The sequence below is a fragment of the Parvularcula maris genome (assembly GCF_024505085.1).
Lineage (GTDB): Bacteria > Pseudomonadota > Alphaproteobacteria > Caulobacterales > Parvularculaceae > Parvularcula > Parvularcula maris.
In genome coordinates, this window is the sequence record NZ_JANIBC010000001.1 from 224,348 (window position 1) to 334,628 (window position 110,281).

Annotated in this window: 108 protein-coding genes, 1 pseudogene and 1 riboswitch (2 of these 110 cut by a window edge); of the genes and pseudogenes, 54 read left to right on the top strand and 55 right to left on the bottom strand. The window is 65.1% G+C overall.

Translation table 11 applies throughout. From position 1 onward, the window contains the following. On the bottom strand, window positions 1-327 hold the start of the coding sequence (locus NOG11_RS01025) for a sensor histidine kinase (protein ID WP_256617761.1). Its footprint begins 756 nt before the window's first position; only the first 327 of its 1,083 coding nucleotides appear in the window; the start codon lies at window positions 325-327; its stop codon lies off the left edge, out of view. A gap of 160 nt (window positions 328-487) precedes the next feature. On the opposite strand from NOG11_RS01025, the gene nth reads away from it, so the two are divergent. Together nth and pyrF are read left to right on the top strand one after the other, a co-directional pair. After that, on the top strand, window positions 488-1,198 hold the full coding sequence (gene nth, locus NOG11_RS01030) for an endonuclease III (protein WP_370468208.1): 711 nt from the start codon (window positions 488-490) through the stop codon (window positions 1,196-1,198). After that, complete coding sequence (gene pyrF / locus NOG11_RS01035) at window positions 1,195-1,881, top strand: orotidine-5'-phosphate decarboxylase (protein WP_256617763.1); 687 nt, start codon at window positions 1,195-1,197, stop codon at window positions 1,879-1,881. The genes nth and pyrF overlap by 4 nt, the downstream gene beginning before the upstream one ends. 69 nt (window positions 1,882-1,950) lie before the next feature. Here the strand turns inward: pyrF and NOG11_RS01040 are convergent, their stop codons facing one another. The 5 genes from NOG11_RS01040 to rph all read right to left on the bottom strand — a co-directional run bounded on the left by NOG11_RS01040 (window position 1,951) and on the right by rph (window position 5,215). Beyond that, window positions 1,951-2,616, bottom strand: coding sequence for an EF-hand domain-containing protein (locus tag NOG11_RS01040; protein ID WP_256617764.1), 666 nt, complete (start codon window positions 2,614-2,616; stop codon window positions 1,951-1,953). A 127-nt stretch (window positions 2,617-2,743) separates the two neighbouring features. Then, a complete protein-coding gene (locus NOG11_RS01045; RefSeq protein ID WP_256617765.1) occupies window positions 2,744-3,040 on the bottom strand; it encodes a hypothetical protein in 297 nt (98 codons plus the stop codon). Continuing rightward, complete coding sequence (locus NOG11_RS01050; protein WP_370468192.1) at window positions 3,037-3,456, bottom strand: putative toxin-antitoxin system toxin component, PIN family; 420 nt, start codon at window positions 3,454-3,456, stop codon at window positions 3,037-3,039. The genes NOG11_RS01045 and NOG11_RS01050 overlap by 4 nt, the downstream gene beginning before the upstream one ends. Before the next feature lie 30 nt (window positions 3,457-3,486). Then, window positions 3,487-4,509: a lysophospholipid acyltransferase family protein gene (locus tag NOG11_RS01055; RefSeq protein ID WP_256617767.1), complete on the bottom strand. Its 1,023-nt coding sequence runs from the start codon at window positions 4,507-4,509 to the stop codon at window positions 3,487-3,489. Between the two features lies 1 nt (window position 4,510). Next, window positions 4,511-5,215, bottom strand: a complete 705-nt coding sequence (gene rph, locus NOG11_RS01060; protein ID WP_256617768.1) for a ribonuclease PH — start codon at window positions 5,213-5,215, stop codon at window positions 4,511-4,513. Between the two features lie 111 nt (window positions 5,216-5,326). Here rph and hrcA point away from each other — a divergent pair, with 111 nt between their 5' ends. Then, window positions 5,327-6,361 carry a heat-inducible transcriptional repressor HrcA gene (gene hrcA, locus NOG11_RS01065; protein WP_256617769.1) on the top strand — a complete coding sequence of 345 codons (1,035 nt, stop codon included), beginning with the start codon at window positions 5,327-5,329 and terminating at the stop codon, window positions 6,359-6,361. Window positions 6,362-6,368: 7 nt separating this feature from the next. On the opposite strand, the gene NOG11_RS01070 is transcribed toward hrcA, so the two are convergent. Beyond that, window positions 6,369-6,731: a PH domain-containing protein gene (locus NOG11_RS01070; RefSeq protein WP_256617770.1), complete on the bottom strand. Its 363-nt coding sequence runs from the start codon at window positions 6,729-6,731 to the stop codon at window positions 6,369-6,371. A gap of 54 nt (window positions 6,732-6,785) precedes the next feature. Continuing rightward, window positions 6,786-7,301, bottom strand: a complete 516-nt coding sequence (locus NOG11_RS01075) for a retropepsin-like aspartic protease family protein (protein ID WP_256617771.1) — start codon at window positions 7,299-7,301, stop codon at window positions 6,786-6,788. 69 nt (window positions 7,302-7,370) lie between these two features. Between NOG11_RS01075 and NOG11_RS01080 the strand changes: the two genes are divergently transcribed. Next, window positions 7,371-7,721, top strand: a complete 351-nt coding sequence (locus NOG11_RS01080) for a DUF423 domain-containing protein (RefSeq protein WP_256617772.1) — start codon at window positions 7,371-7,373, stop codon at window positions 7,719-7,721. Here NOG11_RS01080 and dapB read toward each other — a convergent pair. The 3 genes from dapB to dnaK all read right to left on the bottom strand — a co-directional run bounded on the left by dapB (window position 7,710) and on the right by dnaK (window position 11,691). Then, on the bottom strand, window positions 7,710-8,405 hold the full coding sequence (gene dapB, locus NOG11_RS01085; RefSeq protein ID WP_256617774.1) for a 4-hydroxy-tetrahydrodipicolinate reductase: 696 nt from the start codon (window positions 8,403-8,405) through the stop codon (window positions 7,710-7,712). The two genes, NOG11_RS01080 and dapB, sit on opposite strands and share 12 nt — an antisense overlap. Beyond that, window positions 8,406-9,566 carry a molecular chaperone DnaJ gene (gene dnaJ / locus NOG11_RS01090; RefSeq protein ID WP_256617775.1) on the bottom strand — a complete coding sequence of 387 codons (1,161 nt, stop codon included), beginning with the start codon at window positions 9,564-9,566 and terminating at the stop codon, window positions 8,406-8,408. A gap of 202 nt (window positions 9,567-9,768) precedes the next feature. Continuing rightward, entirely contained in the window at window positions 9,769-11,691 is a 1,923-nt protein-coding gene (gene dnaK, locus NOG11_RS01095; protein WP_256617776.1) for a molecular chaperone DnaK, read from the bottom strand. A gap of 300 nt (window positions 11,692-11,991) precedes the next feature. On the opposite strand from dnaK, the gene NOG11_RS01100 reads away from it, so the two are divergent. From NOG11_RS01100 to NOG11_RS01110, 3 genes are read left to right on the top strand one after another with little or no spacing between them, the layout of a single operon-like run. Further along, complete coding sequence (locus tag NOG11_RS01100; RefSeq protein WP_256617777.1) at window positions 11,992-12,882, top strand: alpha/beta fold hydrolase; 891 nt, start codon at window positions 11,992-11,994, stop codon at window positions 12,880-12,882. Next, a complete protein-coding gene (locus NOG11_RS01105; RefSeq protein WP_256618241.1) occupies window positions 12,879-13,268 on the top strand; it encodes a hypothetical protein in 390 nt (129 codons plus the stop codon). The genes NOG11_RS01100 and NOG11_RS01105 overlap by 4 nt, the downstream gene beginning before the upstream one ends. Then, window positions 13,268-13,462 (top strand): helix-turn-helix transcriptional regulator, encoded by a 195-nt coding sequence (locus NOG11_RS01110; protein ID WP_305888825.1) that lies wholly within the window; start codon window positions 13,268-13,270, stop codon window positions 13,460-13,462. The genes NOG11_RS01105 and NOG11_RS01110 overlap by 1 nt, the downstream gene beginning before the upstream one ends. Here NOG11_RS01110 and NOG11_RS01115 read toward each other — a convergent pair. Both NOG11_RS01115 and grpE read right to left on the bottom strand, forming a co-directional pair. Continuing rightward, window positions 13,459-15,375, bottom strand: a complete 1,917-nt coding sequence (locus NOG11_RS01115) for an alpha/beta hydrolase family protein (protein WP_256617778.1) — start codon at window positions 15,373-15,375, stop codon at window positions 13,459-13,461. The two genes, NOG11_RS01110 and NOG11_RS01115, sit on opposite strands and share 4 nt — an antisense overlap. A gap of 91 nt (window positions 15,376-15,466) precedes the next feature. Then, entirely contained in the window at window positions 15,467-16,111 is a 645-nt protein-coding gene (gene grpE / locus NOG11_RS01120) for a nucleotide exchange factor GrpE (RefSeq protein ID WP_256617779.1), read from the bottom strand. 81 nt (window positions 16,112-16,192) lie between these two features. On the opposite strand from grpE, the gene cutA reads away from it, so the two are divergent. Next, window positions 16,193-16,519, top strand: a complete 327-nt coding sequence (cutA, locus tag NOG11_RS01125; RefSeq protein WP_256617780.1) for a divalent-cation tolerance protein CutA — start codon at window positions 16,193-16,195, stop codon at window positions 16,517-16,519. Window positions 16,520-16,551: 32 nt separating this feature from the next. Here the strand turns inward: cutA and NOG11_RS01130 are convergent, their stop codons facing one another. Continuing rightward, the gene (locus NOG11_RS01130; RefSeq protein WP_256617781.1) at window positions 16,552-17,001 is read right to left on the bottom strand and encodes a DUF2141 domain-containing protein; all 450 of its coding nucleotides are present in this window, start codon (window positions 16,999-17,001) and stop codon (window positions 16,552-16,554) included. Between the two features lie 118 nt (window positions 17,002-17,119). After that, a complete protein-coding gene (locus tag NOG11_RS01135; RefSeq protein WP_256617782.1) occupies window positions 17,120-18,364 on the bottom strand; it encodes an FAD-dependent oxidoreductase in 1,245 nt (414 codons plus the stop codon). A 349-nt stretch (window positions 18,365-18,713) separates the two neighbouring features. Between NOG11_RS01135 and NOG11_RS01140 the strand changes: the two genes are divergently transcribed. Continuing rightward, window positions 18,714-21,128 (top strand): FtsK/SpoIIIE family DNA translocase, encoded by a 2,415-nt coding sequence (locus tag NOG11_RS01140; RefSeq protein WP_256617783.1) that lies wholly within the window; start codon window positions 18,714-18,716, stop codon window positions 21,126-21,128. 192 nt (window positions 21,129-21,320) lie between these two features. On the opposite strand, the gene NOG11_RS01145 is transcribed toward NOG11_RS01140, so the two are convergent. After that, a complete protein-coding gene (locus NOG11_RS01145; protein WP_256617784.1) occupies window positions 21,321-22,358 on the bottom strand; it encodes a bifunctional transcriptional activator/DNA repair enzyme AdaA in 1,038 nt (345 codons plus the stop codon). 158 nt (window positions 22,359-22,516) lie between these two features. On the opposite strand from NOG11_RS01145, the gene NOG11_RS01150 reads away from it, so the two are divergent. Beyond that, window positions 22,517-23,158, top strand: a complete 642-nt coding sequence (locus tag NOG11_RS01150) for an outer membrane lipoprotein carrier protein LolA (RefSeq protein WP_256617785.1) — start codon at window positions 22,517-22,519, stop codon at window positions 23,156-23,158. A 262-nt stretch (window positions 23,159-23,420) separates the two neighbouring features. Next, a complete protein-coding gene (locus tag NOG11_RS01155; RefSeq protein ID WP_256617786.1) occupies window positions 23,421-24,062 on the top strand; it encodes a hypothetical protein in 642 nt (213 codons plus the stop codon). Here the strand turns inward: NOG11_RS01155 and NOG11_RS01160 are convergent. After that, on the bottom strand, window positions 24,054-24,803 hold the full coding sequence (locus NOG11_RS01160; protein WP_256617787.1) for a sulfite exporter TauE/SafE family protein: 750 nt from the start codon (window positions 24,801-24,803) through the stop codon (window positions 24,054-24,056). The two genes, NOG11_RS01155 and NOG11_RS01160, sit on opposite strands and share 9 nt — an antisense overlap. A gap of 484 nt (window positions 24,804-25,287) precedes the next feature. Between NOG11_RS01160 and NOG11_RS01165 the strand changes: the two genes are divergently transcribed. Together NOG11_RS01165 and NOG11_RS01170 are read left to right on the top strand one after the other, a co-directional pair. Beyond that, window positions 25,288-25,644: a response regulator gene (locus NOG11_RS01165; RefSeq protein WP_256617789.1), complete on the top strand. Its 357-nt coding sequence runs from the start codon at window positions 25,288-25,290 to the stop codon at window positions 25,642-25,644. 186 nt (window positions 25,645-25,830) lie between these two features. Further along, complete coding sequence (locus NOG11_RS01170) at window positions 25,831-26,241, top strand: response regulator (RefSeq protein ID WP_256617790.1); 411 nt, start codon at window positions 25,831-25,833, stop codon at window positions 26,239-26,241. Window positions 26,242-26,275: 34 nt separating this feature from the next. Here NOG11_RS01170 and NOG11_RS01175 read toward each other — a convergent pair whose 3' ends face one another. Next, a complete protein-coding gene (locus NOG11_RS01175) occupies window positions 26,276-28,378 on the bottom strand; it encodes a glycoside hydrolase family 97 protein (RefSeq protein ID WP_256617791.1) in 2,103 nt (700 codons plus the stop codon). Window positions 28,379-28,541: 163 nt separating this feature from the next. Between NOG11_RS01175 and NOG11_RS01180 the strand changes: the two genes are divergently transcribed. From NOG11_RS01180 to NOG11_RS01190, 3 genes are all read left to right on the top strand, one after another. Continuing rightward, on the top strand, window positions 28,542-30,362 hold the full coding sequence (locus tag NOG11_RS01180; protein WP_256617792.1) for an alpha-amylase family glycosyl hydrolase: 1,821 nt from the start codon (window positions 28,542-28,544) through the stop codon (window positions 30,360-30,362). 118 nt (window positions 30,363-30,480) lie between these two features. After that, a complete protein-coding gene (locus NOG11_RS01185) occupies window positions 30,481-33,276 on the top strand; it encodes a TonB-dependent receptor (protein ID WP_256617793.1) in 2,796 nt (931 codons plus the stop codon). Window positions 33,277-33,390: 114 nt separating this feature from the next. Then, window positions 33,391-34,890 carry a tryptophan halogenase family protein gene (locus NOG11_RS01190; protein ID WP_256617794.1) on the top strand — a complete coding sequence of 500 codons (1,500 nt, stop codon included), beginning with the start codon at window positions 33,391-33,393 and terminating at the stop codon, window positions 34,888-34,890. On the opposite strand, the gene NOG11_RS01195 is transcribed toward NOG11_RS01190, so the two are convergent. Next, window positions 34,866-36,317, bottom strand: a complete 1,452-nt coding sequence (locus tag NOG11_RS01195) for a tryptophan halogenase family protein (RefSeq protein ID WP_370468209.1) — start codon at window positions 36,315-36,317, stop codon at window positions 34,866-34,868. The genes NOG11_RS01190 and NOG11_RS01195 overlap by 25 nt on opposite strands. 194 nt (window positions 36,318-36,511) lie before the next feature. Between NOG11_RS01195 and NOG11_RS01200 the strand changes: the two genes are divergently transcribed. Further along, complete coding sequence (locus NOG11_RS01200; protein ID WP_256617796.1) at window positions 36,512-37,318, top strand: hypothetical protein; 807 nt, start codon at window positions 36,512-36,514, stop codon at window positions 37,316-37,318. On the opposite strand, the gene NOG11_RS01205 is transcribed toward NOG11_RS01200, so the two are convergent. Next, window positions 37,315-38,268, bottom strand: coding sequence for an NAD(P)H-dependent flavin oxidoreductase (locus tag NOG11_RS01205; protein ID WP_256617798.1), 954 nt, complete (start codon window positions 38,266-38,268; stop codon window positions 37,315-37,317). The two genes, NOG11_RS01200 and NOG11_RS01205, sit on opposite strands and share 4 nt — an antisense overlap. A 197-nt stretch (window positions 38,269-38,465) precedes the next feature. Here NOG11_RS01205 and rplU point away from each other — a divergent pair, with 197 nt between their 5' ends. The 4 genes from rplU (at window position 38,466) to obgE (ending at window position 40,795) form a co-directional block, all read left to right on the top strand. Then, window positions 38,466-38,777 carry a 50S ribosomal protein L21 gene (gene rplU / locus NOG11_RS01210; RefSeq protein WP_256617799.1) on the top strand — a complete coding sequence of 104 codons (312 nt, stop codon included), beginning with the start codon at window positions 38,466-38,468 and terminating at the stop codon, window positions 38,775-38,777. 17 nt (window positions 38,778-38,794) lie between these two features. Further along, entirely contained in the window at window positions 38,795-39,061 is a 267-nt protein-coding gene (gene rpmA / locus NOG11_RS01215) for a 50S ribosomal protein L27 (protein WP_256617800.1), read from the top strand. Between the two features lie 154 nt (window positions 39,062-39,215). Then, a complete protein-coding gene (locus NOG11_RS01220) occupies window positions 39,216-39,743 on the top strand; it encodes a GNAT family N-acetyltransferase (protein WP_256617801.1) in 528 nt (175 codons plus the stop codon). Beyond that, window positions 39,740-40,795 carry a GTPase ObgE gene (obgE, locus tag NOG11_RS01225; protein ID WP_256617802.1) on the top strand — a complete coding sequence of 352 codons (1,056 nt, stop codon included), beginning with the start codon at window positions 39,740-39,742 and terminating at the stop codon, window positions 40,793-40,795. Before NOG11_RS01220 ends, obgE begins: the two co-directional genes overlap by 4 nt. Before the next feature lie 119 nt (window positions 40,796-40,914). Here obgE and NOG11_RS01230 read toward each other — a convergent pair whose 3' ends face one another. The 4 genes from NOG11_RS01230 to NOG11_RS01245 form a co-directional block, all read right to left on the bottom strand. Further along, window positions 40,915-42,258, bottom strand: a complete 1,344-nt coding sequence (locus tag NOG11_RS01230; protein ID WP_256617803.1) for a hypothetical protein — start codon at window positions 42,256-42,258, stop codon at window positions 40,915-40,917. Between the two features lie 247 nt (window positions 42,259-42,505). Then, complete coding sequence (locus tag NOG11_RS01235) at window positions 42,506-43,036, bottom strand: Smr/MutS family protein (protein ID WP_256617804.1); 531 nt, start codon at window positions 43,034-43,036, stop codon at window positions 42,506-42,508. Then, window positions 43,033-44,163, bottom strand: a complete 1,131-nt coding sequence (gene mltA, locus NOG11_RS01240) for a murein transglycosylase A (RefSeq protein WP_256617805.1) — start codon at window positions 44,161-44,163, stop codon at window positions 43,033-43,035. Before mltA ends, NOG11_RS01235 begins: the two co-directional genes overlap by 4 nt. Window positions 44,164-44,180: 17 nt before the next feature. Next, a complete protein-coding gene (locus NOG11_RS01245) occupies window positions 44,181-44,819 on the bottom strand; it encodes a Tim44/TimA family putative adaptor protein (protein ID WP_256617806.1) in 639 nt (212 codons plus the stop codon). A gap of 192 nt (window positions 44,820-45,011) precedes the next feature. Here NOG11_RS01245 and NOG11_RS01250 point away from each other — a divergent pair, with 192 nt between their 5' ends. Together NOG11_RS01250 and secB are read left to right on the top strand one after the other, a co-directional pair. Further along, window positions 45,012-45,410: an FxsA family protein gene (locus NOG11_RS01250; RefSeq protein WP_256617807.1), complete on the top strand. Its 399-nt coding sequence runs from the start codon at window positions 45,012-45,014 to the stop codon at window positions 45,408-45,410. Between the two features lie 79 nt (window positions 45,411-45,489). Next, window positions 45,490-46,002 (top strand): protein-export chaperone SecB, encoded by a 513-nt coding sequence (secB, locus tag NOG11_RS01255; protein WP_256617808.1) that lies wholly within the window; start codon window positions 45,490-45,492, stop codon window positions 46,000-46,002. A gap of 178 nt (window positions 46,003-46,180) precedes the next feature. Here the strand turns inward: secB and NOG11_RS01260 are convergent, their stop codons facing one another. The 4 genes from NOG11_RS01260 to NOG11_RS01275 form a co-directional block, all read right to left on the bottom strand. After that, window positions 46,181-47,071 carry a CpsD/CapB family tyrosine-protein kinase gene (locus NOG11_RS01260; RefSeq protein WP_256617809.1) on the bottom strand — a complete coding sequence of 297 codons (891 nt, stop codon included), beginning with the start codon at window positions 47,069-47,071 and terminating at the stop codon, window positions 46,181-46,183. Between the two features lie 43 nt (window positions 47,072-47,114). Continuing rightward, window positions 47,115-48,746, bottom strand: a complete 1,632-nt coding sequence (locus tag NOG11_RS01265; protein WP_256617810.1) for a GumC family protein — start codon at window positions 48,744-48,746, stop codon at window positions 47,115-47,117. 235 nt (window positions 48,747-48,981) lie between these two features. Further along, a complete protein-coding gene (locus tag NOG11_RS01270; RefSeq protein WP_256617811.1) occupies window positions 48,982-49,611 on the bottom strand; it encodes a GIN domain-containing protein in 630 nt (209 codons plus the stop codon). A gap of 67 nt (window positions 49,612-49,678) precedes the next feature. After that, window positions 49,679-50,812 carry a baeRF3 domain-containing protein gene (locus tag NOG11_RS01275; protein WP_256617812.1) on the bottom strand — a complete coding sequence of 378 codons (1,134 nt, stop codon included), beginning with the start codon at window positions 50,810-50,812 and terminating at the stop codon, window positions 49,679-49,681. A gap of 219 nt (window positions 50,813-51,031) precedes the next feature. Between NOG11_RS01275 and NOG11_RS01280 the strand changes: the two genes are divergently transcribed. The 4 genes and pseudogenes from NOG11_RS01280 to NOG11_RS01290 all read left to right on the top strand — a co-directional run bounded on the left by NOG11_RS01280 (window position 51,032) and on the right by NOG11_RS01290 (window position 55,299). Then, window positions 51,032-52,291, top strand: a complete 1,260-nt coding sequence (locus NOG11_RS01280; protein WP_256617813.1) for a thiamine pyrophosphate-dependent enzyme — start codon at window positions 51,032-51,034, stop codon at window positions 52,289-52,291. A 31-nt stretch (window positions 52,292-52,322) separates the two neighbouring features. Continuing rightward, entirely contained in the window at window positions 52,323-53,330 is a 1,008-nt protein-coding gene (locus NOG11_RS01285; RefSeq protein WP_370468210.1) for an alpha-ketoacid dehydrogenase subunit beta, read from the top strand. Window positions 53,331-53,571: 241 nt separating this feature from the next. Next, window positions 53,572-53,790 (top strand): annotated as a pseudogene (locus NOG11_RS15075) (biotin/lipoyl-containing protein); the annotation flags it as partial. A gap of 147 nt (window positions 53,791-53,937) precedes the next feature. After that, window positions 53,938-55,299 (top strand): dihydrolipoamide acetyltransferase family protein, encoded by a 1,362-nt coding sequence (locus NOG11_RS01290; protein ID WP_370468211.1) that lies wholly within the window; start codon window positions 53,938-53,940, stop codon window positions 55,297-55,299. Here NOG11_RS01290 and NOG11_RS01295 read toward each other — a convergent pair. The 4 genes from NOG11_RS01295 to NOG11_RS01310 form a co-directional block, all read right to left on the bottom strand. After that, on the bottom strand, window positions 55,266-56,183 hold the full coding sequence (locus NOG11_RS01295; protein ID WP_256617816.1) for a hypothetical protein: 918 nt from the start codon (window positions 56,181-56,183) through the stop codon (window positions 55,266-55,268). The genes NOG11_RS01290 and NOG11_RS01295 overlap by 34 nt on opposite strands. Window positions 56,184-56,187: 4 nt before the next feature. Then, complete coding sequence (locus NOG11_RS01300; protein ID WP_256617817.1) at window positions 56,188-57,357, bottom strand: isovaleryl-CoA dehydrogenase; 1,170 nt, start codon at window positions 57,355-57,357, stop codon at window positions 56,188-56,190. 75 nt (window positions 57,358-57,432) lie between these two features. Continuing rightward, window positions 57,433-57,627 (bottom strand): type II toxin-antitoxin system HicA family toxin, encoded by a 195-nt coding sequence (locus tag NOG11_RS01305; protein WP_256617818.1) that lies wholly within the window; start codon window positions 57,625-57,627, stop codon window positions 57,433-57,435. 100 nt (window positions 57,628-57,727) lie between these two features. Continuing rightward, window positions 57,728-57,976, bottom strand: a complete 249-nt coding sequence (locus NOG11_RS01310) for a DUF1902 domain-containing protein (RefSeq protein ID WP_256617819.1) — start codon at window positions 57,974-57,976, stop codon at window positions 57,728-57,730. 131 nt (window positions 57,977-58,107) lie between these two features. Between NOG11_RS01310 and NOG11_RS01315 the strand changes: the two genes are divergently transcribed. After that, complete coding sequence (locus tag NOG11_RS01315; protein WP_370468196.1) at window positions 58,108-59,712, top strand: carboxyl transferase domain-containing protein; 1,605 nt, start codon at window positions 58,108-58,110, stop codon at window positions 59,710-59,712. 4 nt (window positions 59,713-59,716) lie between these two features. Further along, window positions 59,717-61,696 (top strand): acetyl/propionyl/methylcrotonyl-CoA carboxylase subunit alpha, encoded by a 1,980-nt coding sequence (locus tag NOG11_RS01320; RefSeq protein WP_256617820.1) that lies wholly within the window; start codon window positions 59,717-59,719, stop codon window positions 61,694-61,696. Window positions 61,697-61,836: 140 nt separating this feature from the next. On the opposite strand, the gene NOG11_RS01325 is transcribed toward NOG11_RS01320, so the two are convergent. Together NOG11_RS01325 and NOG11_RS01330 are read right to left on the bottom strand one after the other, a co-directional pair. Continuing rightward, the gene (locus tag NOG11_RS01325; protein WP_256617821.1) at window positions 61,837-62,028 is read right to left on the bottom strand and encodes a hypothetical protein; all 192 of its coding nucleotides are present in this window, start codon (window positions 62,026-62,028) and stop codon (window positions 61,837-61,839) included. Between the two features lie 4 nt (window positions 62,029-62,032). Next, window positions 62,033-63,217 (bottom strand): hypothetical protein, encoded by a 1,185-nt coding sequence (locus NOG11_RS01330; RefSeq protein ID WP_256617822.1) that lies wholly within the window; start codon window positions 63,215-63,217, stop codon window positions 62,033-62,035. Between the two features lie 57 nt (window positions 63,218-63,274). On the opposite strand from NOG11_RS01330, the gene NOG11_RS01335 reads away from it, so the two are divergent. Beyond that, the gene (locus tag NOG11_RS01335; RefSeq protein WP_256617823.1) at window positions 63,275-64,033 is read left to right on the top strand and encodes an SDR family NAD(P)-dependent oxidoreductase; all 759 of its coding nucleotides are present in this window, start codon (window positions 63,275-63,277) and stop codon (window positions 64,031-64,033) included. Between the two features lies 1 nt (window position 64,034). Further along, the gene (locus NOG11_RS01340; RefSeq protein ID WP_256617824.1) at window positions 64,035-64,448 is read left to right on the top strand and encodes a DUF4149 domain-containing protein; all 414 of its coding nucleotides are present in this window, start codon (window positions 64,035-64,037) and stop codon (window positions 64,446-64,448) included. Between the two features lie 127 nt (window positions 64,449-64,575). Here NOG11_RS01340 and NOG11_RS01345 read toward each other — a convergent pair whose 3' ends face one another. Then, window positions 64,576-65,388, bottom strand: coding sequence for an enoyl-ACP reductase FabI (locus NOG11_RS01345; protein WP_256617825.1), 813 nt, complete (start codon window positions 65,386-65,388; stop codon window positions 64,576-64,578). A gap of 119 nt (window positions 65,389-65,507) precedes the next feature. Here NOG11_RS01345 and NOG11_RS01350 point away from each other — a divergent pair, with 119 nt between their 5' ends. Next, entirely contained in the window at window positions 65,508-66,575 is a 1,068-nt protein-coding gene (locus tag NOG11_RS01350) for an App1 family protein phosphatidate phosphatase (protein ID WP_256617826.1), read from the top strand. Between the two features lie 213 nt (window positions 66,576-66,788). Here NOG11_RS01350 and NOG11_RS01355 read toward each other — a convergent pair whose 3' ends face one another. The 6 genes from NOG11_RS01355 to NOG11_RS01380 all read right to left on the bottom strand — a co-directional run bounded on the left by NOG11_RS01355 (window position 66,789) and on the right by NOG11_RS01380 (window position 74,481). Next, entirely contained in the window at window positions 66,789-68,126 is a 1,338-nt protein-coding gene (locus NOG11_RS01355; protein WP_256617827.1) for a PRC-barrel domain-containing protein, read from the bottom strand. A 118-nt stretch (window positions 68,127-68,244) separates the two neighbouring features. Beyond that, window positions 68,245-69,465, bottom strand: coding sequence for a beta-ketoacyl-ACP synthase I (gene fabB / locus NOG11_RS01360; protein WP_256617828.1), 1,221 nt, complete (start codon window positions 69,463-69,465; stop codon window positions 68,245-68,247). Window positions 69,466-69,542: 77 nt separating this feature from the next. Continuing rightward, the gene (gene fabA / locus NOG11_RS01365; protein WP_256617829.1) at window positions 69,543-70,076 is read right to left on the bottom strand and encodes a bifunctional 3-hydroxydecanoyl-ACP dehydratase/trans-2-decenoyl-ACP isomerase; all 534 of its coding nucleotides are present in this window, start codon (window positions 70,074-70,076) and stop codon (window positions 69,543-69,545) included. Window positions 70,077-70,314: 238 nt separating this feature from the next. Beyond that, window positions 70,315-71,712, bottom strand: coding sequence for a TolC family protein (locus tag NOG11_RS01370; RefSeq protein ID WP_256617830.1), 1,398 nt, complete (start codon window positions 71,710-71,712; stop codon window positions 70,315-70,317). Further along, a complete protein-coding gene (locus NOG11_RS01375) occupies window positions 71,709-72,743 on the bottom strand; it encodes an efflux RND transporter periplasmic adaptor subunit (protein ID WP_256617831.1) in 1,035 nt (344 codons plus the stop codon). The genes NOG11_RS01370 and NOG11_RS01375 overlap by 4 nt, the downstream gene beginning before the upstream one ends. A gap of 1 nt (window position 72,744) precedes the next feature. After that, window positions 72,745-74,481 (bottom strand): ABC transporter transmembrane domain-containing protein, encoded by a 1,737-nt coding sequence (locus NOG11_RS01380; protein ID WP_256617832.1) that lies wholly within the window; start codon window positions 74,479-74,481, stop codon window positions 72,745-72,747. A 203-nt stretch (window positions 74,482-74,684) separates the two neighbouring features. On the opposite strand from NOG11_RS01380, the gene NOG11_RS01385 reads away from it, so the two are divergent. Next, window positions 74,685-75,302 carry a glutathione S-transferase family protein gene (locus NOG11_RS01385; RefSeq protein ID WP_256617834.1) on the top strand — a complete coding sequence of 206 codons (618 nt, stop codon included), beginning with the start codon at window positions 74,685-74,687 and terminating at the stop codon, window positions 75,300-75,302. Between the two features lie 17 nt (window positions 75,303-75,319). Here NOG11_RS01385 and NOG11_RS01390 read toward each other — a convergent pair whose 3' ends face one another. Both NOG11_RS01390 and galU read right to left on the bottom strand, forming a co-directional pair. Next, the gene (locus NOG11_RS01390; RefSeq protein ID WP_256617835.1) at window positions 75,320-76,981 is read right to left on the bottom strand and encodes a mechanosensitive ion channel family protein; all 1,662 of its coding nucleotides are present in this window, start codon (window positions 76,979-76,981) and stop codon (window positions 75,320-75,322) included. A gap of 69 nt (window positions 76,982-77,050) precedes the next feature. Beyond that, window positions 77,051-77,920 (bottom strand): UTP--glucose-1-phosphate uridylyltransferase GalU, encoded by an 870-nt coding sequence (galU, locus tag NOG11_RS01395; protein WP_256617836.1) that lies wholly within the window; start codon window positions 77,918-77,920, stop codon window positions 77,051-77,053. Between the two features lie 528 nt (window positions 77,921-78,448). On the opposite strand from galU, the gene NOG11_RS01400 reads away from it, so the two are divergent. After that, window positions 78,449-79,756 (top strand): class I SAM-dependent methyltransferase, encoded by a 1,308-nt coding sequence (locus tag NOG11_RS01400; protein WP_256617837.1) that lies wholly within the window; start codon window positions 78,449-78,451, stop codon window positions 79,754-79,756. 10 nt (window positions 79,757-79,766) lie between these two features. Here the strand turns inward: NOG11_RS01400 and NOG11_RS01405 are convergent, their stop codons facing one another. After that, window positions 79,767-80,459 carry a hypothetical protein gene (locus NOG11_RS01405; RefSeq protein WP_256617838.1) on the bottom strand — a complete coding sequence of 231 codons (693 nt, stop codon included), beginning with the start codon at window positions 80,457-80,459 and terminating at the stop codon, window positions 79,767-79,769. 171 nt (window positions 80,460-80,630) lie between these two features. Here NOG11_RS01405 and NOG11_RS01410 point away from each other — a divergent pair, with 171 nt between their 5' ends. The 12 genes from NOG11_RS01410 to NOG11_RS01465 all read left to right on the top strand — a co-directional run bounded on the left by NOG11_RS01410 (window position 80,631) and on the right by NOG11_RS01465 (window position 90,684). After that, window positions 80,631-81,446 (top strand): TIGR00282 family metallophosphoesterase, encoded by an 816-nt coding sequence (locus NOG11_RS01410; protein WP_256617839.1) that lies wholly within the window; start codon window positions 80,631-80,633, stop codon window positions 81,444-81,446. A gap of 39 nt (window positions 81,447-81,485) precedes the next feature. Next, window positions 81,486-81,941, top strand: a complete 456-nt coding sequence (locus NOG11_RS01415; protein WP_256617840.1) for a DUF2147 domain-containing protein — start codon at window positions 81,486-81,488, stop codon at window positions 81,939-81,941. Between the two features lie 172 nt (window positions 81,942-82,113). Continuing rightward, on the top strand, window positions 82,114-82,566 hold the full coding sequence (locus tag NOG11_RS01420; RefSeq protein ID WP_256617841.1) for a DUF2147 domain-containing protein: 453 nt from the start codon (window positions 82,114-82,116) through the stop codon (window positions 82,564-82,566). A gap of 9 nt (window positions 82,567-82,575) precedes the next feature. Then, window positions 82,576-83,475, top strand: coding sequence for a LysR family transcriptional regulator (locus NOG11_RS01425; RefSeq protein WP_256617842.1), 900 nt, complete (start codon window positions 82,576-82,578; stop codon window positions 83,473-83,475). Window positions 83,476-83,519: 44 nt separating this feature from the next. Continuing rightward, complete coding sequence (locus NOG11_RS01430) at window positions 83,520-83,876, top strand: hypothetical protein (protein ID WP_256617843.1); 357 nt, start codon at window positions 83,520-83,522, stop codon at window positions 83,874-83,876. A 75-nt stretch (window positions 83,877-83,951) separates the two neighbouring features. Continuing rightward, window positions 83,952-84,698: a YebC/PmpR family DNA-binding transcriptional regulator gene (locus tag NOG11_RS01435; RefSeq protein WP_256617844.1), complete on the top strand. Its 747-nt coding sequence runs from the start codon at window positions 83,952-83,954 to the stop codon at window positions 84,696-84,698. After that, window positions 84,695-85,561, top strand: a complete 867-nt coding sequence (locus tag NOG11_RS01440) for an alpha/beta hydrolase (protein ID WP_256617845.1) — start codon at window positions 84,695-84,697, stop codon at window positions 85,559-85,561. Before NOG11_RS01435 ends, NOG11_RS01440 begins: the two co-directional genes overlap by 4 nt. Before the next feature lie 106 nt (window positions 85,562-85,667). After that, window positions 85,668-86,717, top strand: coding sequence for a GIN domain-containing protein (locus NOG11_RS01445; RefSeq protein WP_256617846.1), 1,050 nt, complete (start codon window positions 85,668-85,670; stop codon window positions 86,715-86,717). Window positions 86,718-87,126: 409 nt separating this feature from the next. Next, entirely contained in the window at window positions 87,127-87,690 is a 564-nt protein-coding gene (gene efp, locus NOG11_RS01450) for an elongation factor P (RefSeq protein WP_256617847.1), read from the top strand. Window positions 87,691-87,821: 131 nt separating this feature from the next. Then, entirely contained in the window at window positions 87,822-88,235 is a 414-nt protein-coding gene (locus NOG11_RS01455) for a hypothetical protein (protein ID WP_256617848.1), read from the top strand. 140 nt (window positions 88,236-88,375) lie between these two features. Further along, window positions 88,376-88,852: a hypothetical protein gene (locus NOG11_RS01460; protein WP_256617849.1), complete on the top strand. Its 477-nt coding sequence runs from the start codon at window positions 88,376-88,378 to the stop codon at window positions 88,850-88,852. Between the two features lie 113 nt (window positions 88,853-88,965). After that, window positions 88,966-90,684 carry an EAL domain-containing protein gene (locus tag NOG11_RS01465; protein ID WP_256617850.1) on the top strand — a complete coding sequence of 573 codons (1,719 nt, stop codon included), beginning with the start codon at window positions 88,966-88,968 and terminating at the stop codon, window positions 90,682-90,684. Here NOG11_RS01465 and NOG11_RS01470 read toward each other — a convergent pair. Genes NOG11_RS01470 through galE form a run of 4 tightly spaced genes read right to left on the bottom strand, consistent with a single transcriptional unit; the run spans window position 90,648 to window position 93,588 of the window. Next, window positions 90,648-91,478, bottom strand: coding sequence for an alpha/beta hydrolase (locus NOG11_RS01470; RefSeq protein WP_256617851.1), 831 nt, complete (start codon window positions 91,476-91,478; stop codon window positions 90,648-90,650). The genes NOG11_RS01465 and NOG11_RS01470 overlap by 37 nt on opposite strands. Further along, window positions 91,465-92,214, bottom strand: coding sequence for a 3-deoxy-manno-octulosonate cytidylyltransferase (locus tag NOG11_RS01475; RefSeq protein ID WP_256617852.1), 750 nt, complete (start codon window positions 92,212-92,214; stop codon window positions 91,465-91,467). The genes NOG11_RS01470 and NOG11_RS01475 overlap by 14 nt, the downstream gene beginning before the upstream one ends. Then, a complete protein-coding gene (locus tag NOG11_RS01480; protein ID WP_256617853.1) occupies window positions 92,199-92,594 on the bottom strand; it encodes a VanZ family protein in 396 nt (131 codons plus the stop codon). The genes NOG11_RS01475 and NOG11_RS01480 overlap by 16 nt, the downstream gene beginning before the upstream one ends. A 10-nt stretch (window positions 92,595-92,604) precedes the next feature. Next, window positions 92,605-93,588 (bottom strand): UDP-glucose 4-epimerase GalE, encoded by a 984-nt coding sequence (gene galE / locus NOG11_RS01485; protein ID WP_256617854.1) that lies wholly within the window; start codon window positions 93,586-93,588, stop codon window positions 92,605-92,607. Window positions 93,589-94,527: 939 nt separating this feature from the next. Between galE and NOG11_RS01490 the strand changes: the two genes are divergently transcribed. The 4 genes from NOG11_RS01490 (at window position 94,528) to NOG11_RS01505 (ending at window position 99,155) form a co-directional block, all read left to right on the top strand. After that, window positions 94,528-95,073 carry a bifunctional transcriptional activator/DNA repair enzyme AdaA gene (locus NOG11_RS01490; protein ID WP_256617855.1) on the top strand — a complete coding sequence of 182 codons (546 nt, stop codon included), beginning with the start codon at window positions 94,528-94,530 and terminating at the stop codon, window positions 95,071-95,073. Window positions 95,074-95,077: 4 nt separating this feature from the next. Next, the gene (locus tag NOG11_RS01495; protein ID WP_256617856.1) at window positions 95,078-95,833 is read left to right on the top strand and encodes an isocitrate lyase/PEP mutase family protein; all 756 of its coding nucleotides are present in this window, start codon (window positions 95,078-95,080) and stop codon (window positions 95,831-95,833) included. Window positions 95,834-95,987: 154 nt separating this feature from the next. Beyond that, entirely contained in the window at window positions 95,988-97,280 is a 1,293-nt protein-coding gene (locus NOG11_RS01500) for an adenylosuccinate synthase (RefSeq protein WP_256617857.1), read from the top strand. Window positions 97,281-97,361: 81 nt separating this feature from the next. Beyond that, the gene (locus NOG11_RS01505; RefSeq protein ID WP_256617858.1) at window positions 97,362-99,155 is read left to right on the top strand and encodes an ATP-binding protein; all 1,794 of its coding nucleotides are present in this window, start codon (window positions 97,362-97,364) and stop codon (window positions 99,153-99,155) included. Here the strand turns inward: NOG11_RS01505 and NOG11_RS01510 are convergent. Both NOG11_RS01510 and NOG11_RS01515 read right to left on the bottom strand, forming a co-directional pair. Further along, the gene (locus NOG11_RS01510) at window positions 99,144-102,017 is read right to left on the bottom strand and encodes a M16 family metallopeptidase (RefSeq protein ID WP_256617859.1); all 2,874 of its coding nucleotides are present in this window, start codon (window positions 102,015-102,017) and stop codon (window positions 99,144-99,146) included. The genes NOG11_RS01505 and NOG11_RS01510 overlap by 12 nt on opposite strands. Before the next feature lie 74 nt (window positions 102,018-102,091). Beyond that, on the bottom strand, window positions 102,092-102,862 hold the full coding sequence (locus NOG11_RS01515; protein WP_256617860.1) for an AAA family ATPase: 771 nt from the start codon (window positions 102,860-102,862) through the stop codon (window positions 102,092-102,094). Window positions 102,863-102,929: 67 nt separating this feature from the next. Then, a riboswitch (TPP riboswitch) is annotated at window positions 102,930-103,022 on the top strand. A 35-nt stretch (window positions 103,023-103,057) separates the two neighbouring features. On the opposite strand from NOG11_RS01515, the gene thiC reads away from it, so the two are divergent. Then, complete coding sequence (thiC, locus tag NOG11_RS01520) at window positions 103,058-104,968, top strand: phosphomethylpyrimidine synthase ThiC (protein ID WP_256617861.1); 1,911 nt, start codon at window positions 103,058-103,060, stop codon at window positions 104,966-104,968. A 100-nt stretch (window positions 104,969-105,068) separates the two neighbouring features. Here thiC and NOG11_RS01525 read toward each other — a convergent pair whose 3' ends face one another. Genes NOG11_RS01525 through NOG11_RS15080 form a run of 3 tightly spaced genes read right to left on the bottom strand, consistent with a single transcriptional unit; the run spans window position 105,069 to window position 107,416 of the window. After that, window positions 105,069-106,517: a reverse transcriptase family protein gene (locus NOG11_RS01525; protein WP_256617862.1), complete on the bottom strand. Its 1,449-nt coding sequence runs from the start codon at window positions 106,515-106,517 to the stop codon at window positions 105,069-105,071. Continuing rightward, on the bottom strand, window positions 106,517-107,086 hold the full coding sequence (locus NOG11_RS01530) for a hypothetical protein (RefSeq protein ID WP_502260777.1): 570 nt from the start codon (window positions 107,084-107,086) through the stop codon (window positions 106,517-106,519). Before NOG11_RS01530 ends, NOG11_RS01525 begins: the two co-directional genes overlap by 1 nt. Window positions 107,087-107,134: 48 nt before the next feature. Beyond that, window positions 107,135-107,416, bottom strand: a complete 282-nt coding sequence (locus NOG11_RS15080) for an SEC-C metal-binding domain-containing protein (protein ID WP_370468212.1) — start codon at window positions 107,414-107,416, stop codon at window positions 107,135-107,137. Between the two features lie 238 nt (window positions 107,417-107,654). Between NOG11_RS15080 and NOG11_RS01535 the strand changes: the two genes are divergently transcribed. Genes NOG11_RS01535 through NOG11_RS01545 form a run of 3 tightly spaced genes read left to right on the top strand, consistent with a single transcriptional unit; the run spans window position 107,655 to window position 109,026 of the window. Beyond that, window positions 107,655-107,912 carry a spike base protein, RCAP_Rcc01079 family gene (locus NOG11_RS01535; protein ID WP_256617864.1) on the top strand — a complete coding sequence of 86 codons (258 nt, stop codon included), beginning with the start codon at window positions 107,655-107,657 and terminating at the stop codon, window positions 107,910-107,912. Then, the gene (locus tag NOG11_RS01540; RefSeq protein WP_256617865.1) at window positions 107,912-108,700 is read left to right on the top strand and encodes a hypothetical protein; all 789 of its coding nucleotides are present in this window, start codon (window positions 107,912-107,914) and stop codon (window positions 108,698-108,700) included. Before NOG11_RS01535 ends, NOG11_RS01540 begins: the two co-directional genes overlap by 1 nt. Further along, the gene (locus NOG11_RS01545) at window positions 108,697-109,026 is read left to right on the top strand and encodes a hypothetical protein (RefSeq protein ID WP_256617866.1); all 330 of its coding nucleotides are present in this window, start codon (window positions 108,697-108,699) and stop codon (window positions 109,024-109,026) included. Before NOG11_RS01540 ends, NOG11_RS01545 begins: the two co-directional genes overlap by 4 nt. Here NOG11_RS01545 and NOG11_RS01550 read toward each other — a convergent pair. Both NOG11_RS01550 and fliP read right to left on the bottom strand, forming a co-directional pair. Continuing rightward, the gene (locus NOG11_RS01550; protein ID WP_256617867.1) at window positions 109,004-110,074 is read right to left on the bottom strand and encodes a FliG C-terminal domain-containing protein; all 1,071 of its coding nucleotides are present in this window, start codon (window positions 110,072-110,074) and stop codon (window positions 109,004-109,006) included. The two genes, NOG11_RS01545 and NOG11_RS01550, sit on opposite strands and share 23 nt — an antisense overlap. Continuing rightward, window positions 110,074-110,281, bottom strand: partial view of a flagellar type III secretion system pore protein FliP gene (fliP, locus tag NOG11_RS01555; protein ID WP_256617868.1) — the 3' portion only. The gene runs 536 nt beyond the window's last position; 208 of the gene's 744 nt are visible here — the last part of the coding sequence; the start codon falls outside the window, past its right edge; the stop codon is at window positions 110,074-110,076. Before fliP ends, NOG11_RS01550 begins: the two co-directional genes overlap by 1 nt.

A 110,281-nucleotide genomic window follows, 5' to 3' on the forward strand; every position in this document is an offset into this window, starting at 1 on the left:
GTCGATGACCGTGCCGTCCGGGCGTTTGACGAGCCAGTGGGCATCCTCGACGGTCTCGCCCTTCGTGACCGCCCTCGTCATCGGCAGCTCCTCGGTGGGGAAGGGCTCTCCATCGGGGGTGAGGAGGTGGTAGGTCTGCGTGTACTCGTCCGGCTCGACATCGAGCGCCTTCACCCCATGGATGGTAGCGGCAGCGGAGTTGACGAAGATCAGCTTGCCGTCCTTGTCGGCCACGATCACCCCCTCGCCGAGCTGCTCGAAGGCGGCGTGGAGAAGGTCTTCCTGGATGAGACCGAGGGACCGGATCAGTTCGCTGGCAACGGACACTAGCTCACACCTCGCTGGGGCGCTGTCAGCTAAACCATGTTAAGTTATCGCTGTCGATAACAACCGTATGACCGTCTCCCCATTCCTTCTCGGCGTGGTGCAGGACGTCGTCTGGACAGGGCCTCTCCCCTGTGCCACCCGCCCGGCCATGCCGCGCCCGATGAAGAAAGAGGACATCGAGGAGTTCTACCGAAGGCTCGAGGCCTCCATGCCCGAGCCGGAGACCGAGCTCGCCTACAAGACACCTTACGAACTGGTGGTGGCGGTGGCGCTCTCGGCCCAGGCCACCGATGTCTCCGTCAATGCGGCGACGGCGAAGCTCTTTCCGGTGGCGAACACTCCCGAGGCGATGATCGCCCTCGGCGAGGAGGGGGTTGCTCCCTACATCAAGACCATCGGCCTCTGGCGCAACAAGGCGAAGAACGTGATCGCCCTGTCGCGGATGCTGATCGAGGAGTTCAGCGGCAAGGTGCCTCAGACCCGCGAGGAGCTGCAGAAGCTGCCCGGTGTCGGGCGTAAGACGGCGGACGTAGTTCTCAACGTGGCCTTCGGCCAGCCCACCATCGCGGTGGACACCCATATCTTCCGCGTTTCGAACCGCACCGGCCTTGCCTCGGGCAAGACCGCCGATCAGGTCTCGGACAGGCTGGTGAAGCGGACGCCTGCGCCCTATCTCCTGCACGCCCATCACTGGCTGATCCTGCACGGGCGCTATGTCTGCAAGGCGAGGACGCCGGAGTGCTGGCGATGCGAGGTCGCGGACCTCTGCGGCTTCAAGGACAAGACGCCCTCGCCCGAGGAGCGGGCCGCTCTCAAGAAAGTCCCCGGCAAGAAACCAGCCAAGAAAGCTGCGCGAAAGAAGACCGCATGACCCCCCAGGAACGCATCATCATCGCCCTCGACCTGCCCACCCTTGAGGAGGCGGAGACCCTGGTCGCTCGCCTCGGCGAGGAGGCGGTCTGGTACAAGATCGGCTACCAGCTCCTTCCCTTGGGCGGCTACGCCATGGCTCGGCGGCTGCACAGCCGGGGCAAGAAGGTGTTCATCGACGCCAAGCTCCTCGATATCGGCTCGACGGTGGAGAAGGGTGTGAGGAGCCTCGCCGAACTCGGCGCCGACTACCTCACGGTCCATGCCGACCCCGACACGGTGAAGGGGGCGGTGGAGGGGCGCGGCGGCTCGGACCTATGCATCCTCGCGGTGACGGTGCTGACGAGCTGGGGAGAGGAGGCGCTGCGCCACCACGGCATCGAGGGGAGCGTCGAGGACGCCGTCCTGCGCCGGGCGGAGATGGCGCTTGAGGCGGGGGCGGACGGCCTCATCGCCTCGGGCCGCGAGGCGCCGCTTCTGCGCGAGCATTTCGGCGACGGCCCCATCATCGTGACCCCCGGTATTCGTCCCTCGGGCGCCGCTCTCGGCGATCAGAAGCGGGTGCTGACCCCCGCCGAGGCGGTGAAAAGCGGGGCCACGCATCTCGTGATCGGCCGTCCCATCAGCCAAGCTGCGGATCCGAAGGCGGCGTTCGATGGGATCGTGGGAGAGCTCTCAGCGTAGGGCGGATTGCGAAGCCATCCGCCGTGCAAAGGCGCAGCGGCGGAAAGCTTCGCGTTCCGCCCTACAGCGCTACCGCCCGTCCTTCATCTCGCCAAGAAGCTCGGCATAGGCGGCTTCGATCTCTTCGGGTTTGGCATCGACATCGACGGTCCTGGTGGCCGAGGTGACGGAGATCGCCGTCTCCTCCTCGCCTGCCACGTCATAGGCGAAGCGCTCGATGCCGATGACGCGGGCTTTCACCCCGTCTCGCTCGGTGAGCTGGTCGGTGCGGCGGGTGAAGACGCCCTCGCCCTCGAACTCGCGCGGCTGAAGGCTGCGGGAGCCGTCCTGGTCCATGGCCTCGAAGAGCTTCTCATGGCCGAGGCTGCCGCCCGGTGCGCGGGGCTGGGTGAGGCCCGCGAACTCGCCATAGGTGATGACGCCGTCGGCATTGCGGTCGTAGCTCGAGAAGACCTGGTCCTCGGCCATGGACACACCGCCGCCGAAAAGCGCCGCGGTCAGCGCCGCCCCGGCAGCGCCCGCGGCGGCCTTGAGCGGGTTGTCCTTGATGGTCATGGTGAAGGTCCGGCGAGCCTTCTCGGGCGGGGAGGCCGCTTCAAGCTCCTGGGCGATCAGCCGCCGCAGCGTGTCCGAGGCTGTCACCCCCTGCTCGCGGCAGGCCTCCATGAAGGCCTGCTTCTGGCTGTAGGGCAGCCTGATCTCGATCGTTTCGGACTTCTTCTCGGGCCGCGGCATCATCCCTCCCCATCGGTCGTCGTGGCAACTCCTGCAGGAAGCTAGCCACAAAAGGGCGAAGCGGAAAGATAGGGGCGAACGGGTCCAGGCGCCCGGAAAATCGTGTCCGGACAGCGGGCGGGACGGGCTACTCGCCGCCCGAAAGCCGCTTTTCCCACTTCTCGCGCAGCTCATCAGGGAGTTCGTCGCCGGGCATGGGGGGGCGGTCTCCGGACAGTTTGAGGATATCCGACATCGAGCCTTCACCTGCGGCACGTTCTGCAAAGAACTGTTCCGCTGTTTGAACCGCCCCCACCTTTTGAGCGACTGCGGTAACAATCCACTGATTGACCGATACACCGTCGGCTTTGGCCAGGTCTCGGACAATGTCTTTGAGTGAATGAGGGAGCTTCAATGGGTATTTGTAAACGACGCTATCACTCATCGGTAGTTCTCCAGCAACGATGCAGGTGTCTGAGCCTCTAACAGGAGTTTGCCGTCAAAAGGCCTGAAGTCCTTGACGTTGTGGGTGACGATGGTTCTCGCACCGCCATTCAAAGCTGCTTCGACCACTTTATCGTCGTCCGTGTCCTTGAGAAGCGGACGGTACAGGAAGTTCACTTCTGTAGTTTCGATACGCTTCGCTAGCCCAGTTAGAAACATACTGATGTTGGCTTGAGTATAGCCAAACTCTGAAGAGTGCTCTTTACGCCGCAGTACAGCCTCGTACTCCAGAAACAGCGGAACCGTACAGACAGGCTTCAGCTTTCCTTCCTCGACAGCTTTCAAGATAAACGCACTGGCACCCCTTTGGCTACGGAGCGCGGCGACCAGAACGTTCGTATCTAACACAACTCGCACACTATGATGTTGGTGACATCCTATAGGATGTCAAGAAGAGCCCTTCCGTCTCCGCCACTCCTCCAAGGTCAGCCCCTCGCGCACGCCCGAGCAGACATAGCGCTGCAGCTCCTTAGCGGCTTCCTGGTCGTCATCCAGCATCTCCTCGGGCTGGATCGGCCTGCCGATATGGAAGTCGAAGGTCTGGCCCTTCTTGTTGAGGAGCTCGTGGAACAGGGTCATGTTCCGCAGCTCGTCGTCGATGTTGTTGAACCAGTAGTAGAGCCAGGAGTTGCGGCTCTTGAGGTGCACCGGGATGACCGGGCATTTGTAGCGCTTGGGAAGGTTCGCCACCGTCGACATCCAGGGCCGCTCGATCAGCTCCTTGTCGTCGTTCATGTAAGCGAGGCGGCCCGAGGGGAAGAGAATGATCGAGCGCTCCTCGTCGAACGCCTTCTTGGTGGCCTTCAGGGTCTCGCGGGACTTGGCGCGGGACTTCTTGTTGTCCCGCCACTCTACCGGGATCAGCTTCTCTGTCAGGAGCGGGTTGAGGCGGATGGCGTCGGCGTTGACGAAGACGATGGGGTCGTCTCGCACCTGCTCGACCACATCGTGGAGCGCCAGACCGTCGGCGATGCCGGTGGGGTGGTTGGCGGCGATGATGCAGGCGCCTTCCTTCGGGATGTTCTCGATGCCCTGCACTTCGAGCTTCATCCCGATCATGTCCGAGGCGTAGGCGAAGGCCTCCCTGGGCGGCATCCGGCCCGCCTCGTCCACCATCTTCTTGGCCTTGCCGTAGTCGAGGAGCCCGTTGAGGGTGAGCCGGTAGAGCGGCCAGAAGGTCGATTGGGAGAGCTTGATCGCTCGCTCGCGGATGAGCTGGTCGACGATATGCTGGTGGCGGCTCAGATGCCCCGTATCCGTCGGCGGACGCACATAGTAGGGGCTGGTGCTCTGCCACTCATAGATCTGCCGGTCGAGCTCGCTGCCCTCCACGTCGAGGGGCTTCGCGTCCGAGCCGAGCATGGTCGCGTCGATGGGTTCGGCGTCTTTAGGTGTCGTCTCCGCGTCCAAATCAGACCTCGTTCTGCTTCGCCGTCAGCTCCTGGCAGCCCTTCTTGGCCAGGGTGAAGAGGGCCTGGAACTGCTCTTCGGAGAAGGGGTCGCCCTCCGCCGTCGCCTGGACCTCGACGAGGCCGCCATCGCCGGTCATGACGAAGTTGGCGTCGGCCTGGGCATTCGAATCCTCATCATAGTCAAGATCGGCCACCGGGCCACCGCCGTAAAGGCCGCAGGAGATCGCCGCCACTGAACCCGTCAGCGGATCGTTCTTGATGACCCCGTCCTTCAGCGCCCAGCGCACCGCCTCGCGCAGGGCCACGAAGCCGCCGGTGATCGAGGCGCAGCGCGTGCCGCCATCGGCCTGGATGACGTCGCAGTCGATCATGATCTGCCGCTCGCCCAGGGTCTTGAAGTCCACCACGGCGCGCAAGGAGCGCCCGATCAGCCGCTGGATCTCCTGGGTCCGGCCGGAGGGGCCGTTCTTGGTGTCGCGACGCCCGCGGGTGTGGGTGGCGCGGGGCAGCATCGAGTACTCCGCCGTCACCCAGCCCTCGCCGCGCCCGCGCATCCAGGGCGGCACGCTCTCGTCCCAGCTCGCGGTGCAGAGCACATGGGTGTTGCCGCATTTGATCAGGCACGACCCCTCGGCATAGCGGTTGACCCCGGTCTCGATGCTGACGGGGCGGAGTTCGTTGAAGGTCCTGCCGGAGGGGCGCATGGGGTGTCCTTTGGTTGGGCTTGGTCGGCCCTAGACGTCTCCTTCGCAGCCGCCAAGGAGGGGGTTGCGCATGGTCTCCTCAAATCGGCATCAGCGGTCTAGGGTAGGGGGGTGACCAAACTCACCGACATCGACGCCCGCTCGCGCGCCTTGTTCAAGAACCTAGTCGAGACCTATCTCGAGACCGGCGAGCCCGTAGGCAGCCGTACCCTGTCGCGGGCCGACGGGGTGGACGTCTCGCCCGCCACCATCCGCAACGTCATGGCGGACCTGACCGAGCTGGGCCTTCTGGAAGCTCCCCACACCTCTGCCGGGCGGCTGCCCACCGAGCGGGGCCTCAGGCTCTTCGTGGACGGGATGCTGGAGGTGGGCGAGCCGACCTCGGACGAGCGCGCGGCGCTGATGCAGCACTCATCGCCGACCGATCCCGACGGCATGCTCGACCATGCGGCGGGGATGCTGTCGGGGCTGACCAGCATGGCGAGCCTGGTCATGGCGTCCAAGACGGACCGGCCCCTCAAGCATCTCGAGTTCGTGCGCCTCGACGAGGCCCGCGCGCTGGCTGTCCTAGTGGATGCAGGCGGCGATGTGGAGAACCGCCTGATCGAGCTGCCCCGCGGCCTGCCCGGCTCGGCGCTGATCGAGGCGGCCAACTACCTCAACGCGCAGCTAGCCGGGCGCAGCCTGTCCGAGGCGCGTCAGCTCGTGGACCGGGAGATCGCCGCCAAGGCCACGCAGCTCGACGAGCTGACGGCGGAGCTTGCCCGGCGCGGCATCGCCGAGCTGACCACCGGGCCGAGCAGGGGGGCGAGACGCCTGATCGTCCGCGGGCAGAGCAGGCTACTAGAGGGGGCGCAAGGAGACCTCGAGCGGGTGCAGCAGCTCTTCGACGAGCTGGAGAGGAAGGAAGGGCTCCTCGATCTTCTCGAAGCCGCCCGCGAGGGGGAGGGGGTGCGCATCTTCATCGGCGCGGAGAACCGGCTCTTCTCCCTGTCGGGATCGTCCGTGGTCGCAGCGCCCTACCGCGACGCAGGCAACAACATCATTGGCGTTTTGGGTGTGATCGGCCCGACGAGGCTCAACTACGGCAGGGTCATTCCGCTTGTGAACTACACGGCCGAGGTGATCTCGCGAGGGTTGAAGTAGGAAGTATCTAAAGCGTGCGCTCGGCGATGACACGCTGGATGTCTTCGATCGGTGTACTGCGATCAAGCTTCACCTCGATCATCGGCATGCCGGAAACCCAGAGTTTCAGTTCGGCATCGGAGTCGAAGGTGCCCGCCCCCTCGATGGAGAAGCCAGAGACCTTCCCCCAACTGACGGACCTGACTTCCTTCTTCGAACCTGTCATGCCCTGGACGTCCAGCGACAGGAGGCGCTTGTTCGTCAGGGCGTAGAAGTCCCGGTAGGTCTTGAAGGAGAGTAGAATCTCTTCGCCTTCGATCAAAAAGGAGCCGAGACGCTCGGTAGCTTTCTCGTTGGAAACTTTGTCAGCGGTGCCGAAGAGGATGGACATCAGTCTTGCTTACCTGCCTGACCGAACTGAACAAGGTCACGATACAGTCCCCGACTACTCCGTATAAAGCGTGAGCTTGCCGTCACGGGTCCTTCGCTCGGCGAAGCGGTCGAGGGCGTTGACGCCGAGGAGGTTGCCGCCGAGCCGGTCGTCCGGGAGGACCACGATGTCGAGGTTCTCGAGCTCCACCCCCTCGATCGTCAGGGAGGGGAGGGTGTAGCTGGCGCCCAGCACCTCACCGTTGGCGGTGGACAGGGGGCGGTTGTAGTCGCGCGGCATGGGGCGGATGCCCGCCTTGGCCGCGTCGCTTTCGCGCAGGGTGGTGACGCTGGCGCCGGTGTCGACGAGAAGCTCGACTCGCTGGCCCTGAAGCTCGCCGCGGACGATGAAGTGGCCGTCGCGGCGGGCGCTGACCACGATCTCCTTCGGCATGCCCTCCTCGACGACGATCCTAGTAGGTGCCGGCTCGCGCAAGGGGTTGAAGCGCCCCTCATCATCGACGCTTCGCAGGCCGAAGAAGAGGATGACCACGGCCAGGGTGGCGAGGATGTAGAAGCCGTTGTTCTGCAAAGCGGTTGCCTGCCTGTTCGGTTGCGTGGCACGGAGCCCTACACTCTAGATAGGGAGGATCGCGCGCCGATGAAGCTCTTGATGGTAGCGGGGCTGGTGGGGTTCGTCACGGTGGCCCTCGGCGCTTTCGGTGCCCATGGTCTGGAGGGGCGGCTGACCCCGAAAGAGATGGGGTGGTGGCAGACCGCGACCCTCTATGCGCTGGTGCATGCGGCGCTGGCCGCTGGGTGGCTCGCAGCGGGACGGGGCGTGTGGCCCGCAGGACTGCTTCTGGCTGGAGCGCTGGTCTTCTCCGGCACGCTCTACGCCATGGCGCTCGGTGCGCCGCGGGTGTTGGGTGCGGTGACGCCGGTAGGCGGGGTGCTCATGCTGGCCGGATGGGCAGGGATCGCGGTCGAGGCCTTCCGCTCACAGGCCTAGGACGTCGTCCATGCCGTAGAGGCCGGGCTTGTCATGCTTTACGACCCACCGGGCCGCTGCCAGCGCGCCGCGCGCGAAGCCGTCCCGGCCTAGCGCCTGATGGCTGAGGGTGACGGTCTCACCGTCGCCGTAGAACCCGACCTCATGCTCGCCGTAGACCCCGCCGCCGCGCCTGACCGCGAAGCCGATCTCCTCAGGCCTGCGCTCCTCGCTGCGGCCGTGACGGGTGAAGCGCGCCGCTTCCAGAAGCGCCGTATCCCTGGCCCTTGCCGCCGCCTCGCCGAGGAGGAGCGCGGTGCCCGAGGGGCTGTCTTTCTTATGGCGGTGATGGGTTTCGAGGATCTCGATATCGTAGCCTTCGAGCGCCGTCGCCGCCTCGGCCACCAAGCGCTTCAGCAGGGTCACGCCTAGGGACATGTTGCCCGACTGGACGATGGCGACCTTCTTGGCGGCTTCCTTCACAGCCATCTGCTCGTCCTCGCTGAGGCCGGTGGTGCCGGTGACGAGGGGGATGTTGTGGGAGGCGCAGTAGGCCGCCGCCTCCTTCGTTCCTGCAGGCGAAGAGAAGTCGATCAGCACATCCGTGCCGCCCTCCTCGCCGGAAGGGGGGTAGTCGTGGGTCTGGGCCAGCGCCTTGATCGCCCGGCCCATGCGGCCCTCGCCGCCCAGTAGCGCGATCCTCATCTAGCCGTCCGTCCCTGAGAGCTTCGACCAGAAGTCCTTGGCCTTGCCCGCGAAGTCGTTGGATTTAGGGCAGTCGGCACCGTCGCCTTCAGCGCAGAACTCGCGGAGGAGCTCTTTCTGGTGCTGGGTGAGGTTGGTCGGCGTCTCGACGCGCAGCTCCACATACATGTCGCCGCGGGTCTTGCGCCTGAGCTGGGTCATGCCGGAGGAGCGCAGGCGGAACTTGGTGCCGGTCTGGCTGCCCTCGGGGATCTTGATCTTGACCCTGCCGCCCTCGACGGTGGGCACCTCGATCTCACCGCCTAGCGCCGCCGTCACCATGGGCACATGGGCGTCGCAGTAGAGGTCCGGGCCGTCTCGCTCAAAGAGGTCGTGGTCCTCCACCGAGACGAAGAGGTATAGGTCGCCGAACGGCCCGCCGCGCAGGCCCGCCTCCCCCTCACCGGTGAGGCGGATACGGGTGCCGTCCTCGACGCCGGGGGGCACGTCGACCTGGAGAGTTCTTGTCTTGCGCACCCGGCCCTGGCCGCCGCAATTGTCGCAAGGCGCGGTGATGATCTCACCCTGGCCCTGGCAGGTGGGGCAGGTGCGCTCCACGGTGAAGAAGCCCTGTTGTGCCCTGACCCGGCCAGCGCCGCCGCAGGTCGAGCAGGTGGTGGGCTTGGTACCAGGCTTGGCGCCGGAGCCCTCGCAGACATCGCAGGCCTCGGAGGAGGGGATGGTGACCTCCTTCTCGATGCCAGAGAAGGCCTCCTCCAGGCTGATGGAGAGGTCGTATTTAAGGTCGGCGCCGCGCTGAGCCTGGTTGCGGCCCCTGGCCCTGCCGCTCTGCTGGCCACCCATGAAGTCGCCGAAGATGTCTTCGAAGATGTCCGAGAACGCCCCCGCGCCGCCGCCAAAGCTGCCGCCCATGCCCCCGGCTCCGCCCATGCCGCCGTTCTGGAACGCCGCATGGCCGAAGCGGTCATAGGCCGCTTTCTTCTGCTCGTCGGAGAGCACCTCATAGGCCTCGCCGATTTCCTTGAACTTGCGCTCCGCCTCCTCGTCGCCGGGGTTCCGGTCGGGGTGGTACTTCATGGCGAGCTTGCGGAAGGCCGACTTGATCGCCGCCGGATCCGCGCTCCGCTCCACGCCTAGGAGGTCGTAATAGTCTTGTGCCATTCGGTCTGCCGTCGTTTTTCACCCGTCATTCCAGGCGAACCCTGGACCCAAGAACCCGACATCGTTCATCGAAACGACCGTAGCAGAATGGGTCCCGGATAGGCCTTTGGCCTTCCGGGATGACGAAAGAAGTAGTTAGCCAAGGCTCAAATGTGAAGAGACCCGCCGAAGCGGGCCTCTCCGGGTTTCAGTAGCAGGAAGCCTACCGCTTCTCGTCCTCGCCCACTTCCTCGAAGTCGGCGTCGACGATCTCGGCGTCCTGGGCTGCGTCGTCGGCTGCTGCTGCGGCAGCGGCGTCCTGTTCGGCCTGAGCGTTGCCTTCGGAGTAGATCGCCTCGCCGAGCTTCATCGAGGCGGTGGCGAGGGCCTGGACCTTCTCGTTGACCTCGTCGGCGGTGACGTCGTCCTTTTCGAGGGTTGTGCGGACATCGGCGATGGCCTCCTCGATCTGCTTCTTCTCGGCATCGCCGATCTTGTCGCCGTGCTCTTTGAGGGAGCTTTCGGTGGAGTGGGCCAGCGACTCGGCCTGGTTCCTGGCCTCGACCAGCTCGCGCCGTGACTTGTCAGCCTCGGCATTGGCTTCGGCGTCCTTGACCATCTGCTCGATGTCGGCATCCGAGAGACCACCGGAGGCCTGGATGCGGATCGACTGCTCCTTGCCGGTCGCCTTGTCCTTGGCAGACACGTTGACGAGGCCGTTGGCGTCAATGTCGAAGGTCACTTCGATCTGCGGCACGCCGCGCGGAGCCGGGGGGATGCCCACGAGGTCGAACTGGCCGAGCAGCTTGTTGTCCGCCGCCATCTCGCGCTCGCCCTGGGCGACGCGGATGGTCACCGCCGACTGGTTGTCCTCGGCCGTGGAGAAGGTCTGGGACTTCTTGGTCGGGATCGTCGTGTTGCGGTCGATGAGGCGCGTGAACACACCGCCCAGGGTCTCGATGCCCAGGGATAGGGGCGTCACGTCGAGGAGCAGCACGTCCTTGACGTCGCCCTGGAGGACACCGGCCTGGATGGCGGCGCCTCTAGCCACGACCTCGTCGGGATTCACGCCCTTATGGGGCTCCTTGCCGAAGAACTGCTTCACCGTCTCCTGGATCTTCGGCATGCGGGTCATGCCGCCCACCAGGACCACCTCATCCACCTCGGAAGCCGAGACACCGGCATCCTTCATGGCGGCCTTCATCGGCTCGATGGTGCGCTTGACGAGGTCCTCGACGAGGCTTTCGAACTTGGCGCGGGTGAGCTTGACGTTGAGGTGCTTCGGACCCGTCGCATCAGCGGTGATGTAGGGCAGGTTCACCTCGTACTGCGAGGCGGAGCTGAGCTCCTTCTTGGCCTTCTCGGCCTCTTCCTTGAGGCGCTGCAGGGCCAGCTTGTCCTGGCGCAGGTCGATGCCGTTGTCCTTCTTGAACTCGTCCGCGAGGTAGTCGACCAGGCGAAGGTCGAAGTCCTCACCGCCCAGGAACGTGTCGCCATTGGTGGACTTCACCTCGAAGACGCCGTCCCCGATCTCCAGGATCGAGACGTCGAAGGTGCCGCCGCCGAGGTCGTAGACCGCGATGGTCTTACCTTCCTGCTTGTCGAGGCCGTAGGCGAGGGCAGCCGCCGTCGGCTCGTTGATGATGCGCAGCACTTCGAGGCCGGCGATCTTGCCCGCGTCCTTGGTGGCCTGGCGCTGGGCGTCGTTGAAGTAGGCGGGAACCGTGATCACGGCCTGGGTGACGGTATCGCCAAGGTAACGCTCGGCGGTCTCTTTCATCTTTTGCAGGACGAAAGCGGAGACCTGCGATGGCGCGTATTTCTCGCCCTTGGCCTCGACCCAAGCATCGCCATTGTCGCCCTTAACGATGTTGTAGGGGACCATGCCCTGGTCCTTCTTGACCGTGGGGTCGTCGAAGGTGCGGCCGATCAGGCGCTTGATGGCAAAAAAGGTGTTTTCGGGGTTGGTGACGGCCTGACGGACGGCGGGCTGGCCGATCAGGCGCTCACCGTCTCCGGTGAAGGCGACCACCGAGGGGGTGGTCCTCAGGCCTTCTGCGTTCTCGATCACCTTGGCTTCGCCGCCTTCCATGACGGCAACGCACGAGTTGGTTGTACCCAGGTCAATACCGATGACTTTCGCCATAGGGTCTTCTCTCCTTATCAGCGGGCGGCGGTGCCGGGTCCCCTTCGGTGAGGCCCCCGGAGCGGTGCGCCCCTTAGGTCAAAACAGATGCGGATGGAGGGCGGAAGCCCGTCCAGCGAGCGGGATGTGGTGAAGATGGGTCGCCGATGCAACAGGGCCGGGGCGGGGATGTGGGAAAAAGAGACCAGGCGCCGCCGCCGAGGCCTTCTGACGATAAGGGATGGTCCGACTGTCAGGTTTGCTTGACAGTCGGTAGTGTAAGGCATACCTTACAAAACACGAAGTCAGAAAGGGTTTGCCATGCGTAGGAGAAGGAACGGCCTGTTTGCCGCTGCCGTCGGGATCGCCGTAGCTTTGTGGGTGAGCGCTGATGCCAAGCTGCGTGCCCATCCGCCGGGGGGACGGGTGATGGTCGAGGCGGAGGGGACCGGGCCGGACGTCGTCCTCATCCCAGGCCTCATGTCTACGCCCGCCGTGTTCGAAGATACCATGTCCAGCCTGCGCATCGCGAGGCATGAGGTGACGGCGAAAGGCTTCGGGGGCACGGAGGCGCCAGACGATCTCAGTGCGTTCGTAGAGCCGCTAGCAAACGACTTGGCCGCGTATCTGCGATCGGAGGAGGTCGAGGAGGCGGTGCTGGTCGGCCACTCCATGGGGGGAGTGGCGGCGATGCTGACGGCGGGGCGGTCACGGCGCATCTCGCATGTGGTGATCGTGGACTCCGTTCCTTTCCTTGCGGGCCTGTTCAATCCCAACGCCACACCAGACGGCGCCGCAGGCTCGCGAGAACTTCAGAGGCGCCAGCTCGATACTCTCTCGCCCGAAGCGTGGCTCGGCATGGCGAAGCAGGGCCTTTCGCGACAGGCCATGACCGAGGAAAGCCAGTCGAAGGTCTTCGCAGATGTTCAGACGGCGGACACCGCCGCTGCGAAGACCGCCTTTCTCGAGCTGATGACTACGGACTACTCCGCTGCCTTTCAGAAGGTGGACGTGCCCGTAACGGTACTTGTCCCCTTTGACCCGAGCATCGGCTTCCCCCGTGAGGCGGTGCTGTCGCGCTATGAAGCGCAGTATCGGGACATGACGAATGTCGAGTTCAGGGTGATCGAGCCTTCGCGTCACTTCATCATGCTTGATGCGCCGGATGCCTTCCGGAAGGAGATCGAGCGCGTTCTGGAGGGCGAGCTGTGAGCGGCAAACCGAGATCCGCGCGGTACACGGCGGAGCTAATAGCCGTCCTCACCCTCTACGCCGTCGCGCTCATCGCCATGAATGTTCTCGATACAGAAGGTTGGCCTCAAGCGCTGCGTATCGCGCTGCTTCTCGGTCCAGCCGCCGCCGCGGTGCTGATCGTACCGGTGGTGCTGCGTTTCGTTGCGACCATGGACGAGTTCCAGCGCCGCGTCATTGCCGAGAGCTGTCTGGTCTCCATGGTGGTCGTCGGTCTGACGAGCTTCGCCTACGCCTTCGTTCAGGAGCCGCTAGGTCTGCCGGCCATAGGGCTGATCTGGGTCTGGCCCGCTTTGATGGGGGGTGCGGGGCTCGCACAGATTCCCGTCCGTATGCGTCTCTCCTGATGGAGAACCGTGTGCGCGAGATGCGCGCTGAGCTCGGTCTCAGCCAAGGCGAACTCGGCGAGAGGATCGGGGTGTCGCGGCAGGCGATCAACGCGATCGAGCGAGGCAAGCACGACCCTTCGCTGGCTCTCGCCTTCAAGCTAGCCTCGGTGTTCGGCCGGAGGATCGAGGAGGTCTTCCGGCCCGATGCCTAACGGCAGCCTTCCAGGAAGCTGTCGATCTCGCGTAGCGCCCGGATGCGGTTCTCGCCGACATCGAGGTAGTGCGAGCCTTCTTCGAGCTCGACGAAGCGGACATCCTTGCCTTCCCGCTCGAGCGCCTTGTTCATGCGTTCCGAATGACCGATGGGAACGACGCGGTCGTCCTCGCCCGCAATGAGAAGGATCGGGACCTGGACGTCCTCGGCCCGGCGTGCGGGGGAGTTCTCGGCCAGCATCTTCCGGTCCTTCCAGAGGCGTCCGATATGCCGCGTGCCGTATTTGCCGCCTCTGAAGTCCCGTTCGTCCGAAAGCACTTTGGGCAGATCGGAGACGCCGTTGATCGACACGGCGCAGCGGAAGAGATCGGGGGTCTTCACGGCCCCCATCAGCGCTGCGTAGCCGCCATAGGACGCGCCCAGAATGCTCATCTTGCCGGGCGCGGCAAGGCCCTGTTCCACGAGCCACGCGGCGCCGTCGGTGATGTCGTCCTGCATGGCCTGGCCCCATTGCCGGCTGCCTGCCTGCTTGAACTCCGCGCCGTAGCCGGAGGATCCGCGGAAGTTCATCTGCAGCACGCCGTAGCCGCGGTGGGCCAGGAACTGCGCCAGCCAGTCGAAGCCCATGAAGTCGCGCGCCGTGGGGCCGCCATGGGGCAAGACGATGAAGGGCAGGTTCTGCGCCTGACCGAGTTCCGAGAAAGACGGAGGGAGGGTAACGAAAGCCGGGATGCTGAGACCGTCGCGGGCACCGTAGGTAACGGGAAAGACCCTGCCGAGCTCCACGCCCTCGAGGCTGGGGTACTGGCTCGGCATCTCCATCAGCTTGCTGGTGGCGTAGTCGAAGACCAGGTACCGGCCAGGACGCATCCCGTTGCTGGCGAACAGAACGGCCGACGAGCCGGTGAGGTTGAGGCGCTGGAACGAGAGGTGATCGTAGTCGGTGACCTTTTCGATCGCCTCGACCGTTTTCAGCGGCAGGCTGTCGCCCAGCCATTCCACCTCGGCGGAGTCTTCGGCGTAATAGACGCCGATGACCTCGCCGCTGATGGGATCCTGCCTGATGCCGTAGATCTCGGAGGTGGGGTGGCTGAAGATCTTCTCGGCGAAACGGTCCGTATCCGCATCGAACAGGTAGAGCCCACCCACATCGCTCTCGTGGCCCGAGACCACATAGGCCTTTCCAGGCTCTTCGGGGAAGCCGACCACGCTGAACTCAGGACTGCCATCGGCCACGCGATGGGCGAAATTACCCCATTTGCCTTCGGAGGTTTCGATCCGCAGGCGCAGCTCGCGCTCATTGGCCAGACCGAGCGTGGCTCTGATGTTACCCTTCGCATCGGCCATCCAGTGGATGCTGCGATCCTTCGGCGCCTGGACCATGGGGTGGCGCCTGCTTTTGTCGATATTGACTTTGAAGACGCCGTTGTGATTGCTGCGGTAGGGTGTGTACTGAACGTAGATGTGCTCTGGGTCGTTTTTGAGAATTGAAACGACGTTGCTTTGAATCTGCGGTACCCCGCCGCCCTTCGGATAGGCGCGGTCGAACAGCGTCTCGATCTTGCCGGTCTCGATATTGGTGGAGAGCAGCCTGGTCTCGACCGTCTCGGTGCCGTAACGCTCGCCTGGAAGACGGGCGCTGAAGACGAGAAGGTCGTCCCGTTTCCAGAACGCCTGTTCGATCTTACGGTTGCCGTCGTCGCGGACGAACCGAAGAAATTTGAGGCCGTCATCGACCGTGAAGACGCCAACGCCGCTCTCGCCGCCGCTCCGGATGAGCGCGCTGTAGATCTTGCCGTTCGGGGATACGTCGAGGTCGGATAGAAGCGGCCGGGCTCCAAAGGCCGCTGCCGGGTCTTCGAGAGGCGCTGCCGCCAAGGCCGCCCCTGCCAACAGACTGATAACGCTCATCTCGTCTTCTCCGCCCCTTGCTGACCCGATCAAAGACTACCGGGAGTTCATACTCAAGGGGCAGGGGGAGAAGAGATGCAGTACCAGGCGTTTAGCCCTCGGTAGAAGCCCCCGCGCCGGTCGAGACCGTCACCATGGCCGCGCGGATGACCCGGTCGCCGATGGTGAAGCCGGGAGCCGCGACGTCGACCACGTGGTCCTTGGGCTCTCCGTTGCCGGGGACCTGGGCGATGGCCTGGTGGATGTTGGGGTCGAACTTCTCGCCTGCCGGGGAGACCCGTTGGATGCCGTGACGCTCGAAGATTGTCATCAGCTCCTTCTCGGTCATCCGCATACCGTTGATGAGGCCCTTGAAACCGTCCGCATCCATCTGAGCGGGGTCTTCCGGCGCGAGCTCCAGGGCGCGGGAGAAGTTGTCGGCAACAGAGAGGAGGTCGCGGGCGAAGTTCGTGATGCCGTAGCGGGCGGCCTCGCTCTTCTCGCGCTCGGCCCTCCGGCGGGTGTTCTCGAGATCGGCGGCGATGCGCAGGGTGCGCTCCTTCTCCGCCTCGACCTGCGCTTCGAGCTCCTTGATGCGGGCCTCGGCCAGCTCCTTGATCTTGCCCCCGTCGAGGGCGGCGTCGGTGAGATGGTCGGGGATGTCGAAGGCGGGCTCGGCTGCGGTGTCCGCGCCGGCGGCTTCAGCGTTCACATCTTCTTGGGGGGAGGAGATGTCCTGGCCGTTCTTCTCGCTCATGCGGGCTGATCCGTTCTAGATGATGCTGGGGAGGGCGGCATGTATCCTTCCCGTCCCGCCCATTCAAGCCAGGGGTTCAAGATGACGCTTTCGCTGCTGATCACGACGATGGGAAGCCGCGAGGAGGCGGAAAGCCTGGCGAGGGAGATGCTAGGACAGCGGCTGGCGGCCTGCGTGCAGCTCGAGCCGATCACGAGCCTCTACCGCTGGGAGGGGAGTGTGGAGTTCGAGGAGGAGGTGCGGATGACCTTCAAGACCACCACAGCGCGGGTGCCGGCGCTTCGGCGCGCTGTCCTGGAAGAGCACCCCTATGACGAGCCGGAGATTATCGTCCTTGAGGCGGCAGGTGCTTCGGACGGCTATGCGGCTTGGGTGGAGAAGGAAGTGAAGGGCACCCCGGCCCACTAAGAGACCGGGGTGAACCTAGAGGTACTGGAAAACTACTGTTCGAGGTCGATTTCGATCTCGGCCTCTTCGCCTTCCACCATCACGGCAGCGGCTTCGAAGGTGGGCGCGCCCTCGACTTCGCCGGAGAAGGCGTAGGGTTCGGAGGGCATCTGGCCGTCAAGAGTGAGCGTGCCGTCGCCATCGGTGTCCTGGAACACGGCCACGGCATACTCACCCGGCTCGACACCCTCGAAGGTCACCTCGACCTCGTCATCGTCGGCCTCGACGGTCTGGGCGTATTTGCCGTCGGTCTTGGCGAACTCGTCCTTCGTCTGAAGGGCGACATAGACCGTGCCCTGGTCCTCTTCGACGCCTTCGATCTCGATCTCGACGGTGGTCGAAGCGGTCTCCATCTTGTCCTTCTTGTCACCCCACTCGCCAGCGATGGCAGGGGCGAACGCGAAGGCGGCAAGGGCGGTGGTGGCGGTAAGAATCTTGATCATGGATAGGCTCCATTGCTGTCTGACTGACAACAGACCAACGGAAGCACCGGGGTGATCATTCCGCCTGCTGACCCAAGTGTAATAGCTGCGGCGGAATGTCCGCCTGCGTTGGAATTTTTTATAGAGGCTGCATCAGGCGGGGCAGCTCGCCGAGATCGGCGCCGGAGACGCGCATGAAGAAGCGCCTCGCCATGTCCGAGCGCTGGACGAGGCCGAGGCCCAGACCGCGGGCATGCTTGAGCGGCGCGAAGCTGCCCGAGAAGAGGCGGACGAGACTGTCCGTACCCAAAGCAAGCGCCGTGCTGTCGAAGCGGCGCCAGCGGTCGTAACGGGCGAGCACCGTGCCGTGGCCGAGGTCGAGGCCGGTCTGACGCGCCTTGCACAGAACATCCGCCAGCGCCGCGACATCCTTGACCCCGAGGTTGAAACCCTGGCCCGCAATGGGGTGGATGCCGTGGGCGGCGTCCCCGGCGAGGACCAGCCGCTCCGCCGTCAGCTTCGGCGCGTAGAGGAGGGAGAGGGGGAAGCTCTGCCGCTTCGATGCCAGGGTCAGCTTGCCCAGGTGGTCGCCGACCCGCTCGGCCACGGCGGCGAGGAAGGCCTCGTCATCCAGCGCCAGATAGCTCTTCGCGGCGGCCTCCTTCTCGGTCCAGACGATCGAGACCATGTTGCCGCGCATGGGCAGGATGGCGAAGGGCCCGTCGGGGTAGAAGACCTCGTGCGCGACGCCGTGGTGGGGCTTCTCGCAGGAGAGGTTCACGATGATCGCCCGCTGGTTGTAGTGCCAGCCCAGGGTCTTGAGCCCTGCCTGCTGGCGAAGCGGCGAGCGGCGCCCGTCGCAGGCCGCGACAAGCGCCACCTCGGCGCACTCTCCGTTCGTGAAGTGGACCGTGCCGCATCCGGGCTCGGAGGTGTCGTAATGATCGACCTCGGCGCGGTAGCGCTCGATGATGGGGGAGGCTTCGGAAGCTGCCCTCATCGCCTCCACCATGTCCTTGTTCTCCACGATGTAGCCCAGCGCCGGCTCGCTCTCCTCGGGGGTGTTGCCGAGAAGGGTGCTGGGGAAATGGAGCTGCCCGCCGAACAGGCCGCCGCGGCGGAAGCGGTCGCGCGGCTCGCCGTTGGAGACGAGGATGTCGGTGATGGGCTCGGCCTTGGGACCTAGCGTCTCCCAGAGCCCTAGACGCTTGAACAGGCGGACGGAGGCATAGGCGAGGGCGGTGGTGCGGCCGTCATCGCTGGGCGTGCCCGCCTCGGCTCTATCAGCCAACATCACGTCGAGCCCCTGATGGGCCAGGGCAAGAGCAAGGAGGCGCCCGGTCAGCCCGGCACCGACGACGCAGACATCATGGCGTTCGGTCATGGTGGGGAGGTAGAGCGAGCGGGGCTCGGGCGCAAAGGGGCAAATGGACCAACGATGAGAAACTAGGCGGTGAGTGTGGTTGTACCGCCTCCCTCTCCCGCGTGCGGGAGAGGGACCGAGGGTGAGGGTGCTTTGAGCGCGAGTCTTGATGCCGAGCGCAGCAGAACGGCTTCGCCGAGGCCCTCTCCCAAAGCCTGCTACCGCAGCCTTTGACCTCTCCCGGAGGCGGGAGAGGCAGTGCGTCGCACTTCCCTTTGGCCGTTGAGACCCCCCACCCCCTGCGCCCATCAACAAACCCTTAACCACGCTTCCCCCTTATTGGCCCCTTGTGAGAGGAGAGCGAGTAGACGTGCCGCGCGCCAGACCGTCCCGTGAGCCGGACCCGCAGGAGACCCTGCGCGCCGCCATCCGCCGCCTGATCGGCCGGTCGGGGGGCGCGGCCCTGGTGCTGGCTGCCGTGTTCACGCTGCTCTCGGTCTTCAGCTTCGACATCTCCGACCCCTCCCTCTCCAACGCCACGCCGCGCGAGGCGGCTGCGAATTTCGGCGGCACGCTAGGCGCGTCCGTCAGCGACCTGATGCTGCAGGGCCTGGGGGGGAGTGCACTGGGTCTTCTTTTCGTACTGCTCCTCTGGGGGGTGGACGCTGCGCTTTACGGCACCCACCGGATCACGCCGCTCTCTTCGTGGCTGAAACTCGGCAGCCTGACCCTTGGAACGCTCCTCGCCGCAGCCTGCCTTGCCGCATGGCCCAAACCTTTGGACTGGCCCTTCGTGGTGAGCCTCGGTGGACTAACCGGCGATCTTCTCTTGGGAGGAACGGTCTCGGTACTGAAGGCTGTGTCGGTCCCGTTCCCCGTCACCCTCTGCGCCGTGCTGTTCGGGGCAGGCGCCGCCTGGCTCCTCGGGCATGCAGGAGGGCTGACACTAGCGCATCTGGCGGCGGCCTCGGACGCCATCGTCTACAGCTACCAGACGGCGCTCGAGGCCGCGGAGAAGCTGGCCGAACGCCTGCGTCACGAGCCCGAGGCCGAGACCCAGTCCCTGCGCGAGATCGGCCCCGTGGTCGGCCTGATCGACGATGCGCCGCAAGCGGAAGAAGCCTTCGAGGAAGAGCCGGCAGAGCTGGAGGAGGCCGAACCCGCTCCCGCCCCACCTGTGGTCCGCCCGCAGGCGCCGAAGGAGCCAAGGGTTAAGCGCGAAGTGCGCAAGGTGGCGCCGAAGAACCGGCCCAAGATGCGCAAGCCCGGCGAGGCCTATCAGTATCCGAGCGTCGCCCTTCTCAAGGCGCCTTCGCCTAAGGACCGGAAGATCCTCTCCGATGCCGAGCTCGAGGAGCGGGCACGGATGCTGGAGCGGGTTCTCGCCGACTTCAAGATCGGCGGCGAGATCATCGGTGTACGCCCCGGCCCCGTGGTTACCCTCTATGAGCTGGAGCCCGCGGCGGGCGTCAAATCCTCTCGCGTCATCGGCCTCGCCGACGACATCGCCCGCTCCATGTCGGCGGTGGCCTGCCGCGTGGCCGTGGTGCCCGGCAGGAACGCCATCGGCATCGAGCTTCCCAATGATGACCGGGAGATGGTTCTCTTCCGCGAGATGCTGACCACGGAGAAGTTCGAGGACGGCAAGGGCCTGACCCTGGCGCTGGGCAAGGACATCGGCGGACAGCCTCAGTACGCGGATCTCGCCAAGATGCCCCACCTTCTGATCGCGGGCACCACGGGCTCGGGCAAGTCGGTGGGGATCAACACGATGATCCTCTCGCTCCTCTACCGTCTGCCCCCTGAAGAGTGTAAGCTCATCATGGTGGACCCCAAGATGCTGGAGCTCTCGGTCTATGAGGGCATCCCGCACCTCCTAGCACCGGTGGTGACCGACCCTAGGAAGGCCGTGGTCGCTCTTAAATGGACCGTGCGCGAGATGGAGGAGCGCTACAAGCGCATGTCCATGGTCGGCGTGCGGAACATTACCGGCTTCAACGAGAAGGTCGAGGAGGCCAAAGCCTCCGGCGAGCAGCTCGTGCGCCGGGTCCACTCGGGCTACGACCCCGAAACCGGCGAGCCGACCTACGAGGAGGAGACCCTCGACGAGGACAAGATGCCCTTCATCGTCGTGGTGATCGACGAGGTAGCAGACCTCATGATGGTCGCCGGCAAGGACATCGAGGCGATGGTCCAGCGCCTCGCCCAGATGGCGAGGGCGGCGGGCATCCACCTCATCATGGCGACCCAGAGACCGTCCGTAGACGTCATCACTGGTACCATTAAGGCGAACTTCCCCACCCGGATCAGCTTTCAGGTGACGTCCAAGATCGACTCGCGCACGATCCTGGGCGAGCAGGGCGCCGAGCAGCTCCTCGGCCAGGGCGATATGCTCTATATGGCGGGCGGCGGGCGCGTCACCCGTGTGCACGGCGCTTTCGTGGCCGATGGCGAGGTCGAGAAGATCGTCGAGCACCTGAAATCCCAGGGCAAGCCGGACTACGTCCAGGAGGTCACCGAGGGCGGCGAGGATGATGATGAGACGGCGAGCCAGCTCGGCCTCGACCTCGGCGGCAATACGGGCTCGGGCGATGCCCTCTTCGACCAGGCCGTCGCCATCGTGGCGCGGGACAGGAAGGCCTCCACCTCCTACCTGCAGCGCCGCCTACAGATCGGCTATAACCGCGCCGCCTCGCTGATCGAGAAGCTGGAGGATGAGGGCGTGATCTCTCCGGCGAACCATGCGGGCAAGCGCGAGGTGCTACTGGGTGAGGATGCGGCGTAGCCTTCCATCGCTTTAGTAGAAGTGCGGAGAGGTTCGTCATCCTGGAAAGCCGTGAGGCTTATCCGGGACCCATGGACCTTACCGCTGTAACAGCTGGGTCGGCACGGTCCATAGGTCCCGGCTCGTCGCTCCGCTGCGGCCGGGATGACGGCAGAATGAAGCGTGGGATATACATACTAAAAGAAGAAGGGATCAGCAGCCCTCCGCATACCTCTTCTCATGCTCCAAAAGCCACTCCTTGCGCCACACCCCGCCCGCATAGCCTGAGACCTTGCCGCCCGAGGCGATGACTCGGTGGCAGGGGACGATGATCGCTAGGCGGTTGGCGGCATTGGCGCGGGCGACGGCCCTAAAGGCCCCCGGCCTGCTGATTTTCTCGGCGAGCTCCTTGTAGCTGATCGTGGTGCCCGGCGGGATGGTGCAGAGGGCGTCGTGCACGGAGCTGGTGAACGCCGTGCCGTAGCGGACGGGCATCTGGGCGAAGGCGTTGAGGTCCCCGGCGAAATAGGCGGCGACCTCTCTCTCGACGGCCTCGGTTCCCTTGTTCCGCTGTAGGCTGAGCGTGTGCCCGGCATCGGTCTCCACCGAGCGAAGCTCCTTGGGCAGCTCGGGGCGGTCGGCGAACTCGAGAAGATAGAGGGCCTCCTCCGTCGTCGCGGCGATCATGTCGCCTAAGGGCGTGGGGATGAAGGTCAGACCCAAGGGGGAGGGGCGGCTGACCTCCTTGAGCGACCGGCCCAGAAGCTTCGTCACCGCCTCTCGGAACCCGCTGGCGCTTTCGAACCCTGCGCTGAGCTGCGCCTCGATCGTCTTCTCCCCTCCTTGCCTCGCAGAAGACCCTGCGACCACGCGCTGTCTTCGCGCCATATCGAGGAAGCTCCTCCCGTGGGTCCGCAGGAACGCGCGGCGCACCCTTCGCGGGCAGTAGCCTCGCTCCTTGAGCAGCGCTTCGGACCAGACAACGTCCGGTTCGGACCTCAGGAGGCCCATCAGCTCATCCACCAGCGGTTCTGCCTCCTCATCCGGTCTGCAGCGAAGGCAGGGGCGGTAGCCGCCGTTCTTCGCGCTTTGGAGATCGGGAAAGAACACCCGGTTCTCACGCTTCGGCGCGGGGGAGGGGCAGCCGAAGCGGCAGACGATCCGGGTGCTTTTCACGCCGTAGAGAAAGCCCCCCGCAGCCCCGCGATCACGGCTTTCGAGAGCTTCATGGAGGAGGGCGTGGTCGGTCATGGCGCGGCGCTAGCACGAAACGGCGCGGCCTGGCGCCGGGTTTCGGACGTCAGAGTGTTGCAAGAATGCACTGGCGCCGGAGATTTCCTGTAAGACACTTCGATTCAATTCCCAGCCTCCTTAGACCTATCGGCGAAGGGTTATTTCCGGGCTTCATCATGCTGCTACGTTCGCTACCGCTTGTGCTCCTCGCCGCTGCCGCCGCCATGGTGGGGGTGCCGACGGCGCGTGTCGCCGCCCAGGACGAAGCTTCGAGCGAGCGAAGCATGGGCCTCCTTCAAGAGGCCGCCGCCGGGCTGGAGGCGATCCGCAACCTAGAGGCCAGCTTCACCCAGTTCGCCCCCGATGGACAGATCTCCAAAGGCCGGTTCTACCTCTCCCGCCCTGGCCGTCTGCGCTTCGAGTATGACGACCCCAACCCGATGCTGATCGTGGCGACCGGCGGCCTCGTTTATATCCACGACGAGGAGCTGGAGAGCACGTCGAGCTACCCGGTCGGCCAGACCCCATTGCGCTTCCTCCTCTCCAAGGAGCTGGACCTCGAAGCGGCCCAGGTGATCTCGGTGCGCGAGGACCAGCACGGCATCAAGATCGAGCTCGAGGCCCGCGACGAGGACCTGCGCGGCCGCCTCGCTCTCCTGTTCGAGTCGGAGACGCTGACCTTGTCGGGATGGTCCTTCGTGGACCCCGCCGGACAGATGACCCTAGTCAGCCTGGAGGATGTCGAGGCGAAGAAACGGCTCTCCGGACGTCTCTTCCGCGTACCCGAAGCGGGTGGCAGTTTCCTCAGCGACAACTGATCGGGGCTTTTTGCGCCCCTGGATTGGTGCTTCGCAGCCCTGAGTTGTTGTTATTTTGCTACAGTCAAATTTTACTGCGCTGTAACTGGAACGCCACAGTTTCGCTGGTTAGCGTCCTTGTACGGCTCCGGTGAACTCTGCCCCCCCGAACTGGAGCCGCAAAGAGCCGCGTTGGCTCGAAAGACGCCCTAGACTGCGCCCGTTTCCATTTCAGTGGAGGCGGGCGCTTCTTTTTCGGGGCGGCGCTCCTTAGCTGTTGCTGATGAACGATCTGAACCCCCTCGATGACGCCGAAGACGAAGCGCTGGACCCTGAGCTGTTCGGCGAGCTGGAGCGGGAGATCCCGCTCCTCTTTGGTGTGCGCAAGCTCGCCTACGGCCTCTCCGCCTTCTCCTGGTTCGCCCATCTGGGCGAGGAGCCCTCTGCCGCCGTGCGGCTGGCGTCGAGCGGCTATCTGGACCGGCTCGGCTTCCCCGAAGCGGACCTCGCCATCCTGCCCACCCCCGAGGACGCCGCTGCCGCCGCGGAGACGGAAGGCTGGGCGAGCCCCGCATGGGAGGCGGAGGAGCTGGTCCGAGCCGAGGTGATCGGGCGTGCCCTCGAAGTGGTCTCCGAGGAGGCGCTGGAGATCGCCATCAAGCTGGTCGGCGCCAAGGCCGGGGAGAGCGCCAAGCTCGCCATGGAGGAGGAGGGCGCGATCTGGGACATCGAGGACGAGGCGGTGAAGACCCTGGCCGTGGGCGCTGCGGTGCAGGCGGCGACCTCCGCCGCCCTCACCCTTCTGGCCGTCGAGGCCGATCCCGAGATCGAGCTTTCCGACCACCTCTTCACCCACAAGCTCAAGCTGTTCGAGCTCGGCCGCTGGCCGGTCTCGGTGGTGGGCCAGAGCTTCTCGCTATTCTGAGGAGAGCATGGCGCCGACGGCGAGGGCGATGAGCCACAGCGCCAGCGCCGTCAGTACCCATTTGAGGGCGGCGCGGAAGAACTGCTCGTCGAAGCGCTTCAGGAGGCGGGTACCGAGGAACGTGCCTGCGAAACCGGCTGCGAGCGCCGCTCCCATCAGCGGCAGCCAGCTCCCGTAGTCGAAGCCCTGCAGGCCGAAGATCGCGACTTTCCCCCCGTGCTGGAGGGTCATGCAGGCTCCCGCCGTCGAGATGAGAGCGAGGCGGGAGAAGCTCGGGATCTTCGCCAGGATCGCGGTGATGAACGGCCCCGACGCGCCCACGAACAGGGTCAGGAACATGGAGAGCCCGCCCGCTAGGCTGTAGAAGGGCGCACCGAGCGGCAGCGACACCTTCGGCCCCCACTGGGTGAAGAGGATGAACCCTGCCACCGCCAGGCGCAGCATCTCGGGCGGGAGGGTGACCAGGACCTGCGCCCCGATCGTACCGCCGACAAGAGCACCAAGCGCGAACCAGCCGATGATCGGCCAGGCCACATGGGGCAGGAGAAGGGCGGAGCGGGAGGCGTTGCTGCCGGTCATCACCACCGCATGGACCGGGATCACCGCAAGGGGCGGCAGAAGCGCGCTCATCGTGCCGATCAGCAAGAGCCCCCCGCCAATGGAGAAAGCCGCGGTGATCGCAGCCCCAAGGAAGCTGATCAGCGTGATGATGAGGAAGGAGACGAGGGAGAGCTCTGCCATGGCGGGCTTCTCGCCGCACCGGCAGGCCGCGTCAAAGCCTCGCGGCAGGGTGAAGAGGGTTGGTTTCAACCGACGAAGAGGAAAGCGTGGATGAAGGAGCGCACCGTCTCATTCCTCCCTCCGGGAGAGATCGACATCTTCGATGTCGAGTGAGGGCGAGTAGAGAGTTAAGCTAGGTACAAAGAACGCCCTCACCCGAAGCCTGCCATGCAGTCTTTGATCTCTCCCGGAGGGAGAGGTAGGAGCGATGCCGACCTCTTGGACGACTATTCGAATGGGGCGGCTGTCCCCAAAGAGAAGACCGTTCCGCTCGTTTGCCACAACGTAAGACTGCGGCTTGGGCCTTCGCTCAACCCTGTATTCACTACCCCCGCACCCGGTTTGGCTGTGAACACAAGCCCCTACACACCGTTCGTGAACTCCGTGACCGGAACGTCGGGCGCTAGGGCAGAGTTGGTCAGGTCGAAGCGAGTTCGAGGTTCACGTGCGGGTTCTCATTGCAGAAGACGAGCCGATCATTGGCGGCGCCATCGCCGACCAGATGGAGGCGCTCGGCTGCGAGGTGCTCGGCGTGGTCCGCGACAGCGCCAGCGGCCGCCGTCTGATCGAGACCGGTCACCCCGACGTGCTGCTTCTCGACGTGGACCTGGAGGACGGGCCGACCGGTCCGCTTCTGGCCGATCGCAGTCTGTGCGGCGAGGCGGACGTGTTGTTCCTGACCGCCCGCGAGCAGGTGGAGCTGGAGGAGGGAACGGAGCCGAGGGACATCCTGACCAAGCCGTTCACCCCGCGCGAGCTCGAGCGGTGGGTCAACGGGGTGCGGTCGAGGCGCGTAGCTTAACCTGGGATAAGATCACGTTTCCGCGCTTTAACAATGTGATCGCTTTGTCGCGCGTTTCCCACCGAGACGTGAAGCCCTTGAACGAATTCGACCTATTCAACGGACCGACCCTCCAGCCATTCTGCTGGCGTTCCGAACCCGAACCTCTCGTACGGGCGATGGTCGAGTGTCCAAGGAGTGGTCCGTATGGGTAGTAAGGAATCAAGGCAGAGCCGCATCCTGTTCTTGGAAGACGAGATCATTCTCACCCTGACCTTCGAGGATGTTCTGCACCATCTCGATCTAGGCGAGGTGGTGACGGCCCACTCTCTTCGCGAGGCTTACGAGGCCATGGATCAGGACCCGTTCGACATCGCGATCCTGGACTTCAACATCGACGGCGCCACCTCTGTGGAGGTCGCCGAGCGGGTGGTGAAGAGCGGCGGGAGGGTGATCTTCGCCACGGGCCACGCTCCCGACGAACTCAACGTGTCGGGCTTCCCCTACGACGTGGTGACCAAACCCTACCAGGAAGACAGCCTGCGCAGCGCCGTGCTGCTCGCCCATCGCGAGCTGCAGGAGGCGCTGTCCACGAGCAAAAAAGCGGCGGGCTTCTAGACCCGCCGTATAGCTCTCATCGACCTGAGACGTTTCAGCCTTCGGCCTTGAACCGGATGGCCGCACCGCCGCCTGCGCCCAAGCTAAGGTCCATCGTATCCTCGGACGTCACCTCGCGGCTCTCCCGCTCGAAGGCGTAGGGGTTGGTCTCCCAATGGGCATCGGCGCCGTCGCGGTAGATCTCCGCCGTGTAGGTCTTGCCCTCTTCGAGGAAGGAGAGGTCGAAGCTGACCTCGCGGGCCTCCTCATCGGTCAGGGCACCGACGAACCAGTCGTCCGAGTCCCAGTCCTTCCGCGCCTGGACGATATAGTCGCCGACCTCGCCCTCGAGCGCGATGGACTCCTCCCAGTTGGTGGGGACCTCCTTGATGAACTGGAACGCCTCGGGGCGGGCGAGGTAGTTCTGGGGCAGGTCGGCCGCCATCTGGATGGGTGAGTAGATCACCACATAGAGGGCGAGCTGCTTGGCGAGCGTGGTCTCAGTGCGCGCTTCGGGGCTGTTCTCCGAAGCGCGGTCGTAGTCGGGGTTCTCGTTCGGACGAAGGTCGAAGATGCCCGGCGTGTAGTCCATCGGGCCCGACAGCATGCGCGTGTACGGAAGGATAGCCGTGTGCTCGGGAATGTTCGGCGGCACGCCCCATGCAGAGTACTCCATGCCCCTCGCGCCCTCGCGGCTGATCCAGTTGGGATAGGTGCGGCGTAGCCCCGTATCCTTGATCGGCTCGTGGGGGTTCAGCGCAATGTTGCGCTTCGCCGCTTCGGTCACCGCCGTGATGTGGTGCTCGGCGTTGCGCTGTCCGTCATGGTACTCGAAGCGCTCCACCCCGTTGCGGTCGGTCCACTTGATGTTGCCCGCATCGGCCACGTAGCCGGTCTTCACCTGGGTGATGCCGTGCTTCTCGTAGAGGTCGTAGGCCGCCTCCATCTGGTCCTCGTAGCGGCCGATATTGCCCACGGTCTCGTGGTGGCCGATGACCCGCACGCCCTTAGAGATCGCATAGGCAGCGACCTCTTCGAGGTCGAAATCAGGGTAGGGAGTGGTGAAGTCCATGACGTCGCCGGCATTGTACCAATCGCCGTCCCAGCCCTCGTTCCAGCCTTCGATCAGCACACCCTTCATGTTGTTCTCGGCGGCGAAGTCGATCATCTCCTTCGCATACTCCGTGGTCGCACCATGGTAGGGGCCGGAACCCCAGGTCTTGGTGCGGATATGCATGTCCCACCAGATGCCCGTATAGACGCCGAGGTCCTCGTTCACCCAGGAGACGTCGCCGAGCACGTTGGGCTCGTTGAGGTTGAGGTAGATATCCGTGCCGTTGACGAGGCCGGGGGCGTCCTCGGCGATCTGCACCGTGCGCCAGGGGGTCTCGAACGGCGCGCGGGTCTTCACCTTCGGCCCGTCCGAACGCGGAGCGAGCTCCGCTTCGAGAATGTTGCCCCGCTTGAGAAGCAGCGCCATGCCGGAATAGTCCGTGAGCGCTGCTTCGTGGATGGCAATGTGGGTGCCCTCCGCAAGCTCCAGCGTGACGGGCGTGTGCACCATGTGCATGCCGGAGACGTCGGTGGTGTCGTAGAGGTACTCGTAGCGATTCCAGAGCCTTGCCGGAATGTGGTAGGCGGTGGCATCGGTGGCCGGGACGGCGAACTCGGTCAGCTCGTCGACGATCGAGACATTGCCGCGAAGGCCCTTTTGCTTAGGAAACTCGTAGCGGAAGCCGATGCCGTCATCAAAGGCGCGGAAGCGCACATCGAAGCGGCGCGCCTCGTCCTCGGCGTCCCGGAAGGTGACCACCATCTCGTTGTGGTTGTCGCGCACGAAGCGGCGCTCGCCCCAGGGCTGCTCCCAGGTTTCGTCCTTGCTCGAACGGCTTTTCTCCTCGACGACGAGGCCGTTCTTGAACTGGCCGTGGGCGGCGAAGCGCATGCCGAGGCGAGAGGGTTCGATGGCGGGCTCGCCGTCGAAGCTCACCTCGTACATCGGCTCGCCGTAAGTGTTGGTGAAGGTGGTGATCTCGATCCCGCCGTCCGGCGAGGCGACACTGAAGGTCACTTCGCGGTCGGTGGATACGGGGGGGATCTCGTCGGCAGCGTGGGCAAAACCCATCGCCGCGCCGAAGAGAAGGGCGGTACGGAACATCGAACGTCTCTCCCTGGACTGGTTCTTATAGGAGGGGGTGTAGCCCGCCGAAAGCCGCGAGACCAGCGCGGGACGCTGCTGGGCGCTCTGGGGTGCAGCCAGCGGTTGACGAGCTTCGTGACGCCGGTCCACCAAAGGGCTCTTTCGTGCCAAGGGCCTAGCCATGATCAAACCGCTCCTCACCGCAGTTTTGCTCGCAGCCGCTGCCTTGTCTTCGGCGCTCGCTCAGCAGCAGCCCTCCTTCGACCGCCCGGCGGAGGAGGACGTGATCTACTTCCTCCTGCCCGACCGGTTCGAGAACGGCGACGAGAGCAACGATCTCGGCGGGATCGAGGGGGGTAGGCTCGACCACGGCTTCGACCCTACCCACAAGGGCTTCTACCATGGCGGCGACCTGCAGGGGCTGATCTCGCGCCTCGACTACCTTGAGGAGCTCGGCGTCAACGCCATCTGGCTTGGACCCATCTACCAGAACAAGGCGGTGCAGGGCGGCCCCGGTCAGGAAAGCGCGGGCTATCACGGCTACTGGATCACCGATTTCACCCGCGTCGACCGGCACTTCGGCAGCAATGACGACATGAAGGCCTTCGTGGACGCAGCCCACGCTCGCGGGATGAAGGTGATCCTCGACATCATCACCAACCACACCGCCGACGTCATCGCCTACAGAGAGTGCCACGACGAGGAGGCGGAGGACTATACCGGCGGTCCCTGCCCCTACCGCTACGAGGCGGACTACCCCTACATCACCCGCGGCGAGGCGACCGGGCGCCGCATCAACCAGGGCTTTCTCGGCACAGGCGTGGGCACGGAGGAGAACTTCACCAAGCTCACCCGCCCCGACTGGGCGTACACGCCCTATCTGCCCGAGGGGGAGGAGCAGTTGAAGCGCCCCGCCTGGCTCAACAACCCGATCTACTACCACAACAGAGGCGACTTCACGACGGAAGGCGAGACCTTCCTCGGCGGTGACTTCTTCGGCCTCGACGATCTGATGACGGAGCACCCGCGCGTGCGCCAGGGCATGGTCGACATCTTCGCGGACTGGATCGAGACCTACGGCATTGACGGCTTCCGCGTGGACACGGCGCGCCATGTGGAGCCTGCCTTCTGGCGCGCGTTCATCCCCGCCATGCGGGAGAAGGCGAGGGAGGCGGGGCGCCCCAACTTCGTCATCTTCGGCGAGGTGTTCGACCCCGACCCCGCGGCGCTGGCGAGGCACACCTGGGACGACGGCTTCCCCACCGTGCTCGACTTCGCCTTCCAAGACGCCGCCAGGCGGGTGATCGCCGAGGGCGAGCCGAGCTTCGAGCTGACCAAGCTCTTCCGGGCCGACACCAACTACAAGGGCGGCAGGGCAGGGGCGCGTCGCCTGCCGACCTTCCTTGGCAACCACGATATGGGCCGCTTCTCCCAGTTCGTGCGCGATGCGAACCCGGACGCCTCCCAGGACGAGATCACCCAGCGCACGCTCCTCGGCCATGTCCTCTTGATGACCGCTCGCGGCGTGCCGACCCTCTATTACGGCGACGAGCAGGGTTTTATCAGCGACGAGGGCGACCAGGGCGCCCGCGAGGACATGTTCGAGAGCCGCACGGACATCTACAATGATAACGACCTCCTGGGTACGGACAGCACGACGGCGGAGGACAATTTCGACACCGGCCACCCGCTCTACCAGGAGCTCCAGGAGCTGATCGCCCTGCGCAAGGGCCAGCTCGCGCTGAAGACGGGCGCACAGATCACCCGCTTCGACGAGACCGAGGGCGGCCTCTTCGCCTTCTCCCGATTGGCGAGCGACGGCACGGAGATATTGGTGGTCATCAATGCCGAAGAGGAGGCGCGGGAGGAGAACATCCTCACCGAGGCCTATTCGAACCGCTGGCAGAGCCTTCGCGGCACCTGCCCCGAGACCAGCACGGTGCCGGGCTCTACCAGGGTCTCGGTGCCCCCGCTTTCGGCTGTGGTTTGTTTGTCACAGTGAGCGACTAAGCCACCCGCTCCTGCCGATCTTGCTTGTCGGCATGTAACCTTTTCGGGCACAGCTTCTCGTTGGTAGTCCCGGCACACATAAGCCGGGCGCGCATACCAGGGAGGAATCTATGCGTAACCCTAGCCGCAAGGCTATGCTGCTTTGCTGTGCCGCTCTTCCAGCTCTCGCCATCTCCAGCGCCTTCGCGCAGGACGCGGCCGACGAGGAAGAAGACGTCATCGTCGTCCGCGGTATCAAGAAGTCCATCGCCGACTCGCTCGATACCAAGAAAAACGCCAGCTCCATCGTGGAAGCGGTGTCCGCCGAAGACATCGGCAAGCTCCCCGACCTGACCATCGCCGACTCGCTGGCCCGCCTTCCCGGCGTGACCGTGCAGCGCGTCCAGGGCCGTGCACAGCTCGTCAGCATCCGCGGCCTAGGCCCGAACTTCTCGATCTCGCTCCTCAACGGGCGTGAGCAGGTCTCGACCAACGACAACCGCTCGATCGAGTTCGACGCCTACCCTGCCGAGCTCTTCACCCAGGGCATCGTCTACAAGACGCCCGACGCCACCCTCGCCGCCAACGGCATCGCCGGTACGGTGGACCTGCGCACGGCGCGTCCCCTCGACTACAGCGACCGCCAGGTCACCCTCTCGGGCCGCTACGTCCTCAACGACAGCGACGAGCTGAACCCCGAATACGGCAATGACGGCTACCGCATCTTCGGTTCGTACATCGATCAGTTCGCCAACGATACGATCGGCATCGTCCTCTCGGTCACCGACCAGAGCAACCCGACCCAGACCATCCGCCGTCAGCTCAAGCCTCAGGGCAACGCGGTCGTCGACAACCGGCTCGTCTTCGCAGACAACCCGGCCTCCGGCGTGATCTCGCGTGAGTTCGAGCGGACATCGGCTTCCGGTACGCTGCAGTGGCAACCCACCGAGCGTTTCGACGCCACCTTTGACGCCTTCTACAGTGAGTACACGGACGGCGGTATCAACCGCGGCATCGAGACGCCCATCGCGTCCTGGGACGGCGTCAACGCCACGAACGTTCAGGGTCCGGCTGGCGGCATCGCCGAAAGCGTCACCTATACCGATGTCGGCCCGGCGGTGAAGACCCAGGAGCTGCAGCGCGACGCCGAGCTCTTCTCCTACGGTCTCAACCTCGCCTACGACCTGACCGACCGTCTCGAGCTGGTGGCGGACTTCTCCCGCTCCACCGTGGACCGCCAGGACCTCGACTACGAGTCCTTCGGCGAGCCGCGCGATGCCGAGGGGAACCTCGTCCGCGAGGACGCGCTGTTCACCTATGATGGCGACGGCGCCTACGGCCTCGTGATCGATGCTGGTCTGACCGACCCCTCGCGCATGGTCCTCACGGATATCCGAGGCTGGGGCACGGCGGCCTATGTCAAGGAGTTCGACGTCGAGGACGAGCTCGACCAGATCCGTCTGGAGGCGAACTACACGCTCGACACGCCCTTCATCAACCGCATCACAGCGGGCTGGCTCTTCACCGAGCGTCAGAAGACCAAGGCGGTCGATGAGGCCTTCGGCATCGTTCAAGGCGGCCGCGCCGTTCCCATCCCCGCCAACCTGATCGAAGGCATCGCCGATGCCGGTGACATCGGCTTCCAGCTTCTCGCCTGGACGCCGACCGCTCTCGAAGAGGCCGGTATCTACGTCCGCGAAGCGAACGTGAACTCGGACATCCTCGCCAAGACGTTCGACGTCTCGGAGGAGATCTCCACCTTCTACCTGCAGGGCGACATCGACATGAACCTGCTCGGTCTCCCGCTGACCGGCAATGCAGGCGTGCGCTTCGTCGACACCCAGCAGGAATCGACGGGTCTGAACCTTCTCAGCGGCGCCACCGGCGGCGGTACCGCCACCGGCCTGCGGACGCTGGAAGAGGATTTCGACGACATCCTGCCGAACCTCAACCTGTCTTGGGAGATCAGCGACAACCTCTTCCTGCGCTTCGGCGCGGCGAAGACGTCCACCCGTCCGCGTATGGATGATCTGGCTGCCAACCAAACGCTGAACCGCAATGGCGGCGTCTGCCCGGATGCGGACAATGACGGCATTCCGGACAGCTTCAACGAGGAAGGCGGCGCCGGCGGCGAGGGTTACGATCCGAGCCTGCAGCGCTTCTGCTACACCTCCTCGGGCGGCAACACCTTCCTGCGCAATATCGAATCGACCTCCTACGACCTGTCGCTGGAGAAGTATTTCGGCAGCGCGGGCGCCTTCTCGATCGCCATTTTCGAGAAGAACCTCGACGGCTTCGTGGCCACCGAGACCGTCCGTGTGGACCTCGGTGCCGAGGTGGCGGAGATCGCCGGTGCAGGCTTCGTCTCGGCCAACCCGCTGGCGGCTGACGGCACCTACAGCCGTCCGGTCAATCTGGGCGAGGGCAGCATCCGCGGCATCGAAGCGACCCTTCGCCTGCCCTTCGACGACTTCCTTCCCCAGCGTCTGGAAGGCTTCGGCACGAACCTCACCTACTCGCAGTCGATCAGCGAGATTCCGGACCTTCGCAACCCCGGTGAGACGATCGAGATTCCCGGCCTCTCGAAAGAGATCTGGAACGCGGATCTCTACTACGAGAACTTTGGCTTCCGTGCACGGATCGCAGCCAACTATCGGAGCGACTACCTGGCCGAGGTGATCGGTTTCGGCGGTAACTTCGAGAACGTTCGTGCCGACGAGCGGACCACCGTGGACGGCCAGATCGGCTATACCTTTCAGAGCGGTCGCCTCGAAGGCTTCACCGTTCTCTTCGAGGGCTACAACCTGACCGACGAGCCGTTCCGTACCTTCCGCGAGGTCGACAATGGCGGCATCAACGTGAACGCCTCCGACCGTCACGAGCTCTACGGCCGCACCTACACCTTCGCGCTGATGAAGACCTTCTAAGCGCCGCCGGGCTTCGGTCCGGTAGGTACCATGTACTGCCCGCCGGAAGGTCGCACCTTCCGGCGGGCTTTTTTATGCTAGCTTACAAAAGAAAAGGCCCTTTCGGAGCGGATGATGGAACCGGTCGAGAACGTACTGATCGTGGGCGGCGGCACCGCCGGGTGGATCACCGCGGCTGCCATGGCGAAGCTGCTGCCGAAGCAGGTGCAGGTGACCCTGGTCGAAAGCGACGCGATCGGAACGGTGGGCGTCGGCGAGGCGACCATCCCTCAGATCCGCAGGCTGAACATGCTCCTCGGCATCGACGAGATGGAGTTCCTTCGCGAGACCAAGGGCACCTTCAAGCTCGGCATCGAGTTCAACAACTGGGGCAGGGTGGGCGACAGCTACATTCACACCTTCGGCGAGGTCGGCATGCCGCTCGGTGCGCTCCCCTTCCACCACTACTGGCTCCGCGCGAGGCAGGGGGGAAGCAACGCCGATCTCTGGCGCTATTCGCTGCACCGTCAGGCCTCGGACGAGAACAGGTTCGGCCTTCTGGAGCGGGTCGGCAACACGAAGATGGAGGGACTCGCCTTCGCCTTCCACTTCGATGCCGGGCTCTACGCACAGTATCTACGCCGCTACGCCGAAGCGCGGGGCGTCAAGCGTATTGAGGGCAAGGTGCAGGACGTCTCTCTTCATTCGGAGAACGGCCGTATCGAGACGATCAGTCTGGAGAGCAGCGAAGAGCTGTCGGCAGACCTCTTCATCGACTGCTCCGGCTTTCGTGGTCTGCTGATCGGCGAGGCGCTCGGTGTGGGGTATGAGGACTGGTCGCAATGGCTGCCCTGCGACCGCGCGGTGGCGGTGCCTTGCGAGCGGACGGAGCCGCTTCTTCCCTACACAAAGGCCACGGCGCGCGATGCGGGATGGCAGTGGCGCATCCCGCTGCAGCACCGCACCGGCAACGGGCATGTCTATTGCAGCAAGTATCTCAGCGACGACGAAGCAGTCGGAACGCTTCTCTCCAATCTAGACGGGCAGCCCACTGCTGACCCCAAACCGCTCCGCTTCACCACCGGAAGGCGGGAGCGGTTCTGGCACAAGAACTGCGTCTCCATCGGCCTTGCCAGCGGGTTCCTCGAGCCGCTGGAATCCACCTCCATCCACCTCATCCAGTCCAATGTCAGCAGGCTGCTGGAGCTGTTCCCCAATAAGAGCTTCGACGAGGCCACCATCGGTGAGTACAACCGGCTGGTGGGTATCGAGTACGAGCTGATCCGAGACTTCCTGGTGCTGCACTACCACCAGACCGAACGTGAGGACACGGAGTTCTGGCGCTACTGCCGACATATGAGTGTGCCGGAGACCCTCCGTGAGAAGATGGAGCTCTTCGGTGAGGCGGGCATTCTCTACCGCAACCTCGACGACCTCTTCCGAGAGGCGAGCTGGCTGCAGGTCATGCTGGGGCAGGGGATCACGCCGAAGCGCTACCACCCTATGGCGGACCGCCTGTCAGACGATCAGCTCAGGGACTTTCTCTCTCAAGTCGAGCGCCTCGTGCAGCATGCCGTCTCAGGCCTGCCTCGGCACGAGGAGTTCATCGCTCAGCGCTGCGCCGCGGCGGCGTAGCGGGCGACGAAGTCCTCATGCATCGGCATGTCGTTCGCAGCCGCCTCGATGGCGCGGCGCACGTCTTCGATCCGCTCGGCTGAGGGCACGCCACTTCTCAGCTTGGTCACCGCAGGTGCCTTTCGCGGCACCACGCCCTGTCCGAGATAGACTGCCAGCCAGCTTGGGTTGCGGAACAGCTCGCCGTCCTCTGCGCTCAACACGCCGTGGCGCCTGAACTGCTCCATCTTGTAGGTCAGCGTATCGGGCACCTCCGTCTGTGCGCAGTAGCGCCAAAGCTCCGTATCGCGCCTTTCGGTGGCGACATAGTGCAGCACCAGAAAATCGCGGATGCGCTCGTACTCCTGTGCCGTGAGACGGTTGTACTCAGCCGCTAGGAAGGGGTCCATGTCTTGGTCGGGGAGAAGGGCGAGAAGCCTGAGAATACCGTACTGAATCAAGTGAAGGCTGGTCGATTCGAGCGGCTCCATGAAGCCTGCCGACAGACCGATCGCGACGACGTTCCGATGCCAGAACTTCCGCCTGCGTCCCGTGGTGAAGCGCAAGGTGCGCACATCCGCCAGCGGCTCGCCGTCGAGGTTCGACAGCAGCGTCTCGGTCGCCTGCTCCTCGCTGATGAAGGCATCGCAGTGAACATAGCCGTTGCCGGTGCGGTGCTGGAGGGGGATGCGCCACTGCCACCCCGCCTCCCTTGCGGTGGAACGTGTGTAGGGCAGCATCGGCCCCGTCTTCTCGCAGGGCACGGCCACGGCCCGGTTGCAGGGCAGCCAGTGGGACCAGTCCTCATACCCCGTATGCAGCGCCTTCTCGATCAGAAGACCGCCGAAACCCGAGCAGTCGATGAAGAGGTCCCCCTCGATGGTGCGACCGTCTTCGAGACGTGCCGAGGCTACCGAACCCGTCTCCGGATCGAGCTGTGCGCTGCCGATGCGCCCCTCGGTACGCACGGCGCCCCGTTCCTCGGCATACCGCCGGAGGAAGGCCGCATAGAGGGTGGCATCGAAGTGGTAGGCGTAGTCGAAGGTGGACGCCATGTTGGCCCGGTCGCGGGAGGGGTGGCAGAAGCGCCCCTTCTTTGCTGCGCCCCAGGCCATGGAGTAGTCGTCGATCCGGCCCACCCGGCCCGCCAGGTGCTCGGCCAGCCAGAACTGATAGAACGGGGTCTGATCGAACTCGGCGCCGAACTGGCCGAAGGGGTGGAAGTAGCTGTCCGAACCCGTCCGCCAGCCGACGAACTCGATACCGAGTTTGTAGGAACCCTGCGTCTCTTTCAGGAACGTCCGCTCGTCGATGCCGAGCCTCGTATTGAAGTGACGGATGGGGGGGATGGTCGCCTCGCCCACGCCCACCGTGCCGATCGCCTCGCTTTCGACGAGCTCGATGGCGACAGTGCTCCCCACGGCCTCCGCTAGGGCTGCCGCCGTCATCCATCCGGCAGAGCCTCCGCCCACGATGACGATGCGTCTGATCGGTTCGCCCACCGCCGTTCTCCTTCGTGCAGGTGCGGGCACTTTGCGGCAGCCCCCGGTCTTCGGCAAGCCGAGGAGGAGTGAGGAACACCTTAACCCTTGCAACCTATGGTCGTGCTGTGTCCAGTTCGGGGGTGTCGATGATTTGGTGGGTGGCAGCGGTCGTGGCGGTGAGCGTAGGAGCCGCCGCGTTTCTATGGCGGCGTTTTGCAGAGCGTGGCGGGGCTCCCGACAACATGTCGCTCCGCTCGGAAGCCGCTGGTCTTCTGGTGGAGACCGTGACCGGGCTCAGGGAGCCCCTCGTCGTTCTCTGTGCGGAGGAGGAGGCCATCAGGCGCAGCAGCGATACGCGCACCCCGGTTCCTCTCCGAACCGCCGGAGAGCTCGGCAGTGCCCTTCATCAGATCAGGCATGTGCTGACGCAGGTTATGGACCTTGCCGAGCTGGCTGGGGGCGCATCACCTAAGCGTCGCGAGCCTACGGACCCCTGCGAGGTGAGCCGCGCGGTGGCGAAAGAAATCAATGCAGCCCTACGCTGCAGCGGTTCGGCGGTGAAGGTCAGCCTCTCCTCCACCCAGAGCTCCATGGTGTTTCTCGATGCTCAGAAGTATACGGAGTGCCTGAAGGCGATCTTGGCCTTCGCTGTCAGCAGCGATACCGAGGAAGGCCCGATCCGCATGCGGCTTCACGGCGAGCCGAGCTTCGACGGCGGCGAGAAGCTCAGCATACTGGTGGAGCTGCCCAGTCTGTCGGCGACGGAGGTGGCGGATCTCTTCCGTAGCGAGCCCTGCCCGAGGCGCTTGCCGCTCAAGGTGGCGTCGATCCTGGCGGCCGCCATGGGGGGCAGGCTGAGCTCCGTTATCCTGCCCCACGGCACGCCGGCGCTCTCCCTTCAGATCACCACCGAGAGGGCCGCGGAGAGGCCTGACCTGCCCGACCTTTTGGGGGAGGCGGCCTAGGAGGTCAGCGCGGCCTTCGCCTCCCGGTACTCGGCGGCTAGGCGGTCCACCAGGCTCTTGGCCGTGCCGACCTCGTGCACCGAGCCGATGCCCTGGCCCGCCCCCCAGATATCCTTCCACAGCTTCGCCTCGCTGTCGCCTCCAGACTTGAAGCTCATCTTGGAGGGGTCGCTTTCAGGCAGGTTGTCCGGGTCGAGGCCAGCGGTCTTGATGGAGGACTTCATGTAGTTGCCGTGCACGCCGGAGAAGTAGTTCGTGTAGACGATATCCTCCATGCCGCCCTCTACGATACCCTCCTTGTAAGGGTCCGGCGCGTTCGCCTCAGCGGTGGCGATGAAGGCCGAGCCTATATAGGCGGCGTCCGCTCCTGCCGCCTGAGCCGCCAGCACGCCTCTCCCCGTGGCGATGGCGCCGGAGAGGAGGATCGGACCATCGAACCACTCCCGCACCTCGGCGAGGAAGGCGAAGGGCGAGATGGTGCCCGCATGGCCGCCCGCGCCGGCCGCCACCAGGATGAGCCCGTCAGCGCCCTTCTCCACGGCCTTCTTGGCGAAGCTGTTGTTGATGACGTCGTGGAAGCAGAGGCCGCCATAGCTCTGGGTGGCCTCGAAGACTTCGGGCCGTGCCCCGAGCGAGGTGATGGCCAAGGGCACTTGGTGCCTCACCGTGGTCTCGAGGTCCGCCATCAGCCGGTCGTTGGAGCGGTGGACGATGTGGTTCACGGCGAAGGGCCTGCCCGCCTCCTTGATCTCGTCGAGCCACTCGGTCAGCGCCTCCTGCGGCCTAGCGTTCAGGGCCGGGAAGGAGCCGATCACCCCCGCCTCGCACTCGGCGCGGACCAGTTTGGGGCCGGAGACGATGAACATCGGCGCCGCCACCACGGGCAGGCTTTGCGGGGCGAGCAGCTCTTTGAACTTGGCGCGGGCGTCTTGCGGGGAGAGTTTGGGCATAGGCCGTCCTTACAGTCTTCCGTCGCCTTGAGGTGTCGCAGAAACCGCCGCTCTTCGCCATAGAGCGAAGCGGCGCAATGCCAGCTTGTTCTTGACTTCGCGCCGCCGCTTCCCTAGCTGCCATCCTCCGCCGGGGCACCAGAACCCCGGACCAAAAAGGCAAGTCCTCCACCCTTTGAGAGCTTAGCGAGAGAGATATGAGCTACGCAGTCATCAAGACAGGCGGTAAACAGTACCGCGTGAAGTCCGGCGATGTCATCCATGTGGAAAAACTGGAAGGCGAAGCGGGCGACAAGGTTTCCCTCGGTGAGGTGCTGATGCTGGGCGGTGACAGCCCCAAGGTCGGTGCCCCCCTGATCGAAGGCGCCTCGGTCGATGCCGAGATCGTCGAGCAGGCGCGCGACAAGAAGATCGTGGTCTTCAAGAAGCGCCGCCGCCAGAACTACCGCCGCAAGAAGGGCCATCGTCAGCACATGACGGTCCTGAAGATCGGCGCCATCAACGCGTAGAGAGCTGGAGAGCAACCATGGCACATAAGAAAGCAGGCGGCTCGTCCAGAAACGGCCGCGACTCCGCAGGCCGCCGCCTCGGCGTCAAGAAGTTCGGCGGCGAAGCCGTCATCCCCGGCAACATCATCGTCCGCCAGCGCGGCACGAAGATCTTCCCCGGCGACAATGTCGGCCTCGGCAAGGACCACACGATCTTCTCGAAGATCGCCGGCAAGGTGACCTTCCGCACGACCAAGGACGACCGCAAGATCGTCTCCGTCGAACCGGCCCAGGCTGCCGAGTAACCCGCTCCAGTCCGTCATCCCGGCCGGAGCGCGGAGCGCGAGAGAGCCGGGACCCATGGACTGGAACAAGCGGCACGTGCTGCGCTTCACCTGAAGTCCGGTCCCTGGGTCCCGGATAAGCCTTCGGCTTTCCGGGATGACGAGCGAGAGGACCATGCCGCACACAATCAGAACCGAACGGCTAACCTTAAGGCCCGCATCCCTCCGGGGGGCGCGGGCCTTTTGGCATGAGGTGCGCTACTGGCCGGTGCTCGGTAATACGGGTTCCTGGCCTTATCCCCTCAGCTACACGCATACGGCGTTCATGCTGCGAACAGCGGCGGCGAGCGACGGAAGGGACCATGTCTTCTTCATGATACGGGGGACGCGGCCCATCGGCTCGATAGGCCTGCACCGCGACCGTGGCCGCATCTCCTCGCTGGGCTACATGATCGGCGAGGACCATTGGGGGCTCGGCCTGACCAGCGAGGCCGTCCGCGCCGTCTGCCGTTTCGGTTTCCGGCAGCTTCGGCTCGAAGCCATCTCGGCGGTGGTGGCGGAGTGGAACGAGCCTTCCAAGCGGGTCCTCCTGAAGAACGGCTTTCAAGCCACCGGCCGCTCCGTCAGCGGCTACTCGCAAGCCCAGAAACGAGAGGTCGTTCACAACGACTTCCTCCTCAGACCGATAGATGTACCGCGATGAAGTTTCTCGACCGTACCAAGATCTATGTGAAGGCCGGTGACGGCGGCAACGGCGCGCACAGCTTCCGGCGCGAGAAGTATATCGAGTTCGGCGGCCCCGACGGCGGCGACGGCGGCAGGGGCGGGCATGTCATCGCGCGGGCCACGGACAACCTCAACACGCTGATCGACTACCGCTACCAGCAGCACTTCAAGGCGCAAAACGGCAAGGGCGGCGCGGGGCGTCAGCGCACCGGCGCGGGCGGCGACGACATCGTGGTTCTCGTGCCGACCGGCACCGAGATCTACGAGGAGGACGAGGATACCCTAATCGCCGACCTGAGCCGCGAGGGCGACGAGGTGCTCCTCGCCAAGGGCGGCAATGGCGGCTGGGGGAACCTGCGCTTCAAATCCTCGACCAACCGCGCCCCAACGAGGGCGAACCCCGGCCACCCCGGCGAGCAGCGCACCGTCTGGCTGCGGCTGAAGCTTCTGGCAGACGCGGGGCTCGTGGGCCTGCCCAATGCGGGCAAGTCCACCTTCCTCTCCGTCGTCTCCGCCGCCAAGCCGAAGATCGCCGACTACCCGTTTACCACGCTCGTGCCGCAACTCGGCGTGGTGCGGCTGGGGCCCGGGCAGAGCTTCGTCCTCGCCGACATCCCCGGTTTGATCGAAGGCGCTCATCAGGGCGCTGGCATCGGTGACCGGTTCCTAGGCCATGTGGAGCGCTGCGCGGTGCTGCTGCACCTCGTCGATGGCGGGGCGGAGGATGTGGCCGAGAGCTACCGCACCGTTCGGGCCGAGCTGGAAGCCTACGGCCACGGCCTGACGGACAAGCCCGAGCTGGTGGCGCTATCCAAAGCCGATACGGTGCCTGAGGACGAAATCGAAGAGAAGCGCGCAGCGCTGGCGGAGGTGTCGGGACGCGAGGTCTTCGTCATCTCGGCGGCAGCCCAGCAGGGGGTCAATCCGCTGCTGAGGGGCGCTTGGGAGGAAGTGAGCAAGCTTCGTCCGCCTGCGTCCGAAGGAACGCCCGAAGAAGAGGAAGAGGAGGGCTGGCACCCTGCGGATTAGCCCCCTCCGCCCTTCGGGCACCTCCTCCATTAGTGGGGGAGGGAAGGAGAACCGCCGCTGCTCTCTATATCGCTCCCCCACGCGTGGGGGAGCTGCCGGTAGGCTGAGGGGGCTGCGGCCTACCCATCCTGCAGCACGGGAAACGCTAGGGTCACGCTGAAGATCGCCACCAGCACGACCACGACACCGACCGCGAAGTTCCGCCTGCGATGTTCCAGATCGTCCTCCGGCTTGGAGAAGGCGAAGACCGCCACCGGCACCATCACGGCGTTGATGACCAGGGTGAAGATCATGAAGCTCGTGGTCGGGAAGAGTTCGGCGAAGCTGACATGCTCGCCTGACACGGCCCGCGCGATGAAGGGCAGGCCCACGGCCAGGTCGATGGAGATGACGATGCCGATGAAGGCCTTGGCGATGTCCTCCGCCGTGTCGATCACGGCACGGACCAGCCGCACGCTCTTCCGGGTCAGGGCGAAGCCGTACTCGCGGCCCGCGATCAGTCCCAGGAACACCCAGGTGGTGCTCATGGGGATGTCGGATAGCTCCTTGAAGAAGAAGAGCAGCGAGGCATAGGTGAAGTCGATGATGGTGGCCGAGCGGATGTCCACCACGTTCGTCTTGGTGCGAAGGATGCGCTGCACCGGTCCGCCCGACCAGGCGAAGGTGATGGCCAGGAACCCTAGGATCAGGGCCATGGCGCCGAAGGCTTGGAGGGCCGAGAGCTCACGCGGCAGAAAGACGAAGATGTTGGCGAAGTCCTGGATCAGCCAGACCGACCAGAGATAGCCCGTCGTGGTCCACTGAACGATCACCCAGTAGAGGCCGCGGCTCCGCAGCATGGCCGCCGCGACCGCGACCCCCTCCACCACCACCGAGATGGCGATGCCGGTCCACATGACCCCCTGGTCCTCGATGGTGCCGAACAGGAAGAACTGCGCCGCGAAGAAGCCGCCGCCGACGACGGTGATGAGGCCGAAGGGCACGAAGCTCGACAGCTCGGACCCCTCGAACCACTTCTCCAAGGTCCGCCCGATGACCAGCCACAGGCCAAGCCCCACGGCGAAGGCGAGGCCGTAGCCGATCAGCGATTTCTCGATCATGGAGCCGAGGCCCCCGATCGTCGCGAAGATCGTCAGCACCATGAAGGAGGTCGACACCGGGATGCCGAGCCTCGTGATGATCAGGAGCACGAGGGGCGGCAGGGTGTGGTACCAGCGCACGTCGATGGGCGGGTACTTCGCCTCGTTGGTCAGGCGCCCGAAGGAGGGGTCGCCGCCATTGGCGATCCAGCCATAGGTGAAGGTGAGGAGCAGCACGGCGCCTGCGAAGCCGAAGAGCACCGCCCAGTGCACCTGCCGGTTCGAGTTGATGAACGTACCAAGGGTCTGCAGCGCGTCGTTGCCGACCACGGCATAGGCCGCGAACGCAAAACCGATGATCGCCCAGATCTCTAAACCCAGCACAGAACAGCCCACCCGTTATCGAAAGACCCGCCGCCCCTACGCATGGGACGCAACGGTTTTGTGACGATGGATCTGCGGTCGCGTGTCGAAAGGGAGATGGAAGGCTCTCATCTCTCCCTCCGGGAGAGATCGACATCTTTGATGTCGAGTGAGGGCGAGTGATGAGAGAGGCTTTATCCTAAGTACGCCCTCACCCGAAATCAGTAGATTTCGACCTCTCCCGAGGGAGAGGTAAGAGCGTAGGTCCTCAGCGTTTGACCTTGGGAGCCTTCAGAAACACGTAGAACGCGCCCCGACCGCCGTGCTTCTGGTGGGCGGGTTTCACCGAGGCGATGCGGCTGCCGTAGAGGCCGAATTCCATCCCGTCGAGGAAGCGCTTGCGCAGGACCCCGCGGCCCTCGCTTCCCTCCTTCGAGCCCTTGCCCGTGATGACGAGGAGTACCCGGTGCTTCAGCGTTACGGCTCGGGCGATGAAGGCGGCGGTGGCGCGGTCCGCCTCGTCCTGCCGCATGCCGTGGAGGTCGAGCACCGCGTCGATCTGAAGGCTGCCCCTGGCCACCCTTCGCTCCCGCCGAGGATCACCGCCGAGAAGGGGTGAGACGGGAGGCGGTGCAGGCTGTGGCGCGATGCTGCGCAGATCGAGCGGGGCAGGGGGCGGCAGGGGGGTATCGGGCACTTTTGGCGGCACCGGCTTCAACGGTGCCATCGGCGAGACCGAGCGCGCCACGTGGTTCCAAAGCCTCTTCTCCTCCGGGCTCAGCTCGCGGCGCCTCTTCATGCGCCTGGGGCGGCGTCGCCGGGCAGACGGGCGGTCTTGGGCAGGAGCACGTAGAGGTTGGCTTCGAGCTTGAGGCGGCCAGCCACCTCGCCAGCCTCGTCGCCTCGGCCTAAAAAGAGGTCGGCTCGGTTCTCCCCGCGAATGGCCCCGCCCGTGTCCTGGGCGGCGGCGAGCCCGGTGAAGCCGAGCTCCTCGCTCTCTCCTGCAATATAGATCAGCGTGCCCAGGGGCGTCACCGTCCGGTCCACCGCCACCGAGGCGAGGGGGGTGAGGGGGACGCCTGCCGTGCCCAGGGGACCCTCGTCATCCTCGGCCTCGCCGCGGTCGGTGAAGAACACATAGGAGGGGTTCGTCGCCCGGACCCTTGCCGCGTCCTCGGCGCTGGCGGCTTCCAGCCAGGCCCTGATCGACTGCATGGTAACTTCTTCGAGGGGCATGGCGCCCTCCTCGACCAGGGTCTTGCCGATGGCCTTGTAGGGGTGGCCGTTCTGGGCGGCGTAGCCGATGCGCCGCTCCTCGCCCGCGAAGTCGAGAACACCGGAGCCTTGGATCTGCAGGAAGAAGAGGTCGTCGGGCTGCATGTAGCCGAGCACCTCGATCTCCTCGGGCGGCGCAGCTTCCAGGGCCGCGCGGTCGTCATAGGGTACGAGCCGCCCGCCCTTGACCCGGCCTGCGATGCGGCGGCCTTTGAGGTCGTCGCGGAAGCTGCCAAGATCGACGCTGACCAGGTCCTCGGGCGCGGCGAGTACGGGTGCGGTGTAGATGCCCTCCGGCTCGGCGCGGGCCGCGAAGACGGGCTCGTAATAGCCGGTGACCAGGCCCTTTCCATCGCCCACGCGCACGGCGACGAAGTGGTCCTCGACGAACCGGCGAGCGTCAGCTTCCTGCGCAACAGAAGGCGCCTCCGCGCAAGGCTCAGCGAAGTCCTCCGCTCTTCCGAGGGGCAGGTCGTCGCGCCCCAGCCAGCGGCAGCTCGAAGCGAACGCCCTCACGGCAGGCAGTATCTCCGCCTCAGCGAAACCAGGAAGCTCGCTCAAGCTCACCCGCTCGTAGCGGCTCTCGTCCTCGACAGGCGGCGAACAGGCGGCGGCGATCAGAAGACCGGTCAGGGCGAGAACACGGCGCATGGCGGCTCCCGGTGGGCTCAAGCGGCGGAGGTGGCGACCAGGGTCCAGTTGGGATCGTTGGTGTCGATGGGCCTGGTGAAGGTCCAGGTATCGACCACGGTGACCACCTGCTCGGGATTACCCTCGACCACCTCGCCGGCCTCGTTCCGCACGGCGCGGACCTGCTCGGAGCGGAAGCGCACCTCGGCGCTCAGATGCTCGCTCTCGCGGACCACGGTCATCACCTCGGGCTGCTCGGCGCCGACAAAGGTGAAGTCGACCTTCTGGCCTGCCTGCTGCCGCCCATCGATGGCGACCTCGAAGCTGTGAATGACATCCGGGGCCACGAAGCCGCGCACATCGCCGAGGTCGCCCGAGGCATAGGCCTCGACCACCATCTCATAGGCGGCCTTGGCGCCTTCGAGGAAAGGCTTGGGCTCGAAATCGGCCACATGCTCGCGCGCCTCCTTGGCCCAGAGGGGCAGCTTCTCCACCGGGGTGAGGTTGCTCTGGGCAGGGGCGGCGTTCGCCTCGATCTCGTCGGCGGTGGGGACGGGACGCAGGATGGGCCGGTCGGCCTCGTCGGGCTCGTGCCCGCCCCTGGTGCCCAGCACGTTGAACAGGCGGTAGCTCAGAAACAAAGCCAGGGCCGCGAAGATGATAAGCGACAGATCCATGGATTACCCTTCGGTCTCGGCGGCCCACTGCCACAACGGAACACCCGAAGACCAGCAGCGGTTGCTCCTTAGTTAGGCAGCACATACAGCCCTGCCAGATGAACCCTCGTGGCGGTCTTTGCAACGGCGGCCAGACATCCCACTTGGTAAGGCCGTGCTACCCTACGAAGAGAGTGTGACCTGCCTGTGGCCTTGATCCTGTTTTTTCTTCTCATCGTGATGCCGATCGTCGAGATCTTCCTCCTGATCCAGGGGGCGATCGCCTTCGGCGTGGTGCCGGTGATCCTCCTGACCATCGGCACGGCCGCGCTAGGCACGTTCCTGATCAAGCGGCAGGGGCTGAAGGCGCTGCAGGAGCTGCGCGCCGATATGGGGGAGGGCCGCCCGCCTGTCGGCTCGGTGGTGGACGGCGCGGCGCTTCTGGTTGCGGCGCCGCTTCTGATGACGCCCGGTTTCGTCACCGACGGTTTCGGCTTTCTGCTTCTCGTCCCCTTCGTCCGGCGGGAGGCGGCCAGGATGGCGCTGCGGCGACTGAAGAAGATGCACGCCAACGGGCAGGTCGTCATCCACACTCGGCGCGGCGGTTTCTGAGCCCTCTAAGCATTGCAGGAGGGCTGCCCCCCGTGTAGCCCGGCGCCTTCTTTTCAGCTTCCCAAAGAAGGCCCGCCCCATGTCCGACACGCCGCAAGAGCCGCAGAACCCCGAAGCCCCCGTCCAAGGAGAGGGCGGTCAGCCGATGATGCGGGTCCTGACCCAGTACCTGAAGGACCTCTCCTTCGAGAGCCCCGCCGCGCCCCAGAGCCTCGCCGCGGGGGCCACGAGCCCAAACATGGAGGTCGCCGTCGACGTCAACGCCCGCGCGCTGGGCGAGAACCGCTACGAGGTGGAGCTCTCCTGCTCGGCGACGGCGCGCCGCGAGGGCAACATCATCTATGTCTGCGAGGCGAACTACGCAGGCCTCTTCCAGATCGAGAACGTGCCCCAGGAGCGCATGGAGCCGGTGCTCCTGGTGGACGCGCCCTACATGCTGTTTCCGTTCGTGCGTCAGGTCGTGGCCCAGTCCACCCGTGACGGGGGCTTCCTGCCGCTGCTCCTCGAGCCTCTCGACTTCATGGGCATGTACCAGCAGCAGCGCGCTGCCGCGGCCCAGCAGGGCGGTCAGGCACCCATCGCCGACGCCTGAAGTCGTAACTTCTACCGACGCCTTCCCACGGTCCGCAGAGCGGATCCGTGGGACCCATCAGCTGAGGCGGGTAGATCATACTGACGATGGAAGATGGATCCCACGGACAAGCCGTGGGAAAGCGCTCTTGGACCGGAATAGCTTCTCTGGGAGACTGCCGTCCCGAAGAAAACTCCCTTCAGTCCGCCGTCTTCGCGTTGGCGACGCCCTTGGCCTTGTTGAGGATGGCGCAGAGCATCTTGTCCTGGGGCACGAGCGAGGCGGCCTCTTCGATCTCCGGGAAGGTGCTCTGACCGGCCTCGGCCACCATCACCACGCCGTCGAGTTGAGGCATGATGGTCATCACGTCGTCCGTGCCGAGGATCGGCGGCAGGTTGAGGATGACCACGGTCTCGTCGGCCACCTCCTTGAACGCCTTCAGCGCGTGGTTGAGGCGGGCGGAGGCCAGAAGCTCGGCGCTCTGCGAGGTAGCACGGTCCGACAGGAACAGCAGCAGATTGCTGGCGGGGACGCGGGTCAGATAGTCATCGACCCGGCCTTCGCCGCGGAAGAAACCGATCCCCGAGCGGAAGTCGCGGGCGTCGAGGTAGCCTGCCAGTAGAGGCCGCTGCAGGTTGAGATCGGCCAGCACCACGGTCTGCTCGGCCCTGCGCGCGCAGGCACGGGCGAGGTGGATGGAGCTCACCGTCTTGCCGTTGCGGGCGGTCGGGGAGGTCACACCGACGACCTTGCCGCCCTTCTCGGAGAGGCGCTGCAGCACGTTGGTCCGCACGATGCGGAAGGCGCTGTCGAAGGCGGTACGCTGGCCGGGACCCATGCCGAAGCGCTCTTCGAAACGGGCGAAGTCGGCGTCGGAGACACGGAACCGCGACAGGTCGCGGTCGCGGTCGCTGGCCCGGCGCTGGGGTTTGACGGCGCTGAACCCCTCCGATGTCACCACCTCGGCCGTGCGACCGGCAACGGGCCGCTCCTTGGCGAAGGGGGCGTTGAGGGCGCCGAAATCGGGACGCGCGACCTTGGCGAGCGCGTCCTCGAGAGGGCTCGAGCTGCCGGAAGAATTATCAGTCATGAACTACCACCTCACCGGCAAGTGCAACCGGCTCCTACGCTCACTATAACAGAACTCTGTAAGCAATATACCCGCAAAGCGCCGCCAAAAGCACCGAAACGAGGACCAACGCGATCATCACGGTGCGCCGGAACTTCTGTTCTTCTTCGTCGACGATCTCGGGGACTTCGACCACGGTGACACCGGGCAGCGAAAGCCCCATCTGGCGACCGCTATCCACCTTGGGCATCAGCAGCACCGGCAGGAGGCCGATGGCGGCGGCGAGGCCTCCAGAGGCGCCGGCCAGCATAATGGCCACCGCCGGCTTGTCGGGCGCGGTGGGGGTATCGGGAAGGACGGCCGATTCGAGGATCTCGACACGCTCCGCCTTCTGCTGGGCCTCCAGGCTCTCCGACTGCTCTGCCGTGGCCAGTTTCCCTTGGGTGCGTTCGAGAAGCCTGAGAATGCGCTCCTCCTCGGTTTCGAGGACGTCGAGCCGCGCTGCGACGCGGGGCATGCGGGCGATCCGGTCCTCCGCCTCGTCGAGTTCGGTGCGCAGCTCTTCCAGCCGCGCCTCGTCGCTTTCGATCCGCTGCATGAGCTGCTGTTCGTTGGTCTCGAACTGGAGCCTGGCGAGGGAGGACTGACCGCCCTGGGCGCGGGCGTCGGCAAGCTGCGCGCGCAGATCCTGACGGCGCTCTTCGAGTTCCGCCCGTTGGCTGTCGCTGAGGTCGTCGCTCCGCAACCGGGTGTTGAGGCCGCTGATGAGCGACTGCGAGCGCCTTTCGAAGGCCCTCGGGTCGAGGCGGGCTTCGAGCTCCAGCACCTCGCCGGTCAGGGCGATCACGCCGGGATAGGTCTCGGTGAACTGGCTCTTGAGAGAGAGAAGCTGGCGGCGCTTCTCGTTCAGGGTCACCCGCTCCAGATCGCTGCGCTCATTGGCGTCGATGATCAGCGGCTGCTGCACCCGCATCAAAGCGAGGCTCTGATTGCTGCTCTCGACGCGCTCTTCGAGGCGCTGCATCTCGTCCCGAAGCCGCTCATAGACCGACTGGTTGTAGCTCAGGCTCTCCGGGGTGAGGCCGGCATTCTCGTTGCGGACATCGGCGATCTCGCGGCGGATGTCGTCCAGGCGGCGCTGCTGATCGCGGGCCTCGGTGCGGAAGAACTCGGCGGTGCCTTCCGCCGCTTCGATCCTCGCCTCGACGTTCTCGGCCAGGAAGTCAGTCACCACCTGGTTGGCGACCCGGAAGGCCGTCTGGGGGTTCTCGTGCACGAAGCCGATCTCGAAGGTGATGGTGCTCGGCTCGTCGCTGCGCCTGCGGCGGTTGTCGATCTTCTCGATGGAGATGCGGATGTCGTCGCGGACATCGACCACCTGTGCGGAGAACGGCTTTTTGCTGTCCCGGTCGAAGAGGTCGAACTTCCGGGCCAGCTCCACCACATTGTCCCGCGCCCTGATCTCGGCCTTGATCGTTTCGAGCCGGTCCTGGGCGATGGCCTGAACCGCGGAAGGGACGAGGTCCTGGGACACCTGCTGATCGGTGACGATGAGGAGCGCCCTGGAATGGTAGCGCTCGGGAATGGTGCCCAGCACGACGAGCCCGATCGTCAGAGCGACCAGAAACGGGATGAGCATCCAGAAGAAGCGGCGCAAGCCGATCCTGATGAAGTCGCCGATGTCGTAGCGTTCCATGTCCACCTGCACCTTACTGGGTCTCTAGCCCGAACCATGCAGCACCCGTGCCATCCATGGTTGTCCCGCCAGCCCAAACGCGAAAGCACGCCTAGCCGCAGACGCATGAAGGTCGCGTCTACGGCCAGCCGGTCTTCTATACTCGAGAACTATGTAGAGGCGTAGCCGGAGTGGCGAGAACTTAGCTCTGCGGCTTTACCATACTCACAGAAACGTGAACTCGGTCGCGCCCTCGCTAGCGGATGCGGACCGAGCCGCCGCTCGATGTCTTCGTGTCGACCTTGTCCGGGTCGCCGCCCACCTGGACCGAGCCGCCGCTGGAGGCTCTGGCCTTGATGCGGTCGGTGGTGTGAACCCGCACCGAGGCGCCGCTGGAGACGCTGGCCTCGCCGCTGTCGCAGACGAGGTTGCCCGCGTTGAGATCGGCACCGGACGATGCGCCCGCCTCCACTTGGTCACAGGTGCCCTCGATCTCGAGGTTGGCGCCGGAGCTGGCCTTCAGCTCGATACTGCCGCCGGAGACCCCTTCCACGCGAAGCTCGGAGCCCGACGAGGCGGACCCGTCCTCGAACTCGGGCATGGTCACCGTGAAGTTGAGCCTGTTGCGGCTGCCGAGCCTGATGCCGCGGCTGCGCTCCCTGGAGAGGACCAGCGTGTCGCCATCCATCCGCACCACGGCCTCGTCGGTATCACCGTTGGTCTCGAGGGTGATCGAGTAGTCCGAACCGACGGTGACCTCGACATAGACACCGGCGCTGGAGGACACGCTGTCGAAGCCGGAGAGATCGTAGCTCTTCGTCTCCGCCGAGGCGGTGCCTCCTGCGAGGGCCACGGCGGCTACGGTGGTAAGTGCGGTGCGGAACATGAACGGCCTCCCTTATCGTTATGTAAGAGGGTGGTGGTCCATGTGCCGCAGTTCAAGAGATGTCCTGTCAGAACCTCGTCGTCGCGAGCGGCCCGTCGCCGGTATGCTCACGGGTGATCATCAGCCGGGCGCCGTTGCGAAGTGCGTAGGCCACCGCCTTCGACCGCTCGGCGAAGCGGGGATCGGGGTCCTCGCCTAGCTTCAGGCGCTCGTCGTCTCCTTGCAGGAAGCCGCAATGGTCCGGATGGATCAGCACCGTATCGACCCGCCCCTGGATCGCGGCCGGGACGATCTCGGCCGCCGAACGAAGGGCGCTCGAGGGATCGACGTCTTCGAGGGTCTTGCGGGAGGTTTCCCGAAGATGTTCCTCCACCACATCCGCCGCGTCCTTCAGGAGACCGTCCAGCTCGAGCCCTTCGCCTGCAGCTTTGAGGTCGTGCTCCAGAAGGTTCTGGTGGCTGAAGCTCTCGCGGAAGTGGCCGATGCGGCTCGGGCCGCCAGCCAGGACCAGCGGGTCGCTGCCGGTGACGATGTCGCCGACCTGGCGACCGAACGCAGCTAGCACGCGAGTGATCTCGTCCTTGCGCAGGTCCTCGGTCGCCGTGCCGAGGGCGTGGAACTTGGCCGGAGCGCCGGAGCGCCGGACGCTGCCCGAGGAGTGGAACACCACGGCGTCCATCGGATGGTACTGCTCCATGGTGGAGGTGAGCGTCTGCACCTCGCTGGGCGTCTTGTCGTGAAGGTAGCCGTCGCTGACATGGAAGAGGCGGGGCTGCTCCACATCGAGGATGGCGAGCCAGAAACGCGAGGAAAGATGGGCGTCGGCCAGCACCGGCAGCGCCAGCGCAGCTCCCCCTAGCCTCATCCGAGGGTAGGGACGCTGCTGCAGGGCGAAATAGTTGGTGTCCTCGCCATTGGTGAAGACGGCGAAGCCGCCGGGCGGCAGGTCGGACTGGTCGAGGCTGGTCACGATGGAGCGGATGCGGTCGCGCATCCCGGCGGGGCCGCGGGCCTCGTCTTCGAGCTCCTGAAGGAGGTTCTTGCGCACGAGATCGAACTTCTCGGCATTGCCCGCAGCGTCGGGGCTCGGATAGATCAGCGACATCACCCTGTCGTCTTCGAGGGTCCCGTCCTCCGTCGGGTCGGGAAGGTAGGTACCCAACTGCTCGAGCACGGTTTCGAGAAGGGTCTGCTTCATCATCATCTCTCCGGAAGGCGTCATGGAATCAACACGGGTTAAGCCCTGCCGGTTCGTGCTGCGTTGCGGGGGCCTTTTGTGCTGCTGAGGCGGCGGGAGGCGGCGCGAAAGTCGCTGTGATCGCGCATATTTCACAAGGCTGCGCCGCTGACGGACGGCCTACGATCTGGCAAGGGAGCATCAAAAAGAGACGAGCACGCGCGCAGGAAAGGCCTGGAACAGATGGACGGTTTCCAAAGAAGCGGTGAGGCGGAGAGCGGCGCAAGGCGCGGGCTCCGCGTGCCTCAGCCGCCAGCCCGCCCCGGCGAGGCGCCCGACTTCTCGAACGTCGCCTTGGGGGAGCCCGGCAAGCTCGGGCTGCCGCCGCTGGACGCAGAGGCTTCCGCCTTCGGCGTCTTCCACCACGACCTCTTCCGTGTGCTGGGCGAGGACGGCGCGGCGAAAGGTCCCCATGCCGGTGACGTGAGCGATCAGGAACTGAAGAGCGCGCTCCTCGCCATGATCCGCACCCGCGCGTTCGACACGCGCATGCTCCGCGCACAGCGCCAGGGCAAGACCAGCTTCTACATGACCTGCACCGGGGAGGAGGCCATCGGCGTCGGCTGCGCGCTGGCCGCTCAAGACGGGGACATGCACTTCCCCACCTACCGCCAGCAGGGCATTCTGTTCGCCAACAGCATCGACCCCGAAGCTATGATGAACCAGATCTACTCCAACAAGAAGGACCCGCTGGAGGGCAAGCAGCTCCCCGTGCTCTACTCCTTCCGCGAGCAAGGCTTCTTCACCATCTCAGGAAACTTGGGCACCCAGTGGCCCCAGGCCGTGGGCTGGGGCATGGCCTCGGCGATCAAGGGCGATGACAAGATCGCCATCGCCTATATCGGCGACGGCGCCACCGCCGAGGGCGACTGGCACCAGGGCAACCTCTTCGCTGCGGTGTATAAGGCGCCGGTGCTGCTCTGCGTGATCAACAACCAGTGGGCGATCTCGACGACCAACGCTTTCGCGGGTGCCGACCTCAACACCTTTGCCGCGCGGATGGGCAGCTACGGGCTGCCCGCTTTGCGCGTGGACGGCAACGACCTTCTCGCCGTCATGGCCGCGTGCCGCTACGCGGCGGCGCGTGCACGGGCAGGGCACGGCGCGGTGGCGATCGAGTTCCTGACCTATCGCGGCGGCGCCCATTCGACCTCGGACGACCCGACCAAGTACCGGGCCAAGGAAGAGCTCGAAGCCTGGCCCCTGGGCGATCCCATCGACCGGCTCAAGGCTCATGTCATCGCGAAGGGCATTCTGTCGGCTGACGAGATCGAGGCCATCGAGAAGGACGCCGAGACCGAGATGCGCGAGGCGGAGAACCGGGCCGAGGAGAACGGTCTCGTCCACGCAGGCCAGGGCGCACCGGGCGAAGCCATGTTCGATGATGTCTATGCGGAGCTTCCGGGCCGACTGATCGAGCAGAAGAAAGAGGCGGGGTTCTAAGATGTCCGAGACGCTTTCCAACACCCGCAAAATGAACATGATCGAGGCGATCCGCGACGCCCACGACGTCGCCATGGAGCGCGACGACGATGTCGTGGTCTTCGGCGAGGACGCGGGCTTTTTCGGCGGCGTGTTCCGCTGCACGGCTGGCCTGCAGGAGAAGTACGGCACCTCTCGCTGTTTCGACAGCCCCATCGCCGAGAGCGGCATCGTCGGCACCGGCATCGGCATGGCAGCCTACGGCCTGAAGCCTGTGATCGAGATTCAGTTTGCGGACTATATCACCCCCGCCTACGACCAGATCAGTCAGGAGGCGGCACGGATCCGCTACCGCTCCAACGGCCAGTTCACCTGCCCCATCGTCATCCGCACACCGACCGGCGGCGGCATCTATGGCGGCCAGACCCACAGCCAGTCACCCGAGGCGATCTTCACCCATGTCAGTGGGCTGAAGGTGGTGATCCCGTCCAACCCCTACGATGCCAAGGGCCTCCTCATCGCCGCCATCGAGGACCCGGACCCCGTCATCTTCCTGGAGCCCAAGCGCCTCTATAACGGCCCCTTCGAGGGCTATCACGACCGCGCGCTGAAGGGTTGGAAGGACCACGAGGACGGCAAGGTCCCCGAGGGCTACTACACCATCCCCCTAGGCGAGGCGAAGACCGTCCGCGGGGGGAACGCCGTCACGGTGCTCGCCTACGGCAACATGGTCCATGTCTGCCAAGCCGCGCAGGCTGAGAGCGGCGTCGATGCAGAGATCATCGACATGCGCTCCCTCATCCCCCTCGACCTCGACGCCATCGAGCGTTCGGTGAAGAAGACCGGCCGCTGCGTCATCGTGCACGAGGCGACCAAGACTTCCGGCTTCGGCGGTGAGCTGATGGCCCTGGTGCAGGAGCGCTGCTTCTACCACCTCGAAGCGCCGATCGTCCGCGTCACCGGCTGGGACACGCCCTATCCCCACGCGCAGGAGTGGGACTATTTCCCAGGCCCGGCGCGGGTGGCGAAGGCGCTGAAGAAGGTGGTGGAGGCGGTTTGAGGCTGAAGCTCCCTCCATTTCTCTTCTCGGTGCTGTTGTTACTGTCAGTCTTGGTTTTAACTGGCGCAGACTTTCTTAGTGGATCGAGCCTAGCGGTGCAGCGGGTTGCCTTGGTTACCTCGGTTCTATCTACTGGAGCCATGTTCGTCCGTGCTGGGTGGAACTCGAGTAAGCGTAAGCCTGACGGCCACAAGGTTCCTGAACGAACGATCTACTAAACGTTGGAAGTGAGCGTTTCGCTATGACCATCCACACCATCAAACTGCCCGATGTCGGCGAAGGCGTGACCGAGGCGGAGTTCGTCGAGCTTCACGTCAAGGTTGGCGACATGGTCGAGCCTGACCAGAACCTGGTCGATGTGATGACCGATAAGGCCACGGTGGAGGTGCCCTCTCCGCGCAAGGGCAAGGTGGTGTGGATCGGCGCCGAGCCTGGCGAGGTGGTGGCCGTCGGTGCCGAGATCATCAAGATCGAGATGGAGGGCGGCGCGTCCGACACCGTCTCCGCCCCTGAGCCTGAGCCGCGCGCCAATGTGGCGCAGTCTGACGAAATTGCTCAGTCCGCCGCCGTCAAAGGCGCCGCTGACGCCGAGGGCCACGGCGGCGCGGTGCCCGCCGATCCGGGCAAGACGAACGGCGCGGCCCCGGCTAGCGGCAGCTCCACCTATACGATCAAGCTCCCCGATGTGGGTGAGGGGGTCACCGAAGCCGAGTTCGTGGAGCTGCACGTCAAGGTCGGCGACACGGTCGAGCCCGATCAGAACCTCGCCGACGTGATGACCGACAAGGCCACGGTCGAGATTCCCAGCCCTAGAGCAGGCAAGGTCACCTGGATCGGGGCCTCGGTCGGCGAGACGATCGCTGTGGGAGCCGAGATCATCAAGCTGGAGGTTGCGGGCGGCGCAGGCGCCGAACCCGCTTCTCAGGCATCTCAGTCTGCGGAAGATGCACCCGCTGCTCCGAAAGCTGCCGCCCCCGCGCCTACCTCCTCACCACAGACTTCTTCAAGCCAGCCTGCGGACCGCAAGGCCCTCGCCAGAAGCGCAGCGCGCCAGGCCCTCACTGGCGGCGCTGCGCCCGCGCCTACCCAGGCCCGCCGCCCGGTGACCCGCCAGGGCAAGCCGCTCGCCTCTCCGGCGGTGCGCGGCCGTGCCAGGGATCAGGGCATCGACCTCCACCAGGTCGAGGGCACCGGCCCCGAGGGACGCATCCTCGACGCGGACCTTCACGCCTTCCAGAGCGCTCCGGCTGGCGCTGCTCCGCAAGCGGACGACAGCGTCGAGAAGATCAAGGTCATAGGCCTCAGGCGCAAGATCGCCGAGAAGATGCAGGAGGCCAAGCGCCACATCCCCCACATCACCTATGTGGACGAGGTCGATATGACGGCGCTCGAAGAGCTTCGTCAGCATATGAACAAAACCAAGGGAAAGGACCAGCCCAAGCTGACCATCCTGCCCTTCATCACCACCGCCATCGTCCGCGCGGTGGAGGACTTCCCCCAGATGAACGCCCGCTACGACGACGAGGCGGGGGTGATCCAGCGCTTCAAAGCGGCCCATATCGGCATTGCGACGCAGACGGATAACGGCCTCATGGTCCCCGTCATGCGCCACGCCGAGACGATGGACGTCTACCACATGGCCGACGAAGTCGTCCGTCTGTCGGGCGCTGCCCGCGACGGCTCGGCCAAGCGGGAGGAGCTTTCAGGCTCCACCATCACCATCACCTCGCTCGGCCCGATCGGCGGGGTCACCACCACGCCGATCATCAACCGCCCCGAAGTGGCGATCGTCGGCCCGAACAAGATCCAGACCCTGCCCCGTTTCAACGCCCACGGACAGGTCGAGGCGAGGAAGATCATGAACCTCTCCTCCAGCTTCGACCACCGCATCATCGACGGCTACGAGGCCGCCGAGTTCGTGCAGAAGATCAAGGGCTATCTGGAGTTCCCGGCGACCTTGTTCGTCTGAGTGCGCAAGAGTTCGTAGTCCGGGCCGAAGGCTTGACGGAGAAGCGCCTTCGCCTCCGGATAGGCTTCGATGGTCGCCGTGGTGACCATCGGCGCGGTGCCGTGCCAAGGAAGTCCCGCCCCCTCGTTCATCATGCGCCTGAAACCTTCCGCGTCCTCCCTTTTGGGAACACGGTGACCGGCATGCCCAAAGCCTTCGATCTCGCTGTTGCTCGATAAGGGTAGACCGAGACTTTCCTCCACCCGGCGAATGTCGGGCCCGAACTCCTCGAGGCGTAGCACCGCAGGCAAGCCGCGGGGCAGGTTCTTCTCGTAGAGGTTCGCCTGCCGCGCCTCATGCCCCTCGAGATAGCGGTGGTCCGCCTGCGCCAGGAACCGCAGAAAATCGGCGAAGGGGAGGGGGGTGTCGTAGGTGCTGCCCAGCCCCATCTCCTGAACAATCCGCTCACGGACCGCCCTTCGGTGGTCGCGGGGATCGTCGGCGACTTCGGCATTGTGAAGCTGAAGATAGCTAGCGAAGGCCCGCTCGCCCGGATCACGCATCAGTTTGTAGACGGGTTTGTCGCGCAGAGCCTGCTCCAGGCCGTCCAGGTAACCCGTCCGCCTGAAGAGGATATCCTGCTCGTAGCGGTGGACGAACGGATCGTAGTCCTTCGCCCGATCGAGCAGCCCGGCATGGTGAAGAAACCAGGCCGTACCGAGGGTCGAGCCTGCCCGCTGCGAAGTGATCAGAACGAAGGGCGCGTTCTCGTGCCACAGAGGCACGCGGTGGTGCTCCCTATACCCCTCATGGGGAAAGCGCATGCGCCACCGCGCCGACAGCGCGTTGAGGCGGTTCGCCGGAACGCCGAGCCGCGCGGCAATCTTCGAAAGGCGGCCCGGCAAGGGGTCAGGCCGTCGCTTTGTAAAGCTCGCGGCCGATCAGCATGCGGCGTACCTCGGAGGTGCCAGCACCGATCTCGTAGAGCTTGGCGTCGCGCAGCAGGCGGCCCGTCGGGTACTCGTTAATATAGCCGTTGCCGCCGAGGATCTGGATGGCATCGAGCGCCACCTGAGTCGCCTTCTCCGCCGCGTACAGAATGACGCCCGCCGCATCCTGCCGCGTGGTCTCGCCCCGGTCGCAGGCGGCGTTCACCGCGTAAACGTAGGCACGGCAAGCATTCATCGTGGAGTACATGTCGGCCACCTTACCCTGGATGAGCTGGAACTCGCCGATGGGCGTGCCGAACTGCTTGCGTTCGTGGATATAGGGCAGGACCACGTCCATGGCCGCCTGCATGATGCCGATGGAGCCCGCGGCCAGCACGGCGCGTTCGTAGTCCAGACCGCTCATCAGCACGCGGACGCCTTGGCCGACGCCGCCCATGACGTTCTCCTCGGGCACCTCGCAGTCCTCGAAGACCAGCTCGCAGGTGTTCGAGCCGCGCATGCCGAGCTTGTCGAGCTTCTGAGCGGTGGAGAATCCTTTCATGCCGCGCTCGATCAGGAAGGCCGTGATGCCCTTGGGGCCGAGATCCGGGTCGGTCTTGGCGTAGACCACCAGCGTGTCGGCGTTGGGACCGTTCGTGATCCACATCTTGTTGCCGTTGAGGACGTAGTGGTCGCCCTTCTTCTCCGCCTTGAGCCGCATAGAGACGACGTCGGACCCCGCGCCCGGCTCGGACATGGCGAGCGCCCCTACGTGCTCGCCGGAGATGAGCTTGGGCAGGTACTTCGCCTTCTGCTCCGGGCTTCCGTTGAGGTTGATCTGGTTCACGCAGAGGTTCGAGTGCGCGCCGTAGGAGAGGCCGATGGATGCCGAGCCCCGGCTCACCTCTTCCATGACGACAGCATGGGCGAGATAGCCCATCCCAGCGCCGCCATACTCTTCCGAGGCGGTGATACCGAGGATGCCGATGTCCCCCATCTCCTTCCAGAGATGGGCGGGGAAGTCGTTCTTCTCGTCGGTCTCGGCGGCGATGGGGGCCACGCGGTCGTCCACGAAGCGGGCGACCATGTCGCGCACTTCCCTGATCTCCTCGGGCAGGCCGAAATCGAGGCCTCTGAAGCTGTTCTGCATGGGGCGTCCTCCTGGAGGCTTATTATTCTGAGCGCTTGTGCAGGGTTAGGGCGAAGGGTGCAATGCGGTGGGGGGTCAGAAGCGTTTGTCGATACCAGCCTGTTTCATGGTCTCGTTGGCCGTGTGTCGGGACTTCGATCGAGAGACGAGCACCACCTTGCGGTCGCTATCTCTGATCCACTTCTCGTGCGAGCCTTTACCAGGTTTCCAGTAGCGAAAACCTTCGTCCCGAAGCGCCGCGATCATCTGTTTGTAGAAGCCTTCGACCATGCCCGGATCTCCAATCGAGCATATTCTACCTGCGGGTGTGGAAGGGCGACTAGAGCTAGTTCTCCACGCAATCGGGGAGAAATGCACAATCTGTGGATAGTTATGCAGCCTCAGCGGGCCGCTTGAACACAATAGTCGGCATCAATTCCTGAAGGCTCCTGGTCGGGTCGATCCCGCCGCCCCAGTGATTGGCTACGATCAGATCGAATGCGGCATCAGCCAGCACTTCTTCGAACTCGTCCAGCGTGTCCGTCTCGATCACGAGCCCGATGATGTCGCTGTTCGAGCACCAAACCTGGGCCTCAGGGTCCCAAAACGCTTCAACGGTGAACTTCGTCCTCTGGTCCATCGAGCGCCTCCTATCGGATAATCCGCCTCCGTAGAGCATTATGCAAGTCGTATAAACAAGCTGTGTGTGCGGGCTGGCACTCTGCGGCAAAACCGTTACACCCCTGGCAAAACAAACCAAAGGGAGCGTCCGTGCCGATCATCGAGAGCAAGCTCGAGACCGCGAGCGAGGAGTACCGCCGCCGGTACGGTGAGATGCAGCCGCTCCTGGATGAGCTGCGCACCCGCGTCGCCGAGGCGAAGGAGGGCGGCGGGGAGGAGCGCAACGCTCGCCACAAAAAGCGCGGCAAGCTTCTCGCAAGGGAGCGGGTCAATGCGCTCCTCGACCCCGGTGCGGACTTCCTCGAGCTCGGCCAGCTAGCCGCCAACGGCATGTATTCCGGCGACATCCACGCGGCGGGGATCGTTGCGGGCATCGGCACCGTGTCAGGTCGGCAGTGCCTGATCGCCGCCAACGACCCCACGGTGAAGGGCGGCACCTACCACCCCATGACCGTGAAGAAGCACCTTCGCGCGCAAGAGATCGCCGAGGAGAACCGCCTGCCCTGCGTCTACCTCGTGGAATCGGGCGGCGCCTTCCTGCCGATGCAGGACGAGGTCTTTCCCGACAAGGACGATTTCGGGCGCATCTTCTACAACCAGGCCCGGATGAGCGCGCAGGGCATTCCCCAGATCTCCGTGGTGCACGGATCGTCCACTGCCGGCGGTGCCTATGTGCCTGCCATGTCCGACGAGACGGTGATCGTGAAAAAGCAGGGGACGATCTTCCTTGCCGGTCCGCCGCTCGTCAAGGCAGCCACCTCCGAAGTGGTGAGCGCCGAGGAGCTGGGCGGCGGCGATGTCCACACCCGCATCTCCGGCGTTTCGGACCACCTCGCCGATAATGATCGCCACGCGCTGGCCATTGCGCGGGAGATCGTTGCGACCCTACCGCAGGGGGCGAATGCCGACGAAGAGTTCGAGTTCGACGAGCCGCTCTACCCACAAGAAGAGCTGCGCGGCTGCGCCGAGACGGACCTTCGTATGCCCTTCGATGTCAAGGAGATCATCGCACGGATCATCGACGGCTCGCGCTTCACCGAGTTCAAGGCTCGCTACGGCGAAACCCTGGTCTGCGGCTTCGCCGAGATCGAGGGGCAGAAGGTCGGCATCCTGGGCAATAACGGCGTGCTCTTCGCCGAAAGCGCGCAGAAGGGCGCGCACTTCATCGAGCTCTGTTGCGCCCGGAAGATACCGCTCCTCTTCCTACAGAACATCACCGGCTTCATGGTGGGCAAGGATGCGGAGCATGGCGGCATCGCCAAGCACGGTGCCAAGATGGTCACGGCTGTCTCCTGCGCCAACGTTCCAAAGGTGACGGTCATCGTCGGCGGCTCCTACGGCGCCGGAAACTACGGCATGTGCGGCAGGGCCTACGGGCCGCGCTTCTTGTTTATGTGGCCGAACGCCCGCATCTCCGTCATGGGCGGCTCGGCGGCGGCCAACGTCCTCGCCACGGTGCGAGAGGGCGCGATGGAGGCCAAGGGCCAGTCGTGGACGGAGGAGGAGCGTGCCGTCTTCAAGCGCCCCATCGAGGAGCAGTTCGAGGAGCAGGGCTCGCCCTACTACTCCACCGCAAGGCTCTGGGACGACGGCATCATCGACCCCGCCGACACTCGCCGTGTGGTAGGCCTAGCCTTCCGCGCCGCCATGGGCGCACCGATCGAAGAAACACGCTTCGGCGTGTTCAGGATGTAGGCTGATGTTTAGCAAAATCCTTATCGCCAACAGAGGCGAGATCGCTTGCCGCGTCATCAAGACCGCCCGTCGGTTGGGCGTGAAGACGGTCGCCGTCTACTCCGACGCCGACGCCAAGGCGCTCCATGTGCGCATCGCGGACGAGGCTTACCGCATCGGCCCGCCGCCCGCGTCGGAGAGCTACCTCCTCGGCGATGAGATCATCCGTATCGCGAAGGAGGCAGAAGCGGAAGCGATCCATCCCGGCTACGGCTTCCTGTCGGAGAACGCGGGCTTCTCCCGTGCCTGCGACGAGGCGGGCATCACCTTCATCGGGCCGAAACCCAAGACCGTAGAGCTGATGGGCTCCAAGGCCCTCGCCAAGCAGCTTATGGAGGAGGCGGGCGTGCCGCTTCTTCCCGGCTATCAGGGTGAGGATCAGTCGCTGGCCACCTTCAAGGCCGAGGCTGAGCGTATCGGCTACCCTGTGCTGCTCAAGGCTGCGGCTGGCGGCGGCGGCAAGGGAATGCGGATCGTCGAACGGGCTGAGGACCTCGAAGGCGAGCTCGAAAGCGCCAAGCGCGAGGCCAAGTCCGCCTTCGGCGATGACCGCTTCATCGTGGAGAAGTTCCTCGCCGCCCCCCGCCACGTCGAGGTGCAGGTCTTCGGCGACACCCACGGCAACATCGTCCACCTCTTCGAGCGCGATTGCTCCGTTCAAAGGCGCTATCAGAAGGTGGTCGAGGAGGCTCCCGCGCCGGACCTGCCGGACGATGTGCGGGCCGAGCTTCACCGCGCCGCTGTCGAGGCTGCCCGCAAGGTGGACTATATCGGTGCGGGTACGGTAGAGTTCCTCTATGACGGCGCGAACGGCGTCTACTTCATGGAGATGAACACCCGGCTCCAGGTCGAGCACCCCGTCACCGAGGAGATCACTGGCCAGGACCTCGTCGAGTGGCAGCTCCGCGTCGCAGCAGGGGAGAAGCTGCCCCTCAGCCAAGACGAGCTGTCGGTTGAAGGGCACGCCGTCGAGGCTCGTCTTTACGCGGAAGACCCCTACCAGAACTACCTGCCGCAAACCGGCAGGCTGCTCGCCTTCGACGCCTTCGAGGAGGATTACGGCCTCCGCGTCGATACCGGCGTCGAGGCGGGGGATGCGATCACCAGCTTCTACGACCCGATGATCGCCAAGGTCATCGCCTGGCGCGAGACCCGCGAGGAGGCCTGTGACGCCCTGGCGGTAGGTCTTGCCAGCCTCGAGTTCAAGGGTTTTGGGACCAACCGCGACCAGCTCGTCCGCATCTTACAGGACGAAGGCTTCGCGGAGAGCGTTCCGACCACGAAATTTCTGCCCGACCGGCCTGAGCTGTCCGAACCCGCCGAGCTCTCGAACCTGGAGCTTACCGCCGCGGCGGTCTTCTGCCACCTGGACGACGACTTCGCCATCACGAGCTTCTTTGGCGAGACCTTCGGCTTCCGCCTCAACGCGCCTTCGGCGGTTACCTATGTGCTCGAGAACCAAGGCGAGCCGGTGCCGGTCACCCTGCGCAGCGGGGCGGACGGCCAGACCGCGGAGATCGGTGAGCGGACGGTCTCCTTCGCCGTCACCGAGCCCGAAGAAGGCGTGGCGCGCATCGCGGTCGGCGGCGAGACGCTCGACCTCTATGCGGGTCGAGACGACGCGGAAGGAGAGGGCGGCGTCGCCCTCGAAACCTCCGTAGGCGTCTTCTATGTCCGAAGCTACGACCCGTTCGAGGGCGCCGGCGCTGCGGACGGCGCGGAGGCGGCGCTCTCCTCACCCATGCCCGCCACGGTGACGAACGTGCTGGTGTCGGAAGGGGATGAGGTTGAGGCGGGCCAGCCGCTTCTGACCCTGGAGGCAATGAAGATGGAGACGGTCATCAAGGCGCCCCACCGCGGCAAGGTCAGTAAGCTGCATTTTGGAAAGGGCGATAGTGCGGCCAAGGGTGCGCTGCTGCTAGATTTGGAAGAGGCATCCTCTTAAACCGTCATCCCGGAAAGCGCATCAGCGCTTATCCGAGACCCATGGCCTGCGGGTGGCCATGGAAACAACGGCATCACATGCTTGCGGCGTAGATCCATGGGTCCCGGATAGCCTTTGGCTTCCGGGATGACGGCCGGTGCCTACTCACACACTTTTTTCGTCGTCCGCGAGATGCTGCCGTCGGCCAGCACGACCCGTTGGCTCACATCCTCGCAGGCTGCCTCCTGCTGGTGGCGCCTAATTGCCAGGCTCGCGGCAAGAGCAATCGCGATGGTCAGCACGAGGACAGTACCGCGCCAGCCTTTGAAAAGGTCCGCCAGGCGTTCGGGCATCTCGCTACTCCAACCTGTTCCGGTCACGGAAGGTGATGATCTGCAGCTTGTCCTCGCCTACATGCTCGGCGACGGCTCGGTCGAGCTCGATGCGGGAGAAGCGGAACCACTCATTGTCCTCTAGCATGCGACACGTCTCGCCTGCGACCCCTGCCATGGCGAGGAGGTAGGTGATGATGGCGAAGGCGAGGCCCGAGCCCACGGCCAGCCAGAACTCCTCGGCCGCGCGCTCGGGGAAGAGCTGCGCCGAGGCGAAACCGCCGACCAGGACGATGGCGCAGGTCAGGACGAACCCGCCTGCGGAGTACAGCGTCGCGTTGCGGTTCGCCTGGTACATCTGGTTGCGCACCAGACGCTCGGACAGAAGAAGCCTTTGCGCCAGCCAGTGATAGGCGAGGGTCCAGGCGGCGGCTTCCTCCTTCAGCTCCTCGACCTGGTTCATGCGCTTGTTGCGCTCGACATTCAGGGCCTGGCGCTTGGCCACCTGAAAGTTCTGGTTGAGCTGCGAAAAGCGGCTGGTGATCGTGTTGTCGAAGCCCAGGAGGTTTCGCTGCTGCGCGAACTTGTAGGGCCACTGATAGATCAGCATCAGCACGAAGACGCCGAGGAGCGCCGCCAGCGGCCATCCCAAGACGTCCGCCGAGCGCTCGCCGATCATCGGCAGCTCCACCGTATCCTTCGGCAGCATGTCGTGGATGAGCAGCGCCAGCCCCGCCGACAGCGAGGCCACCAGCGGCGTGTACCAGAGCAGTAGCCTACGCGCATTGTCGTTCAGCACCTTTCGGAACTCAGTCGTCCAGGCGGCAAAACCGGCATCCTCCGAACCCTCCTGCACACCGAGCGCCGCTTCGAGCTCGGCCCGTTCCACCTCCTCGTAGAACAAGGAGCCGGGCGGGAAGAGGGTGAAGGGGCGTGAGAAATAGGTGTCCGACGCCCGCACTAGCTTCCTCGCCTCATCGACGTCGAACTCCGACGCCGAGACCACGGGCAGCTTGGGCCGGCCGATCTCGCGGAACAGGAACGTGTAGGGCCTGGCGGGTGTCACCTCGACCTTCGCGCTGCCCCCCGCGCTTGACGCCGCGTCCGCAAGAGCGTTCCCAGAGGCCTTGCGGACGGCCGTGCCGCTATAGCCGAAGAGCCGGGCGATGAGACGGGGAATGAAAAGAAGAATGCGAATAAGCGCTGCCATGCTTAACAGATTGACATCTCACCGCCCAAACACAAGCCACGAGCGGAGGATAAGGCCATGAGAACCAGTCTCGAAGGCAAAACGGCCCTTGTGACAGGCGCCACCTCCGGCATCGGTGCTGCTACGGCGGAGCGGCTGGTGGGCCTTGGCGCCAGGGTCATCGGGACGGGAAGGCGAGGCGAGCGGCTCGAAGCCATGCGGGCGCTTTTGGGAGAGGACTTCCGCCACGCCCGCCTGGACATGACCGACGCGAAGGCGATTAGGAACTTCGCGGGCGACCTCCCCCATGCTCCCGACATCCTGATCAACAATGCCGGTCTGGCGCTCGGTCTTTCGGGCGCCGACGAGGCGAGCCTTGAGGACTGGGACCGGATGATCGACACCAATATCCGCGGCCTCGTCCATTTGACCCGCGCGCTTCTGCCGGGGATGAAGGCGCTCGAGCGGGCGGACATCGTCAATATCTCGTCCGTGGCTGGAAGCTACCCCTATCCGGGCGCCAACGTCTACGGAGCGAGTAAGGCCTTCGTGACGCAGTTCTCCCTGAACCTCCGCTCGGACCTCGCCGGATCCAAGGTCCGGGTCTCCTCGGTGGAGCCGGGGCTCACCGAGACCGAGTTCTCCGAGGTGCGCTTCGCCGGGGACAAGGAGAAGGCTGCGAGGGTCTATGAAGGAACGGACAATCTGACGGCGGACGACATCTCCCTGGTCATCGCCGACCTCCTCACCCTGCCGCCGCACATCAACCTCAACCGTGTGGAGATCATGCCGGTGAGCCAGAGCTTCGGTCCGTTCCGCATCGCGCGGGAGGGCTGACATGCTGCAGGAGATCGCCCGCACTTTTTTCGCCGCCTCGATCTTCGGAGCGATCCTGGCCTTTGGCGGCGTCGTGGCGCCCACGGTGATGAAGTACCTGGAGGGGGACGAGGGCGCGAACTTCCTCCGTAGGCTGGTGCCGCGCTACTACTTCTTCCTCGTGGTCACAGGGCTTCTCGGCGCGTTCTCGAGCTGGGAGGAGCCTGCCCAAGCCTTCGGCATGGCGCTGATCGCCGCCACGAGCCTCTTCGTCAGGGAGGTGATGCTGCCCAAGCTCTTCGCCCTACGCGACCGGCAGATGGAGAGCGACCGCGAGGCCTCGGCCAAGTTCGTGCGTATGCGGAGACGGCTCGTCGTGCTGGCGGCAGCGCAGTTTCTGGTCGCAGGCGCGGTGCTGGCGACGATCGCGTGGTAGCTACCTTCCTCCCCCTACCAGGGGGAGGTGCCCGAAGGGCGGAGGGGGACCATCAAGAAGCACCTTCGCAAGTTCCAGCTCCCCCTCGAACCCTAGGGTTCGGTCCCCCTGAAGGGGGACAGGGTCTCTACTCCTCCGCCTGATCCGGGAACCCCACAATATGGAAGCCCGCATCCACGTGTAGCACCTCACCGGTGATCGACTTGCCGAGGTCGGACAGGAGATAGAGCGCGCACCCCGCAACCCCCGCAGGGTCGGTGTCCTCGCGCAGCGGTGCCCAGTCGCGCCCCGCCGACAGAAGCGACCGCCCGCCGGAGATGCCGCCCAAGCTGAGCGTCTTGATCGCCCCCGCCGAGATGGCGTTGCAGCGTATGCCCTTCGGCCCGAGATCCCGCGCGATGTAGCGGGTCGACGCCTCGAGCGCCGCCTTCGCCACGCCCATCACGTTGTAGCTCGGGATCACCCGCTCGGAGCCCAGATAGGTGAGGGTCACGAGCGAGCCCCCCGGCGCCATCATCGGCGCGGCGCGCCTTGCGGCATCGACGAAGCTGAAGGCCGAGATATCCATGGAGCGGGCGAAGTTCTCGCGGCTCGTGTTCTCGACGAAGCTGCCCTTCAGCTCCTCCTTGTCGGAGAAGGCGATGGCGTGGACGAGGCCGTGAAGCTCGCCCCACTCGTCGCGGATCTTGCCGAAGGCCGCCTCCATGCTCTCGTCCGAGGTCACGTCGCAGTGGATCATCAGCTTGACACCGATCTCCTTGGCGAGAGGCCGCACCCGTTTCTCCATGGCCTCGATATAGGTGAAGGCGAGCTCCGCCCCCTGCGCCGCCATCTGCTGGGCGATGGACCAGGCGATGGAGTTCTTGTTGGCGACGCCCATAATCAGGACGCGGCGGCCCTTCATCAGGTCACCTTTAGGGTAGGCTTGCTCGTCGCTCATGGGCTGTCTCCTTCTGCTGGCCTCCCGTTACAGAGGTCCGCCACCAAATCCAAACACCTCTTCAGGGACCGCTTCGCTCACCCACGTGTTCGCCCCCCACGTCAAGCAGGAGGAGCGCCATGTCCGCCGCGCCCCATCTCAGAAATCTCGCCCAGAAGGGCATCGCCGCCGCCGAACGCAGCATCGACCGGCTACGCTACGACATTCTCGGCAGAAAGGACGAGGAGGCCGAGCCGCACATTCTCGCCTATCACGGCTACCGCAACGACAAGCGCCTCATCCTCAAGGGCCGCCTAGTGGAGAGCTGGCCCGGTCATGCGGGGGTCAGCGAGGCCAGCTTCGCCAAGGTGCGCAACATGCTGCGCCTCTATGAGAGCGACGAGCTGCCGGGCGAGAAGGTCGACATCAAGCTGATGGGCGAGACCCATCATCTGGAGAGCGACGGGGAGGGCTACTTTACCCTCGACATCGCCATCGACCGCCCCCTGCCGGAGCGCAGCGAGTGGGAGAAGGCGGAGATCTCGACGCCAGCGCTCGGCGCTGCGACCGTCATCGCCGAGATCCTGGCACCGGGCCGCGAGGTGGGGCTCGCCGTCATCTCCGACATCGACGACACGGTGTTGGAGACGGGAGTGTCGAACTTCCTCGCCAACTGGAAGCGCATCCTGATGGAGATGCCCGAGGAGCGCGTCGTGGTCGAAGGCGCGCCGGAGCTCTACACCATGCTCACCGGCGAGGAGGGTCAGCGCGCGCCGATCTTCTACGTCTCGTCGAGCCCCTGGAACCTCTTCGGCTACCTCGCCCGGTTCATGCAGAAGAAGCAGCTTCCCCAGGGGCCGATGTTCCTTAAGGACTACGGGGTGGACGATGCCAAGTTCATCGCCTCGGCGCATACGGAGCATAAGATCGAGGCCGTGCGCCATATCCTGGAGATGTACCCGAACATGCGTTTCCTATGCATCGGCGATGACGGCGAGAAGGACGTGGACGTCTATGCCGAGGCCTCGAAGGAGCACCCCGAACGGGTCGTCGGCGTCTTCATCCGCGACGTGCACGGAACGGGCCGCTCGGCCCGCCACGATGAGGCACTGCAGGAGCTTCAGGGCCGAGGGATCGAAGTCTATTTCGGCCAGACCCTGGGTGAGGCGCAGGAGGTGGCTGATAGGCTGGGCTTTGGAAGGACGTAGGGCGGCTCCCCTCTGACTGTCTAGGTACGTAGCAACCCCGGCAGCCGCGATGCAGTAGGGTGGACGCGAGCAGCGGCCACCTCGCAGCGGTGGTGCCTGGGGAAGGTGGCCGCCTGCCGGCGTCCACCCTACGGGCTTATCTCCTGCTTACAACTCAACGAAGACCACTTCGTAGGGCGGCCAGCTTCGCTGACCGCCCTACGCTGTTTGGAACTAGTTCCGCTCGCGGTCCGTCCGACGTTCTTGACGCTCCTGCATCCGCAGGCGGAGGACCTGATCGTCGTCGAGGTTGTAGTTCTCGTCGATCTCCTGGTCGGAGAGCTCCTCGAGCCTTGCCTCGGTCAGGTTGTCGGCCACCAGACGGTCGCCTTCCATGCTGAGGGAGGAGAGGGGGAGGGGCACCTCCTTCTCGCCCATGCCGAGGACGCCGCCATGTTCGAGAACGGCGTAGACGGAGGAGCCGAGCTGGACGACCCGGCCGATCTCACCGATCTTCTCACCGTCCTGTCCGTAGACGGTCTTGCCGGAGAGGTCCGCGACCTTGGCTTCGGAGGATTCAGTGTTCTGACGGAACTCGACCCTAGGCTCGCCGACGCGTTTGAACTCGATCTTGGGCTCGCCCTCGATCTTCACCTCAGGCTCGGCGCCGGTGAAGCGGATCGTCGGCTCGGAGCGTTCGACACGGATCTGCGGCTGGGCGCCCGCGCCGGTGCGCTGAACCTCCGCCTCGGGATGACGGACATAGACGTTCGCTTCCGCATCCTGGCCGTCGCGGGCTACCAGGGTCATGCCGTCACGCGCCTCGGGGTTGGAGCGGGCCTTGCGGATGCGGGTCTGGATCTCGCCGCCATCCTCACCGACGGGAGCGGCGTTGAGGTCGAGGTCGATCCGGGGCTCGGGCACGGCCACGCGGACACGGGGCTGGCCCTGGCGCACGGTGATCTTCGGTTCGGCGTTCTCAACACTGACATTGGGGTCTGGCATCACCACCTCAATGATCGGGGCGGGCTGCTCGATGGTGATGGTCGGCATCTGCATGGTGATGATCGGCGCTTGCTCGCGCACCAGGATCTCCGGCTGACCGCCCGAGACGGTGACCTGGGGAGCGCTCTCCTCGACCATCACGGTGGAGGGCTCGTGGTCGATCTCGACGGAAGGCGCGCCGGTCAGAACATCGACCACGCCCTGCACGGCGACGGTCTCGCGCAGGGTCACCTCCTCGCGGACCTGGCGGGTACGCCGATCGACCTCGACCGCCTGGCCGTCCTCTTCGAGCTCCATCTCGTCATCGTCCATGGCGGGCTGTGTGCGCACGGAGCTACCCTCGCGCTGCAGCTCGGTCAGGCGAGCGCGGCAGGCGCGGTCGTCGCCGCGGTTCACGATGGCGAGGATTTCCGGCTCTTCCTGCACCTCATAGGCGTCGGAGCGGTCGACGAAGGTGAAGAGTTCCAGACAGGTATCGGTGACCTGCTGGGGGGTGATCTGGGGCGCGACGGTGGGCTGCGCCGCCGTTAGGGCGGAGCTCAAGAGAGCGGTGGTCAGTAGGGACATGGCTTCCTCCGTTGGAACACGCCAGGGGCGGAAGCGCCCCCGCGCATCTGCAGGAAGAATGGCCCTGGCGGGCCGCCTGTTCCCTCACGAGAAAGGGAAAGAGGCCGGGGCGCTGCTGCTAGCCCTGGTACTTCGCCACGGCGAGGGAGGCGTTGGTGCCGCCAAAGCCGAAGCTGTTGGTCAGGACCGCCTCGAGGTCCATGCCCTCGCGAAGCTCGCGGATCACGGGCAGATGGGCGAACTCGTCGCCGATCTTCTCGATATGGGCGGAGGCCGCCAGGAAGCGCTCCTTCATCTGGAGGAGGCTGAAGATCAGCTCCTGGGCGCCGACCGCGCCGAGGGAGTGGCCCGTGAGGGACTTGGTGGAGGCGAAGGGCGGCATGTCCTGGCCGAACACCTCCTCCAACGCGCCCGCCTCGCGGGTGTCGCCAATGGGTGTCGAGGTGCCGTGGGTGTTGATGTAGCCGATTTTCTCGCGGACCGTCTCCAGCGCCTTCCGCATGCAGCGCGCCGCGCCCTCGCCGGAGGGGGCGACCATGTCGTAGCCGTCGGAGTTCGCAGCATAGCCGACGATCTCGCCCCAGATCTTAGCGCCCCTCGCCAGCGCCCGGTCGAGGGTCTCGACCACCACCGTGGCGGCGCCGCCCGCGATCACGAAGCCGTCGCGGTCCGCGTCATAGGCGCGTGATGCCGTCTCGGGGGTGTCGTTGTACTTGGTCGACATGGCGCCCATGGCGTCGAACATGTTGCAGAGGGTCCAGTCGAGGTCCTCGCCGCCGCCGGCGAAGATCACGTCCTGCTTGCCCATCGCCACCTGCTCGTAGGCGTGGCCGATGCAGTGAACGGAGGTCGCGCAGGCCGAGCTGATCGAGTAGTTGAGGCCCTTGATCTTGTACGGGACAGCCAGGCAGGCCGAGTTGGTGGAGCTCATCGCCTTGGGCACCGCCGTCGGGCCGATCTTGCGCGGGCTCCCCGTCTCGCGAGTCTTGTCGGCGGCCATGACGATGGTCTCCGTCGAGGGGCCGCCGGAGCCCATGACGATGCCGGTCATCTCGTGGCTGACCTCGTCCTCGGTGAGCCCAGCGTCCTTGATGGCGTCGCGCATGGCGAGGTAGTTCCAGGCCGCGCCCTCGCCCATGAAGCGCCTCGTCTTGCGGTCGAGCACCTCCTCCACATCCACCTTGGGCTTACCCCAGACCTGCGACTTGAAGCCCAGCTCCGCCATTTGTTCGGAAAAGGTGATGCCGGAGATGCTCTCCTTCAGGCTCTTGGTGACCTCGTCCAGCGTGTCCCCGATCGAGGAGACGATACCCATTCCAGTGATGACGACTCGGCGCATAGCCTCTCCCTTTCGAGGGGTTATGGGGCTTACCGCCCCTTTTTATTCGTTACGGATGCGGCAGGTGAGCCGCCGGATCAGCCGAGGACCGAGCCTTCGAGCTGTTCCATGGAGAAGAGGCCCACGCGCAGATCCTTGGCCTCGTAGATCTTCTTGTCGTCCACGAACATGGTGCCGTCGGCGATGGCGAGGACAAGTTTCCCCCGCATCGCTCGGCGGATGTCGATCTCGTAGCGGACGAGCTTGTTCTGAGGCCGCACCTGACCGGTGAACTTGACCTGGCCTGCACCGAGCGCCCGGCCGTGGCCAGGGCTGCCGCCCCAGGTCAGGAAGAACCCGGTGAGCTGCCACAGCGCATCGAGGCCGAGGCACCCCGGCATCACTGGGTCGCCCGGAAAATGGCACTCGAAGAACCAGAGGTCCGGCGTGATGTCGAGCTCGGCGACGATCTGCCCCTTGCCGTAGGCCCCGCCCTCATCGGCGATATGGGTGATGCGGTCCATCATCAGCATGGGCGGCACGGGAAGCTGCGCCGTACCGGGGCCGCGCAGCCCGTTCCGGCCGCATTCGAGGAGCTCTTCTTTGGAGAAGGAGGACTTGCGTTCGGTCATGGGAGGGGCAGTAGCGGCGGCAGGCGGGGGCGGTCAACTTTGCTTGGCGCTGAGTTTTTTGCTCGGCGCTACCGGCTCGCTGCCCGCGAGCCTATTTGAGCGCCGGCTCGACTTCGCTCCGCTACGCTCGCGTTCTTCGGGGGCAGGGGTTCGCGCGCTGCTTCCTCCCCCTACCAGGGGGAGGTGCCCGAAGGGCGGAGGGGGACTTTCCACTAGCGAAACCCCCCAAGGGTAAAGGTCAGTTCCCGCCCGCCGAAAGGCGTTCGAGGTCGAGCGTTGCCGCCTGGTAGGCGATAGCGGCGCTGGCGAGGGTCTGCTGGGCTTCGATGAGGCGGATGGAGGCGTTGGCCAGGGTCTGCTCGCGCAGATTGACGAGGAAGAAGTCGCTGGCGCCGCCTTGGAACTGCTGCTCTTCCGCTTCCAACAGGCGTTCCGCTTGCTGACGTTCCAGCTTCGTCAGCTCGAGAATGTCCGAGGCCGCATCGAGGCTGACCTGGAGATCGGCGAGCTCGCGGGCGATCTGGTCGCGGGCGAGCCGCTGACGCTGTTCGAGGCCTTCCAAAGCCGCCTCGGCGCTGCGGACACGGCCCCTCGCGGCGCGGCGTCCAAAGGGGACGGAGAAGGTCACGCCTGCTTTGAGTTCCGCAGCATCCCGGCTCGGGCCACCCGGAGCGATGGCGCCGTAATCGTCCGAGCCCTCGACGGAGAATTTGAGGTCAGGCTGAAGATCGTTCCGTGCCAGACGCATATCGAGTTCGAGCTGCTCACGGGCGATCTCGAAGAGCTGGAGGTCGGGCCTAGCATTGAGGTCGATCAGGGCGGCGCCGGTGCGCATCGGCATGCCGATCTCCTCGGGGAGCTGCGTTCGATCCGGCGCGGAAGGCTGGCCTTCTTCGTCGCGGTAGAAGAGGGCGAGGGCGTTCGCCGCCGTCTGCAGATCGCGCTCGGCACGCCTGACGAGCTCCTTCCGGCGAGTCAGGTTCTGAAGGTTCTCGGTGATGTCGATTGCGGCCCGCGCACCCGATTCGACCTCCCGGCGGAGGGCGGTGTCGCGGTTCGCCGCGATGCCGAGGAGCTCCTCATAGACCGTCAGAACACGTCCCGCCGCCACCCAACGCCAGTAGGCGAGAAGCGCATCCTGCTGCACTTCAATACGGGTCAGGAGGATATCGAGCTCGGCAGCGCTCACCTGCAGCCCCGCCCGCTCAATGCCGGCTCTTCGCGCGTCGATGGCGCGGTTTCGGAGGAGGTTGAAGATGACCCCGACCCTGATCTCGCCGCCCTGATCGGTGTAGTCGTAGTCCTCGTAGATCGGCAGCGTGCCCTGGGAGATGCGGTAGCCGCCATAGACCTCCGTGCCCAGAGGGCCGAGCGCCCGTCTCGCGCCGACTTCCGCCACGTCTCCCGACCAGAAGCCTTCAAGGCGGCTGGTGGCTCGGCTCCTCACCACCGTGTCGAAGACGCCCCTGGCGGAGAGCTGCTCGCCCAGCGCCTCGCGTCTTGCGGCCCTTGCCTCAAGCACCGCCGGGTAGTTGTCCGTGGCCGAACGGGCGACATCGCGGGGCAGGAGAACGTCCTGGGCCGCAGCGCTGCCGACGCTCAGCAGGCAGAGAAGAGCAAAAAGGAAGGCCCTCACCGGGTCTGCGCTCCCGAGCTCGGCTGCTGCGTGAGGGTGGGGGGGAAGTTGTTGAGCTGGCGCCAGAGCTCAAAGCCCAGGGGCACGGTCTCGAACAAAACCCAGCCCCGCACCTTGGCGCCGAAGCGGATGAAGCGCTCGGAGGGCCAGGGCTCGTCGGTCTCCTCTGGCTCGGCGATCAGCACGCGGAACTGGCCGTTGGCCTGGGCAGTGGGGTCGACGGAGAGCACCTCGCCGGGGAAGGTGCCGAAGGCGATGGACGGCCAGCCGGAGAACTGCACCACGGGCCAGCCTTCGAAGACAAGGCGGACCTTCGAGCCAGGATGGACCAGCGCCACGTCGCGCCCGTCGATATAGAGCTCGACGACCCGCTTGGCGCCCTCCGGCTGGAAGGTGGCCACCGGGTCGCCCACCGAGACAGTAGTGGAGGAGGCGCCCGCATTGATCCGCAGGATGGTGCCGTCGCGGGGCGCGTGGACGATCTGCTGGGCTTGGCGGGAGAGGTCCACCTGCTGGCGGGCGATAGCAGCCTCGGCGCTGGCGAGGTCCGAACGCAGCCCTTCGACGCGGATACGGGCCTGCTCGTAGGTGCGTCTGGCCGCAAGCCCGCTGTCGAAGAGGTCCCTCGTGCGCTGGAGGTCGATCCTGGCAGTGGAGAGCGCCGCGGCCGCCGCGTCGCGGGCGTTGAGGAGCTGGCGCTGCTCGGCGTTCAGACGCTCGATCAGGTTGGCGTCGTTGTCGGCGATCTTGAGGATGGGATCGCCCTCCTCGACCCTCGCGCCGTCCCGCACATACCAACGCTCGATCCGCCCCGAGACGAGGGCGTTGATCTCCTGCACCCGGTCGTTGGGATCGAGGGTGGTGACCGTTCCCGCCCCCACGGTGGTCTGTACCCAGGGCGTGAAGGTCAGGAAGACCAGCGCCGCGGTCAGCGTCAGGGCGATCATCGAGCCTGTCACCCGCATGACCCTTGGCATACGGATCGACTGAAGCGTGGTGAAGTACTGAAGGTGCTGCTCGCGAAGGGGCATATCAGGCGTCCTCCACCGCGCGCACGGGCTCGAGCTTCGTCATGGCGCTCCGCATACCCAGGATGGCGGGGTCGTCCGAGATGGTCTGCTTCTGCGCGCCGATGCAGAGGTAGCGGTCGAAATGCATTTGCGGCTCGGCGGAGGAGAAGATGATGAGCGTGGTCGGCTCGTCGCAGGTGACGCAGAGCCTGTCCACCGCACGCTGAAGGAAGGCCGAGGGCAGGGTGTCGAAGAGCTGGTTCAGGATGAGCACCTTCGGTCTGGCGAGGATCGCCGCGGCCAGCTTGAGGCGCATGGTTTCGCTCACTGACAAAGGCCAGCCTGTCACCGAGAGCTGGGTGTCGAGCCCGTCCTCGAGCTCCTCCATCACCTCGTCGAGACCGACGCAGGCGAGGGTGTCGAGCATCTCCGCGGAGGTGGCCTCCTCGCGGGCCAGGGTCAGGTAGTTCCTGATCGACATCTCCACCACGGTGGGCCGGTCGAGGACGATGACGAAGCGGCGAAGGGTCAGAACCTCGATCGAGGTGATGTCGTAGCCGCCCAGGGTCAGCGTCCCCCCCTTCGGGCTCTCGAAGCGCTTGAGGAGGTTGGTGAAGAGGCGCTGCACGCCGTGGCTCTGCGCCCTGGCATAGACGATCTGGCCGGCGGGAATCTCCACATCGAAGACCGCAGGCGCACCCCTGGCATGACCCTTGACCGCGTCGAAGACGAGGGAGCCGTGGGGCAGGTCGGGGACCTCCTCTCCGGTCGGCTCCTCCAGGACGATCCCGTCGAGGAGGGAGAGCTCCTCAGCGGCCGCGCAGAGGTCGTAGAAGTAGTTGAGGTAGCTGCCGAGCTGACTCACCCCGTAGAAGGCTACGGAGAGGACGAGCTCGGCCGCGACGAGCTGGCCTAGGGTGAGCTGTCCCTGGATGACCAGCCAGCCGCCTAGGCCCAGAAGCGCGGCGCTCGCGGTGGCGTAGAGGAGGAGGAAGCCGATGGTCTGGGAGAAATGGCGGCGGAAGTGGCGCCGATGCGCCATGACGTAGTCGTTGGTCTCCTGATCGGTGCGCTTCAGGGCGTAGGCGATGTGCTCGTGGCTCTTGAAGTAGCCGTTGGAGCCCGCCAGGGACTGGAGCCACGCGGCGGTCTCGTGCTTCTCCTGGGACAGCTTGACCGCGGTCTTGATCGCGCCTCCCCCCCAGACGAGCCAGATCAGCCAGATCAGCGCGATGACCACCACGTTGAAGGCGAGAAAGAGCGGGTGGTAGAAGGATGTCAGGATGAAGCCCACCGCCGCCTGCAAAAGCACCGTGAAGCCGCCGATCAGAAGGATCGGCAGGGCCTTCACCACGTTGAGGATGTCGAAGTAGCGGTTGAACAGGACCGAGCGTCCATCGTCCTGGAAGAACGGCTTCTGGGCGTAGAGCGCCTTGAGAGCGATGGCGGAGGTCAGCCGCGCGTAGAAGCGCCTGGCGAAGATCTCCATCAGGTGCACGCGCATGGCGTTGAGAAGACCCGAGGCCAGAAGAAGCCCGAAAAGCGTCAGCGACAGCACCACGAGGGGCACGGCAAGCCCGGTGAAACCGACCGAGTTGATCAGCACCTGCACCGCGATCGGGGTGGCGAGGGAGAGGACACTGATGCCGATGCCGTAGATGACGGCGAGCCCCAGATACCCGGTCTCCGGCCTCAGAAGATCGGCCACCAGCTTGATGACATGGCGAGCCGAGGGGCTAGCAGACGGGTCTGCACTCACTGATCGTTCTCCAAGGCAAGCGGCGTCGGGGCGGGGCCGCCCGAACCGGCGCTCATGTAGCTACCACGCAACCCTATACAAGACCGAAACGGTCGGGATTGCTGCGCCGCAGAAGGCCCTGAGGACGGCAAGCTGCGGGGTTTGCTTGCGGAGCGCGGCGCGGGCGAGCAGGGCATAGGGAAAAACTAGCGCGAGGCTTCCCGATGGCTATCAAACTTCACCACCTGCGCGTCGGCCGCAGCGTCTTCACGGCTTTCCTGATGGAGGAACTGGGCGTTCCCTACGAGCTCGAGATCTACGAGCGCAACGAGATGGGCCGTGCGCCGCCCGAGCTGAAGAAGGCGCATCCCCTGGGCAAGTCGCCGGTGATCGAGATCGACGGATCGGTCCTCTCCGAGAGCGGCGCCATCGCGATGGTTCTGACCGAGCGCTACGCGGGGGACGGCCCACTCGCCCCGCCGATCGATGGCGCTGCGCGGGCGGAGTGGATGCAGTGGCTTCACTACCCCGAGGGCTCAGGCTTTCTGCCGCTTTTCCTCAAGTTGCTTCTTAGCCGCGAGCAGGAGCCCAAACCCATGCTGATCTCCATGTTTGCCGAGGGGGAGGTGCAGCTCCATCTCGGCTATCTGGAGAAGCGCTTCGAGGGCCGCGACTATGTTCTCGGCGACCACTTCACCATCCCCGATGTGGGGGTGGGCTATGTCGCCAACATGGCGAAGCGCCTGGGGCTTCTGGGCGGCTATCCCAAGCTCGCCGCCTATGCTGAGCGGATCACCTCCCGCGAAGCGTTCCAGCGGGCTGCGGAGAAGACAGGGGGCTGAGGGTTGCCCCTCGGGGCCTAGGCGGTCTTCGCCACCATGACCTCTCGTTCGCGGGGGAGGAAGGCCGGGCGGTCTTCCGTCCCCTCGTCCAGGCGGCTGGCGGCGTGCAGCATCGCCTCCCTTCCCCGGCAGTGAATGTCCCAGGCGGTCGACGGGTCGGGCGCCTTGAAAAGGAACCGCACCTCCATGCCGTCGCGGCTATGGCCGACGACCTGCACCTTGGCCTCGTCGAGCTCGATCACCTCTTCTTCCCCCTCGACGAAGCGGCTCCACTCATGCCGGAGAGCCTCCACATTCGCCCGGTGGTCGAGGGTCAGAAGGACATACTTGCTCATCGAGCTGTCGGTCTTGGTCCAGTTCTCGAAGGTCTCGCCGACAAAGTTCAGGACCGGCGCCATGAGCCGCCGGTCGTCCCAGGTCCTGAGCCGCACATGGGTGAAGCCGATCTTCTCCACATAGGCGAGCTCGCCCTCGAAGATCACGGCATCGCCGATCCGCGCTGTCTTGGCGAAGGCGATCTGCAGGCTGGCCATGATGTTGCCGAGGGCCTCCCTGGCGGCAAAGGCCAGGACGAGACCGATCGCTCCTGCCGACCCCAGAAGGGACAGGCCGAGGGTCTGGTCGAGGTTCGACTGGAGCAGGACGAAGGCCGTGCCGACGAGCAGCATCAGCACGAGGAAGAAGCGCCTGACGGCCGATAGGGTCGTGTAGTAGGCGCGGTCCGCCTCGGCGTCGGGCTGGGTGGGGTCGCTGCCTTCGGTGTTCGAGACCCGCTCGATCACGGCGTCCATGATCGAGACCACGAGGGCCGCGGCGGCCAGCACCACGGCGGCGGTGGTGATCGGGTCGATGACTGAGTTGACGGTGTTGGAGAAGGTGAACGCCACCGCCTGGGCGACCGAGAACGCTGCCGCGAAAACCAGAAGCGCCGCCGGTGTCCGCACCGCACGGACGATCCAGGGGATGAGCGCCACCTCGCCCACCCCTGCGGCGGCCTTGCTCATCGCCCAGTAGGCCAGTGCCGCCAGGCCGAACGCTGCCAGCAGAAGGAGGGGAAGGGCGATCACCTCCCACCAGGAGAGGGTCCAGAAGGCCTGCTGGCGAAGCGCGGAGGGAAGAGCCCGCTCGATCGGGCCGGGCGCGAAATGCGCGTAGAGATCGGGAATGTTCTCGGTGGTCTGGCGCGGGAACACCCAGACGGGGTCCTCCCCCTCGATCTGCAACCTGGCCAGCCTGATCGCCACGGGCCGGTCCGGCAGCGTGACCAGGGCGAGGCGGAGGCTGCGCCGCTCCTCCCCCGCCACCGGATCGTTGCCGCTGGTGCGAACGGCCCTCGCGTCGGGCCGGTCCGGCAGCGTTGCCCAGTCGAGAAGGATGGCCCGCTCGATGACGAGGTGGAGCTGCTCGGCCAGAACCGGACCAAGGCGCTCCTGCTCGGCCTCAGGGAGGTAGCTCAGTTCCAGCGCCTGCGCGGCGCGGACCCAGTCCTCGCGCTGCGCTGCGGCCAGGAAGGTCTCGATGCTCGCCTGCGGGGTTTCCAGATTGACCGCACGGTCGGTACTGGGAAGCTGCGGGTTGATGCTGTCTACGGCATAGACATAGGGACCGCTGCTCTGCGCACATGCCACCCCCATGAGAAGCACGGCGAGGACGGCGGCCAGGGCAGCGAGGCGGTGCATAGGAGGTTCCCTTCCGCGCCCCTAACGCAGGGAACTTGCCCTTCGTTCGGTTCCGCGCTGCAGCACACATCAGCGAAGGGCGGCGACTGCCTCCTTGATACCCTCGCCGTATTGAGGGTGGTCCATGCCGAAGGCGATGTTTGCCTTCACGAAGCCCTCGATGGAGCCGCAGTCATGGCTCTCACCGGTGAAGGTGACGGCCAGGAACTTCTGCCTATCGAGGAGGCTGGCCATCGAGTCGGTGAGCTGGATCTCGTTGCCGGCGCCCGGTCCCTGCTTCTCCAGCAGGCCGAAGATCTCCGGCTGAAGGATGTAGCGCCCGGTGATGGAGTAGTTGGAGGGTGCCTCGGAGGGGTCGGGCTTCTCGACCATGCCGGACATCTCCACCGCGCCGTTCGACCAGTCGCCCTTCGGCGCGATGACGCCGTACTTATTCGTCTCCTGCATCGGGACTTCCTCCACCGCGAGGAGGTTCGCGCCGTCCTCGTAGCGGTCCATCATCTCCTTGAGGGCCTTGGGCTTGCCCTTGATGATGACGTCGGGAAGCAGCACCGCAAAGGGCTCGTCGCCGACGATGTCGCGTGCGCACCAGACGGCGTGGCCGAGACCGAGGGCCTTCTGCTGGCGGGTGAAGGAGGTGGCGCCCGCTTCCAGCACGCTCTCCATGGTGGCCGAAAGGATGTCCTTCTTGTTCTTTTTCTCCAGCGCCTGTTCGAGCTCGACCTGGTGGTCGAAATAGTCCTCGATGGCTGACTTGCCGCGACCGGTGACGAAGCAGAGATGCTCGATCCCGGCCTCCAGCGCCTCCTCCATGATGTAGTGGATCAGCGGCCGGTCCACGACGGGCAGAAGCTCCTTGGGGATCGCTTTGGAGGCGGGGAGGACCCGCGTGCCAAAACCGGCGACGGGGATGACGGCTTTTCTGGGGCGTGTGCTCATGGCGCCCTTGTAACCGCCAGAGCGCCGCACTCAACGTTTTTCCCCTTGCGCACGAAGCGAGAACACCTCACCTTCTCGTCAGTGGAAGCAACTGAAAAGGAGGTGATCGGATGTCGAGTCAGATGATCCGTCGTTCGTGTGGGGTTCGTGGACAAGGCGCAAGCGCCGGGCGGTCCCGAGGCTGACGCCTCCCACCTTCTGATGTTTTTGTTGGAAGTCCCTCGCGGACGACGACACTGACGCCGCGGAGCCCTAGGCTCCGCGGTTTTTTTTATTTGTCCTCCCCTTTAGGGGAGGTACAACGGCGAAGCATGTTCTTGAAAGACCGGCAGTGCCGCGGGAAGGCACTCGACCGGGTGCCCGAGCCGTATGGCTCGCCCCGCCGGAGGCGCTGCGCGCCGTGAGGCAAGAGAAGACTCTACCAACACTTTTAAACGGCCCGTAAAGCCTCGCTTGACTCTAACTTTACGGCTCTCGTGCATACCGGCGGTTCAGGACACACAACGTCGAAGAGCGCGGGGAACGATCATGGGAAAAGCGGCAGCCATCAGCTATTGCCGGGCTTGTCACGGGACCACGCTGACCCATGCCTTCGAGGTGGGCGAGGGGGTGACCTGGGTCACCTGCGGCGACGAGCACGGAAAATCCGGCTGCGGACTTCTTCAGCGGGCCGACGTGTTCGAGGAGCGCCCTGCTGCGCTCCCCTTCGAGCCGAGCTGGACCGACGAGCACCGCCTCAAGGCCGCCGCTCACCAGGTGCTGGAGATGCTGACCACCCGCGAGGGGACGGCCCTGGACATTGGCTGCGGCTCGGGTGCTCTCGCCAAGGCCTATCCGCGCTGGATCGTGCCTATCGGCCTCGACCCGTCCCTCCCTGAGACCGGACCCCAGGACTGGGGCGTGGGCATCAAAGAGGAGTTCACCTCCGCCGATGGCCAGGCCGCCCTCAAGAAGATGGGCGTCAAGAAGTTCGACATCATCACCGCGATCTCCGTCCTCGGAGAGCTCGACGACCCGCTCGCCTTCTTCCTCCGTGCCAAGAGCTGGCTCGCCAAGGACGGGGTGATGGTGGTGGAGACGCCCTATGCCGCACTCGCCCTTACCCGTACACTGACGAGCACCTTCAACGCGCGGTCCGAGGCGGTCTACACCCTCGCTGTCCTGCAGCGCATCGCCCAGGCGACAGGCTTCAACATCGTGCGCGGCTCGATGACCGAGACGGCGGGCGGCTCCATCCGCCTGTTTCTGACCCATGAGGACTATCACGGCCATGACTACGCCCCCTGGCGCGAGCAGCTCGCCCGCCTATGGGACGAGGAGGCAGCGCTCAGCCTGGTCGGATCGTCCGCCTACAGAGCCTTCCAGATGCGGGTCGAGCGCCGCTCGGCCGACGTCTACGCCTTCGCCTCGGCCCTCAAGCGCCACGAGCTTCACGCCTATGTCCACGGCACCGGCCCGCGCAGCCAGATGATGCTGGAGGCCAACGGCTTCGACCCGGAGATCATCTTCGGCGCCATCGGGCAGGCCCATGTCGCCACCACCTTTGATGTCATGACCGAGGACGAGGCCAAGCACACCGCCCCCGACGTCCTGATCGGCGACGGCGCCTATAAGCGCGAGATCCTGGAGGGCTGGCACCAGTTCATCATGGATGGCGGGCGCATCGCCTTCTTAGAGCCCGAGTTCCTGGTGGTGGACGGCACCAACTACGCCCGCGAGCTGGGCCGCACCCTAGCCGTCACCGACGGTCCCGGCAGCGTCGAGACGCTCCGCGCTGCCCTATCCGCGATGCGCCAGCCCCATCGCCTGGTGGTGCTGAACCAGAAGGAAGCCTAGCGCCCAGACCCTAGCGCTTCCCCTGTTCGGCCTCGACCATGGCTTTCGCGGCGCTGGTCAGGAAGCTCATATCCTCCTGACCGATCCGCGGCGCCGTGAGGTCGATCAGCCTGCCATAGGTGATAGACTGCAGATAGCCGGACTGGGGACCGGCGAAGAGCGGTCCGAAGTCGGACTGCACGCCCACCGACTGGCTGAGGCCTGCATTGGCTACCCAGCCCTCGTAGAAATCACCGACATCCTGCAGGAACAGCGCGATGTAGAGCTTCACCGTGTCCCGGCTGACGCCCTCTTGGGTGAGGAGCTTGGCCAGGACGATGCCCTGGTTGTTCCCGACACGGATGGCGGTGGCGAGCTTGGCCTTGGTGCTGTGAAACTCGTTGAGCCTCGGATAGCTCACATTGAAGGGCTCGAAGCCCACCGCCAGGCTGGTGAGGCGGCAGCCCTCGATGGCCACGGGGTCGGCGCAGCCCCGCGGCTCGATGACGAAGGCGTTGCCGCTCGGCAGCTCGCCCCGGATCAGCGTGGCCGTGCCGTCCGGCGAGAAGACCTGGGGCGTGATCTGCATCTCGGTGAGGATCGAGAAGTAGTCCGCGCGCGACATCAGCTTCATGGTGGGCGAGGGCATCAGCTCGTTCTGCGCCTTCGCCGCTCCCGCCATGCTGAGAAGGGCCGCCATGGCCATCAGTAGTCTGTTCATCATGGGGCGCCCCTAGCCTGTCTTTATCCTGCGTCCGAAAGAGCAAGCGTAGCGGTACTTTAACGAAAGGGTAAGGGGGTGAGCCGTCGGCCTGACCAGCTTTTATGGAACTTCCCTTCCCCTCCTCGCGAAAGAAGTGATAGTTGTGACCTTGTACCTCCGAAGGGATCTTGGGTGAGGCTTCTCTATCTTGGCGACATTATGGGGCGATCCGGCCGCAAGGCTGTGATGGACCAGCTCCCCGGCCTGCGGCGGGACCTCGCCTTGGACTTCATTGTCGTCAACGCCGAGAACGCCGCCGGGGGCTTCGGCATCAACGCCGACATCGCTGTCGACCTCTTCAGTGCCGGAGCCGACTGCCTGGTCACCGGCAATCACGCCTTCGACCAGCGCGAGAGCTACGAGCTCTTCGACGACGAGCGGCGCCTTTTGCGGCCTGCCAACTTCCCCGCCAACAACCCGGGCCGCGGCGCGGGTCTCTATGAGAGCCGCTCAGGGCACCGGGTCCTGGTGATCCAGCTCCAGGGCCAGGTCTTCATGGGACCTGTCGATGATCTCCCCCCCGCTATCGAGCGTGAGCTCGAGGGGGTGGAGCTCGGCCGCGAGGTGGACGCCATCATCGTCGATGTCCATGCCGAGGCGTGCTCCGAGAAGTACTCCGTCGGCCACTATCTCGACGGGCGGGTGTCCATGGTGGTTGGCTCGCACACCCATATCCCCACCGCCGATGCCCAGGTGCTGCCCTTAGGCACCGCCTTCCAGTCCGACGCCGGCATGTGCGGCGACTATGACAGCGTGATCGGCATGGAGAAGGGCACCATCCTCGAGCGCTTCACCACCAAGATGAAGGTGGGCCGGATGCAGCCCGCCGCAGGCGAGGCCACGATCTGCGGCCTCCTCGTCGAGACCGACCCGCGAACTGGCCTCGCCCTCACTGCCGAGCCCCTGCGGATCGGCGGCCGGTTGAGCGAGGCTCGGCCCCAGCTCTAACCTCAACCCCTCACGCAGACACCAACCGGGAGACTTTCCATGCTGTTGCCGCTCTTGCTCGCCCTTACCGCCTCGCCGGACCCTATGAGCGTGGAGGGGGTCTGGTGGACCGAGGGGCGCAACAGCCAGGTGACCATCGAGCGGGAAGGCGAGAGCGTGACCGGGCGCATCACCTGGTATGTCGGCATCGAGGAGGAGCAGGTCTTCGACGAGCAGAACCCCGACGAGGCGATGCGCGGGCGCGAGCTTCTCGACATGCCGATCATCGAGGGCTTCGAGGCGGGCAGGAACCAGTGGAAGCGCGGCGTCATCTACGATCCCACCGAGGGCAAGAGCTACCGCTCCGCTATCTTCCGCATGGACGAGGACACGCTGGGGGTGAAGGGCTGTGTCGCCGTGGTCTGCCTGACCCAGAAGTGGGAGAGGGTGGCGCCTGGGGAGGTGGTGACCATGGAACGCGCGCCAATGCTGCGCAGCGAGACCGCCTCGGACTGACGCAGATGAGAGTGGCGTAACAGCAACGCTCAGCGGAAACCGTTGTTGGTACAGCCGATGCAAGACTGGTTTGCCTTGCGATCCGCGAGGCGGAACGCACATTGCAGGGTCTGCGCCGTACCGCCTGATCGTTTGTAGCGGTGCACCTAAGCTGATTGAGGTTGTTTTCGCCGTGTTGTTTGCCGTTTTTCTGCTCCAGTCCATGAACCCGCTCGATATCGAAGGCGTGTGGTGGACACGCGGCGGCAATGCTCAGGTGGAGATCGAGGAGACCGGCTCCTCCGTGCGCGGCACCATCATCTGGACCAGCGCCGCCGCCGAGGTGGCGGCGGGCCGCATGGTCAAGAAGGACGACCTTCCCGACGTCTACCGCATCGGCAAGGTGCTGTTCGAGGACTACGACCGCGGCGCCGACCGCTGGGAGAACGGCACCATCTACAGCCTCGAGGACGGCAAGGCCTACGCCTCGTCCCTGCGCCGCGTCGACGAGGAGACCCTGGCTGTCGAAGGCTGCCTCGGCATCTTCTGCCGCACCCAGCTCTTCACCCGCGCTAGCGACGACGAGATCGAACGTCTGCAGCTCGTGCGCAGCGCAGCGGTTTTAGTGGAGCGTCCTGCGCCGTAGAAGCCTCCCATGGATGCTGCACGCGACATGGCCACGTTTCAGGCGCTGGCCCGAACAGGAACGATCTCCGCCGCCGCCCATGAGCTGGGCGTCGCTCCTTCCGCCGTCTCCCGCCGCCTCAAGGCGCTGGAGGCGCGGCTTGGCACTGAGCTGGTGCGCCGCTCGACGAGAGCCCTGGTGCTGACCCCCGCGGGAGAGGCCTATCTGGAGCGCTCCAAGAAGCTCCTCTCCTCCATCGACGCCCTCGAGGAGGAGATGCGGGAGGAGAGCCTCGGCATCGCAGGTCCCATCAAACTGGCAGCGCCGCTCTCCTTCGGCCTCGGCGAGCTGCCCGGCCCCATCGAGCGCTTCCTCACTGAGCACCCCGCCGTCACCTTGGAGCTCGACCTGCGCGACGATCAGGTGGACCTGGTCCGCGAGGGCTTCGACCTCGCCTTGAGGATCGGCGAGCTGCCCGCCTCCAGCCTGATCGCCAAACGCATCTGCTCCATCCCTATCCAGGTGGGCGCCTCGGAGAGCTTTCTGAAACAGCACGGCGAGCCAAAGAGCCCGGCCGATCTCGATGGCCTGCCGGGCCTCGTCTACGCCAACGCGCAGCGCGGCGATGTCCTGCGCTATACCGGCGAGGACGGTGAGGAGGGCCGGGTGCAGCTCACCCGCCGGGTGGTGGCGAACAATGGCGACATGCTGGCGAGCCTCGCCGCCGGGGGCCACGGCATCTACCACGCCCCCGACTTCATCATGCGCCGCTACTTCGAGGACCGGTCCCTGGTGCACCTTTTCCCTGAGCAGGACTGGGGCGAGGTGACCCTTCAGGCCGTCTGGCCGCCGACCCATCACCAGCCCATCAGGGTCAGGACCCTCATCAATTTTCTGGCAATGGAACTTACGCGCTCGCCAAAAGCTTAACGATCGGTTAGCGTTACTGTTGGGACAGACAGTAAGGGTACGATATGTCAGAACTCATGAACGACCTTCAGGGCGCATTCGGCGGGGCAGCCGGCGCCGATCCTCTTCTCGTGCTCCTGCCGATCGCGCTCGTCGCGATCGCCCAGGGCCTACGCTCCGACGGCTTCGGCGAGGTGATCGCGCGCTCGCTCAGCGGGATCTTCATCGCGGCGCTGCTGATCTTCCTGGTGGGGGGTCTTCTCGGCGCCGACCGTTTCAACCTCGGCATGTGGCAGGACCGTGTCGGCGGCACCTGGGACAGCCTTCTCGGCATCCACTTCGTCGAGGTGCTGGGCTTCTGGCTCCTGATCCTCGTCGGTGCCTTCGCCGTCTTCTCGGTCAGGTCGCTGGTCCGCCGCTAAACCCGGCATCGCATCTTCACAGAAGAGCTCCGGCGCCCTACACGCCGGGGCTCTTTTCATATTCCGGAGGCATCCATGGCAGGCCACTCCAAATGGGCCAACATCCAGCACCGCAAGGGCCGTCAGGACGCGAAGCGCTCGAAGCTGTTCTCGCGTCTCTCCAAGGAGATCACGGTGGCGGCCAAGATGGGCGCTCCCGATCCCGCCTTCAATCCGCGCCTGCGCCTGGCCATTGCCAACGCCAAGGGCCAGTCCATGCCCAAGGACAATATCGACCGCGCCATCAAGAAGGGCTCGGCGGGCGAGGGCGACGACTACGAAGAGATCCGCTACGAAGGCTTCGGCCCGGAAGGCATCGGCATCATCGTCGAGGCGCTGACCGACAACAGGAACCGCACCGCCTCCGAGGTCCGCTCCACCTTCTCCAAGAACGGCGGGAACCTGGGCGAAACAGGCTCGGTCAGCTTCGGCTACGACCGCGTCGGCCAGATCGAGTACAAGGCCGAAGTGGGCTCCGAAGAGGACGTGCTGGAGGCCGCCATCGAGGCGGGCGCCGAGGATGTGGAGTCCGGTGAGGAGGCTCACACCATCTACACCGCAGCCGACGATTTCGCCGAGGTCCAGAAGGCCCTCGAGGAGAAGTACGGCGAGCCCGACAGCGCCAAGCTGGCTTGGCGTGCGCAGAACACGATCGAGGTGAGCTCGGAGAAGTCCGACACCATCGTCAAGCTCTACGACGCCCTCGACGACCTCGACGACGTGCAGCAGGTCTACGCCAACTTCGAGCTATCGGACGAGGACGCCGAGCGGCTCGCGGGGTGAGGCTCGTCTTCCTCGCTGCGGTGATCGGCCTGCTGACGGCCTGCGCCAACCTGCCCGCCGACCGGACCAAGACTTCGCCCATCGTCCTTGGTCAGAGCCACGCGCTGCCCTCTGAGGTCTACGGCACCGAGCGAGAGATCAACGTCTACGCGCCTGAGAAGCCCGACTGGGTGGAGGGGCCGTTACCCGTCCTCTTCGTGGTCGATGGCGGGCAGGAGCAGGATTTCGTGCATCTTGCCGGGCTCTCACATCTCACCCTCGTCAATGGCGAGCGGGTGCCGATGATCGTCGTCGGCGTGCGCACCGAGGACCGCTACGGCGAGATCGTGCCGGACCCGCAGAATGAGCGCTTCGCGGCAGAGTTCGAGGGCTATGGCGGGGCGGACGGCTTCCGGCGTCACCTGACCGAGGAGGTGGTGCCCTTCATCGAGGCGCGCTTCGAGACGGGGCGCCACGTCTTAACCGGGGAGAGCCTGGCTGGGCTGTTCGTGCTCGACACGGCTCTGAGGACGCCGGGCGCCTTCGACGACTACATCGCCATCAGCCCGAGCCTCTGGTGGGACGACCGCCGCCTGGCGCGCGAGGCGCCTGTGCTGCTCAAGGACTGGCAGGGAGAGGACAAGCGCCTCTACCTCACCATGGCCGACGAGGGCGGGGCCATGCAGCGCGGACTCGACGAGGTGCTTGCGGCCATCGAGACCGCCTCGCCTGAGGGGCTTGAGCTGCGCTATGTGGACCGTCGCGGCGAGGACAGCCACGCCACCATCTACCACGGCGCGGTGCGCGACGCGCTTCAGGGCATGTTCGGCTACCCGCCCTATGAGCAGGGGCCGCAGCCCTGGTGGAACGAGGTGACCGACTGAAAGGAACCTCGCGGTTTGCGACGGACCCGCCGCTGAATCTGCAGCGCCTACAGTTGTAATTGTCGCACCCGCCCCCTATGTCGTTTTTCGATAAGGAGGGACCACCATGCTCAAGCTTCTCACCGGACTGCTCGCCGCCACCGCCATGACCGGCGCGGCCCATGCCCAATCGCCCAGCATCGAGATCGAGGATTTCTACGGCACCATCGTCCTGGAGCTGCACAGCTCCGGGCCTGTCACGGCGATCAAGTCGGGGCCGGGCGCCGACGAGGTGGAGATCCGCGGCACGAACCGCGTGCGCATCGACGGCGGCGACGAGATCGACCGCAAGGACTGGTGGAAGGAGTACCAGCGCGAGCGCAAGGGCTTCGGCAATCGCGGGTGGAACGACACCGACAAGGCAGACCGCACCCTCGAGAAGATGCTCGAAGACCGCCCGACCTTGACCATCACGGCGCCGGAGGGGACCGACATCACCATTGGCGGCAGCGCTTTCAAACTGACCACCGAGGGCGATGCCGGGTCGGTGACGATCACGAACAACATCCACCTCTGGGCCAGGCTGAACGATGCCGAGGAGGCCGACGTCTCGGTGCACGGTTCGGGCTATCTGAAGATGGGTGACATCGCGCGCATGCTCGGCGCCAGCGTTCACGGCTCGGGCGACATCATCGCAGGCGCAGCGCAGAGCGCCGAGCTCAGCGTCCACGGCTCCGGCGACCTCGAGATGGACGGGGTCCGCGAGAGGCTGCGCGCGAGCGTTCACGGCTCGGGCGATCTCAACGTCAAGGAGGTGGGCGGCAGCGCCAAGGCGAACGTCCACGGCTCCGGCGACATCGAGCTCGGCTCGGTGGCCGGCGGGTTCGACGGCAAGGTCCACGGCTCGGGGGACCTCAAGGTGCGTGAAGTGGCGGGCCGGGTGGACGCCGGTATCCACGGCTCCGGCGACCTCGACATCGACGGCGGCGAGGCGGACGAGCTCACCGTCTCGGTGCACGGCTCCGGCGAGTTCACCTTCCGCGGCACGGCGAAGACCGCCAAGCTACGGAGCTGGGGCAGCGGCGAGATCGAAGTCGCGGAAGTCTCCGGCAGGGTGGAAGCCAAGGGCAAGAACATCCGCGTCGACGGCCAAAGGATCGGCCGCGACAGCGACTAGTGCCGCCCCGTCATCCCGGAGAGCGCGTCAGCGCTCATCTGGGACCATGGTCCACTCCTCTACGCCTCGGAACGGCGGTGTGGGCCAGTTTGAATAAGGGGTTGCAGGTATCCCGCCGAAAGCGGCAGCTAACTCATCTCTCCCTCCGGGAGAGATTGACATCTCCGATGTCGAGTGAGGGCGAGTAGGGAACTGAGTAAGGTCTCAAGAACGCCCTCACCCGAAGCCTGCTCACGCAGCCTTCGACCTCTCCCGGAGGGAGAGGTGAGAAGAGCGCCGGTTCTCTCCAACGATGTTTGACCGACCCACTACCGAGATGACGGCGGTGTTGAAGAGGGTCGGCGTAAGTGGCAGAGGGCGCCTTCAGGTTCACTGCCGCCCCTGCGCGGCTTGCGCAGAAGGCACCCTCATGAAGATCAACGGCAACGAGATCCGCCCCGGCAACACCATCCAGCACCAGAACACCCTCTGGCGCGCGGTCAAGGTCGAGGCGGTCAAGCCCGGTAAAGGCCCCGCCTACGCCCAGGTGGAGCTCAAGAACCTCCTCGACGGCAGGAAACTCAACGAGCGCTTCCGCTCTTCCGAGACCGTGGAGCGGGTGCGCCTCGAGCAGAAGGACCATACCTTCCTCTATGCCGAGGGCGACATGCTGACCTTCATGGACAGCGAGAGCTACGAGCAGGTGCAGATCGCCGAGGACATGATCGGCGACCAGCGCGTCTTCCTCCAGGACGGCATGGCGGTCTCCGTCGAGATGCATGAGGGCCGCCCCATCGGCGTGGCCCTGCCCGAGCAGGTCACCCTCAACATCACTGAGACCGAGCCCACGGTGAAGGGTCAGACGGCGTCCTCCTCCTACAAGCCGGCGATCCTCGAGAACGGCCTGCGGGTCATGGTGCCGCCGCATATCTCATCGGACACGGCGATCATCGTGAACACCGAGACCCTGGAGTATGTGAAGCGCGCCGACTGAGCTTCGCGAGCGGCCTGGCCGCAGCATCGCTTCTGCGGCGAGCCGATCGGGCGTCTGGCGCGCGACACAGAGCGAGCTAGGCGCGGCTGATCATAAGTGTTACCCTGCCGTTAAGAACGCCGGGGGGCGCCATGATGATACTTTTGCTGCTCGCGATGCTATCGGCTCAGACCGCCGACGAAGCGCCCGAGATCGTGAGCGAGGCCTTGCCTAGCGTCGAGGAGCTGGGCTTCGAGAAGCTGACCGGTGACTTCGACGGCGACGGCGAGGAAGACGAGGCCGCCGCCCATCAGACCGGCAGCGGCGTGCAGATGACCCTGCGGCTGAGCTCCCTTGAAGAGCCGCTGGTCCACGACCTCGGCGTCGATACGCTGGAAGGCCTTTCCTGGGCTGTGGTCGAGGTGGAGGCTCCCTTCTGCGCTGAGGAGGACCCGAGCCTCTGTCCGCCCAAAGTCGACATGATCGAGATCACACCCAGGGACGGCGAGCCCTTCCTCCTCGCATGGGACGGCGAGGCTCTGGAGACGCTCTTTCCCGATAGCTGAGCGCCCGCCCTTGAAGCCGAGGGCGCGGGACCTCACTTTTTCTCCACGTTTAAGTAAGGCTGTGTTAGGGTAACGAGATCGGCTCCGGGCAGGGGCCTTCGAAGGATGGATCAAGGGTGGCAAAGGCCGAACGAGCGGCGATGACGGCAGCGGTAGTGGGCGCCGCCGCATCCCATGGTCAGGTGCCGCAGGGAAGGAAGTTCGAGATGTTCACCATGTTTCCGCTCCTGGCGCTCAGCCTTCTGGCCTACGCCCTGATCTCGCTGGCTACCGGCGGCTCGGCCTGGGCCGGTTCCGAGCTGGTGACCCTGGCCATGGCCTCCGGCGAGGACTGGCTGATCACCGGCGGCGACCTGTTCGTCTTCGTCTCCCTCTTCCTCCTCTTCATCGAGGTGTTGCGCTCCACCAAGACGGGCACCGAATCGATCTTGAACCACGCCTTCTCGGCGGTTCTGTCGATCGCCTGCGTGGTGGTCTTCATGATGGTGCCGATGTTCGCGACGTCCACCTTCTTTGTCCTGGTGCTGATGACGCTCCTCGACTTCATGGCGGGCTTCATGGTGACCACCCTGGCCGCGCGCCGCGACTTCGGCATCTCCGGCGGCGTCACGGGGTAGCGGGACGCCAATTCCTAGCGAGGCTTAAACGCGCGCTTCAGCGTTTTTTCACGCTGATGATCTAGTGTGTTCTCACGCCGCGATGCCGCGCGGCGGTGTGGAACGCTTGAGTTATGTCGCTTCATTCGCCCTTCGCCGTTGGTCCGGATACGGTTCGCTTTGCCCTCGAAGCCTCGGGGCAGGCCATGTTCGAGTTCGACCCGGCCAAGGGGGAGGTCTCCTGGGCCGACCCTCAGCAAGCGGGAGACCTTCTGGGTAAGGAGGGGCCTGCAACCTCATCGTGCTACGACCAGCTTCTGTCCATGATCACCCCGGAGAGCGCTGCGGCACGCGCCGCAGAGGTGGAAGCCGCCAAGCGAGACGGGCGCTCCTACACCACCGAGTTCACCGTCACCGAGATCTCCGGCCGTCGCCGCTGGTTCGAAGAACGCGGCACCTGGATGAAGATCGGCGACCGCACGCTGATGGTCGGCGTGCTGCGTAGGATTGACGCACAGAAGGAGCGCGAGGCTCAGCTCACCTACATGGCCGGTCACGACGAGATGACCGGCATGCTCAACCGCGCCCGCATGAAGAACGCCCTCGAGAACGCGCTCGATACGGTGGGCGACGGCGAGGGCTCGGCCTTCTATCTCGTCGGCATCGACAATGTCGGCGGCATCAATGTCAGCTTCGGCTTCGAGGCGGCGGACGAGGTGATCTCCTCCGTGGCCAAACGCTTCGAGAGCGTCCTGTCCAGCGACGTTGTCTGCGGCCGCGTTGCGGGCACGAAGTTCGGTATCCTCGCCCGAGGCCGCTCGCCCGAGATCATCCGTGCCCGCGCCATCGAGCTTCTCAACGCGGTACGTCAGGACGTGATCCAGACCAGAAGCGGCTCGATCGCGGCCTCGGTCTGCATCGGCGTGGTGCCCCTCGGCGCAGAGCAGGGGTCGGCGGACGCTGCCATGGCCCAGGCCGAAGCGGCGCTCGACCAGGCCCGCCAGAGCGGCCCGGCAAGCTGGTCGCTCTTCTCCGATCACACCGATCCCGTCTCCACCCGGCACCGCGACAGCGAGATGTCGGACACGATCCTCTCGGCACTGAACGACCGCCGGGTTTCGATCGCCTTCCAGCCGATCGTCCGCGATACGGACAGCCCTTGGAAGAAGCACGAGTGCCTCATCCGCCTCGACAGCGAGGACGGCGAGGAGATCGCGGCGCCCAACTTCGTCGCCTCCGCCGAGCGCCTGGGCCTCATCCACCTGCTCGACCGCCGCGTCCTGGAGCTTGCCTGCCGCGCCCTGACCCGCGAGCCCGAGATCGAGCTCGCCGTGAACGTCTCGTGGGAGACGGTCAAGGATCCGGTGTGGGCGGACGGCTATATCGGCCACCTCCGCGCCAACGCCCATGTGGCCGAGCGTCTGACCATCGAGCTCACCGAGACCCGCATCGTCGATGCCATCGAGGCCTCGGAGGAGTTCGTGGCCCGGATCAAGGGCCTCGGCGCCAAGTTCGCCCTCGATGATTTCGGCGCGGGCTACACCTCGTTCCGCAACCTCAAGGCGCTCGACATCGACATTCTGAAGATCGACGGTTCGTTCATCACCGGTCTCGCCCAATCGCGCGAGAACCAGCTCTTCGTCCGTACCCTGGTCGATCTGGCCCGGAACTTCGAGATGCAGACCGTCGCCGAGTGGGTCGACAACGAGCAGGACGCCCGTATCCTCAAGGCGCTCGGCGTGGACTACCTGCAGGGCTTCTTCATCTCCAAACCGACCCGCCGCCCCGAATGGACCGAGCGGGAGGAGGTCCTCGCTCAGTCTACGGAAGCGATGAAGCGCCCCGCCCTCTGAACCGAGCGAAGGCCAGGCTCGTAGACGTCGGCGAAGAGTTCTTCCATGTGGAAGCCATCCCGCTCGCACAAGGTGACCGCCGCTCCTGCAGCTTCTGCATGGCGTGCGAAGACGCGGGAGTCGTCCAGCAGCACTTCGTCGGTCCCGACGCTGATCAAACTGGGTGGTAGGTCGGAAAGGTCACGCAGAACGAGGGTCTGATCGGGATCACCCGGTTCGATCTCGCCGAAAACGAGACGGGCCAGGCGCCTGTCGTCATCATCGTCCACCATCGCATCGCGCTCACCGTTGGCCTTCCTCGTTGCCGTCAGACGGTCGTCCCGTAGGGTGTTGGGGGAGAAAGCGACGCAAAGACAGGGATCGGCCTCCAGAGCCGCGATGAGGGCGAGATGTCCGCCTGCACTGTCTCCGGCGACGCCAACGGATCCCTCGTCCCTCAGCCTGCGGAATACGGACAGCGCCGCCTGCTTCTGGGCAGGCCAGGGGTGCTCCGGAGCCTTGGGATAGTCGAGGGCGATCACTTCGGCACCCGCCGCTCGGGCTAGTTGTCTGCATAAGGAGCGGTGGGTGGAAGGCGAGCCGAAGACATAGCCGCCGCCTGGAAAATAGAGGATGCGCCGAGGCCCTTCCCCGAAGCGTAAGGCGGGATAGCCTTCGATCTCGTCCCGCTCTCCCTCCGCTGCGTGCTTCGTAGCGACCGATGCCAAACGCTCGAAACCCTCGCGCATCTCCTCCGGGGTATCGCCCATGGGGCAGGAGGCGATGTGCTGCTTGAGTTCGTCAGTGCTCAGCACGGTAGCGCCCGACGAATGCGTCGTAGTCCTCTTTGGTGTCGATACCGGGGGCAGCGCCCTCCACCATGAAGACGCCGATGCTCTCACCCATCTCCAGGGCAGTGAGCTGCTCGAGGCTCTCGGTCACCGCCAGAGAGGAGGGTTCGGTGGCTGCGAACCATGCCAGGCCTTCGGGAGAGAAGGCGTAGAGACCGATATGCATGAGGGGGCGGTGATCCCTAGTGCGCGGAAACGGCAGGACGGAACGCGAGAAATAGAGCGCGCGGCTTGCTCCGCCTTCGATCCGTGTCGTGATGAGCTTCACAGTGTTGGGGTTGAGGGGGTCGAGACCGTCCGGCCAGGGACAGGCCAGGGTAGAGAGAAGAGGCGGCCTGCTCCCTTGCAGGAGCCCCAGATGCCCCTCGATCAGAGCGCTGATATTGCCGGGTACGACCTCAGGCTCATCGCCCTGGCAGTTGACGACGATGCTGGCCTCACGCCCCTTCGCCGCCGCCGCCACCCGGAGCGTGCCCGAGGGGAGGGCAGGGTCGGTCATCACCACCTCGGCGCCGAAACCCTTGGCCGCCGCTTCGATCTCTTCGTGGTCGGTGGCGATGAGGACATCGGCGCCCTCCACCTTCAGGCAGGCTTCATAGGTATGCTGAATGAGCGGCTTGCCGGTCTCGGCGAGGAGCATCTTACCCTTCAGCCGCTCGGAGCCGTAGCGGGCGGGGATGACGATCAGCGGCTTGGCCATGGAAGAAGTCCCGAGGTGGTGGTGCGAAGGGTGAGATAGGCCGCGCTGCCCGCCAGGGCACCCAACCCGTCGGCGAGAAGGTCACTCCAGGTGGCGGTGCGCAGGGGCACGAAGAGCTGGCCGATCTCCATCAGCCCGCCATAGGCCGTCGCGAGGACGATGACGGGCAGGAGCCTTCTCGGCCAGCGGAGCAGGCTGACGAAGGCGAGGGCGGCATAGGCGAGGAAGTGGCCGATCTTGTCGTAGGCTTCCGGATCGCCGACCAGCATCTTCGCCGCCATGCGCAGGAGCGGCATGCCGCCGCTGCTGTCGGGCGAGGCGGGGGAGAGGGAGAGAAAGGTGACGATGATCGCGACGATCGCCACCAGTGCCGAGGACAACGATCGCACGCTAGGCGTTCTCTAAGGGCGCGGTGCCGTGCTGGCGCTCCCAGTCGATGGCGGTGCGGATGATCAGGTCGAGATCGTTGTAGCGGGGCCGCCACCCCATGACCGAGCGGATGGCCCCGGTATCGGCGATGAGCTGCGCCGGATCCCCTTCGCGGCGGCCCTCATAGGTGACGGGCAGCGGCTTGCCGGTGACGCGCTCGACCGACTGGACCACGTCCTGGACGGAGACCCCTTCGCCGTAGCCGCAGTTGAGGACGGCGGATGCGCCGCCTTTTCTAAGATAGAGGACGGCGGCGAGATGGGCGTCGGCCACGTCGGCGACATGGACGTAGTCCCTGACTGCGGTGCCGTCTGGGGTGTCGTAGTCGCTGCCATAGATGCGCAAGGGGCCTTCCCGGCTGCCCACGGCGATCTTGATGGCGGCGGTGATAAGGTGCTTCGGCGCATCCGCCTCGCCCACCCGGCCATCGAGATCGGCCCCGGCGGCGTTGAAGTAGCGCAGCGTGACCTGGGGGATGCCGTGGCCGCGGCAGACCTCGGTGACCAGGCGCTCGGACGCTGCCGACGCGGCCCCTTGCGGGCTGATGGGGGCAAGATCGGCACTCTCAGGCACGGGGTTCCTGGCGGGCATGCCGTAGACCGAAGCGGTGGAGGAGAGAATGAAGCGGCGCTGGCCAGGCGCTTCGGCGGTCGCTCTCAGGACCGACATGAGCGGGCAGAGGATCGTCTCGAAGGCGTCGAGCGGGTCCTTCAGCGAGTTCGCCACCGTGCCCCGGCGGGGGAAGTGGATGACATCGGTCACCTCCCGCTCGGCGAACGCCTTGGTCACGGCTTCGGCGCTGTTGAGGTCGAGCTGCACGATCCCGCTGGCCGCGTCATCGCGACTGCTGTCGAATCCGATGAAATCCACGCCCCGGTCGGCCAGGGTAAGCAGCATCTGCCGCCCCTCATAGCTGTCAGCACCCATCACGGCGATCAGCGACATGCCCAGTCCTCGGTATCAATGAGCCGCGAAGAGACGTGGCCTGTTTCAGCGCCCAGGAAAAGAGGCAAGGTCAGAGCCTACGTCGTTTTGAAAGGGAACGTGCCGTAGGGCGGCCAGCCGCTGGCCGCGTTCGGTGCGCCCTCGCCAGCATCCCGCGGCCAGCCCCTCCGGACCTGACCGCCCTACAGGTGTGGTCCTCGCCTCTCCCCCGTCATCCCGGATAGCCTTCGGCTTCCGGGATGACGGCGGGGGGGGAGAGGCAGAAACGCCGAAGCGCCCGCCCACGGTCGGTTGTCAGCTGGTCCGGGGTGTTCCGCGCGCCTCGTTGCCGAAGCGAGGGAAAAGAGTGTGTTCTGTGCTTCCGCATGATCGGCTCCGTTCGGTGCGCTTACGCGGCCTTCGGCCACGGTCACCCCTCGCCGATACGAAGCGCGCGGTATGGCGGACCTCGGAAGTCTCCGAGCGGGGGGCCAATCCTTAGCTCACCGCGGGTGGCTGCCTTGATCCTCTGGCTGCGTTAACCGGACGCACCAGCTCGCTACCCCGAAAGGACACCAACACCCGCCGCAGCGACAAGCAGGAAGGTCAGGCGCCGTTCGTCGGGCGATCGCCTTCAGCGCTCGCTGGTCCTCCTCACCCCCGGTCTTGCCGCAACGAAGGTGTTGTAGGGGATAAGGGAGCGGCGTGGATAAGTCGTAGGGCGGCTCGCGGGAGCGTGCCGCCGTCCCCAGGTCCCAGCGCTGCAAGGCGGCACGCTCCCGCGAGCCGCCCTACGGGGCCGACTAGGCTTGCTGGGTCGAGTTCGTGACAGCGGCAGTGTCAGATGTCGCCCGTACCCATCGGCAGGTTTCGGACCTGATCCTTTCGCTAGCGTCGAGAATGACTGGCATTCTGCGCTAGGCTTCGGGCGTGCTTGATCGCTCGATATGTGAGGCTGCCATGGCCGCCCGCGACCCCGACTATGACGGGCGCTTCTTCGTCGGTGTGCGCACGACGGGTGTCTACTGCCGCCCCGTCTGCCGTGTCCGCCAGCCCCTCCTGCATAATGTGGACTTCTACCCCACGGCAGCAGCGGCCGAAGGGGCGGGTTTTCGGCCTTGCCTCCGGTGCCGTCCAGAGACCGCTCCTTTCTGCCCCGCCTGGAAGGGCACGCGCAGCACCACGGAACGCGCACTGCGTCTGATCGAGAACGGAGCCCTCGATCAGCAGAGCGTTCCCGTGCTCGCCGCGCGCTTGGGCGTCAGCTCGAGGCATCTGGGAAGGTTGTTCGCCGAGCAGATCGGTGCCTCACCGCTCCAGGTCGCCCGTACCCTCCGCGTGCAGCGTGCCAAACGCCTACTGCACGAGGGCGAGCACGACGTGGCGAGCGTTGCGAAGCAGGCCGGTTTCGGCAGCCTACGCAGCATGAACGCCGCTTTCCGCGAACTCTACGGAAGACCGCCTTCCGCCTTCCAGCCAACCCAGAAGCACCAAGCAAAGGACTGAACCGATGCACCAAAAAGACCGAGCCGCTGCTTTCGCAGCGCTGCACCAGGAGCCCACGCCCCTCATCCTCCACAACGTCTGGGACGCCGGTAGCGCGAGAGCCGTGGCGAGGTCGGGGGCACTCGCTATCGCAACGAGCAGTTGGGCCGTCGCGGCAGCGCAGGGCTATGAGGACGGCGAAGCGATGCCGGTCGATATTGCCGAACAGATCACTCGGCGTATCGTCGCGAGTGTCGACCTTCCTGTCAGCGCCGACATCGAAGGGGGCTATGGCGAGAGCCCCGAGGAGGTCGCGTCGACCTTGCTCCGCTTCATTGAAGCTGGGGTCGTCGGTGTGAACTTCGAAGACCGCCGCATAGGCCGGGAAGGCCTTCACGACCTGACCGCGCAGGCTGACCGGATCGCAGCCCTTCGGCAGGCTGCTGATGAGACCGGCGTGCCGGTTTTCATCAACGCCCGCACCGATGTCTTCTTCGGCGGCGCAGGCGACATCCCGCATGATCGGCTGATGGACCAGGCCGTTGAGCGCGCGGAAGCCTACGCAGCCGCTGGGGCGAACGGCTTCTTCGTGCCGGGCCTTGTGGCCTCGGACTTGATCGGCGTGCTCTGTGAGAGGACCTCACTTCCCATCAATATTATGGTCACGAAAGACATGCCTCCGGTGAGAGAGCTTGCCAATCTCGGCGTCCGGCGCATCAGTTTTGGCCCCAGCCTCTATCTCGAGGCTATGGGCGCTGTGACCGCCAAAGCGGGAGCGTGAGATTGACCGGGAACAGGCGGCAGGAAGGCTGTCCGAGTACCGAGCATGGGTTTGCAAGGGTTCCTGGGCGGTGCCGGGCAACCTTGCTCCCGCCCTTCCCCTTTTGCCTCCATCCTACTAGAGCGCGCGCATCGGCAGGAAAGGACCCTCTCGCATGGCCAATGTTTCGGTGATCGGTGCCCAGTGGGGCGACGAGGGCAAGGGGAAGATCGTGGACTGGCTGTCGGCGCGGGCCGAGGTGGTGGTGCGCTTCCAGGGCGGGCACAATGCCGGGCATACGCTGGTCATCGACGGTGAGGTCTACAAGCTATCGCTGCTGCCCTCGGGCATCGTGCGCGAGGGCAAGATGTCGGTCATCGGCTCGGGCGTGGTCATCGACCCTGACGCCTTCGCCTCGGAGGTGGAGCGGCTTCAGGGGCAAGGTGTGTCGATCACGCCGCGCAACCTCGCCATCGCCGAGAACGCCTGCCTGATCCTGCCGCTCCACGGCGAGCTCGACCGGCTGCGCGAAGAAGCGGCCGGGGCGGGCAAGATCGGCACGACGGGAAGGGGCATCGGCCCTGCCTATGAGGACAAGGTGGGCCGCCGGGCGATCCGCGTCTCCGACCTTCGCCACTTGGGTGAGCTCGAAAGCCGCATCGAGCGGCTTCTCACCCACCACAACGCCCTGCGTCAGGGCTTCGGGGCGGACCCCCTGGAGGCAGGCGCGCTGAAGGACATGCTGGCGCGGGCGGCGGAGAAGCTTCTGCCCTTCGCAACGCCTGTCTGGCGGCTGCTGGAGGACGCGCGGAAGTCGGGCAAGCGCATCCTGTTCGAGGGCGCGCAAGGGGTGCTTCTCGACGTGGACCACGGCACCTATCCTTACGTCACCTCGTCCAACACGGTGGCCGGGCAGGCGGCGACTGGCACGGGTATGGGCAAGGCGGGCGCGGCCTACGGCCTCGGCATCGTCAAGGCCTATACGACGCGGGTGGGCTCCGGCCCCTTCCCGACGGAGCTCACCGACGAGATCGGCCAGCGCCTCGGCGAGCGGGGCCACGAGTTCGGCACGGTGACCGGCCGCCAGCGCCGCTGCGGCTGGTTCGATGCGGCCCTCGTCCGCCAGAGCCTTCTGACGGCAGGGATCGACGGGGTGGCGCTGACCAAGCTCGATGTCCTGGACGGCATGAAGGAGCTGAAGGTCTGCACCGGCTACGAGGTGGACGGCGAGACCTATGACTACCTGCCCGCCGGGATGCTGGAGCAGGAGCGCGCCAGACCCTTCTACGAGACCCTTGCCGGTTGGGAGGGATCGACCGCGGGTGCCAGGTCCTGGGCACAGCTTCCGGCTGAGGCGGTGAAATATGTGCGCCGCATCGAGGAGCTCCTCGACCGCCCCGTGGTGCTGGTCTCCACCTCGCCCGAGCGCGAGGACGTCATCTTGATGAGGGACCCGTTCGAGGGTTAACCGGACGATCAGCATCGTGACCTTCCGCTTCAGCCTCAGTTAAGGAGGCTAGGGCATTCTCCTGATTGGAGGAATCTGGTCATGGCGATGCCCCAAACCGAGAAGGAAGAGGCACGCCTGGAGCTGAGCCAGCTCAAGGCCATTGCGCGCTCGCGGTCGCGGCAGCTCGCCACGAGGCTCGGCCTCGCCGTGACCGGCGCGGCCTTTATCGCCGTGTCCGTCTCCACCTTCTGGGCGGTCACCTGCCTTCTTCTGATCTTCGCCAGCCAAGCCCTCGAGGCGGGGGTGCGGCTGCGGTTCCTGCCCAGCACCCGGCGAAGGCCGATCAGCTCTATCGAGATGGGCCTCTTCGTCGTCACCGCCGTTCTCGCTTCGGCGTTCTACGGCTCCATCGCCCTGGCGGCATGGGTACTCGGCGATGTCTCGCTGAAGGTCTACGCGGCGTTCTGGCTGGCGGGCTCCATGCTTCACTGCGTGGTTCACATGTACCACCACCGGATCATCTTTCTGTGCGGCTTCATCCCCCATGCCGTGCTGGCGGTCTGCCTGCCGCTTCTCGGTATCGCATGGGGCGAGGGGGGATGGGCGCCGCAGCAGCTCATCGCGCCGACCTTCTCCGCCGTCATGTTCGGCATCCACGCCTTCCTGGCCTACCGCATCTACCGCAGCACCAGCGACCATCTGATCAGGGCACGGACCCAGGCCGAGGAGCGCAAGCGCGCCGCCGAAGCCGCGAGCGAGGCGAAGTCGAGCTTCCTCGCCACGCTCAGCCATGAGATCCGTACGCCCATGAACGGTATCCTGGGCATGGCCGAAGCGCTGCAGGAGGCCGACCTGCCTCCCGAGGCCACCAAGCAGACGAGGATCCTGCGGGAGGCCAGCGAGCTGCTGCTCAGCCTCCTGAACGACGTCCTCGACATGTCCAAGATCGAGGCGGGGCATCTGACCCTGGAGGAGGGCCGGTTCAACCTGCACTCCGTCGTCGAGCGCGTGGCGGCGCTTCACCGGCCCGAGGCGGAGCGCAAGGGCCTCGCCATGGTGACCAGGATCGACCCTTGCGCCTCCGGGCACTGGGTCGGTGACGAGCACCGCCTGGTGCAGGTGCTGCACAATCTGACGGGCAACGCGGTGAAGTTCACGGCCGAGGGCGGCATCGTGATCAGTGCGGAGGAGTGCGAGAGCGGCGATCTCCTTCTGCGGGTCGAGGACAGCGGCATCGGCATGACCAAGGAGGAGGCGGACCGCGTCTTCCAGCCCTTCACCCAGGCTGACAGCTCCACCACCCGCCGCTTCGGCGGAACGGGCCTCGGGCTGACGATCTCCCTCGGCATCGCCCATGCGATGGGCGGGGTGATCGAGCTGGAGACGGCGAAGGGGGAGGGTTCGTGCTTCTCGATCCGCCTGCCGCTTCAGCGGATCGGCGCCGAGGAAGAGCCGCAGGCCGGAAGCGATACCGAGGAGACCAGCGTCCTCACGGGCCGCCGCATCCTCGTCATCGACGACAACGAGGTGAACTTGGCCGTGATGGAGACCCTTCTTCACCCGGAGGAGGTGCACCTCGTCACGGCGAGCTCGGGAAGTCAGGGCATCGAGCTTTTCCAAGCCGACCCGGCCTTCGACCTTATCCTGCTCGACATCTCCATGCCGCATCTCGACGGCCCTGCGACCCTGGCCAAGCTCCAGGCGTTGGGCCGCCCCCTTCCGCCGGTCCTGGCGGTCACCGCCTACGCCATGCCCGAGGACATCGCCCGGTTCCTGGAGAACGGTTTCGACGGCTTCGTCGCCAAGCCGATCAAGCGGGCGGCGCTGCTGGAGGCGACCAGCAGCGCCCTCTCGGAAGGGCGAGAGACGGGCGCAGCGACCCTAGCGGTCTGAGCCGCCGCCGTAAGGGGTGAAGGGTTGAAGCGTGGTGCTCGTTCCGCCCCCGAAAGCCGACACGGCCTCCGATTGGGTCGCCCCATCGCCGACCACCACATAGACCATCTCGTCCGCCTCGAGATATTCCGAAGCGATGCGCTGGAAATCCTCCGTGCTCATCGCCAAGAGCCGTTCCTGCTCCTCCTCCAGATAGCGCTTGCTCTCGCCGTAGCGCGAGATGTTGCGCAGCATGCTCAGCTTGGCACCCAGGCTCTCATAGGTGCGGGTGTTGTCCTTGACGATCTTCTGCTTGGTGATCTCCGTGTCTTCTTCGGTGAAGGTGGGGCCGTACTCGCGCACCATCTGGTCGATGATCTCGAGCGACGGACCCGTGGCGTTGGCCCGCACATTGGTGGCGATACGGAAGGTCTGCGGGTAGGTGCCGCGCGATAGCGAAGAGTAGGCGCCGTAAGTGTAGCCCTTCTCGATACGGAGGGTCTGGCTGAGATCGCCGTTGATGCCGCCGCCGAGCTTCTCATTGGTGAAGTCGATAAGGTCGAAGGCAGGGTCGGTGGTGGGGGGAACGGTCTTGCCCGCGAAGATGACGCTCTGCTTCGAGCCCGGCACGTCGATGAAGAAGACGCGGCCATCCGTTGCCGGGGGCATCGGGGCGGGCATAACCAGCTCCTCCGCCTCGCCGCTGAACAAAGCGGGGATCGGCGCCAGCGCTTTGCGAGCCCGCCGGGACCGGGCATCACCCACCACGTGAAGGGTGACGTTGCCGCCCAGGAGTGCCTCATGGGCGGCTCTCATATCGTCCAAGGTCAGCGCACTGACGCTCTCCGCCGTGCCGAAGCTAGGCTGGCCCGCCGGATGCTCCGCGCCGTAGAGAAGGTTCTGGAAGGCGTAGTTCGCCATGGCGCCGGGGTTGCCGCGCTGCCCGGCGATCCCGGTGAGAAGCGCGCGCTGGACCTTGTCGAAGCTCTCTTCGGTAAAGCGAGGCGTGCGGAGAAGCTCCTCGACCAGTAAGGCGGTCTCTTCGAGGTTGCGCTCCAGCGTGGTCACCGTGACCGTCGTGTAGGAGCCGGAAGCCTCCACGTCGATGGTCGCCCCGAGAAGCCCCGCCGCATTGCCGAACTCCCCTGCCGTCTTCGATGCCGTGCCCTCGTTGAGGAGGCTCGCGAGGAGGACGGCGCGGCCTTGCGCATCGTCGGGGTCCCGGAACGATCCGTGGTCGATGGAGATATCGTAGGTGACGAGCGGCGTCTCGCTGCTCTCAATGCCGAGAAGCCGCGCGCCGCCCACTCTCGCCTCGTAGATGTCCGGCATGGTGAAGAGCGGCAGCTCTCCGAAGTCCGGCTCGGACCGGTCTGCTATCGTCGGTGTGCGTTCGTACTCGGCGAGGGCGCCCGCACTGACCTCCTCGGCGGCCACGTCGTTGCGCACCACCTCGACGGTCACTTCGGCCTCCTCGGCACCGGCCAGGGCTAGCTCGGTCTGTCCCTTCGGAACGAAGCTCGTATAGACCGCAGGCTGATCTTTGACGTAGCGCTCATAAACCCGCATGATGTCCTCGGCGGTCACCGCCTGCAGCTTGGCCGCCTTCTGCAGCTCATAGGCAGGGTCGCCGTTGAACTCGTTGGCAGCGGCGAGGGCGTTGGCCTTACCCAGCACGGTGGAGATCCCCGCATAGAGCCCGGTCTCCTGCTCGTTCTTGATACGGCGCAGGGCGTCGGGGTCGATGCCCTCCTCCTCGAACCGCTCCAGTCCTTCCTGGATGGCAGCCCTCACCGCGTCGAGGTCCTGACCGGAACTGGCACGTACACGGATGGTGAACTCGCCCGCGATCTCCTGACTGCTGTTGTAAGCCGCGATGCCGGGGGCCAGCTTACGCTCCTCGACCACCACCTGGTAGAGCGGTGAGCTCTTGGTCCCCGCCAGAAGCTGGCTGAGAACGTCGAGGGCGATCTCGTCGCCGTTCATCTCCTCGACCGAGGGTCTGGTGATCCTCAGCTCGGGGAGGGTCGCGAAGTTGTCCTCCCAGTAGAGGCTCTTGTCCGCCTCCAGCGTGACGGGCCTTGGCGCCATCGCGCTCACCGGCTCGCCCGCGCGGATCTCGCCGAACCAGTAGCGGACCTTCTCCTTCATCTCCGCGGGATCGAAGTCGCCGGCGATGGCCAGGGTCGCGTTGGAAGCGCCATAGTAGCGATCGTAGAACTCGCGCAGATCGTCGAGGGTCGCTGCCTGTAGGTCTTCGAGCTGACCGATGGTCGTCCAGCTATAGGGGTGATCGGAGGGGTAGAGCGCCTTCTTGATCACCTCGGAGGTAAATCCGTAGGCGGCGTTGTCGTAGCGCTGGCGCTTCTCGTTCTTGACCACCTGCTTCTCACGTTCGAGGGCTTCGGTGGTCACGGTGTTGATCATGTAGCCCATGCGGTCGCTGTCGATCCACAGGATCTTGTCGACCGCATCGGTGGGCACGACCTCGTAGTAGATCGTCCCGTCGCCCCAGGTGCCGCCATTTCGGTTGCCGCCCCACTCGGGAATCTTCAGCCGGTTCCAGCCCCGCGGCACGTTCTCCGAGTCGTTGAACGCCATGTGCTCGAAGAAATGCGCGAAGCCGGTCCGTCCGGGTACCTCACGGTTCGAGCCCACATGGAAGACCGTGGAGAAGGCGACGATCGGGTCGCTGTCGTCCACATGCAGGATCACCTCGAGCCCGTTATCCAGCGTGAACTTCTCATAGGTAAGGGCAAAGCCGTCCGGCGTGGTCGCGGTCACCGTCCCGTCGCCCTCGAGCTTGGCCGTGCCGCCCGTGTTGTCGGCGGCGCAGCCCGCCAGAAGAAGGAGGCTCGCGCCAAGGAGCAGGGTCTTTTTCATCTCACCAGGGTCCCGTCTTATCGTTTATCGGTGAGGGTTAACCGGTTTGGCCCGGTTCGCCAACGCCTTCGCTGCTAAGGAAGGGGCCGGTGGCTGCTATCGAGGGTGATGGCGCGCCCTTCGCGGCGCTGGCCCTCCATCATCCGCCGGGTCAGCCGCTCGAAATGCATAACGAAGCGGCTGAGCTCCGTGCGCCGGGTGGGGGGCAGCGTGCCGCGCTCGATGCCGAGAAGGTCCTCCTCCTGCCTGCACCGCCAATCATGCACCTGCTCGAAACGCCGGGGCAGCAGATAGGCGAAGGCGTCCGCCCTATCGAAGAGCGCGGCGTAGTCACACGCCAGAAGCTCCTCTTGATAACGCCGCCAAGCGCCGTCCCTATCGCACGCCTCCACCTCGTTCATCGGCGGCTCGCCTAGTGCCTTCGGGTCCGCCAGGGCACCAAGCAGCCAGCCTTCCAAGACAATCAAGGGGGCAGGCCGAACCACTTGGTGGGCCTCCGCGCGCTCGTCGCGCAGCTTGTCGAAACGGGGCACGGTAGTCTCACGCTCTTCAAGAAGAGCGTCCAGCACTTCGTTCAGCCCGCGAAGGTCATGGGTGCCCGGCGGGCCGCGCGTCGTGAAGAGGGGACTCACCTTCGCGGCCAACCGCTCCCTCTCCCGGCGGCTCAGATAGAAGTCGTCGAGGCTGAGAACCGCCGCTCGCCCCTCTTCGGCGAGCCTGCGTGCGAGCGTGCTCTTGCCGCTCCCCTGGCTGCCGCCGAGAAAGAGGAGGCCAGGATTGCTCCCCGATCCGAGCTGCCGAAGCAGCGGCTCCAACCGTTTCCTCGCCTCACCGGACTGCGCCATGGCGAGGCCCTATCACCCGCCGCGTGCGCTGTCGCCTTGCCACGCCCCCCGCGGCTCGCTACCTGACTTGTCAGCCGAGGGGCACCCCGCGCGGGGTTGAGACGCACCCTTTGAACCTGATCCGGTTGAGACCGGCGTAGGGACGGCGTGAGGCAGGGCCTTGGCGCGCGTCCCCGCGAGAGCGGAGGAAGACCCATGAACAAGCCCACCCGTCAGTCCGACTTCAAGACCCCCGAAGTGACCACCGGCCCGCTGCCCTCCTCGCTCAAGCGCTACGTCAAGTCCGAGCGCTTCGACGACGTGGCCGCGCCAGTGCGCGACATCATCCTCCACCCCACGAGCGGCGAGGCGCCGCTGCCGGTCTACGACCCCTCCGGTCCCTATACGGAAGAAGGGTTCAAGCCGGATGTCGAGGCGGGCCTGCCCAAGCTGCGCGCGCCCTGGATCGCCCGGCGCGAGAGCGAGGCCTATACGGGCCGCGAGGTCAAGCCCGAAGACAATGGCGGCGCCAAGGGCGACTACCTCGCGCGTGCCTTCCCCAACGTGCCCCAGCCCCGCCGCATGACCGGCGAGCTTCGCACCCAGCTCGACTACGCCCGCGCCGGCATCGTCACGGAGGAGATGGAGTACGTCGCCATCCGCGAGAACCTCGGCCGGAAGCAGGCGGCGGAGGGCGCCAGTCTCCGCGCCTCCGACGGCGAGAGCTTCGGCGCCTCCGTCCCTGAGTTCGTCACGCCGGAGTTCGTCCGTGATGAGATCGCCCGTGGCCGCGCCGTCATCCCCGTCAACGTCAACCACCCCGAGGCCGAGCCGATGATCATAGGCCGGAACTTCCTGGTCAAGATCAACGCCAATATCGGTAACTCCGCCGTCACTTCCTCCGTGGAGGAAGAGGTGGAGAAGATGGTCTGGGCCACCCGCTGGGGCGCGGACACGGTGATGGACCTCTCCACCGGCAAGAACATCCACAACACCCGCGAGTGGATCTTGCGCAACTCCCCCGTCCCCATCGGCACCGTGCCGATCTACCAGGCACTGGAGAAGGTGGGCGGCATCGCCGAGGACCTGACCTGGGAGGTCTACCGAGACACCCTCATCGAGCAGTGCGAGCAGGGGGTCGACTACTTCACCGTGCACGCAGGGGTCAGGCTGCCCTATATCCATCTGACGGCGGATCGTGTCACTGGCATCGTCAGCCGCGGCGGCTCGATCATGGCCAAGTGGTGCCTGGCCCACCACAAGGAGAGCTTCCTCTACACCCACTTCGCCGAGATCTGCGAGATCATGCGCGACTACGACGTGACGTTCAGCTTGGGCGACGGCCTGCGTCCGGGCAGCATCGCCGATGCCAACGACCGCGCCCAGTTCGCCGAGCTCGAAACCCTCGGTGAGCTGACCAAGGTCGCCTGTGACCACGGCGTCCAGGTGATGATCGAGGGCCCCGGCCACGTGCCGATGCACAAGATCAAGGAGAACATGGACAAGCAGCTGAGGGAGTGCGGCGAGGCGCCGTTCTACACCCTCGGCCCGCTGACCACCGATATCGCGCCCGGCTACGACCACATTACGTCAGGCATCGGCGCGGCCATGATCGGCTGGTTCGGCACGGCCATGCTGTGCTATGTGACGCCTAAGGAGCATCTCGGCCTGCCCAACCGTGACGACGTCAAGGTGGGGGTCGTCACCTACAAGCTCGCCGCCCACGCAGCGGACCTCGCCAAGGGCCACCCCGCCGCCAAGCTCCGCGACGACGCCCTCTCACGGGCGAGGTTCGAGTTCCGCTGGGAGGACCAGTTCAACCTCTCCCTCGACCCCGAGACGGCCCGCGACTTCCACGACCAGACCCTGCCGAAGGAGGCGCATAAGACAGCCCACTTCTGCTCCATGTGCGGCCCGAAATTCTGCAGCATGAAGATCACCCAGGACGTCCGCGACTACGCTGGTGGGCTGAGCGATAACGAGAAGAAGGCGCTGGAGCAGATGAGCGAAGAAGAGCGCCAGCGCGGCATGGACAAGATGAGCGAGAAATACGCCGAAGTCGGCGGCAAGCTCTACGTCGCGCCGGAGCGGGTAGAGGACGAGAAGGTGACGGCGGGGGATGTTTGAGGGCGGAACGCGAAGCGATCCGCCTTTTGGTGCAGGGCAGCACAACGGCAGATTACCTTCGATGTTCCGCTCCACCGTGCGCGGACCTAGCCGAAGTGTACTACAGTTTCGCGCGGAGTGCCTCAAGGTATGCCTTTAGGTCTTCATACTCTTTCGTTTTTGCAAACATAGAGAATGATCCGTAGTAAGCTACCTTGCCTGATACCTCGTAGAACGTCTTCTGGGAGACTGATTCGCTGCGTTGCAGATTGTGCATTCTCGCCCGTAGTTGCCTTCTCTCTTTTCGTGGTGGCGCGACGTGTTGGTTGACGACGCAACCTGTAACGCGTTGATGGCCTCCGCGAGAGTTGATCCTGCTTTTGCGTGGATTGAGACTGAATCCTTCCGCTTCAAGGCAAGTTCTGGCCGTTTCCATAGAGGCTTCTATTGCGGCACGTGAGCTGCCGGAGAACGTCAGGTCATCGGCATATCTTGTGTAGACTACCCCTTGTCTAGATACCGTGTTTGCGATTAATGTATCCGCATCGCGGAGGCAAAAGTTAGCTAGCGATGGACTTGTAGGAGCGCCTTGAGGAAGTGAATTGTGCAGCGTACAAAGACCTTTGATAACTTCGATAACCCCAGGCGCAAGTTCCAAGGCGGTGAGTTTATTACTTATCGTATGTGCAGTAACACTTGGGAAGAAATTTTTGATGTCGATAGAGCCCACGAAGTTCTGTCGAACATGACAAGAGCTATTCGACTGAATTGACCGCCCTGCCATAAATCCGTGAACAGATGGGTGTGTCGGTAGCGCGCCGAAGAAGTAGTCGTTTAGAAATCGCTGTACCGTTTTTAGGAAAACTCGTGGCGCATAAATTTCGCGTTCACCACCAGATTTTTTGCGCAGCTTGAAGCTCCGGTAGTACCGATCCGGGTAGAATGCCATTCTAGACAAAAGTAGAGGGGAGATACCAAGCAAGTTTGCTAAACTTGCGAAGCTGTGAATCCTATTGAGACTCTCGCGAGCAGTTTCCCGCCGGTCATTTTCTACGGCGTAGTACCTGAATTTTGGACCGTACGGCGCAGCTGAACGACCAGATTCGAAAATCTGCCTCGGTAAGCGGGACCAATAAGACGGCCGGTGGCGAAAGACAGCGGGCGTCTTATTGGTCCCGCTCCTTTGTAAACCAGACCTTGACGGTGAGGACGGCGAAACGCCGTCCATTTCGTTGTGAGCCTCGCCGTACGGCACCACAACCTTATCGGTTGATGCATCTTTAAGCAAGAACAGTCGCATTGCATCTCGCCGATAGCGCAAATCCTTCGGCAGCACGAAACGCGAGTTGGGAGCGAGGGAAAAATATCTAACTTTTCCAACGGTTTCGTACTGGACCAAGCCTTGATCGGCTTGCTGAGCAAGCCAATCGGACAGGCGGATGCGAGAGATGCGAATGCTGCTGTCTTCGAAGAAGAGGCGTATGAAGGCGATTACGTCTTCAGCTCGTGCTGGTTGAACGATACCGACTGCCCAAAGAACGATGTCTTGGCGAGGACTGAACTGCTGCATTACTCGGTGTCCCACAAAGCAGTTGCCCGACGCGAGCTGAGGCGCTTTACCAAATGCTCCGTATCAAAGTCATCGAAATCTACGAACAACAAGCGTCCATGCCCATCTACAGCTTGAGCGGGGCCCTCTGTCAGATAGGAGCGCTCATTGTATTTCTTATCAATCAGGCAAATTAAATCACATTTATGACTGTCAATAATTCCGTTCTTTTGAGCAAAGTGCCAACTGAAGAGACCTAGTTCGGCGAAAGACCCTACACTACTGGCGACTATAACTACTGCCCTGCACTCATTGGCAATGAATTTCAATTCATTGTCTTGGGCATTCATTCCAACGTGTACTCTAGATTCCTCTAAGCCATCGTCTTCGCCGTAAACAACGTCGAAGCCATGCTCTTCAAGATCCTTTTTGATCTTCTCTCGGACTATAGAAGCTGAGTTCTCCGGGTTAACGGCTGGTCCGCACACAAAAACAACGAAGGATGTCTGAGCGGCATGTCGGTTTACGGCCGATCGGTGGCTTTCGAGAGCATCAACCTTCTTCGATGGATAAGCGGGTGGCTCCGACATGATACTCAAAACGGCTCACTGGAAACAGGCTGACAGAATGCAGTTTTCCTACCGAACTTGCAAATTCGTTATTCTTGCTTCGGTGCCCCCACCGCACCTACCGCCAATAGTCATCCCGCAGGCTGCCATCGAAAGCGGCCTTTCTTCATGCAGCAGCGCTTGAAAGCTCCTTGCGGAGCCGCAGGGGCAGGGGTCGTTTCGGCCTAGTTTTTCGACGAGCTCGACCTCGCCGCCGCGGATAAAGCGGTGGCCTCGTTTGACGTTGGTCTCACTGGGGTAGCCCTTACGCCGCTTGGACGTCCGCTCGAAAGCTGGGGAGGGCTTCGGGATCGTGGGTCTTCTTGGCCATGGTCGCCTCCATCAGTTGCGCGGCGGGCGCTAGCGCGGGCGGGGCAGGGGTGCAAGGGTGCGTGCGGTGCGGCGGAAAGCTCCGCGTTCCGCCCTACGGATAGGGAAGAAAGCACACCGCCCGACCCAGGCACCTTCTCCGCCGTCACGCAGTGACTTATCCCCGGCATCGTGAGCGGACTTATCCTTCTGGCTTTCGCTAGCTTGAAGGAGCGCTTCGATGACTGATCTGTCCACGCTGCAGCCGGGGCTGGAGAGCCCGCCCTCGCGGGGGTTTGCCGTGACCCCTGGCACTGCGTCCTTAATGACGCCGATCAGGGGGCTGATGGTCGCCTCCGCCGGGGACGTGGCGGTCACTACCGTGGGCGGCGACCAGGTGACCTTGCCGGCCCTGCAGCCGGGAGTGCAGTACGCGATCCTCGCCACCCATGTGCTCAGCACGGGGACGAGCGCTACGGGCATTGTCGGCCTCGCCTGATGCGGCTCAGCCTCTCCCTCGGCGGACGCCTGCCGCCGGGCGGCAGCGCGCCGCCTCCACCACCTCCGCCCCCGCCTCCGCCGCCCGCCTCGACCCTGTTCGCGAGCGGGCAGAAGGGGTTCCAGTTCGACCCTTCCGACTTCGCCTCGATGAGCGTCGCCCGCGACGGCTCCGGCCCTGCACCGGGGATCGGCGACGTGGTGGGGCGGATCGCCGACATCTCCGGCAACGGCCACGAGGCGGTGGCGGCGAGCGATGCGGGGCGGCCACGACTCGAGTTAATCGGCGGCAAACCGGCCCTGCGCTTCGACGGCGTGGACGATGCCCTCGTCGTCACCAGCATGACGCTGGGGCCGTCCTGGTCGCTGTTCTTCGCCGCCGAGCAGTTCGGCAGCGGCTCGTTCATCGGCTGTCAGTACCCAGACGGCAAGGTCAACGTGCTCGCTCGGTTCAGGCCCTATGTCGTCACCCAGGCTCTTCTGGACAGCGGCTCGCAGGTCTATCTCGCCGACAACACGGTTGCCGGTAGCGTGGCGGGGGAGATCCGGGCCGATGGAGCCGATTTCGGCCTCACCTTCGAGGGCTCCGCGCAGAAGAGCAAAGTGGCCTCTTCCCCGGTCGTCACCGCGCCGAGCGCCCTCGTCCTGGGCGACCAAAGGGTGCCGCCTCGCGCCGCCACCGACGCAGCCCTGTTCGGCCTGGTGGCGTATACTGAAGCACCGCCTACGCAGCAGCAGAGGCAGGACGCCGCCGCCTGGGTAGCGGCGCGGCAAGGGAGCAGCGCATGAGCTACAACCACTCCATCGTTCTGATCGTCGCGGCCGAGGACAGGCCGATGGCCGAGGAGGCTGGCCGTAGCCTAGGGTACACGGACCACGAGTACACCGTCGCGCTCTCGCCCGATGGTGCGGAACCCGCCACCCACTACGCTCTGCACAGTTGGGCCAGGCAGGACTTCGCCGACCTCCTGACGGGTAGGAGGGACGCAGGCCCGGACTTCACCGCCGTGTTGGCGCATCTGACCGTGAGCGTGAGAGCCAGCGCCGCCGGGCATTTCCAGGAGGCGCTCGAGGCAAAAGGCCTCCAGCGCATCACCCCTCCTCAGGCGGACTAGTTTTGTCCGCCGGGGGCAGCTTGAACGCGAAGCGCTCTTCCTGCGCCCAGCGGATCAGGTTGCGCATGACCTGGGCCTGCGCCTCCTCGCCGTCCTCTTCGGTGAGGGGGGGCAGGTCGGCGATGCGGTCCTTGACCAGACCGGCAAGGCGCTGAGAGATGCAGGAGAGTAGGAACTCCGCCGTCTGCGGGTCGGTCTGCTTTGCGTATTGCAGCGCCCGATCCAGTGCCTTGCCGTCCATTTCGCGGAAGAGAAGCGGCACTGCCGTCCGCGGCAGGCGGTCGGGTAGGGTGGCGAAGCGCAGGATCTGGTCCTCGACCGCCTTGAGCTGGTCGGGGGCGGACTTTCGAAGCGCCTCCAGCAGCACCACCTGCCGCGCAGGGGACGCGGCGTTGATGACGTGCACCGCCTTTTTCTTAGGATCACGCTGAAGGCCCGCCCCCGAGGGGATCGCCAACGCCTGACGCCGCAGCGCTTCGGTGACGGCGCCGAGGGTCTTCTCGGCCAGGGGCTTGGCCGTCATGATGAGGTGAACCACCTCGCAAGCTTTGTCGTCCTCGAGCTGCCCCAGCACCGTCTCGCCTGCCTCGTCGGGCAGCCGACGGATGGCGGCAGCGATCAGGGCCGGGCGCTCGTCACCGAGGAGGCGGCCCAGCTTGGCGGGCGGCATCTTGGCGAGATAGGCCCAGACCGCGTCCTCGCCCGCATCCTCGGCAAGGGAGCCCGGCTCGTCGTTCTCGGCGTCCTCGGGGGGAGCGAGGAGAGGGGTCGGTGGCGCCAGCGTCTTCGCCAGCACGGCCGCCTTCTTGGCGCCGCCGGAGATGACAGGGAGGGCACTGCTCAGCACGTGGTTGAAATCCTCGACCGTGCGCAGCACCTCCTCCTGGGACACCATGGGTAGGGAGCGGAAGGCGTCGACCGCCCTGTCGACCCTTCCGTGGTCGAAGTGGCTTGCCACCAGACGGGCCTCGCTCTCGCCCAATAGCGACAGGATGACGGCGGCCCGCTGCGGCGGGGTCAGCACGCTCAGCTCGTTGGTCTCGCTCATCAGCTATAGCCTTTCAAAAGGGCTTCGGTGATCGCGACCCAACCGTCCGCCAGCACGAAGAAGGCCAGCTTGAAGGGAAGGGCGACCACCGCCGGGGGGACCATCATCATGCCCATCGCCATAAGGACGGAGGCGACGACGAGGTCGACGATCAAGAAAGGGAGGAATACGGCAAAGCCGATCTGGAAGGCTCTCGTGATCTCCGAC

Bases quoted from the DNA above. Each gene is read 5' to 3' on its own strand.
- nth (WP_370468208.1), top strand. From the start codon at position 488: ATGAAGAAAGAGGACATCGAGGAGTTCTACCGAAGGCTCGAGGCCTCC.
- pyrF (WP_256617763.1), top strand. From the start codon at position 1,195: ATGACCCCCCAGGAACGCATCATCATCGCCCTCGACCTGCCCACCCTT.
- NOG11_RS01040 (WP_256617764.1), bottom strand. From the start codon at position 2,616: ATGCCGCGGCCCGAGAAGAAGTCCGAAACGATCGAGATCAGGCTGCCC.
- NOG11_RS01045 (WP_256617765.1), bottom strand. From the start codon at position 3,040: ATGAGTGATAGCGTCGTTTACAAATACCCATTGAAGCTCCCTCATTCA.
- rph (WP_256617768.1), bottom strand. From the start codon at position 5,215: ATGCGCCCCTCCGGCAGGACCTTCAACGAACTCCGCCCCGTCAGCATC.
- NOG11_RS01070 (WP_256617770.1), bottom strand. From the start codon at position 6,731: ATGTCCATCCTCTTCGGCACCGCTGACAAAGTTTCCAACGAGAAAGCT.
- NOG11_RS01080 (WP_256617772.1), top strand. From the start codon at position 7,371: ATGAAGCTCTTGATGGTAGCGGGGCTGGTGGGGTTCGTCACGGTGGCC.
- dapB (WP_256617774.1), bottom strand. From the start codon at position 8,405: ATGAGGATCGCGCTACTGGGCGGCGAGGGCCGCATGGGCCGGGCGATC.
- dnaJ (WP_256617775.1), bottom strand. From the start codon at position 9,566: ATGGCACAAGACTATTACGACCTCCTAGGCGTGGAGCGGAGCGCGGAT.
- dnaK (WP_256617776.1), bottom strand. From the start codon at position 11,691: ATGGCGAAAGTCATCGGTATTGACCTGGGTACAACCAACTCGTGCGTT.
- NOG11_RS01100 (WP_256617777.1), top strand. From the start codon at position 11,992: ATGCGTAGGAGAAGGAACGGCCTGTTTGCCGCTGCCGTCGGGATCGCC.
- NOG11_RS01110 (WP_305888825.1), top strand. From the start codon at position 13,268: ATGGAGAACCGTGTGCGCGAGATGCGCGCTGAGCTCGGTCTCAGCCAA.
- NOG11_RS01115 (WP_256617778.1), bottom strand. From the start codon at position 15,375: ATGAGCGTTATCAGTCTGTTGGCAGGGGCGGCCTTGGCGGCAGCGCCT.
- grpE (WP_256617779.1), bottom strand. From the start codon at position 16,111: ATGAGCGAGAAGAACGGCCAGGACATCTCCTCCCCCCAAGAAGATGTG.
- cutA (WP_256617780.1), top strand. From the start codon at position 16,193: ATGACGCTTTCGCTGCTGATCACGACGATGGGAAGCCGCGAGGAGGCG.
- NOG11_RS01130 (WP_256617781.1), bottom strand. From the start codon at position 17,001: ATGATCAAGATTCTTACCGCCACCACCGCCCTTGCCGCCTTCGCGTTC.
- NOG11_RS01135 (WP_256617782.1), bottom strand. From the start codon at position 18,364: ATGACCGAACGCCATGATGTCTGCGTCGTCGGTGCCGGGCTGACCGGG.
- NOG11_RS01145 (WP_256617784.1), bottom strand. From the start codon at position 22,358: ATGACCGACCACGCCCTCCTCCATGAAGCTCTCGAAAGCCGTGATCGC.
- NOG11_RS01150 (WP_256617785.1), top strand. From the start codon at position 22,517: ATGCTGCTACGTTCGCTACCGCTTGTGCTCCTCGCCGCTGCCGCCGCC.
- NOG11_RS01155 (WP_256617786.1), top strand. From the start codon at position 23,421: ATGAACGATCTGAACCCCCTCGATGACGCCGAAGACGAAGCGCTGGAC.
- NOG11_RS01160 (WP_256617787.1), bottom strand. From the start codon at position 24,803: ATGGCAGAGCTCTCCCTCGTCTCCTTCCTCATCATCACGCTGATCAGC.
- NOG11_RS01170 (WP_256617790.1), top strand. From the start codon at position 25,831: ATGGGTAGTAAGGAATCAAGGCAGAGCCGCATCCTGTTCTTGGAAGAC.
- NOG11_RS01175 (WP_256617791.1), bottom strand. From the start codon at position 28,378: ATGTTCCGTACCGCCCTTCTCTTCGGCGCGGCGATGGGTTTTGCCCAC.
- NOG11_RS01180 (WP_256617792.1), top strand. From the start codon at position 28,542: ATGATCAAACCGCTCCTCACCGCAGTTTTGCTCGCAGCCGCTGCCTTG.
- NOG11_RS01185 (WP_256617793.1), top strand. From the start codon at position 30,481: ATGCGTAACCCTAGCCGCAAGGCTATGCTGCTTTGCTGTGCCGCTCTT.
- NOG11_RS01190 (WP_256617794.1), top strand. From the start codon at position 33,391: ATGGAACCGGTCGAGAACGTACTGATCGTGGGCGGCGGCACCGCCGGG.
- NOG11_RS01195 (WP_370468209.1), bottom strand. From the start codon at position 36,317: ATGACGGCGGCAGCCCTAGCGGAGGCCGTGGGGAGCACTGTCGCCATC.
- NOG11_RS01205 (WP_256617798.1), bottom strand. From the start codon at position 38,268: ATGCCCAAACTCTCCCCGCAAGACGCCCGCGCCAAGTTCAAAGAGCTG.
- rplU (WP_256617799.1), top strand. From the start codon at position 38,466: ATGAGCTACGCAGTCATCAAGACAGGCGGTAAACAGTACCGCGTGAAG.
- rpmA (WP_256617800.1), top strand. From the start codon at position 38,795: ATGGCACATAAGAAAGCAGGCGGCTCGTCCAGAAACGGCCGCGACTCC.
- NOG11_RS01220 (WP_256617801.1), top strand. From the start codon at position 39,216: ATGCCGCACACAATCAGAACCGAACGGCTAACCTTAAGGCCCGCATCC.
- obgE (WP_256617802.1), top strand. From the start codon at position 39,740: ATGAAGTTTCTCGACCGTACCAAGATCTATGTGAAGGCCGGTGACGGC.
- NOG11_RS01235 (WP_256617804.1), bottom strand. From the start codon at position 43,036: ATGAAGAGGCGCCGCGAGCTGAGCCCGGAGGAGAAGAGGCTTTGGAAC.
- mltA (WP_256617805.1), bottom strand. From the start codon at position 44,163: ATGCGCCGTGTTCTCGCCCTGACCGGTCTTCTGATCGCCGCCGCCTGT.
- NOG11_RS01245 (WP_256617806.1), bottom strand. From the start codon at position 44,819: ATGGATCTGTCGCTTATCATCTTCGCGGCCCTGGCTTTGTTTCTGAGC.
- secB (WP_256617808.1), top strand. From the start codon at position 45,490: ATGTCCGACACGCCGCAAGAGCCGCAGAACCCCGAAGCCCCCGTCCAA.
- NOG11_RS01260 (WP_256617809.1), bottom strand. From the start codon at position 47,071: ATGACTGATAATTCTTCCGGCAGCTCGAGCCCTCTCGAGGACGCGCTC.
- NOG11_RS01265 (WP_256617810.1), bottom strand. From the start codon at position 48,746: ATGGAACGCTACGACATCGGCGACTTCATCAGGATCGGCTTGCGCCGC.
- NOG11_RS01270 (WP_256617811.1), bottom strand. From the start codon at position 49,611: ATGTTCCGCACCGCACTTACCACCGTAGCCGCCGTGGCCCTCGCAGGA.
- NOG11_RS01275 (WP_256617812.1), bottom strand. From the start codon at position 50,812: ATGATGAAGCAGACCCTTCTCGAAACCGTGCTCGAGCAGTTGGGTACC.
- NOG11_RS01280 (WP_256617813.1), top strand. From the start codon at position 51,032: ATGGACGGTTTCCAAAGAAGCGGTGAGGCGGAGAGCGGCGCAAGGCGC.
- NOG11_RS01285 (WP_370468210.1), top strand. From the start codon at position 52,323: ATGAACATGATCGAGGCGATCCGCGACGCCCACGACGTCGCCATGGAG.
- NOG11_RS01300 (WP_256617817.1), bottom strand. From the start codon at position 57,357: ATGCAGAACAGCTTCAGAGGCCTCGATTTCGGCCTGCCCGAGGAGATC.
- NOG11_RS01305 (WP_256617818.1), bottom strand. From the start codon at position 57,627: ATGGTCGAAGGCTTCTACAAACAGATGATCGCGGCGCTTCGGGACGAA.
- NOG11_RS01310 (WP_256617819.1), bottom strand. From the start codon at position 57,976: ATGGACCAGAGGACGAAGTTCACCGTTGAAGCGTTTTGGGACCCTGAG.
- NOG11_RS01320 (WP_256617820.1), top strand. From the start codon at position 59,717: ATGTTTAGCAAAATCCTTATCGCCAACAGAGGCGAGATCGCTTGCCGC.
- NOG11_RS01325 (WP_256617821.1), bottom strand. From the start codon at position 62,028: ATGCCCGAACGCCTGGCGGACCTTTTCAAAGGCTGGCGCGGTACTGTC.
- NOG11_RS01330 (WP_256617822.1), bottom strand. From the start codon at position 63,217: ATGGCAGCGCTTATTCGCATTCTTCTTTTCATTCCCCGTCTCATCGCC.
- NOG11_RS01335 (WP_256617823.1), top strand. From the start codon at position 63,275: ATGAGAACCAGTCTCGAAGGCAAAACGGCCCTTGTGACAGGCGCCACC.
- NOG11_RS01340 (WP_256617824.1), top strand. From the start codon at position 64,035: ATGCTGCAGGAGATCGCCCGCACTTTTTTCGCCGCCTCGATCTTCGGA.
- NOG11_RS01345 (WP_256617825.1), bottom strand. From the start codon at position 65,388: ATGAGCGACGAGCAAGCCTACCCTAAAGGTGACCTGATGAAGGGCCGC.
- NOG11_RS01350 (WP_256617826.1), top strand. From the start codon at position 65,508: ATGTCCGCCGCGCCCCATCTCAGAAATCTCGCCCAGAAGGGCATCGCC.
- NOG11_RS01355 (WP_256617827.1), bottom strand. From the start codon at position 68,126: ATGTCCCTACTGACCACCGCTCTCTTGAGCTCCGCCCTAACGGCGGCG.
- fabB (WP_256617828.1), bottom strand. From the start codon at position 69,465: ATGCGCCGAGTCGTCATCACTGGAATGGGTATCGTCTCCTCGATCGGG.
- fabA (WP_256617829.1), bottom strand. From the start codon at position 70,076: ATGACCGAACGCAAGTCCTCCTTCTCCAAAGAAGAGCTCCTCGAATGC.
- NOG11_RS01375 (WP_256617831.1), bottom strand. From the start codon at position 72,743: ATGCCCCTTCGCGAGCAGCACCTTCAGTACTTCACCACGCTTCAGTCG.
- NOG11_RS01385 (WP_256617834.1), top strand. From the start codon at position 74,685: ATGGCTATCAAACTTCACCACCTGCGCGTCGGCCGCAGCGTCTTCACG.
- NOG11_RS01390 (WP_256617835.1), bottom strand. From the start codon at position 76,981: ATGCACCGCCTCGCTGCCCTGGCCGCCGTCCTCGCCGTGCTTCTCATG.
- galU (WP_256617836.1), bottom strand. From the start codon at position 77,920: ATGAGCACACGCCCCAGAAAAGCCGTCATCCCCGTCGCCGGTTTTGGC.
- NOG11_RS01400 (WP_256617837.1), top strand. From the start codon at position 78,449: ATGGGAAAAGCGGCAGCCATCAGCTATTGCCGGGCTTGTCACGGGACC.
- NOG11_RS01405 (WP_256617838.1), bottom strand. From the start codon at position 80,459: ATGATGAACAGACTACTGATGGCCATGGCGGCCCTTCTCAGCATGGCG.
- NOG11_RS01415 (WP_256617840.1), top strand. From the start codon at position 81,486: ATGCTGTTGCCGCTCTTGCTCGCCCTTACCGCCTCGCCGGACCCTATG.
- NOG11_RS01425 (WP_256617842.1), top strand. From the start codon at position 82,576: ATGGATGCTGCACGCGACATGGCCACGTTTCAGGCGCTGGCCCGAACA.
- NOG11_RS01430 (WP_256617843.1), top strand. From the start codon at position 83,520: ATGTCAGAACTCATGAACGACCTTCAGGGCGCATTCGGCGGGGCAGCC.
- NOG11_RS01435 (WP_256617844.1), top strand. From the start codon at position 83,952: ATGGCAGGCCACTCCAAATGGGCCAACATCCAGCACCGCAAGGGCCGT.
- NOG11_RS01445 (WP_256617846.1), top strand. From the start codon at position 85,668: ATGCTCAAGCTTCTCACCGGACTGCTCGCCGCCACCGCCATGACCGGC.
- efp (WP_256617847.1), top strand. From the start codon at position 87,127: ATGAAGATCAACGGCAACGAGATCCGCCCCGGCAACACCATCCAGCAC.
- NOG11_RS01455 (WP_256617848.1), top strand. From the start codon at position 87,822: ATGATGATACTTTTGCTGCTCGCGATGCTATCGGCTCAGACCGCCGAC.
- NOG11_RS01460 (WP_256617849.1), top strand. From the start codon at position 88,376: ATGACGGCAGCGGTAGTGGGCGCCGCCGCATCCCATGGTCAGGTGCCG.
- NOG11_RS01465 (WP_256617850.1), top strand. From the start codon at position 88,966: ATGTCGCTTCATTCGCCCTTCGCCGTTGGTCCGGATACGGTTCGCTTT.
- NOG11_RS01475 (WP_256617852.1), bottom strand. From the start codon at position 92,214: ATGGCCAAGCCGCTGATCGTCATCCCCGCCCGCTACGGCTCCGAGCGG.
- galE (WP_256617854.1), bottom strand. From the start codon at position 93,588: ATGTCGCTGATCGCCGTGATGGGTGCTGACAGCTATGAGGGGCGGCAG.
- NOG11_RS01490 (WP_256617855.1), top strand. From the start codon at position 94,528: ATGGCCGCCCGCGACCCCGACTATGACGGGCGCTTCTTCGTCGGTGTG.
- NOG11_RS01495 (WP_256617856.1), top strand. From the start codon at position 95,078: ATGCACCAAAAAGACCGAGCCGCTGCTTTCGCAGCGCTGCACCAGGAG.
- NOG11_RS01500 (WP_256617857.1), top strand. From the start codon at position 95,988: ATGGCCAATGTTTCGGTGATCGGTGCCCAGTGGGGCGACGAGGGCAAG.
- NOG11_RS01505 (WP_256617858.1), top strand. From the start codon at position 97,362: ATGGCGATGCCCCAAACCGAGAAGGAAGAGGCACGCCTGGAGCTGAGC.
- NOG11_RS01510 (WP_256617859.1), bottom strand. From the start codon at position 102,017: ATGAAAAAGACCCTGCTCCTTGGCGCGAGCCTCCTTCTTCTGGCGGGC.
- NOG11_RS01515 (WP_256617860.1), bottom strand. From the start codon at position 102,862: ATGGCGCAGTCCGGTGAGGCGAGGAAACGGTTGGAGCCGCTGCTTCGG.
- thiC (WP_256617861.1), top strand. From the start codon at position 103,058: ATGAACAAGCCCACCCGTCAGTCCGACTTCAAGACCCCCGAAGTGACC.
- NOG11_RS01525 (WP_256617862.1), bottom strand. From the start codon at position 106,517: ATGCAGCAGTTCAGTCCTCGCCAAGACATCGTTCTTTGGGCAGTCGGT.
- NOG11_RS01530 (WP_502260777.1), bottom strand. From the start codon at position 107,086: ATGTCGGAGCCACCCGCTTATCCATCGAAGAAGGTTGATGCTCTCGAA.
- NOG11_RS01535 (WP_256617864.1), top strand. From the start codon at position 107,655: ATGACTGATCTGTCCACGCTGCAGCCGGGGCTGGAGAGCCCGCCCTCG.
- NOG11_RS01540 (WP_256617865.1), top strand. From the start codon at position 107,912: ATGCGGCTCAGCCTCTCCCTCGGCGGACGCCTGCCGCCGGGCGGCAGC.
- NOG11_RS01545 (WP_256617866.1), top strand. From the start codon at position 108,697: ATGAGCTACAACCACTCCATCGTTCTGATCGTCGCGGCCGAGGACAGG.
- NOG11_RS01550 (WP_256617867.1), bottom strand. From the start codon at position 110,074: ATGAGCGAGACCAACGAGCTGAGCGTGCTGACCCCGCCGCAGCGGGCC.